Below are 115,343 nucleotides of genomic sequence, written 5' to 3' on the forward strand. Positions count from 1 at the left end.
TACTAGTCCTAGCCAAGCAGAAAAATCACGGCTTTTATCAAATTGAGAACCATTGCCTATCGAAGCAAGTATCGCAGTAGCGGTTTGCGGCCCAATACCTCGAACTTTCATCACTCGTTGGACATTAGCGCTGACCTTAGCAAAAGAATCGAAGACTTGTTCAGTATCGGCGATACGTTGATTCAATTCTCCAAGGTGGTGATAAGCATCGGCAATCACCGTTCTTGCAAGGTGTGGCAGTTCATTTTCTGCGTCTTCCAGCATTAAGGGAACGTGTTTCATTAACGAAGAGCGGCCAACAGGAATGATCAACCCGAATTCAGAGAGTAGGGCACGCATGCGATTCATAAGCGCGGTGCGCTCACGAACCCAATGCTCTCTCATTCTATGTACCGATAAGATGGCTTGTTGCTCGGGGGATTTACGGGCACAAAGCGAGTGGATGGTCGCTGAACAGCTTCGCAGATAGCAACAGCATCATTAAGGTCGTTCTTTCCCTTAGTTCGATAAGGAATTACGTATTTAACAGCCATAATGCGGGTGTCGTGACCCAGTTTATTGAGTGTTCTTGCCCAATAATGTGCACCACCACACGCTTCAACGCCTATACGCATGAGTGGCATATTTGCTATTATAGTCAGTAGTTTAGAGCGGGTTACTGGCTTATGAAGTATGACCTTACCATTTTGGTCTACGGCATGAAGACTAAAGTGGTTTTTAGCTAGGTCGATACCGCAGAAATAAGAATAATCAGACATGGTGCCTCCGATGCATTTAAGTACCACATAAGTGTGGCAGATCCTCGGTAGGGGGAATCCATGTCATTCGTTATACGGCAAGGATATTATGAAGCACGGAGTTAAATTTATACTTATGGGATTACTTTCAATATTTGGTTTAAAAGCAAATGCGTCGGTTGAAAATGATTTTTGGAAGTGGTTTCAAAAAAATGATGAAATGCTTTTCAATTTTGAGAGTGATACAGAGAAAGTATTCGATCAATTATCAAATGCACTTTCTAAAGTAGATCCAGAGCTTACATTTGAGTTCGGTCCAAAATCAGAAAACGGAAAGAGAGAATTTGTAATTAGTGCAGGTGGGATAAAAAAATCATTCCCTTCAGTTGAATTACTATTTAATTCTTCTCCTGAATTAAATAGATGGACAATAGTTAAATACCGTCAAAGAAGAACCCCCTTAAATAATCTTGAATACGGTGGTATTTCAATTAAATCAATTGATGTCTTTTATAATGTTTATAAAGATAATGATAAATTGGGTGTTGTCTTATTTTTTGATAATTACAATGAGAAAGAACACTCGATATATGGAAACATTGGTTATCTGTTTTTGGATGAAGCTCTCGGAGAGTATGACGTAGAAACAAAGTTAGGTTTCATAGAGTTTCATAATAAAAAATCAGAATACTTCGATGGTGCTAAACAAATAAAAGAGTTAGCCGGTCAAGTAGATGAGTACTACAAAAATTAGTGGTAAAGCCGTATAACAAGCCATTCAAGCAGGACTTTTAACAGTTGGCTAGGTTCCGCTTCGCTTCACATTTTAGCCAACAATTAAAAGCCTCTTAATGGGGCCACATGGATTTCCCCGGTTGTCAAACATCCGCTAAACTTATGTTGATGGGTTTTGGACTGCCGCTCTACATTCGGCCTACTTATCGACGGTTCGCATACGTCGTGGCCCTGATGACTTTGCGTGACTGCGATGCCTTATTCATTCGTTAGATGACAACTAGTGTGTCCGCCGCATTAACAGGCTCTCCGCAAGTGGTCTTAACCTATCTCCATCATTAGCGGCTGCAATGACCCGGTGGGTTTAACTCTTTATGCTCTGTTTGGTTACGTACTTAACGGCCATAATACGGGCGTCGTGACCCAGTTTATTGAGTGTTCTTACCCAATAATGTGCACCACCACATGCTTCAACGCCTATACGCATGAGCGGAAAATTTGCTATTGTAGTCAGTAGTTTAGAGCGGGTTACTGACTTATGAAGTATGACCTTACCATTTTGGTCTACGGCATGAAGACTAAAGTGGTTTTTAGCTAGGTCGATACCGCAGAAATAAGAATAATCAGACATGGTGCCTCCGATGCATTTAAGTACCACATAAGTGTGGCAGATCCTCGGAAAGGGGAATCCATGTCATTCGTTAGGGAACTTTAGGGGTAACTTGTGAGTAATATAGTAATTAGACTATTGAAAGAGATTGATAAAAACGGTGAAGTATCACTGTTTGAATTATCGAAATTGATTACTAAAAAACATAATGATCATCGAGATTTCTATCCTATTGCATTTTTGGTAGCTAATGATTTATTAGATGATGAGTATTTTGAAAAAAGAGAGCAAGTTCAACTGAAAGAACAATTACTTGCCCGAGAATTTTATGCTTGCCATAGCGCCGAGAAGAAAGCCTCTGATGGCGACAGGGAGTTTACCGCAATGGGCAGTGGACAAAAGTTAAGCGAACAGAAGTTCGCTTTATCAGCAAAAGGTTGCCTGTATTTAGCTAACTATCGAACTCGTAGAAATGACAGGTTGACTGCATTAGCTACTGGTATTGTTGTTGGTGTTGTTACCGCCATAATAACAACGTATTTAGCTGCGTAGATGTGAAGTAAGTTCCCTACAAAGCATTTAAGAATCAAGATAACCAAAGAGGGCGCCGATTACAGGCGCCCTTTGTGTTAGTTGGCAACGCTGTAAGTGTCGTAGTCACGCAATAAGAAGAGTGCAATACAAGCTGCGAGCATTGGCCAAGAGGCAAAGAACAGTAGGTTATTGAACGGGTCCATATATTTACCAAAAGAGGCGAAGGTGGAACCTGCGTGCAGGATTAAAATTGCGCCATAGGTATACTTTTTCCACATGCCGGCAACGAACGCGCCTAAGAACCCTAATTGCGCGACTCCCATAACCATTATCGCATTATCCGAAATGTCGATTCCGTAAAAGCCAGACAGTACTTTTGTTGCATGCTCAGGTACAAGGATCTTATCTAAGCCCCAGAACAAGAAGACGATAAAAATGCCGATTCTCAGCAGCAGTAGGCTAGTAGCCAGTTTGGTTTGAAGTTTCTTTTCCATGATATCCCTTGTGATGCACTTAACGATGCGATGAAATTAAATGTTCTTCAAAGAAGACCCATCGTATTCGCGTTTTCTTTCGTTATTTTTGAGTGCCTTATGTAACAAGGAGTGTCTGTTTAGTGGGTTTGATGGTGGGTAACGTTAATGCAGACTTAGGTAGAGCTTATATGCGACGAGAAGGCAGGCTTAGATTCTTGATTTTAGCGTACTTGGCCGTGTATATAAGTTATTGGCGCAGCATAAGCCATTATCATTCGTTGAGCCTGATGTTCATTGACTAAGATGCGGTTGATGAGCTTTTGAAGTTGCTCTATTTCGGGCAACTGCTGATGCTTTATTTGTTTTTCTAGAGCGAGCACTTGTTGTGCCAACATGTTTAGCCCGAGGTTCAAAGCCATCCCTTTTAAGGAGTGTAAAGTCTTCCTTATAGATTTAAGGTCCTGCTGAATATAGGCTTCGATGAGTTGATCGATGGACTCTTCAAGCTCTTTCGATGTTGATTTCAAAAGCACGATCAAGTCGTGGTGGTTTTCTTTAAACGATTGAATAACCTCTGATTGACTGATCTCTTCTTCTGTTAGGCTGAGCTTATCAATGGGCTCTCTGTGAAGTTCGATAACATTACTTGTTATATCAGTCGTGGATTCGTCGTTAGCGTGCTTAGGAAGGCGTGAAGAAAACTGTTGTAGGGCATCGAAGAAACTCTCTTGCTGCAACGGCTTTGTTAAAACGTGGTCTGCACCCGCTTCAATAAAGCTGTCATGAGCCTCGCGAAACACATCGGCGGTATAAGCAAATATCAGAGTGTTTAAGCCAAGCTGTTGTCTAATAAATTGTGTTGCCTCAACTCCGTTCATTTCAGGCATGTGATTGTCCATTAAGATGAGGTCATATTCTGCTGTCTTCAGATATTCTGTCGCGATTCTTCCATTTTCTGCCTGTTCAACATGGTATCCGAGGTTTTCACAAAAACCTTTAGCAACAATGGCGTTAATGCGGTTGTCTTCTACTAACAGCACATTCAACGGATTATGGAATGGCTCGTCAGTGCTAATGAGAACTGGGTTGGTCTCTGTCGATTTGTGCTCTTGCCAGGTGATAGGTAATGAAACTTGGAACTTGGTCCCGAGCCCAACGGCACTGTTTAGAGTTATCTCACCTCTCATCAGCTCCACGAGCTTTTTAACGATAGCTAACCCAAGCCCTGTACCACCAAATTTTCTTGTTGTGGATGCATCCGCTTGTTCGAACGGGTTGAATATATGCAGGTGCTTATCTTTCGGGATCCCGACGCCAGTATCCGTTATTGACAAAAGGAGCTTGTTGTCTTGATGATTAAGGGCCAATTGAATCAGCACGTGGCCTTCATTGGTAAACTTTATCGCGTTGCCCCCTAAATTAAACAAGATTTGGCGTAACCTCGCGCAATCACCAATAAGGTCTATGTTATTGGGCACCTCGTTATCAACGATTAAACGGATACTCTTTTCATCTGCCATCGGTTTAATTGCACTGCAGACAGGTCGAATAACTTGTTCAAAGTTAAAGGGAGCAATATCCAGTTCGAGTTTGTTTTCTTCCACTTTAGAGAAATCTAGGATGTCATTGAGTATTGTCATCAGGTGTTGACCCGAATCGAGGATGACTTCGATGTTCTCTTTGGTCGACGGTTCTTTAGTCTGAGAAGCTATGATCTGCGAAATGCCAAGCACGCCATTCATAGGGGTGCGTATTTCATGACTCATCGTTGAAAGAAATTCACTTTTCGCTTTAACGGCGGCTTCGGCTTTTTTACGTTCAGCAATGAGATCACGATTTGACGCGTGCATTTGGTTGTTACTTTTAACCAGAGTCGTCGCCATTTTCTGGAAACTGTGAGTGAGTTGAGCAACCTCATCGTTACCGCTCATTGAGGGGCTTCGGTCAAGCATGGAAGCGACTTGCTTTAAATGACCAGCCGCCACTTGATTGGCCGCGTTAAGGAGTAGGTGAATACGTTTCTTAATGCGGTTTGATGACCATGCTGCTACAAGCAGAGAAATAAACGTTGAAAAAAGTGTTCCTAGAAACAGCACGTAACTGGTTTGGTTGGCGGAGTGTTCGGAATCTTTTACTCGAATTTGAATGAGCTTTTGTTCGATTGAAATAAACTCGGCTATCTCATTACGAATTTTATCGATAAGTTGTTTGCCCGTTTGTTTTTGGGTTAAAGCAATCACATTTTGCATCGTAGTTGTGCCATTGCCGACCAAGCTACGCTGGGCGATTTCTTTTTCACCTGCTTCCTTAAGCCATTGCTTATGAAGTGCATCGATATTTCGGAGGCGTTCTACTTGGCTGGGGTTATCGCTTACTTGTTCACAAAGGGTGTGAACTTTTTGGTTCCATACATCAAGTGCAAGGTGATAAGGCTCAAGGAATACAGGGTCACCGGTGATGAGGTAGCCCCTTTGACCCGTTTCCATATCAATGGCTAGGTTTAGAAGCTCCTGAGCGCGAGCAATCGCCTTATGAGTGTGAACAACCCAGTGGTTGTCTTCGACTATTGATTGGGTGTTTTGATGGACAGAGAATGAGACAAGAACCATTAATGCAATAGGGATGGAAAAGCTAACTAATAGTTTTCTCTGTAGAGAAATATCATCAAACCAACTCGCAAACATAAAAACGCGTATTCCACACAATCGAAACCTATTGTTATTGTAGGTTAGATTGTTAGATTGTTAGATTGTTAGGTGTGCAAATGCATAGTGTGTAGTTGGGTAGGTTTTGACCCTGAAAAGATGGCTAAAGCTCTAAAAGTAGAGCTCTAACAACCTTTGCGTTACGAATGGTGACATAACACGGTGTGACAAAAACGTATTAGTTTGATTTAGGAATGATCTAATTCTGGTGAAGAGGGTTCAGATTCCTGATATTCCTTACTAGATTCGATATGTTGCTGTTTGAGCAAGCTTATGGTCAGGCTTATCGGCATCGGCTTATAAAAATAGAAGCCTTGGATGTAATCGACGCCTAATTTAGACAAGATTTTCACTTGTGACTCATACTCGACCCCTTCAACGATCACTTGCATGCCTAATGTGCGTGATAGCTGGAGCATGGATTCTAATAGTGGAATACCAAGGCTAGATTCGTCTGAAATGTTTTTCACAAACACGCGATCGATTTTGAGAATGCTAAACGGGAATTGTCTCACAAAATCTAAGCCTGCATAGCCAGTACCAAAGTCATCAATCGCGACTCTTACGCCCATATTCGACAGCTTAGTCAGGTTGTCTCTAATCTTAATCATATCTGCATCAGAACATTCACCACCCTCTGTGACTTCAAAGACCACCTGCTTGAGAATGTCAGGGTTCTTCTTATAAATACTAATGACTTTGTTTGCGAAGTTACTGTTGGAGACAACATTCCGGCTTATATTGACGCTAATGTACTTTGACTCAAATAGCGTTTGATTATGTTTGATCGTGTTCAACACTTCACGCAACACAAAGTAAGTAAGGTCTTCTATCAGCCCCAAGCTTTCTGCAAGCGGAATGAATATGGCTGGGGAGACGTTACCTTCAATAGGATCGTTCCACCTAAGGAGTGACTCACAGCCTACTATTTCAGTTGTATTTTGGTTGACGATAGGTTGCATGTGTACATGCAGGTGGTTGTTCTTTAAAGCACTAGAAAGCGAATACTCCAAGCTACGTTGGCTCTGTTGTTTATGTTTGATGGAAAGAAGACTAATGGTAATGATTCCAGCCATGAGAAAGCCAAACCATGAGTAACTCAACAGGAAGTTAATATAATATTGATATCCCACGTATGACGTGATGGTAAATGGGTAGGTATCCGATTGTATTCGTACCTTGGCTATGTGCGCGTCAGTATCCGATGGGTAAATATCTCTTTTTATCACTTCAACTTTGGTTTGAATGCCATGGCTGCTAAGGTTTTTTTCTACGAGGTCATAGATGAAGTGCGGCGGTATCATCAGACTCACGCCTATATCCTCTTTGTTTGAGAAGATGAGCATGATGGATTGAACTTGAGTGATGGCTGAGTTTGAATACGATAGCGTTGTTAAATTCGGGGCGTCATTGAGTCGCTGTCTGATGGTGCTAAATAGGCGGAACGAAACCTCACCATCGGTGGTTGAACAGTAAAATAGGTTGTCCTTATTGAATACCGCGGCTTCTTTTACCCAGTCGGCATCAAAAACGTTTTGGCGAAGCTGTCTAACAATCGAGTTGCAAGGCTGGTCAGGCGTGATTTCTGAGAGAAAATGGTCAAACCTCGATTGGATTCCTTCAAGCCTCGTTTCAACTAACCTCGATGAATCTTCGGTTAAAGTTTGGTAATGAGACGGCGTAAAAGGAATAAGCAATGCCATCGAAAAAAAGAACGAAATGGCAAAGTAGAAAGATGTTTTAGCAAAATGTTGGTACTTGATATCCATAGTTGGAGTAACGTTGCCGATTATGGTGAACATTCAATTTAATTTATAAACTTAACGATAGTAGCGCAAGTTTATGCATAAATAGTGTGAATGAACGCATGAGTTATTTATTTAAAGAATGTGTTTTCTATTTTTACCAGTTAAATCTTGGTGTTATCTCGTTTTTTCTTAGTTAGATCGGTGCTATTTTGTACTTTTACACGTATAAAAATTGCTTATAACCCTATAAATTTTGTTGTTGCATGGCTAAGTATTGAAGGGAGTTTAAATATTGAGCCGTGCTTTAATTAATCAAGAAATTCACTGATGACAGTAGTTAGGACGTTTATGAAAAGACTTATACCAGCATTAATATTGGCCTATTTTTCTTGTTCTACATTGGCGGGCGAACACGTTATAGACTGCGAAAATGCGATGACAACAATAGAGATTAATCATTGTGCGTCTATTAAGTTGGAATCTGCACAAATGGAACTCGATAAATACCTTACCGCGAGTTTTGAGCACAATGCTTATGATGCGGAGTTGGTCAGTTCAATCAAGGTGGCTCAGGAGAGTTGGCAAGCTTACCAATCAGCGCATTGTGATTCTGTGTATACGCAATGGCGTGATGGTTCGATTCGAGGCCTCATGGCGCTTTCTTGCAAAACTAAACTGACTAAACAAAGAACGCATGAGGTGTGGGAAAACTTCTTAACCTATATGGACAGCACTCCTCCTGTCTTGCCAGAGCCAGTGTTAGAAGTAGAACCTAAATAGTGGAATAACCGAGCGCAAATGCTTTTTTGAGTGTGCACTCGCTTCAACCTTTGGCGTGTGAATAAGAAAGCGATAGGGGATTGTCTTACTCTGTCGTTCTCAGTCTCTAGTTTGAAGTAATGCAGTTTGAAGTAATACAGTTCGAAGTGTTACCTAGCAAGGATTCAATTGTGAATAATGTCAGCATCACCCTCGTTCAGCTTGAAGTTGAATACAAAAACAAACAAAAGAACATCTCGCGAGTCTTTGAGCTTTTAGAAGCCGAGGCGTCAGTGGGTGATATCACGTTACTGCCTGAACTGTTCTCTACTGGGTATATCTTTAACGAGGCTGCAGAAATTCATGAACAGTGCGAAGACTTCAATAACAGCCCTACCATTGATTCGTTAACTCTACTTGCGGCGAAACATCAGACGTTAATCGTTGCCGGTATTGCAGAGAAAGATGATGGCCATTATTACAACAGTGTCGTTGTTGTGGATGATTGTGGCTTACGCAACAAATATCGAAAAGTCAGCCAAACGAAGTTCGACAAAGAATACTTTTCTAGAGGGAGCGAGCTCCTTATTTTTGTACATAAAGGCTTAAAGTTTGGCGTCGCGATTTGCTTTGATATCTGGTTCCCAGAGATCATCAGAGGGTATCAGTCGGTCGACGTTATTCTTCATCCTGCGAATTTTGGTGGTCATCATAGCTTTGCCATTGCCCAAGCAAGAGCTTTGGAAGAAGGGTGCCATATCGTCACTTGTAATCGTGTTGGGCAAGATGTAGTCGATGCTTTTACCGCAACGTATTGTGGTAGTAGCAGAGTTTATTCCCCTAAAGGTGAAGTAATGCTTCAACTCTCGGAAAATCAGGCCGTTGAGACGGTAGAGGTTGAAGATTTGTCTATTGCGCCTCAGTACAATGGTATTGATGTGTTAGACGAAATACAGCAGATATCGTCTGTGTTGAGTCGTTAACAAGACAAGTGAAATACAATAGGATCGAAAAGGGCAAGGTTAGATAACCTTGCCCTTTGTTATTTTGGTTTGCTGCTTTGTTTGACTGCTTAGGCTTGTTGCTTAGGTTTGTTGGAAATGGGTTTGCTAGAAAGCGCTCTAAAGCGCTCTAAAGCGCTTTAACGCTGCTTCGTTCTACTAATGTAGGCTCAAGTTCGACAACTTGCGGGTCAGAGTCAGGCGCTTGTAGTCTGTTTAAAAGTGTATCTACAGCGGCTTGGCCTAAGCGATGTTTTGGCTGGTGGACCGTACTTAACGCTGGTGTCATGTATTTCGACAAGTGGATGTCATCGTAGCCAATGATAGAAAGATCGTTAGGGATCGATGTACCATCTTGCGCCGCTGCGTGAATCACACCCATTGCCATCATGTCATTACTCACAAACAGCGCTGAAGGCATTTCGCCACGGGTTTTTAATGTTTGATAAGAGTCAAAGCCGCCATCACATTCGAAGTTTGATTCAACAATCCATTTAGGATTGATCTCGAAGTTCGCTTCTTCCATCGCCTGTTTGAAACCTTGATAACGAGATGAAGCTTGATTGCGGTGTAATGGGCCGGTGATACAACCGATTTGAGAGTGTCCATTATCAATCAAGTGCTTAGTCGCCATGTAGCCACCTTGATGAGAGTTATCTTGAATCTTATCACTCGCAAATAACATCGGGCCCCAGTCCATTACTACGACAGGTAACTCAGGGTATCGATCAAAGACATCGATATGTTGCCCTTCAAGGGTTGAACACATCAACATTAAGCCATCGACACGCTTTTGCAGCAAAGTATCGATGGATGATTTCATGCGTTCACTGTCGCCTTCGGTATTACATAAAATAAGGTTATAGCCTTTTTCATAGCAACGACGTTCAACACCTTTTACTACTTCCCCAAAGAATGGGTTAGTGGATGTGGTAACCAACATACCCAAAGTTTTGGTTTGCTTCATTTTCAAGCTACGTGCCAATGCAGATGGTGCGTAATTGAGCTCTTTAGCTGCACTGTTAACACGTTCAGCTATTTCTTCACTGACAAAACGCGATTTGTTGATCACATGACTCACGGTAGAAGTCGAAACCTTTGCGATCCGAGCGACATCTTTCATTGTTGCCATAAAAAATCCTTGTGGGAAACTTGTCCACGTTGCGCGATATTTTGCCTGAAAACAGAGGCTTATGCTTGGGTATTTGTTCGGTCTAATTAAAGACCAGACAATACATTAAGCCGAAAGCTGTTCTGATAGAAAAGCATCCGTTTCAGCTCGGCTTGGAATTGACGTTTGAGCGCCAAAGCGAGTCACAGAAATTGCAGCTGCAGCATGAGCAAATTTAATTGCGCGTTCTAATGGCATATCTTCAAGCAGTCCTGTAACTAATGCGCCATTGAATGTGTCACCTGCTGCGGTTGTATCCGTTGCTTCAACGCGAAAACCTGCGATTAGCTCGCCTTTGCTTTCTTCATCACCTTGACCTTCATGACTAATCCAAACGCCTTTGGCGCCTAGAGTGATCATCACCGTTTCAATGCCTTTCGCATGTAAAGCCAATGCCGCAGTATGAGCCGATTCGTTGTCCGTTACTGTAATACCCGTTAGCACTTCCGCTTCTGTTTCGTTGGGTGTAATTACATCAACACAAGCCAATAACGCATCTGAGAGTGGACGAGCCGGGGCTGGATTTAAGATAACTTTAGTGCCATTTTCTTTTGCAATTTTCGCTGCGTATTCAATGCCTTCGATTGGCGTTTCAAGTTGAGTTAACAAATACTTAGCGTCGCGAATTTTAGCCAAATGCGGTTCTATTTGGTCGCAAGTCAATTTGTTGTTTGCTTCAGCCGATAGACAAATACTGTTTTCACCCGTTACCGATACTTGAATCATAGCGATGCCGGTAGGGGTGTTGTCTGCAACAATAACGCCATCGATGTTGATGCCATCTTTAGCAAAGTCTTGACGAATGTTGATGCCAAATGGGTCGTCACCAACACACGCGATAAAGCCAATATCTGCGTTTAATCGCGCTGCAGCTACCGCTTGGTTTGCGCCCTTGCCACCAGGGATGACCTGATAGTTACCGCCAATCAAGGTTTCACCCGGACGAGGGAAAGAAGGAACCTGCAGTACGTGGTCAGCATTAACGCTACCTAAAACAATCAGTTGAGTCATGATACGAGCCTTATGATATATCGTATTTGAGAATACATTGCTCTTACACATCGCCATGAACAGGCATGAGAAACAGCAATATATTATCGAGTTGGTTGGATAAGGAAGGCAGGGGATAGGGGAACCCCTGCCTATGTGTAGCGTGTTATGTTTATTTAAGAGCTATTGATATTTAAAAGCTATTGATATTTAAGAGCTGTTAAAATTAAGGAACTATTGATATTCAAGAACGATTAATATTTATCAGCTACTGTTATCCGAGCACTTTTTGTATCAATTACTTAGCGATGATTTTTAGAGGTACTGGTACGTACTCGTCTACAGTTTCGCCTTTCAGTACTTTGTCTGCCATTTCAACGCCTAGAGAACCAATTTGGTCAGGCTGTTGCGCTACCGTTGCGCCTAATAGGCCACGGTCAACAGCCGCAATGCCGTCTTCAGTGCCATCAAAGCCAACGATCAATACGTCTTTACCTGAAGCTTGAACTGCGCGAAGTGCACCTAGTGCCATCTCGTCGTTCTGAGCGAATACCGCTTGTACGTCAGGGTTAGCAGCAAGTAAGTTCTCCATTACGTTCAGACCTTTAGTACGGTCGAAATCCGCTGGTTGGCTTGCAAGAAGCTCAAGGTCGCTGCCGTTTACTGCGTTCATGAAGCCTTCACCACGTTCGCGAGCAGCAGATGTACCAGCAATACCTTCAAGTTGGATTACTTTCGCTTTTTCGCCGACTTTTTCCATGATGAAGTGACCCGCCATTTCACCACCGATAACGTTGTCAGAAGCGATATGGCTAACTACGTCACCACGGCTTGCGCCACGGTCTAGCGTTAGTACTGGGATGTTTGAACGGTTAGCAATGCGAATCGCGTTAGATACTGCATCTGAATCTGTAGGATTAATCAGAATTGCTTTAACACCACGAATGGTTAGATCTTCAATGTTCGAAAGCTCTTTGCTTGGGTCGTTTTGAGAATCAAGAACGATAAGCTTGTAGCCTAGCTCTTCAGCTTTCGCTTCTGCGCCATCTTTCATGGTTACGAAGAATGGGTTGTTCAATGTAGACAGAACGATTGCCATTGTATCTTGCGCCTGTGCAGACACAGATACCGTTGTAGAAAGAAGAGCAGCAGAAATAAGAGTCGCTAATTTTTTCATGGTGTAAGTCCTTTATGTAGGGTGAGCTAGGTTGGATAATCCTAGCTCGTTGTTACGTTATTTATTGGTTTAATTGTTACGTCTTGTTTTTAATAGGTGTTGCGTTTACTGAATAAATTAATTGGTGTTACTTGTTTTTGTTGTCGACCAATACCGCCAGAAGAATAACCACTGCTTTTGCAATCATCTGGTAGTAAGAAGATACGTCTAATAGGTTTAGGGCGTTATTTAGGAAGCCGATAATCAGAGCACCAATTAATGTACCCATGATGCGACCACGACCACCAGCTAAGCTTGTGCCGCCAAGTACTACCGCAGCGATGGCGTCTAGCTCGTAGCCCATACCTGCGGTAGGTTGAGCTGATGACAAACGAGATGCCACGATGATGCCTGCCACTGCTGCTAACAGACCACAGATTGCGTAAACGCCGATTTTTACTTTGTCTACATCGATACCGGATAGGCGAGTTGCTGATTCGTTGCCACCTAGAGCGTAAACATAACGACCGAAACGTGTGTGGTTCAGTAGGTACCATACCGCTGCGAATACCACGACCATGATCCATACTGGAACAGGGATGCCCATTGCGTAGCCTGTACCGAACCAAGCAAATGCGTCTGCTGTTTCAGTGAAGCCTGTTGAGATAGGACGACCGTCGGTGTAAACCATGGTTACGCCGCGCAATAGAGTCATGGTTACTAGCGTTGCGATAAAAGCTTGAACTTTACCCTTTGCGATAATCACACCACTGATAGCACCCAGTGCTGCACCTGCTACTAGAGCGGTTGGAACGGCGATCATGACCGGGATTTCCATGCCAATCATGCTGGCAGCGAAAGCACCACAAAGCGCAAGTACAGAGCCGACACTCAAGTCGATACCTGCAGTTAAGATAACCAGTGTCATACCCACTGCGATAATTGCATTCACAGAGGTTTGGCGCAGAATGTTCAGGATGTTATCGACGGTAAAAAAGTTTGGATTTAAGAAAGAAACGACAACAATCAGGAAGATCAAAGCAATCAATGATTTTTGATCAATCAGCCATTCTTTGCTGATTAACGGCTTCTTCTTTGGCGCTTCAGTTTCAGTTGTTTTGCTCATGGTTTTAGTACTCATGCTGCGTCCTCGTTAATCTTTTTACCGACCGCACATGCCAGTAATAATTCTTGGTTTGCTTCTTTAGCATCAAATTCACCGCTGATGCGGCCTTCATGCATCACCATGATGCGGTCACTCATTCCTAACACTTCTGGCATTTCAGATGAGACCAAAATAATGCTCATGCCGTCGGCTTTGAATTTATTAATGAGTTGGTAAATCTCTTTTTTCGCACCAACATCGACACCACGAGTGGGTTCGTCGAGAATCAGTACTTTTGGTTTGGTCATCAAGCCTTTAGCGATGGCTACTTTTTGTTGGTTACCACCAGAAAGGTTACCAATGATTTGCTCGCGAGTCGGGGTCTTGATGTTGAAAAGCTTGATGAAGTCATCAACTGCAATCACTTCATCTTTATGTTGGATTTGACCTTTCTTAGTCAGCAGATCCAGCGCACATAACGACATGTTTTCTTTCACTGAAAGCCCTAGCACAAGGCCATCACCTTTGCGGTCTTCAGAGATGTAAGCAATGCCATTGGCCAAGCCATCTTTCGGGCTTACAGGGTTAATGGTTTTGTTTTCTAAGTTGATGACGCCACGCTCACTCGGAAGTGCACCGTAAATCACTTTCATCAGTTCAGTTCGGCCAGCACCCATTAGGCCAGATACGCCAAGGATTTCACCGCGTTTTAGCGTAAAGCTCACGTCATGAACACCAGAACCGGTCAGGCCAATCACTTCAAGGCAGGTTTCACCGTGACTCTGGCCGATACGTGGATATTGTTCGTCTAATTTACGACCTACCATCATTTCGATGAGGCCATCTTCGTCTGTGTCTTTTACTTCACACTGTCCAATGAACTTACCGTCACGAAGTACCGTGATGTCATCGCAAATCTCAAAGATCTCTTTTAAGCGGTGAGAGATGTAAACAATGCCACAGCCTTCAGCGCGCAGTTCGTTAATTACTTTAAACAGAGATTCAGTTTCGGTATCGGTAAGCGCATCTGTTGGTTCATCCATGATGATGACCTTAGACTCAAATGATAGAGCTTTTGCGATCTCTACCATTTGTTGTTCACCAAGGCTTAACTGACCCAAAGGTGTTTTTGAACTGTGTTTAACGTTAAGGCGCTTAAGTAACTTGTCCGCTTCTTGGTACATTTCGTTCCAAAGAATGCGGCCCATGGTTCCGGTGATTTCACGACCTAAGAAGATGTTCTCTGCAATGGTTAGCTCTGGTATTAGGTTCAACTCTTGGTGAATGATACTAATACCGGCTTGTTGTGAGTCACGAGGTCCTTTAAATGCAGCCGGTTTTCCTTGATAAGCGATAGTGCCGCTGTCCAAGTGGTAGATACCCGTAAGCACTTTCATAAGCGTTGATTTACCTGCACCGTTTTCACCCATTAACGCCATTACGCGTCCTGGGTAAACGTTGAGGCTTGCCTTATCTAATGCTTTAACACCAGGGAAGGCTTTCTCAATTGAGCTAAGTTCTAAAATGGCTTGAGTCATGTCGGTTCCTTTACTCGGGGCCAGTTGTATTTGATTGTTCTGTATATGTATTGTGTTTGGTTCAGCAATGACGCTGAACTGTCGTTTCGCTTGAGCTAAAACGTTACGCCAGCTTGGAAAATGACATTTGCGTAAGGTGTGCATTCACCTGTGCGGATAACCGCGCGACTTTCATGTGTACGCTGCTTAAATTCTTCATGAGTGATGTACGTAATCGAAAGAGGTTTGCCGCAACGCGCTTCTTCTGTCTTGATTAAATCAATCAGTGCTGCGTGGTGTTCTGGGCTTACTTTCGCAAACTCTTCTGCAATCACGACGCCTTCAATTTGAGATTCATCTAACATGGTTTTTACTGTTTGTTGAAAACTTGGTACACCATGAGTCAATGCAAGATCAATGCGAGTTACGTGGTCTGGAATCGGTAAGCCCGCGTCACAAATCGTGATTTCATCTGTGTGGCCAAGAGTCGCCACCAAGTAAGAGAGTTCAGAATTAATTAGAGTACTTTTTTTCATATCACGACCTATCGAAAAATAACGTTTAATGGGTTGAGAACAACTCAAGAAAAAGCCATCGAAACGTTTCGATAGTGATAATAGTGTGTGATTTATCATTTGCACCCTTCGCTTTCTTAGAGTGTGATGACGATCATCGAAACGTTTCGATGGGGCGTTTTTTGGTGATCGTAATCACTTTCATCGACAGGGGGATTAACGCAAAAAAGGAGCTAAGGTTTACTCACCTGAAAGTTCTGAACAAAGTTCATTAGGGGATGTTTTAGGGTGTTTTTCTAATGTTAAGCAATCTGACTCATTGGTGTTTGGGATGATGAATAGCGTATATCCATATCGAGGAATCGTAACAATTTTGATGTTTGAGACTCTTAAACGAATAAGTACATTTCTCAAGTAATAGATGACATTGGTCAGAGCTTGCGCAGGCATGGGTTGGTTATCCCAACAGCCTTCTACTATATCTTTTCTAGGAATGGGTTGTCCGGGGCTTTTTGACAATAGACAAAGCACTGCAAACAGGTGTGGACGCAAATGGATTTTGTTTCCTTGTTTGTTCGTAACATTCCGAGTTGTCACGTCAAGAGTTAGGTCACCAAGGTGGATTTCATTATTCATTGTGTTTCTATCTTTCTCATATTTCATTTGGGAGGGGATGGGTATTGGGATGTCAATTAGGCGGACGGATTATGCAAAATAACGTCACTCTTGAAAGTAAGCCTTCGTAAGTCCTTACCAATAAAATATAAAAATCGGATAGTTTGAAAAATAAGGGGAGGTCTGGTCTAGAAATGGATGGATTTTTATTTGCTTATTATTCAGATGTTTATTTTATTTTAACTGATTGTGTTGTTTGAAATTACAAAGTGATTATATTTTTATTTATTTTTTTGTTTTCTGTGAGATTAACCTGCTTGCCAATTCGACGGGGTGTCGGATAACTCTAACAAGATTGTGCAGCAGTGGAAGGCGTAACAATCTTGATTTGCACTAAGTAAGGTCAAGCAGCAATGAACAACAAATTTATTCTAAGCATCGCGATGATGTCAGCATTTGCAGCAAACAATGTAATAGCAGCAGACAGTGGTTTCTACCTAGGCGGCGCAATCGGCTCATCTGGTATTGATGATGGTGGTTTATTTGAATCATCTAGAGAGCCAATTAGCTTTGAAGCAGAAGATAACACTTACCGAATCATTGCTGGCTACCAGTTTAATCGCATCGTTTCACTTGAACTGCAGTACACAGACTTTGGTGATGTAGTAGCTAAAAACCCGCTAAGTGGTGATGGCTTTATTTGGACTCCTCAAATTTTTTCGGTTGCTGCAAATCTTGGTTACACATTCGATAATGGCGTGCGTCCATTTGGCACCATTGGCCTTTCTTCAATCGATCTAGATATGAGATATTCAGATGGTTCACGTCCTTCGAGTTCGGATTTCGACGATTCTGGTACAGGTCTACGTTTGGGAGTAGGTGTTGAATACACGCCGCCAAAATTCTCTGAGTTTAGCTTAAGGCTTGGTTATGAAGCCGATGCTTTTACTATAGAAACTTACGAGGGTGCTTTTGCTCAAAAAAGAAAAGTTGAAAGAGACATTGTATTGGACTCATTTTATGTTGGTGCAACATACAACTTTTAAGTTTCACACTTTGCTAAACGATAAATCGGTTTCTAAATGGGGCGTCGGTTGGCTCAACTCGTTTAGCTAAAGTGGAAAGCTGCAGTTTTTAACTGCGGCTTTTTTCGATCTGTTTTGTTAGGCCTTGATTTGATTTGATTTGATTTGAGTTGCTTTAGCAAGAGCGGGTGAGACGTCTGTTTAAAGCGAATATCAATTGGGCAATTAGGCTTCACGGATATGAGCGGTCACAGAAACGATGGCATGGTCAGTACTGAATTGATCGTTTTCAAAACTTGGATTGATGAGATGATGGTCGAGCACTGTGTAGCGAGAGATCTCCATCAAGCTTGATGAGTTCTGACAATCGAACTCATTGGACATCAAAATATAGTCCAATACCGAACCTGATGCACCGTAATAGTGGGTCGGTTTGCGTTGCTCTAGTAAGTCTTCTTCGTGCAGTTGATGATAGAGATCCCAACTGTCTTTCAAGCGAAAGTGGGAAAGCCAATGCTTGCTGTTTTCGTCTCGGTTTATTGAATAACTTAGTAGCCCTTTGAACTCATCGTGAAACAGTGGTTTGTTAAAGTCACCCATTAACACAACTGGCTGATCAGTTTGGTAACGCTGATTGGTGATGTATTGATGGAGCATCTGGCTTTCTAGACCACGCTGGACACTTGATAACCAAGAACCAAGTTGCTCTTGGTGAAGTCTAGTCAACGTGTCACTTTTCGGCTTCTGGTTGCCTGAGGTTTCCGAGACTTTAGTTCTATCAGCGTTATCTGGAGTTTGCCCTTTTGGTTCAGTAGGTCGCTGAGATTTGAAGTGCACCACATAACAATCAGTCGAGCCCAAATGGGGTAAGGTAATTGTGGCGTGTACTGGCGTTCGGTTGAATGAGAAACTGTCACTAAGATTGAAGGCTGAAAGCAATTCTAAATCGGGTTTAACCGGCTGCACTTTTTCAATCGGGTAGCGAGAGGCGATACCTACGACAGGCGAGGTATACAGGTAATCATCTTCAACATGCGCGCTATCGACGACAGCAAAGTACGGGTAACCAAGCTCCTTCATCAATTGCTCTAAAGACTGCGGGCTAAATATCTCCTGGAAACCAATCACATCGCAATCTATTGAACCAATCGCTTCCGCCATCCAATGTTGTTTCTTCTGCCACTCTTCGAAGCTGTAGATATTCTCAAAATCATAATAAGCATTCGGTGGTTCGAGATAGTTCAAAAGGTTGAATGTTGAGAATGTTATTTGGTTTGGTTTGTTCAAAGCGTCATTCCATTTAGACCAAGGCGATAAGGATACTCCACTAAAGCGCTGATTGTTGATCAATTCGTGGGCTAAATATCACTTGTCAGTAAAGTTAGTTTAATTGAACGTCCCATAACAATGGAACTTTATGCCGTAACAGATAGACAAATTATAGTGCTCTTCTCTTAGACCGTGCCATTCAATTGCTTCGAGTAGGGGCGAGTAATTGTAAATAAACGGTAAGAGATACAGCGCTGATGGTTTTATTAGTTATTACATGATGTTAGATTTGAACCTATACTTGTTTTATCGACGTGCATACAAAGCTGATAATGACTTTCGTATAAAACCGATATTATAGCGATACAACGAATTTATACATTTGAAGGGAGAGTCAAATGGGAACAGTTTTTCGACGCAAAGCCTCGCAGCGCACTCAGTTATTCAGGTTTAACTTAGCCTCATGTGCCATCATGTTGCCGCTTATTGCTTTACAACCCTCCGTTACTTACGCTTCCGATACCGAATCAACTCCTGCTGTCACTGTTATTGAAACCACTCAACTGGTCGGTTTTGGTGAAGCAAAATATCCTGCCGACTTTTCTCACTTCGATTACGTTAATCCTGATGCGCCAAAGCAAGGTAAAGTGACCTATGGCAGCATTGGTACGTACGATAGCTTTAATCGATTCGGTTCCCGCGGCGTTGCAGCTAGCTACACAGGCGAAATTTACGATACTTTGATGTTTTCTCCAAGCGACGAGATTGATGCGTATTATCCATTAATCGCTTCTAGCATTCGCTACGCGAGTGACTTTTCTTGGATGGAAATCGACATCAACCCAGATGCTAAATTCCAAGACGGCAAGCCAATCACAGCTCACGATGTTGCCTTTACCTTTGAGAAGTTTTCAAAAGAAGGTGTGCCTCAATATCGCGTGTATTACAAAGAAATTGAATCAGTAACCGCTGTCTCTGATTTGGTTGTGCGTATTGAGATGAGCAAGCCAAACCGTGAGAAGCTGTTTAGCTTTGCACAAAGCACTCGCGTACTGCCAAAACATTACTGGCAAGACAGAAAGCTGTCTGAGCCGCTGAGTGAGCCACCAGTAGGAAGCGGCCCTTACAAAATTATCAGCTATAAATCGGGTCAAAGCGTTACCTACGGTCTAGATGACAATTACTGGGCAGCCGACCTGCCAGTTAACGTGGGCCGTAATAACTTTAAACAAGTGCAATACGATTACTACCGAGACGACACGGTAATGCTGGAAGCCTTTAAAGCAGGGGAGTTCGATCTACGAACCGAAAACTCGGCTAAGTTTTGGGCAAACTCTTACACGGGTGCAAACTTCGATAAAGGCTACATCATTAAAGAAGAGATCAACCACGAGAAGCCTGAAACGACTCAAGGTTTCGTCTTCAACATTCAATCTCCTGTGTTCTCTGATCCTAAAGTGCGTGAAGCGTTAACTTACGCGATGGATTTTGAGTGGATGAACAAGAACATGTTCTACGGTCAATACAAACGCACTCGTAGTTACTTCCAAAACACTGACTATGAAGCGAAGGGCTTACCAAGCGAAGCTGAAGTCGAGTTGCTTTCTCAGTATAAAGACCAAATCCCACCGAGAGTCTTCACTGAAGAATTCCAGCCATCAGTCACCGATGGCAGCGGCCGTATTCGTAGCCAAATGCGCACCGCGTTCAAACTGCTGAAAGAAGCGGGTTGGGTATTGAAAGACAAAGTAATGACCAACGAAAAGACCGGCAAGCCGATGTCATTTGAGTTGTTGATTTACAGCCCAACCACGGAACGAATCGCAACGCCGGTTCAAAAGAACCTCAAGCGTATGGGCATCGAGATGAAGATTCGTACTATCGATACGACTCAGTACATCAAGCGATTGCGTGATCGCGATTTCGACATGGTGTCTTCATCGTTTTCCGCAAACCCTTATCCTAGCCCGAACTTAATGATCGTTTGGAACTCTAACTATATTGATTCTACTTACAATACTGCGGGTGTGATGGATCCGGTGGTTGACGCGTTAACAGAAGAAATTGCGCGTAACCAACAGCATCCAGAAAAGCTTCTTACGCTTGGTCGTTCGCTAGACCGTGTACTGCAGTGGAATTTCTATAATATCCCGCAATGGCATGTTGGTGAATACCGCGTAGCAATGTGGGACAAGTTTGAGCGTCCAGATGTATTACCTAAATACGATTTAGGCATTGATACATGGTGGATTTCAGAAGAGAAGGCGGCTTTGCTTCCTGAAAAACGTCGTTAGGAGTTAGTTAGCATGGCCGCGTATATATTTCGGCGTTTACTGTTGGTGATCCCCACGTTGTGGGCGATCATCACCATCAACTTTTTCATTATTCAGATTGCGCCTGGTGGGCCAGTAGAACAAGCCGTTGCTCAGTTAGAAGGGCATAACTCTGGAATCATGGAACGCTTTTCTGGTGGTGGACAAGAAGTTGATTTAAGCGAAAGTGACCAAGCGTCTGCCAGTGGCTATAAAGGCTCTCGCGGGCTTGATCCGGAAGTGGTTGAAGAGATCAAAAAGCAGTTTGGTTTTGATAAGCCGATTCATGTTCGCTACTTCGACATGTTGAAAAATTACGCGACCTTTAACTTCGGTGAAAGCTTGTTTAAAGGCGGCAACGTTATTGATTTAATCATCGAACGGCTGCCCGTCTCCATTTCTTTAGGGTTGTGGAGTACCTTAATCATTTATGTGATTTCGATACCTTTAGGCATCATGAAGGCGATACATCACGGATCTCGCTTTGATATTTGGTCGAGTGCTGTGGTCATTGTTGGCTATGCCGTACCGGGCTTCTTGTTTGCGATTATCCTGATTATTTTGTTCGCGAGTGGTAACTACTTCAGTTGGTTCCCATTGCGTGGGTTAGTGTCGAGTAACTTCGACCAACTGAATTGGTATCAACAAATTGGCGATTACTTCTGGCATTTGGCTTTGCCTATTTTCGCTATGGTCATCGGCGGTTTCGCAACACTCAGTATGTTGACCAAAAACTCCTTCCTTGATGAAATCAACAAGCAATATGTGGTGACCGCGAGAGCAAAAGGTTTGGACGAGAGCAGTATTCTCTACAAGCACGTTTTCCGTAACGCTATGTTGATTATTATTGCGGGTTTCCCTAGTGCATTTATTAGTATTTTCTTCACGGGTTCTATGTTGATTGAAGTGATGTTTTCACTCGAAGGTATTGGCCTGCTTGGCTTTGAATCGACCATTCAACGAGATTACCCAGTGGTGTTCAGCTCTCTCTATATCATGACCTTGCTTGGCTTGGTGTTGAGCATTATCTCTGACCTGACTTACACCTGGGTTGATCCTCGAATTGATTTTGAAGCGCGTTAATGGCGAACGAATAACAAGGTATTGATAATAAATGTTTAACAACCCTTTAGCTGAAGCTCGTTGGTTACGTTTTAAAGCAAACAAGCGTGGTTTTATCTCCCTTTGGATATTTACCATTTTGTTTGGATTGAGCCTGTTCGCAGAGATCATTGCCAACGATAAGCCACTCTTGGTTTCTTATGATAATCAGTGGTTTGTACCCGTTATCAATGAATATTCGGAGACTGAGTTTGGTGGCGAGTTTGAAACTGAAGCCGACTACAAAGACCCGTATGTTATCGAACTCATCGAAGACAATGGATACATCGTGTGGCCAATCATTCCGTTTAGCTACGACACGATAAACTTCGATATTTCAGGCGCGGTGCCATCGGAACCCGATTCGGTGAACTGGTTAGGAACCGATGATAAAGGGCGAGATGTGTTAGCTCGCATTATCTATGGGTTCCGTATTTCCGTGTTATTTGGTTTTATTCTGACGATTGTATCGAGTGTTGTCGGTGTAGTGGTTGGCGCGACACAAGGTTATTACGGTGGTTGGATCGATTTGCTCGGGCAGCGTTTTATCGAAGTCTGGTCTGGCATGCCGACTTTGTTCTTGCTGATTATTTTGTCTAGCTTTATCGAGCCTAATTTCTGGTGGTTGCTCGGGATTATGGTGTTGTTCAGTTGGATGAGTCTAGTGGGCATCGTGCGAGCTGAATTCCTACGCTGTCGAAACTTTGATTACGTAAGAGCCGCGCAAGCGATGGGCGTTGATGACAAACGCATTATGCTTCGTCATATGCTGCCAAATGCGATGGTGGCGTCGTTAACCATGATGCCATTTATCCTTTCTGGCTCGGTCACCACATTAACCTCATTAGATTTCTTGGGCTTTGGTCTTCCTGCGGGTTCACCTTCACTAGGTGAGCTCTTGGCACAAGGTAAAGCTAACTTACAAGCGCCTTGGCTTGGTATTTCTGCCTTTGTCGTACTTTCTCTGATGCTTACGTTACTCGTCTTCGTTGGTGAAGCGGTGCGTGATGCCTTCGACCCACATCAACAGAAGTAAGGATAGGTTATGACTTCAAATACAGTTCCTACTTCAGGGCCAACAGCAGAGGCTTCTAATGCATCTCCAGTTCTGACCATAGATAAACTGTCTGTCGGTTTCGGCCGAAAAGATTCGATAGAACAAGTGACGCAAGATGTTTCTCTAGAGATCTACAAAGGTGAAACGCTAGCACTAGTAGGAGAGAGTGGATCAGGTAAGTCGGTCACGGCCAACTCGATTTTAAAACTGCTGCCTAAAGGCTCGTCGCATTACTTGAACGGTAAGATCAATTTCTCTGGCACCGATATCCTGAGCTGTTCAGAAAGACAGTTGCGCGGGATTCGTGGTGGCCGCATTGGCATGATTTTCCAGGAGCCAATGGTTTCATTGAATCCGCTTCATCGAGTCGGTAAGCAACTGGTTGAAACTCTATCTATTCACCGAGGGATGCGAACCAACAAAGCGCAAGCCTTGGCTATAGAATGGCTATCAAAGGTTGGGATTCGTTACCCGGAACAAAAAATATCGGCTTACCCTCATGAGTTATCGGGTGGTGAACGTCAACGTGTAATGATCGCGATGGCATTAATCAACGAACCAGAGCTACTTATCGCAGATGAACCTACAACTGCGTTGGACGTGTCGGTGCAAGCGCAAATCCTCGATCTTTTGAATGACCTTCAACAAGAACTGGGTATGGCGATGCTTTTTATCACCCATGATTTGAGTATTGTTCGTAAAATTGCTGATAGAGTCGCGGTAATGAAAGATGGGCGGCTAGTTGAAAGCAACGATTGCCAAACATTATTCAATGCTCCTACTCATCCCTACACGCAAAAGCTGATTAACTCTGATCCAAAAGGGCTACCAGTACCTGTTTCTCCTGACAGTAAGCCTTTACTTGATGTGGACCAACTTCGTGTTTGGTTCCCCATTACGGGTGGCTTATTTAAGCGCACAATTTCGCATATAAAGGCAGTGACTGATATGGAGTTCACCTTGAAAAAAGGGCACTCCATCGGTTTAGTGGGTGAGAGTGGTTCTGGTAAATCGACAACCGGAATGGCAATCCTCAAATTGGTTGAAAGTGAAGGCTCGATTACCTACGCTGACGAACAAATTCAAGGCTTAAACCGCCAACAGATGCTACCGTTTCGAAGCCGTATGCAAGTGGTATTTCAAGACCCATTCTCTGCGTTGAACCCGAGAATGTCGGTGGCGCAGGTAATTGGTGAGGGTTTATTGGTACATCAGCAATTGGACGACACTGAACTCGATCAACGCATCTGTGACGTAATGAAAGAGGTCGACCTCGACCCTGAAACTCGTCACCGTTACCCCAACGAATTTTCTGGCGGGCAGAGGCAACGTATCGCGATTGCACGCGCACTGATTCTTAAACCAGAGTTTATCTTGCTAGACGAACCAACATCTTCACTAGACAGAACCGTCCAAGCGCAGGTGTTGGATTTGCTGAAGTCACTTCAAGAAAAGTATGGCTTAACCTATTTGTTTATCAGCCATGATTTGAATGTCGTGAAATCCTTGTGTCATTACACCATTGTGATGAAAGCAGGAGAAGTAATAGAGAAGGGTGACACGGAAACTTTGTTTGGCAATCCACAGCATGAGTACACCAAGCAACTTGTGAGTCTTTCGAATGTCGGTGGTGTTTAGGTTAGTGGATTACCCATCGAATTAGCACCTATCTTGTGAATACCAATAAATCGCTTCTGTTCTGCAGAGGCGATTTTTCTTTGTAGACACTGAATTTCGTTAAGTCTTCAGATCTACATAACTTACAAACATGTTCGAATTGCCGTGATGGTTCTATTCCTAGGTTACAAATTAATCTTTTCTACATTTCCCCAATCAAAACTTATTTCTTGTATTGTCATTAATACATTGATTTTAAGTACCAAAATCAAAATTTTAAATGGTTTTAGGTTAAATGTATTTGTAAGCAAATGTAGGTGAATGTAACCATTTGACTACTTTATTTTATTGATTAAATTGATGGAATATTGCTTTAAATGGAATTTGGCTAGTTAGAATGATTGCATATTTACTGAAACGTTTTGCTTTAGTCGTACCTACGTTTCTTGGTATTACGATTTTGATATTCGCGATCACGCGTTTTGTCCCTGGTGGTCCTGTTGAGAGGATGCTGGCAAACATGCAGCCTCAGGGGGACGGTGGTGGCGCGTCTAGTCTCGTTGGCCAAAACTCAGCTCTGTCTGAAGATCAGCTTGCTGATCTAAATAAATTTTATGGATTAGATAAACCGGTAACGGAAGCGTATCTCGAATGGTTAGTTCGACTTGTTCATTTTGATCTAGGTGAGTCGACGCGCTACTACGAACCTGTCAGTGACATGATTTTTGAGCGCCTGCCAGTCTCTGTTATGTATGGTGGTGTTACCTTTTTCATTAGTTATTTTATCTCTATTCCTCTTGGTTATTTTAAGGCGATGAAGCACGGCAGCGTTTTTGATTCTGTTTCATCAATCATGATTTTTGTCGGCTATGCCTTACCGGGATATGTGGTCGGCGTGCTTCTTATTACGTTTTTCAGTTATCACTTAGAGTGGTTCCCAATGGGGGGCTTTGTTGACGATGACTTTGACGACTTCAATACTTTCTCAGAGCAAATTGCTGATATTTTGTGGCATGCGGTCTTACCTTTGCTTTGTTACCTGATAGGTGACTTTGCGACGTTAACCATGACCATGAAGAATAATTTGATGGAAAACTTATCGTCAGATTACATTCGCACCGCTATCGCTAAAGGTTTGCCTTTCAGAGAGGCGATTCGTAAACACGCACTACGCAATAGTTTAATTCCAATCGCTAGCCACTTTGGCAACTCTCTTCTTTTCTTCATGACGGGCTCTTTCTTAATTGAGGTCATTTTCGATATTAATGGCATAGGCCTGCTTGGTTACGAGTCAATTGTAGAAAGAGATTACCCAGTGGTTATGGGTATTGTCGCAATCAACGCCTGCATATTATTACTCGGCAATATCTTGTCAGACGTTTGCGTTGCATTGGTCGACCCTAGAGTGAAATTTGGAGCGTGATGATGATTAAATTGAACCCGTTGACGTTAAAGCAACTCAAGCGATTTAAACAAATAAAACGTGGGTACTGGTCGCTGATTATTTTGTCCGCGATGTTGTTTTTGTCACTAATCGCAGAAGTGTTGATTAACAGCAAGGCGTTAGTTGTTCGCTATCAAGGCGATTATTATTTTCCAATTGTATCTGATGTTTATTCAGGTAAGACATTTGGTCTGGAATCGTCAGGAGAAGCGAACTATCGATTACTCCAATTGGCACTTCAAGATGAAAATAGTGGTGATTTTGCGATTTTGCCTATCGTGCCTTGGAACCCGTATGAACAAGACTTTTCGGGTGAATATCCTCCACATGCACCAAGTGCTCAAACAAAACATTACTTAGGTACAGATATTATTGGTCGGGATATTTTGGCTCGGCTGGTTTACGGATTTCGTACAGCAATGGGGTTTTCTCTGATAACCATGGTGATTGCATACAGTATTGGTGTCACGGTTGGCTGTGCGATGGGTTTCTTTGGTGGAAAGTTTGACTTAATCGTTCAACGAATCATTGAAACTTGGTCAATGGTGCCGTTTCTCTACGTGATTATGATTCTCGTTTCGATAGCTCAACCAACTTTCATGTTGTTCGTATTAATAAATGTGACCTTCGGATGGATGGGCATTACTTGGTATATGCGGACCATGACGTACAGAGAATCCGCTCGAGAGTATGTGCTGGCAGCAAAGGCATTAGGCGCATCAACAGCAAGAATCCTTTTTCACCATATCTTGCCCAATACCATGGTAATGATCGTGACTTTGGCTCCTTTCACTATTGCAGCAAATATTACGGCGCTCACTGCTCTGGACTACTTGGGTTTAGGGCTTATTCCGCCAACCCCTAGTTGGGGAGAGCTTCTTCAGCAAGGTAAGTCAAACCTTGATTCCCCATGGATTGTTGGTTCCGTTGTGACAGCAATTGTAGGTGTTTTAGTCATGGTTACTTTTATTGGTGAAGCGATAAGAACGGCCTTTGATCCCAAGAAATATACAGTTTATAGATAAGCACTAGGAAGTGATGATGTACAAATATGGACTATTCGCATTGTTGTTGAGCTTCTTAGCTCAAGCGCAACAAACACCGAGTCATTTGGAATGGCACAGTAATTGGAACGACCCAGTGTTTGCTTCTGATGAGGCTAAGCGTGGAGGAACCTTACGTAGTTTCATGCCTAGCTTCCCGCAAACACTGCGTTCAGTTGGCCCTGATGCGAACTCTGGTATTCGTTTCTATTTAATGGATGGCACACCTAAATTGGCACAACGTCATCCAAACACTGACAACTGGATTCCTCAATTGGCGAATGAATGGGCATTTGGAGACGATCACAAGACAGTGTATTTCAAGCTGAATCCCGATGCGAAATGGTCTGACGGAGAGAACGTAACGGCTGATGACTACCTGTTTATGCTTACTTACTATCGCTCGAAAGACATTATCGATCCTTGGTATAACGATTTTTTCCTTAACAGCATTACAGCTGTCCAAAAAATCGACAGCTACACCATCAGTATCACGATGGCAGAGCCAAAAAGTAATGATGAACTGATGGCGCTTATCAATATGCCGAGTCATGGCGTTCAACCTCGCCCACAGCACCATTTTTTTGATATTAATGACGAAAATCAGGATGGCATGGATGATAACTTCGTCCGTAAATACAACTTCAAATCAGAACCAACAACGTCGCCATATTACATTTCCAAAGTAAATAAAGGCCGAAGCATAACGTTTTCGCATGTTGGTGATAATTGGTGGGGCTACGGGAATAAATACTATAAGAATCGCTTTAATGTGGAAAAGCTTCGCATCAAGGTTATTCGCGATAGTGATATAGCCAGAAAGCACTTTGAAAAAGGAAAATTGGACACGTTTACGATGGTTCAACCTCAACTATGGCATGAGAAAACAAATTCAGAACCCTTTGCCAACGGCTATATTCAGAAATTTTGGGGTTTTAATCAAAGGCCTCAAGGCGCTGGTGGCTTATGGATTAATACCTCGATGCCATTGTTGAACAACATTAATGTTCGAAAAGGAATCACTTACGCTACGGATTTCGATGGCATGATCAAAAATGTATTAAGAGGTGATTATTCTAGGAAACCTCATGCTTTGGGGTTTGGACACGGTAAGTACGACTTAGAAGGCGCAGAGGCGCCACCATTCAGGCCTGAACTTGCTATTGGTTATTTTGAATCTGCAGGCTTCGATGCTATTGGTTCTGATGGCATTCGTATGAATGATCAAGGTGTCCGCCTGAGCTTTAAGATCACCTATGGCTACAATATCTGGACACCAAGAATTGCCTACCTAAAAGAACAAGCCAAGTTAGCTGGCCTAGAGCTAGATCTCAACCTAGTAGATGGTTCTGCTGCGTTCAAATTTATTCTAGAGAAGAAGCATCAACTTGCTTTTTTAAATATGGGAGGAGGTGAGATACCGGCCTATAAAGAATATTTTCACTCGATCAATGCTAACCGTCCTCAAACAAACAGCCATACAAACTTCAGTTCGCCGGAGTTAGACGAACAAATTGAGGCGTTCAGTTCGGAGTTTGATGTTGAAAGAAAACAACAACTATCTCATAGCATTCAAAGACAAATAAAAGAAGCTTACGTGATTGTACCTGGCTACATGGTGCCTTATACACGCGATGCTCATTGGCGTTGGCTTAAGTTTCCGTCTAACCCGATGACAAAGAAGACTGGTGCCATGTTCAATATTTTAGATACCAGTAATTTTTGGATAGATACCGACGTTAAAAAAGAGACTCTGGTGGCTTATAAAGAAGGTAAGGCGTATCCGCCAATCACTGTTATTGATGATCGATACAAACTCTAAGGGCCAATGATTAATGAACCAAAATGTTGTGCTAAAAGTTCGTGACTTAGAAGCTGAATTCAGTACTGATGACGGCATTGTAAAAATACTAAAAGGTGTGTCATTTGATGTGAAATCGGGGCAAACCTTAGGTTTAGTCGGAGAATCTGGAAGTGGGAAGAGCGTGACTTCGATGTCCATTATGGGTTTGCTACCAAAGCCTTATGGAAAGGTTACTGCGGGGCAGATAGTTTATCGCGATACGGATCTTACTAATGTACCTGAACACGAGATGCATAAAATGCGTGGAAATCGTATCTCAATCATTTTTCAAGATCCTATGACTGCCTTGAATCCTGTGCAGACTATCGGGAAACAGATTGTTGAAGTTCTTGATTTACACCATAGCCAGATGTCTAAGCCAGAAAAATTCGCTTATGCGATAGGTTTGCTTGAGAAAGTAGAAATTCCCATGCCTAAGCTTCGTTTCGAAGAGTACCCACATAGTCTATCGGGTGGAATGCGACAAAGGGTCATGATTGCGATAGCGCTTGCTTGTAAGCCGGATATTTTAATATGTGATGAGCCTACGACAGCGTTAGATGTCACTGTTCAAGCTTCAATTTTGAAGTTGATAAGAGAGCTTCAAGACGAAACCGGGATGGCTGTGATCTTTATTACTCATGATTTGGGAGTCGTTGCGGAAATTTGCGATGAGGTTGCTGTGATGTATGACGGTCGTATTGTTGAGCATGCAGAGATTTTTGAGCTCTTTGATCATCCGCAACATCCTTATACGAAGAGGTTATTGAGTTTAATCCCTGACCTTAACGTTGAGCCAAAACAAACCATTCAAATTAACCCAATTGATTTGAATGAATTCCCAGAATATAAGGGGAGTTGAGCGTGTCAGAAGTCATTAGAATTGAAGGGTTGGAACAGCACTTTTTATCAGGTAAAGGTTTATTTAAGAAAGGCTACGTAATTAAAGCGGTCGATGGCGTTTCATTTTCAGTCAACCAAGGCGAGACATTGGGTTTAGTAGGAGAGTCTGGTTGTGGAAAAAGCACACTTGGCAGAACATTACTGAAACTTTATGAGCCGTCAGCAGGAAAAATCTTTTTTGAAGGTGTTGATATTACCCATTTCAGCACGAAAAAAATGCGCCCACTTCGTAGAGAAATGCAGATTGTATTTCAGGATCCTCTCGAGTCATTGAATCAGAGGCATACAGTAGGCGGCATACTTGAAGAACCTTTTATTATCCATGGTATTGGTTCAAAGAAAGAACGAAGGCAATGGGTTTTAGATCTACTCGATAAGATCGGATTACCTCACTCCGCCGTAACCCGTTATCCGCACGAGTTTTCTGGAGGGCAAAGGCAGCGTATAGGCATAGCAAGAGCAATAGCATTAAAGCCAAAGTTATTGATTTGCGATGAGTCAGTATCGGCATTAGATGTTTCTGTTCAAGCACAGATATTGAACTTGTTATTAAAAATACAAAAAGAGATGAACCTTTCCATTATATTTATCTCGCACGACCTTTCGGTAGTTAAACACATTTCAGATAATGTAGTCGTGATGAAGAAAGGGAAAATAATTGAGTTTGGAAGTGTGGAAGATGTTTATAAAAATCCAAAAGAAGAATATACAAAGTCTCTGTTGTCTTCTATTCCAATAACGCACCCATCTCAGAGGAAGAAAATAACAACAACGAAGTTAGCTAAGCAGGCTTAAAAATAATTAGAAAAATGACTAAAACTATCAATCATAATTTGATTAGGCATAGATAGATATAATACGGAAGTAAAACTTAAGAAGGACAATATGAATAAGTCAATTATGTTGCCAGCGTTAATGCTGGTGGCGCCTTCGCTCGCCCTAGCAAATAATTTGCAAGATGAGTGGGAGTCCAAAAACAATGAAAATCCTTGGTCTGGATACATCAGTGCTGATTATTCTCGAAACGGATATGAAGACAGTGCGTCTTTAGCAAATCGTTCGGCTTCTGCAACGGGCGTTGTCCGATATTCGTTTTCAGACAAATCTCGACTCCAAGTTGTGGCGTCAGGTTATCACTTATCCGATGGTGATGAATATGGCACTAGAGGGCAGTTCTGGAACGATACATCCATTTCTTGGGGGCGTAATGGATTATTCAAACCAACTGATGGTTCATCACTGAGTGGTGAGGTGAGAGTAATATTGCCGACGTCCAAATGGTCAAGGAGGAACGATTTAACGTTAGGAACTAGGTTGAAAGTTAGGTGGAGCGCTCCATTCGATAATTAGATTGAGGGGCTTTCATTGAGTAATACGTTATTACTTAGAAAGAACTTTCACGAATATAAAACAGCCGGTGGTAATCAACTTATTGAATACCAATTGAGCAGCCAATTTTCTCTTGATTATGTTTTTGCAGAAGACTTCTATTTTAACATTTTCGTAATGCCTAGACAGTCATGGGATTATAGCGGAGGCACGTTTGATCCAACTCTATTACATGGTGAAGAGGTTGGTTACCAGATAACTAAAAGTGTCTCTATTTCTGCGGGCTTAACTAACGGTATTAGTTATTACAACCCAGAAAGAGGTTCAAATCCTCTTAATGATTTAGTCGATTTAAAGAAAACAACTTATTACGCAGTGCTTAACTATCAATTCTAATATTGCTCCGTTCGCATTGAATTTAGATAGTTAGAAATAAAAATGTAATATAATTATAAATATAGGTAAATTATGTTTAAACACGCAATTATCGCAGCAAGTATTGCCGCAATCCTCAGTGGGTGTGGGGCCGAAGATCGTGCCTATGACACCTATGAAAAACCAACCGAAGAGATTTCTGTTCAATCTTTAGATACGGAATCACTTTGGATGTACATGCCGTCGACTGGCGAAGCTCCTCGCTATGCTATGACTCAGCGTGGCTTTTTCCAAGGCGATCCAAAGTTAGTAACGCTTCGTTTTGATGAAACTAATGGTATTTATGTCGAAGAAGTTGATCGCGATAAGGTCAATGCGACAGATGAAAGTCGTTGGGATACGGAGATAAACCGTGCCCCTGTACTTAAAATTCCTGGAGAATTCCGCCAGTATCGTTGTGCTGAAAATAGCTACGGCGAGTGTACAAATAAAGAAGAAATCAACGCCGATGAAGACGTACCTTGGAGTCAGGCGACGCACTTTGTACCTAAGTATGAAGAGATTAAATCACTATCTCAAGACACCATTAGAGCTTGGTATACCTCCAGTAATGTTACGGAATCTGCAGAGCCTCGTTTAATTTCATACGAATACGATCCTGAGGGTGGGGTAATTAACGTTGAAGTAGAACGAACCTTTACTGCAGAAGCGGAAGATCAATACCAGTTTGGTGGCGAGCTTAAAGACTTATCATTCAAAACACGTTTTTTCTATTCTCTTGTTAAGCTCGATAAGTTAGCAAGTGAAAATTACGAACCTATTTATTATCAAGGCCAAGACAGCGCATACTTTGGTTTTTTCAACGATAGCAAAGAAGTAAAAACTCACACTGGTGAAAGTAACGTACAGGGTTCTCGTTTTTCTTATATTAACCGATTCAATCCCGATTTAGAGTCGATCGATTACTACTTAAGTGACAGCTACTTCGATGGTGGCAATGAAGCTTACCTGCAGCTTACGCTTGATACTATGAAAGAGGTAAATCAGTCATTAGAAGGCACGGGTGTTCCTCGCATTAACATTGTTAATAGTGATAAAAAAGCGGGTGTGCAAACTGGTGACTTACGTTACAACGTATTCAACCTGATCGCGGATCCGGTAGACAACGGACTACTTGGCTATGGCCCCTCTGCGACTAACCCATTAACGGGTGAAATTATTCATGCGCATGTTAACCAATACTTAGGCGTTATTCGCTCAGCAAGTCGTCGTACATGGGATGACCTTGCGAAACGCTACAACCGCCAAGAAATTGCAAAAGTTGAGCCTGTTGTTAAAGCTACTAAAAGCAGTGCTTCACCATCGAATGCTGAGCCGACCGAGATCGAATTATTCAACAAAATGATAGAGGAAGATCGAGGACCTTCGGTCAATGTTCCAGTGTTGAGTGAACGTGAAATTAATTTGGTGGGCAAAGATAATTTAGTCGATTCACTTCCTGAAGCCGATTTGGATTTCAAATACGATACCAGCAATCAAGATCTTGCATTGCAATCATTCTATAAACGCCAAGATATGTTGAAGCGGTTCTCTGAGCAGAATGTATATAACGTTGATGCGATGTGGTTAAGTACCCAGTCAAAGGGCTTAGTGAAGGGCTTAGATTATGCCCAAGGTGGTTATTTTGCCGGCGCTGATCAAAGCAAAATGAAAACGTGGGAAGAGCTAACGTTTGATCAACAGAAGTTAGCAAGCCAAGCGATTTCAAAGCATATGTTTAAATCTACATTGATTCATGAACTTGGGCATAACCTTGGCTTACGTCATAACTTTATGGGGTCAACGGACGAAAGCCATTTTTATACAGAGGCTGAGCTTGCACAAAGCAAAATTGGGCACCTTGATAAGCCAGCGGCTTACAGTTCGATCATGGATTACGGTGCATCAATATTTGATGAACTGCTGACGTTTGGTAAGTACGACAAGGCCGCTTTACGTTTTGCTTATGCTCGTCAGGTTGAAACCAATGAGCTCATCGTTAACACAAATAGCGAGGGTGATGATGTCTCTGTAGTGGATGCCACTGGAGCTCAAAAGCGTAAAGTCTATTCTTTGGCTGAGTATGACCGTCAGTTATCTAATGACTATAAGGTTTATCCAACGGGTGTTATTGCACACTTGAGAGCTAACGCTGGTCAAAATGGTATTCCAGATTCGTTAGTGAGCTATCGCTATTGTACAGATGAACACACGACCACTAACTTGTTATGTGATCGTTTTGATGAAGGTACAAGCCTTCAAGAAGCTACTGAGTTTAGAATTCAGCGATACAAAGATAGCTATGACACGGTTAACCAAAGAAATGGACGTGAGAGATTTGAACAGTACCATCAATATAATTACTTCTTATATCGAATGGGAGAGTTCCAACAAATTCGAGATATCGTTGAAAATGTTGGTGAAATTGACTTCATGTTTGCTCGTTACTTAGGCGCAAATACAACGAATAACAAAGGGCAAGTTTTCGAAGAAATAGCGGGAAACAACTGCGTGGATTTTCGAGGTAATGCTATTCCATTAGAGAATTTGTCTGCAGGTGTTCGTCCAATTTGTGATACCTACAATGCAGCTAATTTAGCGGCAGATTTCTTCTTAGAAGTGCTAACAGCACCAGATAAGGTGTGTGAGCTTGAAGAATTGAGTGGTGTGGATGGAGTCCCTAACCGCTATCGTTTCGCCAAGTTATCTGATCTTTGGTTAACATACCAAGGCGGCATGTCGCAAAATCGTGATGTTCCAACCAGTTGCTTTGATGAGGAATTAGTTCAGATGTTAGCAAGCCAAGCTAACGAGATCGTCATTCGTTCTGAAACTCGAGATGGAAAAGTGTGGGCGAGTTTAAAAGCGAATAACCCTTATCAAACATCGTCTTCTTCTGTTGATTTGTTAGGCGTATGGCCAGACAAACTGTTAGCAGCGCAGATGTTAGTTAAACGTGATACACCTTTCAAATCAACAGAGAATTCGAGCTTAGCGTTGGTTGATATGTCAGACAAAATTTCACATTTGTATACGTATCTATCCGACTTAACGGGTAGAGCAGAAGCTCGCCAAGCTGTTTTTGTTGATGGGAAAGGGGGTTACATAGAGACGGTTCTGAAGTACAAACAAGACATTACTGAAACAATTGAAGCGACGCCTTCATACCTGTGGCCAATGAAGCGTTATTTCTCAATGGGTGGTAATGAAGCATTTGTGTATTGGACTGAGGGAGCCAGCCAAGATACGAAGGTGCCGTACTTTGGAACCTTATTGGCTAACCTAAATAAGTATAACCGTGCAAATGAATATGGTTTGAGTGACTCTGTATCTGGGTTTAGCGACTCTATCCATGTCAACTATGCGAATAGTAGTTATGCCGACGAAGATGGGATTAACTTTACTTGGAAAGGGACAAATTACTCGTTGAGTTCACGTAATACACTTGCAAATGCTTTAGCTTCACGAGCTTTGTATACAGAAGAACAGAAAGCGCGTGTAGAGAAACTGAACGGTTTGCCGTACCGAGTCCGTAACGCGCTATCTGTGTTTAAGAATACGCGAGATCGCAACGAAGCTCGTATTATTGCCGTCGGTGATAGAGAGGCGCTTATAGCTCTTCGAGATACCACAAGTTGGTTTATATTTAATCAGCAGTTTGAAAAATATGAAGTAGATGGTAAGAAATGTTTACGATTTAAAGTAGACGGAGAGTCCACTGAAGATCACATGAAACGTAAGTGTAACCCGCAATCTAGCTTAGAGACGGTAAAAAATAACTCGATTGGTAAATTCGAAGATGAAGATCACGATCGTATATTTAATTTGGCACAAATCTTTGGTGATCAGATAGCGGATAACAACACCAGTTCAACGAACGCTGCTCATAAAGAAGTGTACAACTATGACCCTGAAGAGTTAAGACTTTGGAGCACGAACGAATACACAAACTATCGTCGCGCATTTGAACAGTTTCCCGTTTACGATGACTAAACAGGCAACGCTTAGCTAAACTCGTAAATCGAACCGATTACCTTGTTAAGGTAATCGGTTTTTTTGAGTATAAAATTAAGAGTATTCAATCTATTTTTAGCTGCATTATCTTTTATTTATATGTTATATAGATGTTTTTGTTATTTTTATAAATAGAAGCTATGTAAAAAGAATGTGCTGAATTTTGATATAAAGAAGCGGTTCGCAAGCTAGCAGAAGGCATGGTGAAAAGGATTTATGACCAACCCGAAACTCGTGATCGTAGAAGACGATCCCATCCTAAGAGAGATGTTACAGGATTACTTTGAAAGCCAATCTTTTGAAGTCGTCACTATTTCTGATGGAGCATTAGCATGTGAGCAAATTTTAACGATTCAGCCTGACATTGTGCTGTTAGATCTAATGCTCCCCGAGGTTGACGGGTTAACTATTTGCAGGCAAGTTCGAAGTCAATTTAACGGGAAAATACTCATTCTGACAGCTAGTGATGATGATTTTGACCATGTTGCCGCATTAGAAACTGGCGCCGATGACTTTATTAGCAAACCAATTCGTCAAAGAGTCTTACTTGCAAGAGTGAGAATGTTGTTGCGCCGCTCTCCTGAAAGTTCAATAAGCGCTGAGGTGAGTAGTAAAAATGAGTTGGTTTTTGGTAAGTTGAGTTTAAATCGAACGACTAAAAGTTGTAGACATGCAGATCAGGATATTTCAATTGCTGAAAGCGAATTTGAGCTACTTTGGTTGTTAGCGTCTTCTCCTGAGCAAGTACTTTCTCGTAACTTTCTTACTCAAGAATTGAGAGGTGTCGACTATGATGGTATTGACCGTTTTATCGACAACAAAATCGTAGTATTACGCAAGAAACTCAATGATATAACCATCCCACCTAAAAAGATCATTACTGTAAGAGGCAAAGGCTATTTGTTTGTACCAGAACGTTGGTAACGATAGCTGAATAAATAATATGCGACGTATCTATTTTGAATACCTAGCTGGGCTTACTGTCATTTTCTTAGTCAGTATATATTCCTACGCCTTTATTGTTTACAAGCTAAGCACTGACTATGAATATATTTTACGAGACCATGAAGCAGAAGCTTATCAAGAATTGATTGATGTGGTTTACCGTGAAAAAGGTTTGCTTGAAACGCAGAATCTATTAAAAAGTTATGCGGACAAGACTCGGCAGAACCTACGAATCATGCCTTTTGATAACGCTCCCGAATTAGTGAGAAAAGCGTTTCAGCAACAAGGCCGAAATGTTTACTACCATGACGAATACTTCCTTTGGTTAAGGTTGGTTGGAAGTGATGAGTTATATGAGTTATCTAAGAACAAAGATTCCTATCTGAGGAAGCAAATCAAGTTTGAAAACCGGCTTATTTGGGTTTTTGCCATAACTGGTTTTGCGTTTAGTGGCCTATTTTTAGTTTTGAGAATCAAGCGGCGATTAAACAACCTTGAAATGGCGACTGTTGCATTTTCTCATGGTGAGTTGTTAGAGAGAGCATCTGAGAAAAATAGTATAAAATTGGGTACGCTGAATCGTAGTTTTAATGTCATGGCAGACAAGATAAGGGACTTAATCAATAGTAATAAATCACTGACTAATGCTGTTGCGCATGAATTGAGAACACCAATATTTCGGATTCAGTGGCAAGCGGAGTTGCTGAGTGATTTAGCGCCAACTCAACAACAATCTAAAGCGATAGCTCGTATTCTTGCAGATACGGAAGAAATGGAAGACATGGTTGATGAGTTATTATATTACGCTCGCTTGGAAAGGGGTGGCTTTGAGTTACTCAGACAACCTATTGATGCTAATGAATGGTTAAATGAGCGTTGTAGTATTTGGGAAAAAGAGACAAAACTAGATATCATCAAGGTTCCATTAAAAGTTCCCGCTTCTTTCTATGTCGATCTAAAATTATTCAATAGAGCCGTGGATAACATTGTGCGGAATGCTTTTAAGTTTGCTGATACCAAAATCGTGATTGAATTATGGTATACCGACAACGAATTTGTCATTGAAGTTCATGATGATGGTAAAGGTGTTGAAGCGGAACATTGGCCTTATTTGTTTGATCCTTTTTACAGTGCTAATGCCGCTAGGAATAAGGGAAAAACGGGTCATGGCTTAGGGTTGGCTATCGTCAAACAAGTGTGTGACCGACACCAAGCACACGTCACGGTTGGAGAAAGTTACATGGACGGTGCGTGTTTTGCGTTGTCGTTTCCTAGGTTGGAGTTATAAATTCAACATGGTCATTTTGTTGTTTTAAGATTACACTGCGCCCAATATTTCAGAAGTACATACTTAGGTAGAGGTCACCATGGACCAAGAACATTACGAAGACGCTGACTACGAAGGCCAAGAGCTTGGAGAAGAAGGCGAAGAGATTGAGATTGAAGCAATTGGTATCGATGTTTCATCACAGCCAATCGAGCTCTACAAAGTGTTTAAAATTGCTAACCTAGTGAGTGGTGGCGGTGAAGCTAAGCACATCATTTCTGAAGGTTATGTCGCGGTTAATGGTGAGTTAGAAACTCGTAAACGTCGTAAAATGTACGATGGTGACTTCTTTGAATTCAATCAAGAATACTATGTAGTGGTGTGTGATCAGCCAGTACAGGAAGAATCAGACAAGCCGAAAAAGAAAGATGCGCCTAAAAAAGACAACAAAGCGAAGAAAGCTCAGTCTAAAAAATCGCAAGCTAAAAAAGACCAGCCAAGTAAGGACTCAAAAAAGAAAGAGTCTAAGAAAAGCATGGCAGAAATGTTGAGTGCGAAGGCTGAACCGAAGAAAGAGAAAAAAGAGAAGAAGAAAGATAACAAAGCGAAAAAGAAAGCGGATACGCCTAAGCCACAACGTGATGACAAAAGCGGCCGTAACTCGATTGAATTCTTCTAAACTACAGAGCTAAACGGCTGCTCTAAAACTATTCTTTTAGAACTATTCGTTTGAAAATCAAGCAACGTTAAACCTCGGCTTTGCGTTAAGCAGATATCAAAAGGCTCACTATCTAGTGAGCCTTTTTTGTTGGAGCTAGTTTAATTTGAGGGTAACTCTAGCTGGTTTGTTCTACTTCATTTGACGTCTTAGATCGCTTGAATGAGTAAATCATATAACCGATGACACTTGCCGCAACAATAACAGAGCAGATTCGGATAAAGTTAATCAACATCGGTGCGTTTTCAATAAACTCGTTAATCCCCCAAAGTAAAACGAGAGAGAATACAAACATGACGAGTAGCCCCCAACAAGGTGCATCGACTTTACCCGGAACAACATACCAACCATCTTCTTTGAGCGGTTTGTTCAAACGTGCATATTCTGCTTGTTGACCTTTGATTGTGTAGAGGTGCATTTTTGTTTGTTTACCGGTAAGCAGCAAGCTTGCAGCGTACGCGACAATAGCATTAACTAAGACACCGATAACACAGTACCAAGGCCAAGCAATATCAGTCGCAACAGCAACATACCAAATAGCCAAGAAGCCTGCAGCGACACCAATTAATAGCCCCTTTTCTGTAATATGTTTAGAGTAGAAGCCAAGCACGAACATACAGAAGTTTGCACCCACGAAATATGAACCCGCTTTACTTAATATTTCTAAAACTGAGCCGGTGCTGGTCGCAAACATGAAGGCTGGAATGATGATACATAACGCCCACATAACCGTGAAGAAACGCGATGCTTTGAGGTAATGTTCCTCTGACTCGTTTTTCTTATAAAAGCGTTTATAGAAGTCAGTAACAGATACGGTAGCCATAGAGTTAAAAGCGGAATCTAGGCTTGACATACTTGCTGCAAGAATAGCCGCAGCGATGATACCCATCAGCCCTGGCATACCATATTCGCTGGCATAGTGCAGGATAATGGTGTTGCCGTTTTCAAACTCTTTACCATCGTAATAAGCGTTAAATAACACGCCTAACAGAATGAATACGAAGTAGATGAAGAAAGCAACATAACCCATCATTAACATCGCTTTTTTCGCATCACCCATACTTTTAGCCGCCATACAGCGTTGAACCATCATTTGGTTACCGCCATACACAGTAGTGTGGAACATTGTCATTGCGATAACGCCAGCCCATACGGTGGTAACTTGGCTCAAATCTAAATTAGTTTGTAATGCATTCGTCATGCCTTGTGACTTGAGACCTTGCATCACTTCGGTCATGGGTTGTGGCATGCCATTCCAAACGGCTTCGATGATGATGAATGCACCAAGAAATAAAATGACCGCTTGAATTACATCTGTCCAAATAACGGCGGCAATTCCCCCCATTACGGTATAGATCAGCGCGATAACAGTGACAATGACGATGCAATAAGTAACGTCGATACCTGTAATGAACTCAAGGATTAATGAGGTCGCATATAAGACCGCCGCTGAGCTTATCGCCTGTTTAATTAAGAAAATTAAAGACAGAGTGATACGCGAGGCTTTACCAAAGCGTCGTTCTTGATATTCATAAATTGAAGTCAGACCGTTGTAGCGCGTCGCTTCGAACGAGATTGAAAACCGCTTAAGTCGAAACATGGCAACATTTTTCATTTTAAGCGGTTCATCGCCTTCTTAAACGATATTTAAAATGTTTATGATCGAAAGCTCTAGCTCTGTTGACTACTACATTTATATAGGTGTTATCTAAATCGATATCTGAATTTTCAGCACGCTGCGAGAAATGAACACCACTCCATGCTGCTTAAACTGAGCAAAAGCAGAATGCTCAGTTTGCCAGTCAAATCGATCTTACGGTGAGGTCAGCTTGATTTTATGACTGAATAGTTGATAGCTCTCTATTCCTCCCTCAACCGTTTTCAATTCGATCACAACTTCAGAATAGCCACCCAATTCTGCACCCAATGTAACAGGTGATGTTAAGTTTATGCGTGACAGTATAACGCCACCTTGCGCATCGAGTACCTTCACAGAAACATTTCCTTTAGTTGGTGTGACGCCATTTTCCCAAGCGGTAAGACTTGCGACACCGACAACCTCAGATAATCGCTCCCTTGCTGTCCATGAGATGATCAATGGTAAGGTGACAGATGGAGCCCAACTAGAACCATTAAATTGAACGTTACATGGAGGTAGAGGGCGCGCTTGTCTAGCTGATAAATCGATACTTAATGTGTTCGCTTTATCAAGCTCCAAGGTCTGACCGCCAGTTGTTGTTAATGCCTTGACTTCGACGTGTTCCCCTTCTTCAAACTCGAACTGAATAGGTTCATCGGTAAATGTTAATATTATCGCGCCTGAGTTGTGCTTGGCTGGCACTGTATCCAACATACCTCTTGAAATCATTAGCGTATTACCATTCTGAGCGTCAATGCGGATAATTTCATCATCAATAACCGCTAGGCATGGAAGTGCGTCAACAATAGGTTGTGAGACGGCGATTTGGTCAGTAGCGTAGTCAAGGGCTCCCGTGATAAGTGCATATGATGAAAAGTCTGATTGGTGGCTGAATAAGTAGTTTTGAGCGTTCGAGAACCAGATTTCCGCACCCGTGCTTGATTGCGTTGGCGCTCGTCCTAACCACATTACGCCTGAAGCATGCTCATCAACGAGTTTCAATTCACTTGGTGTAAGCGTGGTGGCAACAAGCCAATAAGGGCTTTCCATTAGTGTTTGAACGCTAACAGCAATAGCATCAAGGTTTGGCTTCGTCCAGTCGCTACTTGGTGGCGGTGTATATAAACCGAACGTTGGCGCAAAGACGTCTTCAATCACTTGCAAACGGATAGTTGGTGAATTAGGAGTACCTCTGCGTTTGCTATGGACACGGAAAATATGATTTAAGCCACTTTTGGCATCTATCACTTTCACCACGTCTGCAGGCTGCAGGTGCGCATATCGAGTATCTACATAGACATCAGCACTAATAAAAGGCGTTGAAAAAACACGCAGTTCACGCATGGCGACCTGGTAGGCTAATTCTGCGTCGTGGATCATCGGATATGCGATTGTTTTCCCGACGGGCTTGCGTGAGTTGTTGAGCATTGCAGTGTTACGCACCACGACACTCGCTTGTTTAAAGGTCTTTGGATCGGTGTAAGTCACGGTCACAGTATTGACCGTGTCAGACATAGAACGGCGACGCACGTTTGCCACTTTGACAACATCATCGATAGTTAAAACATCATCTACCTTGTAATCATCACGAATCAATTTGATGGCGACTTCGCCTGACGTTTCATCATCATATACCGTTGCATTAATGTAACGGCAGATCTCTTTGACAAAGTCCTCAACGGCTTGTTGCTTCATCCAGTGGTTATTTAGACCAAACTTTTCATGTTTAAGAGCTTCTGCAGCTTTGCGAAAGCTTGCTTCATTGCATTTGGTTCCCGCGCCCCATTCAGGGCATGATGTGGATTCATAGATGATGTGCGCAGCATTCAATCCATTTCCGGCATCGGCTAAATCTGCCGACCAAATCGGATTACCATCCCAGCCAGTTTGAATTCTAACTGCTTCAGCGGACACTGTTGGTGGATAAGGTGAGTTACCCATATAGACTTGACGGAAAACAAGAGATACAAGGTATCGGAAAGCACTGATCGCTTTCCCCTTTGCAAAGGTTTTTTTCAAGTAGTCGTTTTCCTGCTGGGAAGGCTCACCAAGCATAATATCCACGTAACCAACGACGCCGCCTTCTTGGTCTGATGCTCCGAACAATTGAGGTTCTTCAATTTTGATGCGTTCAATATCGCCGTGCATTCCCACTTCTGGATCGATGATAGGCGGCTTGCCTTGGGGTTGTTCGATGGTTGGTGGCAGCTTTTGTCCTCGCTTCCATCCAACCTTTTCACCAAACCAAATCGTATCAACTGAATCAACAGGGCCATGACATAGAACAAGGTGTTGTCCCAAACTCCACTTCGTTCCTATTCTTTGCTTTTTTCTTTTACCCATTTTGCTACCTCATCGGCGTGAGGGTCATTTAACCCCTTCAACTCATTAACGGTCAGTCCATACTTAACAAAGTGAGACCATCCAATACCACGCGAACGCAATAGAGCTCGCGCACCGGAACAACACAAAGAAAGCGCGTGCAGATCGCGAGGATACACACGCAGTTTTGCATCACTTTTTGATTGCGTCACCTCGCAAATCTCCCCATGCATAAACGTTTGGACTAGTGAGTTTCACTCGACCAAAAATAACGCCAATCATGCGTCCTTCTTCAACTTGAGGCACTTTTGGCTCGGTACTTTGATCCATCCCTCGTGGGGCATCTTTCATTTGTACATAGGCATAAACGCCCATTGCCGCACTAACGACTAAGCTGATAACAGCAATCCATTCAAACGGGGTCATTATCTCTATTCCTTATCTATTAATTGGGTCGCCAACGTATGGGTTTTTAACTGGGATATGCTCAGCACCGCCAAAATTTAAAGCGTTATTAAACACCTTTTGACAGGTGTTCATCGTGCCATCACAACCTTTAATTAAATCGACAGACTGACCGCTTTTTATGGAGTGAGCATGTAACAGAACAATCTCACTTTCTGAAGGTTGACCATCGATAAAATACTGACGTTCGCCATCATCGAGCACACCATATTGAAACTGCATTGGAAGCTTTTCGACGAATTGTATTTTGCGACCATTAATAGCTTTAGCGATCACTTTCGTGCGGGTTATTTGCGCGCCACACTTTCGAGAGCCAAGCGCATAACGACATTGACGAGTCATGCCCTCATTGAGCCCCGTTGCCTGTAAATCTGTATAAATAGGCACGAGCTCAACCGTGATCCAACCGTCGTTATATGTTCCACCGACAACTCGACCAGAAAAAACCACCACGTACTTGCCTTGCTCAAACCGATGTATTTTTATTTTCATGGATTGATTAGGTGGCAAATTCAAAATCAAGTTTGCCAAGACTTCACCCGCCGCCACCTTGAATCCTGTTGTGGTTTTAAGCGGGTTGTTGGATTGTTCTATTGATTGGTCATGGTCTATTTTCTGAGAGACCCATGTGGCGTTCTTGTAAGTAATATCGTCTTGAGACGAGGTGTATCGCCAAACGTTAGAAGCGCTGTCAAAAAAGAATAATTCATTCGCTATATTCATCGCTTTATCTCTCTATTTGCCGTAAGGACAATGAAGCGTTAGTTAAGCCGTTGCGGTGGGTAAAGCTCACGTTGTCCGACTCAGAACGAACGAGTCGAAGCAAACCAGATTCAACCAATTGAGATGGCTTGAGGACATGACGAGAGGTTGTCGTTAGTTCAAGAACCTCATTTCCTTTAGGGTCAACACTGGAAAGCCTCGCGTGGATGTAGTGGCGTTGGTTATCAATGTTTAGATACAAATCGCACTCATTGCCGATGAGCTCAGCAAAGTTAATTGGCTTGATAGTTATCCTGTCCATTGTCGAGACTTCTGCTAGTTCAATCCTGATCTTTTTATCGATAGCCCAAAAATCTTGCGTTCGACCATACAGGCGCTTCATGCGGCGCTGGAATGCGGCGACATCTTGTTCTAACAGTTCAAAATCAAGGCTATCCAACACCACCTCTCGATGCTTAGTAAAATGAGGTACATTTGACTGAGTCACTTTTTGTTTCCAGTCATGCTTTACTTCATGATTTTGCGGCTTTCTGTATCGGAACAACACGGGCTTATTGAGATAGTTATCCTCCCAATCAAGGGGTTTTATGCGAAGTGGGTCAACCGTTGAGAACGTCACTTTTGCCTTGGCTGTGCGTCCTGATGGCCTGTAATCATTGCCTGATGTAGCAATACAATTCAAAAGCGGGATCAACATGACATTTGAATATGTTTTGCTGACAGGCCGCTTGAAGGTCAATGTAGAACTTGACTGGTTCGCAATGCGAACCACTTCATAATCATCCTTTGACTTGTACAAAAGCGCTGTATCGAAAAAACGGCGGGAATCAACGCTTACTGGAATAGATACATCGCCTTTATTTACTGAGAGAGAAGGGATTGCATCTAACCACCAAGGAACCAAAATAGGCGCGCCGCCATAGTTACGAAGTTTTTCTAAACTGGTAACAAGTTGCTCTTCTTTTTCATGATGCTCATAAGTGAAGGAGCAAGTTGGATGTGGCGCATTTTGAATTCTCTCTTCACTTTTTTTCGATTCAATCACCGCCGTAGCAAAGCGCCAATTTTCTTTGATTGGGTAAGTTGGCTTATAGAACCAGATAGACGGGTTTGCGGCGGCAATTGTGGCTATAACATCAGGGTGATCTGAAAAGTGCCAAATGACCTCGCCAACGATGCCTCCGGGTCTCGTTGTATCAAGAACCAGTTCATACTGCTTCGATGCACCAACAATTACGCGCCCACTGGTTTGCCCTGTAATACTGATGCCGTCCCCGTTGACCGTTACCCCTGTAAGAGTGTAATAAGTGGCACGTTGATCAAGGGCGTAGAGCATGATGCTCTGGCGAGCTTGTAGGGTCGTTATTTCCTTTGGGTACACCACTAAGTCAGGAGCAATTAATGGGTCGCCAAGCGCGTTAAAAATCCCGCCTTGATAAAGACGATGGGGAAAGCTTATTTTGCCCGCATCTCTAAAAGGTTCGAGTGATAAAAATAAGTCATTGTCCATTTTTAACGACGGGCTCGCATGTGGTCGAGAGTCGGTAAGAATGAGCTTAAATGCTTTAATCACAATTATGCTCCCGTTGGGATTTCCATCAGAAACACAGAAAGTTCATCATCATTGATTTTCTTTCCCGACCCTGTGCGGCACACCAAAAAGCTGCGACCTGCTTTTTTAACTACTTTCCCATCTGGATAACCAGTTGTGGCATAAAACAAAGGCAGCGACCCAGCAAAGTAAACCTCTTTGTTGGACGTTTGGGCGAACAAATTTGCGGGCATCAATGGCAAACCGCCCCCGGCCGAATCATTCGCTCGGTAGTTGAAGGCGGTGTCCGCTGGTCCAAGAAGATCGTTGCTACTGCTGGAGTCGTATGATGAGAACACCCCTGAGCCTTGATTTGGAATTGAGTTGGCAGGTAAAAACAGTCGGCATCGCCCTTGATAGGTAACACCTCGACCATTATACGGCAGTGCCATGGCGCTTGACGCATAACTGCGGCTATAACTACCGGAAATAATAAAAGGATATACAGGCGTTGACGATTTAAACTCATGCTTATAACGCCCCATAATAAAATAATAGGGGTATTGGTCTGCGGTAGCTGACGATAAACGCATAACAAATAATTGCGCGTTCGCCGCATCGTAACGCCATGTATCGAGCTGACAGGCCACGGTTGATCTATCATACCAATATTTGCCCTCGCCAAGCGTACCATCGGCAATTAGATGACCATTTTCATCGACCCCATGACCAAATTTGACCTCAAACTCTGAGCTTTGAGTAAAGGACAGGAAATCACCATCTCGTGTTTCAACCGTAATCGTTGAATGATTGGTGCTATGCTTAGTGCCACCACCCACGACGATTTGCGCCACAATCTCTTTCGAGATATCAGCTTTTTTCGCAATTGACACACTGGTTTGCTTAATAAACATTACGCTCTCCTCATGGCGAAACCATCATGACCTTTGTTTGGTTGGTTTCTCTGCATTATGACCACCCACTCAATGTCTTTCTCATCACGAACTACCGTGCCAGACGCTGCACCTGCGCTACCTACGCTGCATAACCCATCAAGTTCTCCAAGTAAGATGTTTTCGTTTTCCGCAGCGCTGGCAAGAATCAACACTTCAGGAAAAATCATGGTCTTATTGTTGTAAGTAATGGGCATACGTCTTTTAAAGTCGTCTTTATCAAAATCCGCCGCAGATTCTTGCCCTTCACTTGAGAGTGATGAAAATATGCCAGTGGTGGTGCCCCCATTTCCTTGAATTCGTTCATATCGTCCATCTTTCAACATTAAAAACGCCCCAAAGTTTGCGCTGCCACCATAACTTGTCTCATCAGTTTCATTCATGACAGTCAGCCCCACTGAATAATATTTATGAGTTGATGCTGGGTAGGCATGATTAATATTTTTATCTGAGCCGAGACAAGCCGTTGGCTGCGCCCAATCAGAAGACTGGACATCGACGTAAGGAATTATCCAACCTGCGTAAAATGGGAACATGCGTTTCACGGTGTCATTAAAATAACCATAAACACGACGGCCATTTGCCATAAACTCATAATCGCCACCACTTGGCGAGAGTGTCACGACGGCGTAAAGCTTCGACGAACCTGCTTGCAACCACCATTGATCAGTTAAGGCGCTGTCATAGCCAAGCATCGTGGTAAAACACAATGTCTCGATATTGGCTGATGGTTTACGTGCGGCATAAATAAACAAGAATGGGGCGACACCGCCACCTGTATTACCTTGTAGGTAAACCCCTTTATCTACCGTGATATCGCTATCAGTTGAGTGGTTTAAAGGCCCGCTTGTCTCGCCCAACTTAGACCAAGCGTCACCATCTGCAGTCAATGTCGCATCAGTAGTTAAAAAAGTGACCAGTTGATTAAGAGCGTCCAGCGCGGTTCCGCTGTAGTTACCTTTTTTATGAGCCATGGATCATTATCCTTTATTACGTTCAACAATGCGCATCACAGCGCGTTCACCTTCGTCTGTATTAAGGTATTTATTTATTTGCTCTGGGTCGTCTACAAACACAACATTGACTGGTGGGGAAGAAACATTAACGGCACTACTGGCCTGGTTATTATTCACTTGCCCAATTTGTGCGCCTCTGGCCATTTGCATGCCATGCTTCATTTCTTTCATCATTGAGCTCATCCAACGGAAATTATCGGCCTGAGTAGGGTTGAGAACCATTTCATTTTCACGAAGTAACCAGGTTCCTTCATTCTTTTTAGGAACGCGTTCAATGCCATCATGAGCTTGCCCTTGGTAACTTGACCCTTTCAAGCCTGCCAAGAGAGTGGCACCTTGAGAGGTGGCGGTAGCAATCGCAGGAATACTGGCATACCAAGGTTGAACGGTCGTAGCATTAGAAATCGCTTGATACAAATTAATGCCAGCTTGGGCAATCGCAAACCCTTTACTTGCTGCAAACATGAGTCTGTATATTCCCGACTGTTTACCCGCGTAGACCTTTGCCAATTCGGCCATTCCACCAAACAGTTGCGAACCAGCACCAGTGAGCATGGCTGCATTTTGGAGCGTGGCATCAAAACGTTCCTGAGCAGCTTTCTTTTCTATTTCACTGAGGTTCATTTCATGATCAGTGTATAAAAGTTCACGGTTAGCAAAATACTCACGCTCAAGTGCATCCATTAACTCTTGATTGCCTATTGCTTGCTCATAAGCCGCTTGGAATGACTCACTTAGTGCGATGCTTTTTTCTGTGAAAGCCGCTTTTTCTTGAACAACAGCTTGGCTTTCTAAGCTTGCTTGCATGGACAATCGCTGTAAGTAGGCGGTTTGCAATTGGTCGGATTCATCATAAAAGGCGTCAATAGCTGAGGTGTCTTTTGGTTTGTCTTTTGCTATTTTTTCATCAATAGATCTCGCTTCAAGCATGAGTTTTTTAGCCAATTCTTCATTGATGCCTTTTAGTGAACCATACTCAATCTCATACTTAAGCTTCGCTGCTTCACTTGTTTCACCGTAAAGCGCATTTTGTTTTCTTAGGTTTTCTAACAGCTTATTGGCTTGCTCTTCGAGTTTTGGTTCGATTGAACTTGATTCTTTCTTTGGAGCCTCTGGTTTGTTTCTGAGGGCATACAATTTATCTTCTAACTCAATAGCTTCTTGTGCTCGTAATTGCTCCTTCTGACGCAACACGTCTAGTTGAGCTAAGCGTTCTTCAATATTATTTGTGCCTGTTTGCTTGCTAAGTGTTTCTATTTGTAATCGAGTGGATTCTAGATCGTCAGTGACGGCGGTGAGTGCGTTATTGAGTTCTTTTTCACGAAGTTTATTCATCTTTCCAAGTAGTACGTCTACTTGATCAGACAGTCCTTTGGTCTCTTTTTCTGCTTTTGTATTTGAGAGCGCGAAATACCCAATCGCACCAGCTGCCATCATGGCAATACCTGCGGGGCCGCCTAGCATGGCCATAATGCCTGAACCTGCTCTTGCCACCACATTCAGACGAGTTTGAGCGGCGGTTAAAGTGGTAGTGGTTGCTGTTAATTGCACTCGCTTAGCGGCCAGTGTTGTTTCAGCACCAATCGCACGGAATTTTTGATTATTTGATAGTTTCATCACCTCAAGTTCACGAACTTCTGCGGCCAGCTTGGCTTCTAAAGAGCGAAGCTCTGTAAGGTTTGCCTGCTCTTGAGTACGAGTGACTGTGATAGATTGAACTTTTGCGGCTGTCATGGCTAATACAGCAGTTGAACCACGACTTAATGCGGTAACCAGTGATAGCTCAATAATAGTAGTGACAAGATCGGCATTTTCTGCAAATAGCTCCATCGTGCCCGCAGACGCTTCCAGAACAGCACTAAACGAATCAGAAATAGGCGCTTCAAATGCGACCACCGCTTTTTCATAGGCACGAGTGTTTTCAGCATACTTGGCGTTGATATTGTCAGCGGTTCTGGCGGCCGCTCCGTCATACTCGCTGAGGGCGGTTATTAAGGTTTCTTTAAAAAAGTGACTGGTGACTTCGCCAGCAAGCATCATTCTGCGAAATCCACCTGCAGATAGACCTGCGGCTTCATCAAGCTTATTAAGCAAGCCAGGCATAGGCTCAACCACCTGATTCAACTCTTCAGCACGAACAATAGGAGACGCTAACGCTTGGGATAAACCATACATGGATTGGCCAAGCTGAGTTGTTGATGCACCAGCCTGGCTTTGTACGTTACTCATCCCTTCAAAAATTGCCCTAGACTCTTTTTGAGTAACAAGACCCGCCTCTTGCAAACTAACAAGGCGGGCGTAGTTGCCTGACATATCAACGAGCGTCTTATTGTGCTCTTTAGACACTTGGTTAAGGTATTGTTCGGTCTCAATCCACTCTTCTTGTCCGCCAACAAGTGCGGTGATTTGAGTGCGAATATCTTGATATTGACCGAGTTTGTCGGCGGCCTGGTTCGCGGCATAAAGCGCAGAGAATCCACTCGCCACACCAAGCACTTGATTTTTTAAACTGCCAAGGTTCGCGCTAGTTTGGGTCGATTGGGTGGATAATCCTTTAAGCTTGCCTTGAGTCGTATTGGCGCTGCCGCCCAACTTAGTGACCGCGCCGCCAGCTTGATTGACTTGCCCGATAAATTGCTTGTTCTCAGCATCAAATCGAAGGGTGAATTTTAAATCACTCATGTTGGTTTAACTCCTCCGCTAAGGTTCGGGCAATAGTTTTAAGTTGTTGGTATTGGGATGGGTTCGTCTCTCTTTGAGCCAGCTCAGAATCGGCTTTTACGGCTAGCACATCCATACCTAAGCACACATGTTGATTGAACTTGAGAAAGCCTGGTACTGAGAGCCACCACTCCACTGCAGGCCAGTTCTCTTCCCAAAGTGGAAAGGAATCATCCGGTTTCTCTTCTTCTGACGCTCCCCATAAGGCAAGTTCTTGCTGCCAATCCTCTTCCTCTTTTTTTGTGGCAGCACGACGGTTCACAATCGCGCGCACTGCCTCTATGAGTTTTTTTCTGCGCCTTGTCCTGAGTTTGCCTGTAAGTAGGCATCCACCACACCCTTCATAAAGGGAGGGTTACTGATCACCAAATCTAAGTGCTCAGGCGTAAAATCAAGTGGCTGCTCATCAGCATCAGCAATACCGGACCAGCCTTTTATTACTTTTTTTACTTCCTCTTTGAAATAACGAAGCACCTTATCTGACTGCTCGACATCGAGAAGAAGTAGATCGAGAGTAATGTTGTGGGTTTCGGTTTTTCCGCCATCGACTGCCAGAGTAACGGTGGCTGGCCAATCCTTAACGAGACGTTCTTGTTCAATTTTAAGCATGGTGTTAATCCTTATTTAAACAGGGTTTAAACAGCGTTAAATGCTGGACTTGCTGAATGGAAACGCTTAGCGAGTCGCGAATACGTCCACATTGCCAATTGGCAGTAATGGGATCGAAAGTGTTTGTGTACCATCTTGCTCGCCATAAGTAGGGCGACCCAATTGTACTTTTTCACTTTTCCATTCGAACTGGTTGCCTACAGCACCATTACCGAACACCACTACATGTTCTGCGCCAGCCTCAGCTTTGCCAAAGCCGTCCCAATCAGATTGTTCGGGCGCTTCAATCACAATCGTTGCGGTAGGTTTGTAATCAGTAATGAGCACCTCTTCATGGCCAACATATTCTTGGTAGACCACCGAGTTTGCTTGGTCGTATTCCAAGCTAATTAACTTGAGGGCTTTGCCGCCAATAGTGAATGACGAATTTTGAACCCCAACTTTGAGCGGAGTTTGCCAGGCTGTAAAATTAGGTACTGGCAGTGAAGCATCCGTCACAGGGGCGAATAAGCCAGTAAATGAAAACTTAATACCACCAAACTCTTTGGCTTTGACTGAGAACGATAACGAACCACGTGCGCCGGTTACTTTGTGTAATGATCCAGATTGGTAAAAGTAGAATGTCAGTGAGCTTGTTGAGTCTTCATCAATCAAATACAGCGTTTCATCCGCCGCACCGCCTGATGAGGTATCACGCTCTTCAATCTTTCGTAGGCAGGCTTTCATTAAGTCACCATAAGGTGCCGCTTGTGTAGTGGTGTTACTTGCCGCCATATCCACGGTGAATTCAACGGTCACATAGACTTCAGTCATGATCTCAGCCGAGTTACCCAATACGCCATTATCGTAATCGAGAGACGACGATTCACCTGCCATTGGAGTGATAGCAAACTCACGACCAAGTAAATAGTTAGGTGAGCCACCATTGATCGCATCAACGCCGTATGTTGATTCCACGGCAAAGGCGAGTATTTTTCTTCGTTCTTTACGGGCCATAACGATTCTGATCCTCTGTGTATTCAGTAATAAATTGATCGAACCAATCAGCACGACCGTTAGAGATTGACATTAAGCGACCATTCCCAAGCCAGAACGGTTCAAACTCATCATCGCCAGACCAACCGAACAGGCGCTTACGTAACTCTTTGCGAAGCGGTTGCCAATCAATGAGGTTACGATTAATACTTTTGTGGGCAATGACCACACCTACGGTTGCCGTGCAGTTTTGTAGATAAGCACCACTGCCACGAGTGTCGGGGCGTGGATTGTCACTGACCAAAAACACAAACAGAGCAGGCGTTCTTTGGAGACCTGACTTTTTCTCATTGATTTGAGAGAGCGAGTCAATTTCAAGCACATCAAGCCACGGCGGCTTAACTTGGGTGTCGTCTTTAAGCCTCTCAATCGTGAGTGCAACCAAATCGGATTTCACTAGACAAATCCTTTTGAACTGGCACGGTCAAACACACGGCCGCCAGATTGCATCATCGCTGTAGAAGTCGCTTGAGGCCGTTCGCTTTTGCTGCTTATCCCCAATTGCACTTTGCCGCTTCCAACCTGCTTTAAGTAATCAATCGCTTCTTTGTGGCGTTTTGATACTTGGTGCTCTTCGCCAAGTTGGTCGTCATACAAGAAGTAACGCGCTATATCGCAGCATAGGCGAGTTAGGATAGAAGGTACGCTAGACAATGGCATTTGGTAGCGTCCCCCTATGTAGCCATCAATGGTTGCGCTGGCATCGGAAATGGCTTGGTCTAACACTTCATTGACGATAAAGTTGTGACTGCCGTCTTTGTCGGTCAGTTGAATGAGCTCATCTTCACTAAAACGTTTGGCCATATCATCGACTGCGCAATACATGACTATTCACCTTTCTCTGTATCGAGATCCATTGGCTTCTTCTCGTCTTGCGTCATTGGCTCTGCTTGCACAAGCCCCCACGCTTGATCACGCTCTGTTGCAGAGACTTTTACACCCATCAGTTCGCTAAGCGCATCGACTTGAGGCTTACCACTTGTGGTGAAGTGCTCAGTGTTACTTGGATCGAGCAGTTGAATGGCGTCGATTAGGTTATTGACCGTTGTTGTAAGAAGCTCATTGCCTTCTTTAGCAGACGCTCCCGCTATATAGGAAGGTGGGGTGATAGCGTCCAAGGGCCCCGGCTGATGACCACTCTCAATGTTTGAAATGTCACTTTGCAGCGCTTCACCTTTCTCCACTGTGACTTTAAGGCGAGGATCGGCCTTAAGCTGTTCCAACTGCGTACTAGTGATACGTTCCGATTCAATTCTATTTTCACCATGCTGGAAGGCGATCCCAGCACGACGATAATTGGTATGCGCAAGGCAGATGACTTCAACAGCTTGAGCAATAAGCGTTTTTTCAGGCATGACATAAGCTCTCCATTAACGGAAAAAAGAAAAGTTGGCACCTTCCAATTAGAAAGGTATGCCAGCTTAAGGTAGTGACTTAAGGCAACCAAGGCACCACAAGGACATCGACGGCTTTCCAGTTGGTGTTGCTGCCGCCATTGGCTTTATGCTCCGCTTCAACCACTGTTTTCGCTTTTGCGCGATTCGACGGACCCACAATTAACAGTTTTGGCATAATGCCTAATGGACGATCTTGATCAGACTTCACACTCATCATGGTCTGCACGCCACTGTTGAAGTTGTTTTCTGTCAAATCAGCTTTAGAGGCAAAAGCTTGCTGCCAAAAACCATAACCCCAGTTACCGCGCGCATCGATGCCGTAAAGAAATTCATCGAGCATGTAAACGTGATCGGAGTTAGCTGCATCTGTCTTATTGGTGAGCTTGTAGTCTTTGCGTTGTTGGTAAATAAACGGCTTAAGGGGACGAGAAGTATCAAGTAAGTACCAAGGATCGCCTGAACCCGCTTGCATGTTAGAAACCGACTTCTCTTTACCTGTTTCACCGACAGGGTGATCAGTATCAAAAAAGTTTTGGCCGTCATAACACTTACTGTCAAAGCCACCTGCAAGCAGAGCAAACAACATTTCATCTGGGTGCGTTGCTGCGGCATGGCCCATGTCTTGGAATTTCGGCATTAACACGCCGTAAGTATCGTCTTCTACATACTCGCGAGGGATCGCTTCTGTTGCTTCGAACTTTTTGTTGGCAAGTGCATAACCGTGTTGCTTCATACGGTTGATTTGACGCTCACCAATCCACTCACGTAAGCGAGAGAATTCACCTAACCAGGCGTAGGTTTCTACCATCGTAGTGGATGGCACGAGTGTGGCAATTTGCGGCCAAAGCTGGGTGTAGCCTTTTTGGCCCTGCTGGTAGTGAGATTTCACCGCCGTGTAAAGAACGTTTATGTTCGCTCCAGTGGTTTGCATAGGGGGCTCCTAAAATTATGCGAAAAAAATCATGCGATAAATGGTGAGGCGTTACACCACAGCGGGCATGATCCAGACCATATCGGAATCGATTTCAGTGATGACGCCCGCAATAGGACGACTCGAAGAAGATGAGTCAATGGACACGCTTGTCTCTGTGTCGAAATACACGGTTGAACCAATATGAGTATCGGTAATGTCACCCGTATTGATTAAGGCAAACTCTTGATGCTCAACTTCAACCTTGCTCTCACCGTTTGCGCCAGCTTTGTTGTCCACGTTGAAAGTGGCAACGCCAGCGAACTTCGACGTACCAACTGCACTTGCAAACGGCACCGCAAAACCCGCTGTTAAAAATACAGGGGCGCACGCCAATAAAACGGCCGCGGCTGCAACGGGATAACCACGCTTAACGCCCGAACGACGGGCAAACACTGCTGTCATAAATCAATCCTCTTCTTTAGCGGCTATGAACTGCTCTTTGGTCAAGCCTGTTGCTTTAAGAACGGCAATCTCTGCCTCAGAAAGCTCGCTGTCTTTCTTCTTATCTTTTGGCGGTTGCTTATCTTGGGTTTGAGTTGCCTTTAGCGCGGCGATGGCAGGTCGAGCATCAAGCATTCCCTTTAGTGCAGCAACGCCTTGTTGGCCACCAAACTCAGTAAGGTACTCAACTTCAGCTTCTACCACTTTGCCTTCTTTTTTTGCGTTATCGATAAGCGTCGAAAGGCTCTCTTTGTCAGTGCCCGCCTTAAGAACTGCAAGCTCACCAACTACACCGTTATAGGCTTTGATTGGCACGTACTTGCTTAGGTCTACGCTGCCACCACTAGCTTTAAGTGCCACCATTTGAGTTTCAAGTCCGTCGGCTTTTTCTGCTTTTACCTTTAACGCATCGAGCGCTGTTAGGGCGGCTGTGGCCAATTCGTCTGTTAGTTCGCCATCGACAGTAATGCCGAGACTGGCTAACAGCTTCTTGAGTGCTTCATTCACGAATGTATCCTCCGCGTAGCTGTAAAGATTCACGTCTACACCAGGCTTGGAGAGACGCACATTGATGTCCGCTGCCAGCGCTGCTACCGATTCCATGTTGGTAATACCAGGATCGTTAGTAATGGCTGCCATGCGTAAAAAGAGAGGTTTGCCTGTTTTCTTGTCATAAGGAAAAACGGCAGAGAGATAGGCGTATTCGTTGCCATCAATGAGAGACTGAGCGCTGTCAGTCCAATCAGGACGAACGTAGAGACCGTGGCCTTCACGCCATTCGATATCGGTTTCAGATGTGATCCACCCAGATGCTGGAGCTTTTTGCCCGGTCTGTTCGGTATAAAGGGTTTGGTGATCGTAATCGACAAGAACTTTGTTGCGCGTCGCTTTAGTGGCCGCAATAAAAGCATTGGCTGATTCTGCATCAAGATACCAATGGCCGTCTTCTGGCTCAGTAGGGCGACCATCTGGCGCTTTAAACTTACCCGCAGGCAATAGCTGACACCAACCATCGTCCGACAACGAGAGTTCCGCAGTCAGAATGGCCATGTTTTCATTTGCTTTGTTAGCACAAAGAACGGCTTCTGCGATTGGGTGAGGTATAAAGGTTTTTGTTTTCATGCCCTCCATATTGAAGGGCGAGAGGGGTTAGGTGAGATTCACCTCGGTGTATGTGTTTCAAATACACCAAATAAAGAGAGGAGCAACAGAGGACCGTCGAAATAAAAAAGGGAATTAAAAAACACGTTCAAACGCTTTGTAACGAGACACACTGCAAAAGTAGAACGTTGATGCCTGTTACTCATTTTGAATGAATGTGCCCCGTTTAACACCCGTTTAAATTTGATATTTGCTGTCGTTGAACAAGTCGTTTGATAAGAAAAAACTGCAATCTTGCCCTATCTAATTCATTGCGACGGTAAGTAAAAAGTGAGTCAACACTAATTTGCAGACTCACAAATTAACGATCATGTATCAAAGTTATAATGGAGTAGCTAGCAACTTAATCTATACTTCGGTACGTATGAGTTCTATAGCTATAGCATCTTTAAATGACTTTCTGTCGATTGACCAATAGTCGAGAAGGCATCCAATTAAGCTCTTTACAGGAACTGAAAGCGAAGAGTAGTTTGTGAACTCTTTTGATGTAGCGCATAACTCTAATTCTTTAGCGACATTAAACAAGGATGTAGTATGAGCATTACTTGAGAGAAATTCAGCGAGTATCGAACTCGGTAATGTATCAAATTCAGTTTCAACTTTACGCTTGACCTGATTTGCAACACTTTTACCTTCTTCAGAGAACTGTTCAACTAGAGATAGAGACATATTGATCATGTTATCAATTCCCTCTTTTCCCATTGAGCCATATGTGAACCCTTCCGCTAATTTTTCTCTTCTTTCATTTTGGTCTAAAAATGAAAGTTCTCGCATGATGTAATCAACTCCAATAGAAAACAACGACAATACGTACGTAAAACACCGATACGCTGTTACTGAGTGAGTCGTGTGCATGACAGTTTGTTGGGCAAAAAATTCAGCTACCTGCAACCATTTGTTACAAGTGTCAAAATTCAACCCATTGGACAGCATTGCTTTGCTTAAGATGATTTGACCTTTCCAATCTCCATCTAACTTTCCAAGCGAATATAATTCTATGTTATTAACAAACTCTTCATCCGAGAGCCTAAGGGAAGGAGTTGCCTTTTTGGAGAGTTTAGATAAGAAGACGCCATCAAGAACCAAAACACCTAATTGCTTCCCGAAGTCTTTAACAGCTTCACGCTTCTCCGTTGTAGCTACAATAGCATCATCAGCAGCTACAGCCTCAGTCAAACCCTTAACCCAAAAAATACGTTCAATCGCTTGTGGCGTTTTTTTGTTTTTTACATCAACAATCGTTATATTTCGGGCAGTGGGCGAAGCTCTACTGTATAGCCATAAATCGATATCAGTTACATCAAAACCTTCATAATTAAACGGAACACCTCTAACAACATAGTATCCTGCTTTATTAAAATAACTACGCAGGTGCTCTTCCATCTCAAAGCCTTTACCTAGCTGTTTAGCCATTATTTAATTCCTCCCGTTCGTAGTGCGCTTATCATATCATTTGTAACAAAAGGGCTTTGTTTAACTTGCTTTCTACGAGTAACCTCACGATTAATCTCGGGACCAATAAATTTGGTTATCGTTGCACCAGGAAGTGAAATCAATGATTCTTGGCTAGCATCTCCGCTTTGAAGTACCTGAAGAGCTAACTCACCAACTTCTTTCTTTAGTAGCCGCATCATATAACCGGTTCTACCTTTCTTTGAACCTTGGAAGGTTTGCACAACCCCTTTTACTTCTAGAACTTTGTAATCTTGGCCTATTGCGTCAATTGGACCAATTGGTTCACCTCGAATCAAAGTTCGGAGTAATGCTCCAATATCAGTTATTCTCCCTCGTTCATAGTAACTCTTAGTAATGCCGTATGTTAGAGATGCAACAAAAGCTTTTGCTAAGTCGAATGCGTCCTCTAACATTGAATTACTATACTTAGAGAATGCAGAAGGTAAAGTGAGGAATCCTGTCTCTTCAGAATGGTTACATACTGCATTGAAGTCGTACAAGCCTACAGAGTGAACTTTATCGAATAGTTTCTCTCCGAGAATTCTTTTTGCCGTAATCACATCAATACAACCTTTACTTTGTAGCATTGAAGAGAGCTCTCTTACTAGGTGCTCTTCTTCTTGCTTTAAAGAATCAAGCACTTTCTTTACCTTTACTGCGGAGTCTTTTCTAAATAAATTCCCGTTAAAGTATATTTTCTCATTACTCTGTAATGTCTCTACATCTACAAATCCATATAACTCAGAATCAAAAATCACTTGGTCCATATTTTTTTTAGAGAGTTTGTGTGCATCAGACAAATACTCTCCAACCTCATTAAAACCTACAGGTTTATTTGAGGAAATTTCTGCTAGCTCAATCACTGAATGTTCTTCAGGTCGAGGAGATAGAGATTCAAATATCTTAGAAGTATGTTGTAACGCTGAAGTAGTAGTAACACCAAGTACAGCTACACCGTTGCTACTTCTGTCAATTAACTCATGGTCAGATAAAGTGTTTAGTATAGTTGGAAGCTCAAAAGAGGTATTTATATTATTGGTACTAGCCAAAGCCTTCAGCCGTTGTTCGTTCAAGACCTGTTCTTCCGATGCAGAGATCGCAGATAACAGAATTCCCGTTTTACCTGCCAAGTAAGTCTTTTCGTAAATCCCTTGATTGTTGGTATTTGCTAGTTTGTTGGTATTGTGAATTAACCACGCACCTTTTGTTTTTGAGTCCATCTTAAGCCCTTTTTAGGTTAACTAACTTATGAGTAACGTTTGAGTTACCGCTAATTTAGTACGCATTTTAGCTCATATTAAAATTACACGCATCTCTACTAGGTGTAATTTAACCTAATTAGTGGACATCCTATGTATAACGTTCACCCTAAAGCATTTCAGATAGCTGTAATGTGACTAAAGAAAATCATCACTTTAATTGACTGTAAAAGTGTTAAACCTTACTCGTTCAACATTTTCATTAAGAACGCTGAGAGAATGTCGTAGATTTCGGCTTTGTCGTCCTCATCAACGCCCAACCATGGACGAGCAGGGATCGCCGCGTTTGAAGGTCGCAGATCTGGCGACCCACCATAATGATGAATTGCGCCGTACTCCAGAGGTGTACCAAAAAACAAAGTATTGCCAAATGATTGGTAAGTTAAATGGCCACTAAGGAATTTATTTAAAGTAAGAATCTCATTCTTATGTTTCGGTTTGTTCTTTTGATACTTTGGAGAAAGCGGTGCCCACGGAACACCTTCTGGGCTTTTTTGATCGCGAAAACGTTGGTCATGGCTAACGAGCAACATCTCGCCAATGTCTCTCATCGCAGGTTGTAAGCTCGTCCCTTGTTTTAAAAACTGGTTTAAACGACGTTGAAGTTTCTCTTGACCGTCAAAGTCGATGGAGTAATGAACGCCTGCCATTACGCTTCCCCGATGGATTGCATCACATAGTGTTCATGTATTTCAGGCGTAGAGTTCGACATCATGGTGGTATAAAGCTCACCAATGCGGTTTGCCTCTTCGCCTTTCGCTACGTCGAGCAGGCGATCCCACTCCAGAAAATCCTCAAGAGTAACGGGCGCTTTAGAGAGTTCGAGTGCTTGATTTAAGTATTTCATAATGTGAGTTTAAATCGTCTTATAGATTGTGTCTGTAATGAAGTTAAAAATTTCCGGATAAGCTTCACTCAGCTCATCAGGGGCAAACAACCAAGCAACAAAATGCTCAGCAAACCATTCATATTCATTGTACTGCGAATATTGGGTGATGCCATGGCGAATAGGAGCCAATGGCGACCCCGCTTTAAAATGCACTTGATGCCCCATTTCATGTGCCCAAGTATTCAGTACTCTAGCTGAATCGCCATGCATCGCTTTGACTACCGTTGATAAAGAGAACTGAGGATTGTTTTTTGATAATTCTAATGCCCTTGTTATTGCTTCATGAAGCTGCTGTATGGTTACTCGACGTAAGGAATCCGTGCTTTTTGCTTTGACTACAACATGGCTCCAATGAGGACTGGTAAAGCCATTTGCTCGGCTTGCCTGCCGATGGTAGAAGTTAGCTAAAGGCATTCTCACGCCTGATTGCAAATACTCTTCAATCGGGGCGATCAGCGGTCGAGATTTCACTTTGCCTGTTAACTCACTCTGCTTCAACACCAGTGTTTTGATGTCATGCTTACTGAGGAATTCAGAGAAAATCGTAAGTTGTGGACTTGGTGCTTGCTCTAGAATTCGGCTTATCTCACCGGAATTCACTCCCTTAACGGTAGAGAACGCACTTTCAACGGTGCGACTTGGCACTCTTTCAGTTAATGGTAATTTCTTATCGAGCACTTGCTTAGTTTGTTTCGTAAGCTGGGCGCTGGACTTAGGTGTGTAGTCAAAGCCTGGATCGATGCCTTTTGGTATTCGATGAACTTCACCTGTGAATTTATCTATCCAGTCGTACTTTTCCACCTTAGGGGAAGCACTGACTTTCAATCCTAAACGCTTCAGTGTGTATTCGCTTGCGGTGAGCTTCTTGCATTTGCAACCGAAACCGTTGATTGGGGTATGCATGTCCCACCACGGGTCATCGAGAGGCAGAACTAAATTGTTCCAGGATAAATGATCATGGCGAGGATGCTCGGAGCCTGAGTGCTTGTAAATACCATAAGGGCGAGAGCCTTTGAGTTGCTCTATTTGCTGCTCTCGGCCTGCGGTATAACTCTGGCGCATGTTGGTTTCATAAATTACCTTACTGCGCCAATTAGCATCGCCCGTATGAGCCCAGCCGTGCATAGCAACAATGTTGTTGAACTCCTTTTTAAACCAATTAAGGCTTTTTCCTTCACTGATCGCCTTATCGACCGCGCTCCTGAAGTCAGCCAGTAAATCCTCTTTCATGGCTCCTGCGACCATAAAGCTGCGGTCGTGGGCCTGCTTCCAAATATCGGTCCATCGCTCAGTTGGAACATTGGTCTTATTACGGAAATAGGCGATTTGCTCTTCGAAGGGAAGCGAGCCGTAATTAACTTGGCCAACCATTACTGACCACTTTCCACATCATTAATGCCTGCCAGCTCTGCCGCCGCCATTGCTTGGGCCATGACTTCGCCCAGTTCCTCTAGGCCAATCTCACCAGATAGGTTAAGAATGTCGTCACGCAGCTGCTTAAGAGAGGTTGCGCTTTCGACTAGCTCGCGCACAGGCTCTATCATGGCTTCCAGTAATGATCCTGCTTCTCGATGCAGAGTCACCACCTGGTCATCGACCACATCGGTTGATTCCGAGGCTTTCAACGCTGCTTGGTTGGTTTGCTGCACCGGCTTTTCTGAGGTGGGGGTATTAGGAACTTTTGCGCCTAACACCGCTTCACCATCTTTGGCCATTGGGATTTGAGTCTTATCGTGCGCCCACTGAGTAGGGATTTTCATTCCAAGCCCAACCAAACCAGGAAGAGAGTCTGACAGATGCTTTAAATCTTCCGCTTCAGTAATATCAAACTCAAAGCGCGGCCCTCTGCGCGGACTTTGGTAACTTTTTCCATTCAATGCATAATAAGGATGCACGACATCACGCGTCATTGTGGCGGCCAAACGCTGCAAATCGAAATCGCGGATCTCTTCTCGTACTTCGTTATGAACATTACCGAGCGCATTAGTGCTGGATTTCCCATCCGCCTGAGAGGTTAGCGTCCCCCCTAAGATGGCTTTAGATTGAGACTTTTCACACCACGCTATCATATCCATAAAGGGGGCAGACTGACCTTCTGCCGCGTTTTGAAAATCAATGTCCATGCCTTTGGGGATAATGCCACCTGCATTATGGCCAATACTCATGACGGCGCGCATTAACGTCATTTTCTCGCCTTCTGTTGCGCCTTCTGGGTAGCGACCTAAGCGAATAGGCAAACCGTAAATCTCTAGAAACTCAGCTAAGTCGCGCACACTGTAATTCTTAAACAAGAATGGCCATGCCAGCACGCGCACCAAACCACTGCGACCTAAGTAGCCTGATTTTGCTTTGGCGGTATGGCTTATCCAACCAAAAGGTTGCAGCGCCGCCCCTTCATAGCTTCCATCACGCAGACGTAATTGAGAGCGGTCTTCTGGGTGAGTCATAAACCATGATGGTTCTCGATGATGAACGTCTGCGATGTAGTGCGATCCTTCAGCAAACTCCCAATCCAATTCGACGTTAGAGTAACTTTTTAAAGTTGCATCACTTAAATCGAAAACCGCATCGTCCATCCAAGTGGCATCTTCCAGCAACTCTTGGATCATCTCGGTATCTTTTTGCTCTTGAGCGGTGGCATTGCGTGGTGGTTTTATTACCCAATCGACCCCTTGCAGCGCCATCTTTCGTTTACCTAACTCACTTTGAATATGAGTGTCTTTCTCTTCCATGTCTTCGGCCAATTCACACTGCGCTTTCAGGTCGCCTTGCTCTGCCTGTTTCATGATGCGCGCTAACTTGGCTGGGTTTAAACCTGAAGAGGGGTGATCGGCAAATTCGCGATAAAGACTAGCAAGCTTGGCATCGGCTTGTGTTTGAGGTTCATCCAGGGCGTCCGTTTCGATTGGTCGCCCCCACTTATCGACTATGCTTGAAAGTCGAGTGTTTGATTGTTGTTTAACCATGGTTTAAACCTGCTTTAAATTACGTGTTGAACTACCAACAACCGCCACCATGCTCAAACATGTGGTAATCGTTAAGGTCACTGCCTTCGGATTGTTGAGGAATAGGGGTAAACTCAATGGCACTGCCTTCCATCCAACTGGCACGAACGGCCATGGCCAAGGCAACCGCAAAGTCGCCGTGGCGCTGTTTACCGTCTTGACCTTTGGTTTTGCCTTTATCGATTTTGGGTACGCCATTGATCACCTGGGCATGACAAAGATCGCCTTTCACATCCTCATTGCGTGGCAATGAAACGTTCTGACTTTCGAATTCCGCTTTGAGTTTTGGCATCCACTCTCGATACCAAGGGTCATTAAGTGACACTTGATCGACCATCTCTGTGCCATAACGAAGTGCTGCGGCTTCGGCTAAATAACCACCATTACCCGTTGCATCAAACGCCATGCCTCGCTTGCGAGGTAAACGGTCAACCATATAGAACATCACTTGGCGCTGAGCGTCATAGGTCATGTTGCGCAGCTCGATATAAAATGGCACGTACTTGGTTAAGTCCTTGCGCTCACCTAACGGAACAAAGATAGATAAGTCACCACGACGGGCAAAATCCTCTCCGAAGGTATGATGATGGCGAGCGTCTAACTTATCGAGTTCTGGTTGCAGCACCGACTGACACCAATGATCAACAAACAGGTTGCGAGCCGCTTCTGGCCACTCCATAAAATCTTTTGATGCTTCTATCTCTAAACAAGGGGCATTATTGTTCATGGCCGCGTCAATGAGCACAATCGGAATGTACTGACCGCTAGAGGCTTTAGGTACGCAGTAGTATTCTTCTAATGCATCATCTTCTGTCGCCGTGTCTTTGAGTAGGTTCGCTTTCCACTCGTCTTCTTTTTCCTGCGTCCATTCTATTTTTTGAATTTGGCAGATACGCTGATACAAGCCTTCGGCGCAAGCATCATCGAGAGTGATGGTATGAATGCTATAACGCTTTTTACCTGCTCGGCTCTCTTGAATCAGTTGATTGAAAAGGTTATCGACGCCGTTATGAGTTGAAATAAGGCGAACTTTTGCGCCCCACATGGTCAGTGCCAGCGCGGCTTTGAGCACTTCTGCCAAACGATCATGGAATGCTGCCTCATCGATGATAACCGTCCCTTGCATACCACGTAGGTTGGATGGATTACTCGATAACGCTTGAACTTTAAAACCTGACTCAAAGTAGATCACAAAGGTGAGGATATCTTTGTCTTCGTCTTTTATGACATCTTCTTGAACTTCTCCCGCCGCTTTATCAAACATCTTGGCCCACATGGCGACAGCATCAATAAACTCGCGCGCCATTTCTTTGTTAGAGCCAACGTAAAACACGTTAGAGCCACCATCAATTTTTGCTGTGCCTGCGGTCAGCGCAGAATCTGCCGCCTCAGCAAAGGTCAGCCCTGTACGTCGAGATTTCTCTGCTATCTTCAATACAGAGTCATCTTTCATCCAACGCTTTTGATAGCCAAGTAAGAGTTCATTTGAGTCAAAAGCAATAAGTTCGTCTTGTGATATCGACTTTAAATCGAGCGCATCCATTAGCTTATCCCTAACAGTTCGTCTTTCAGCATTTTCACTGTTTCGGAAGACATGCCTGCCTTTTGGGCCACGGCCTCGGCTTTATTGGCTGCATCTTCAATCGCTTGCTTACGTACTTCTTGTTGAAGCTTCACGCTGCCAGATTGTGCTTCTTGCAAACGTTTAATGGCTAACGCTAATTGCCCCATGGTTTTGGGATCAATGGTTTTGTCTTTTTCTAACGCCTTCATTTGAAAGTCGAACACTTGAGACTTACCAATTTCGATAAGCGCACGAGAAATATCCGTTTGGGGAATTTCACCAAATTGGCCGACCCATTGATTCGTCAGTTGTTGAGCCTGCTCGTAGCGTTCCATACCCTTACGAAATGTTTGAGCGTAACGACTCATGGCATTGCGTTTGATGTATTCCGGCTCATCAGCCAAGCCTTGTTGGTCAATCTCGACGTTGACTAACGTGCGTATTTTTTCTTGGCTCATCTTGCCATCGCGCAACAGCATGTTGAGTTGGCTTTTCAATTCATCAGGCAGTTGATCAATTTTGCTGATGCGGTGTTTAGTGTGGGTCGATTCCGCCATGGGCTCACACCGGACTTGGGCGCTTAACGCCTGGGTTAGTGGCTTGACCTGTCGCTACATCAATGCCGCGCTGGGTAATGGTTGAAACGAACGTGCCTTTTAAATCTTCATTGGAGATCAACCCTTGTTCTTCAAGCCAAACCAATTCGGCTTTCACTATATCTCGGCTGACTTTGTGACCGTAGGCATCCAACCCGCAATCCAATACGCTATCATTGGCGGTATAACCTGCGGACTCATACAGAACGCGCAAGATGACCAAGCGACGGTCTTTTTGCAGTAGTTCTTTCATCATTTAAGCGGTTTCCTTATCTCGTAAATCATTCTCTAAACGTAAATTGCTGATGTGCTGCAAGGGTTGCAGTGCTGCAGAAAGCGCCTTTAGATCGCCTCGCATGGCTTCAATTGATAGCTTGAGTTCATAAAACTCTTCATGATTGGGAAGCCCACTAACCTTTGATTTCAGTACTTCATGCTCCTGGCGTAGCGTCTCAACCTCTTTCTTTTCTGCGAAGGTTTTCTTCATAGCGAAAGCGGCGAAGGTGCCACCGATGCCAATTCCCCACATCACCCAAGGGGTAAAGGCTCGAATTGCATCAATTGTTTCTGGTTTCATTCATCCTCCAGTTCCGATAGACATCCAACGCAGTGAGTTGAATCGGGGTGAGCCTCAATGCGTTTTCGAGGAATAGGTTCAAGGCATAACGCGCAAAGCACGTCGTCACCCACCTTAACTTGCTCTACGTGTGGCATGGGGTTGCGAGCCATCGCGATGCCGCGTTCGAGTTCGATCTGTTGGTTGGAAACCGATTTGTCTATCCAATCGGTCATGACGCGGTTCCTTGTTTCTTTTCAACATGGCGCAGACCCATAAACGTACCTGCAAGCCCGAGCAACCCAGCGGCTGTCGCCATATCTGCGCCATCGCCATAACCGAGAGCATTAAGGACTGACATGGCGATGACGTAAACACAACCAGCCACGGCGCTAGACACACCAATAAAAGGCCTGGCACGGCGTACTAATGGGTCTTGAGCGCCATCGCCTGATCGAATGGTGGTTTGAGTTTCGTGGTGTTCGGCTTGTCTATCTTGAGCGGCAATGCGTTTACGTTCAGTCAATTCTTTTTCCATCTGAACATTTAACGTTAAAAGCTCTGCTTGTTGCTCTGGTGTCATTTGCTCTAACACATGATTTATCGCGTTTTGTCGGTCGTCTTTATTGGTGAACTCTTTGCCGACCGTTTCAACTGTCTGCGCGACTCTTTCGGCGGTTTCGCTCCCCCCAAATAAAGATGCGATACCACGTATGGCCATTGGCCCCAGCTCAAGAGCCGTGGATGCAATTGCTAAAAGTGACATTGTTTAATACTCCGTAGTTTGGCTAAGCCATCACCTTGAGGTATTGGCAGCACCTTGCCCGTATGGACATCGATTTGATGCTGAATCACGCTTTGCCAACCTTTGTTGAAATGACTTTGCATGGTGGCATCATGGCTGTGTAGTGGTGGGCGACGAGGCTCGGCGCTGTGGTGACGATAAGCAAGTAATTCAAGCTCCAGCCGCTTTTTTTTGCCTTGTTGAAATGACCAATCCCAGTTGCGCCCCATAACATTACGCTCGCTTGATGATAAGCTTGGCGTTCTCGCCATCTAGATAATCAAGCAGCTCATCCATCGCATCGCGCGAGCGTAAAACGGCCCACTCGTCATCAAGCACTCCAAAGTCAAAGCCTGGTGCAATGCAACCTTGAAGCTCTGATACTTTATTCGCAGGATGGAACAGAATATGAGTACGCTGCGATGGGCCCCAAATGGTGACACCTAATGTTTCAGCTTCCAGAGCGAGACATTTACCGAATGTAGGGCTAGTGTGCTGAACCAAGTCATATTCACCTTCAGACACACAAGAGACGCTGGCTTGATTGTTTAAGTTAGGCCGCTCAACGGTTTTAAACATGACATTGCCGTTATCATCCGTTAGATAAGAGAATGTGCCGTGCTTAAAGTAATTACGGTGAAGGGTAAGAGTTTTCTTTTCAGGCATGATTGACTCCCTGTTTGCTCAATGGTTCTGACCAATTTGAGAGTCAATTGTCTAACGTTGGTGACAAGGTGACGCATTCACCTCGGTGCATGTTGAAGTTAGAAAAGATCCAGTAAAAAGAAACGCCTCCGTTCTTGTTTAAGAGACGGAGGCGTTAACGAATAACTAAAACAGGGCGGGTTGCCTTCTGGCGTGTTCAATTTTGCGCATGGTGGCGATGATTTCGTAAATGGCTTTTTCAGACAAGTGATGCTTTTTAGCTAACGGCTTGATGTTACGGCCAGTAAACTCATTATAGATCTCCATGTTACGAATTTGACGCTGTAGTGCATCACCTCGCGGTAAATAGACCTGACCACCACCGATGAACTCCCCAAGTGCTAAAGAGAGCTTTAAAGATAATCCAGATTGCTCAATGCCATTTTGAATTAACTGAGCATCGAGCAGGGTATGGATCTCATGCAGCAGCACTGGCCAGAACTTCACAGGGTCGCCTGCCATAAAGTCAATGTGATCGAGCAGGCTTTCATCAAGCTCTAAATGTTCAAACATATCTTGTTGCGGCATAAATAAACCCTCCCACGTTATATGGGAAGGTTAAAGCAAGGGGAATGATCCTCAAGGGGAGATTTTTTGAGGTTAGATCTTTTAGTTACTAGGGGAGGTACTTAATTCAAACACGGCTGCACGCGCAAGCTCTTGTTCAGAGAGCTTAGCTTCTAATTTTTTGATAAATTCGCTATCTCTTTGAGCATCTTTAGCTTTTTTGATTCGCTCTTCGAGATATTCGATCTGTCTGTCAATGGCGCTAGTAGCCGCTAATTCTGCAACAGATGGTTTATTAGCTGTTTTGTAAGTCCAAAACTTAAAGCCAAAACCAACTAAAATGGGAGCTGCAGTAGTAACAATATCAATGTGCTCAGTGGGCACCCAAATATTAGCAATGCCAACTAGAAGAGCTGAAACGCCTCCAATGGACATAGGCGCAGAAGGTTGTTGGCCATTGTTATTGCTCATCAACAATACGCCTCGCTTTCAAAATCTCTTTTGCCAACTCAGACGAATTAGACAGTTTTACCTTTTTACGAGTAATGTTACCTTTTTCGTCTTCTGTTTCCAAAATGATGGTCGTTATAGGATAAAAATGAGACACAAGTATACGACCCAACTGTCTACTCATCTGAGCTAACCACGGAAGGGACATGACAACACCAATAGTTATCAGTATTACAGTGTATGGATCGTATATTTCAGTCATCGTTTTGAGCCGTTAACCAACCTGTCGAATGAATTCTTCAATAGTATATGTAGTTTTACTTTGCCCGTCCGGTTTAGTCTTCACAGTTTCAGTAAGCTTGATATGAGCGGGTACGGTTTTATTAAACTCTGCATAACCTTTATTAATTCTGTCAATGAAGGCTTGGTCTTTCATTTTTGCAGAGACTAAATCGCCGCTAGGCAGCTTAATCTTCCATCCAGAAGGGCCGTCGAAGTTTACCTGAGAAAAATGAATTGTCACTTGTTTTGTATCGTGATCTTCTTGAGTTAGGCTATTGCGAGGAAGTGCTTTAAATGATGTGGCATCTTCAGACTTGACGGTAGCAATAGCATTATTATCTGAGTCTTTGAAAATCGCTTTAGCCCCATCTTTACCATGAATCGGGCTATATAATACTTGCGTCAACTCCTTTCGAAATTTTTCGTCAGTGATGACAGATGAGATCTCTGGTGAAAAATTGACCGTAGCACCACTATCTAAGATTAGCTCACCTGTAGGCTTCCCGTTCTTTTTCACTTGAGCGACAATTTTTTGATCCTTAAGTTGCTCCATTGCACCGATGACTGTGTTAGTAATAGCTGTTCCACCAACGACAAAACCCAACAAAGCTAAGATGTCCTTTGAATTTTCACCAATAAAAGTGACAAATTCCACCATAAAAGAGCCTTCCTGATGCGCTTTCACTTGTACATCAACTAGAGAGTCTTCTCCGTTAATGATCTTGTTGGCAGCATTGATGGCACGACTAGTGCTTAAAATTGAAGCGCCTAACATTTCAGCACTAATCGTGTGACCTTTAGTTTCTTTCATATCATAGGAGAGTTTAAAGGTGTTTTCTTTTGTATTGATCTGACTTAAGTTCATATTGTGCCTATAAAAAAATTTTGCGACAGTATTAAACTGACAGCTCAACTTCGCAATAAGGATAATGCACCATATGCTAATAACTTGATATAGATCGGTATTTATATTGGCTTCTCCAATTCTGTTAACATTTTTGTAAAGGCATTAGCGACTTTCTCATAGCCCATTAGCTTGTTGGTACGCTCGTTCATTGGTACTGTCCAACCTTTGGCTTTGATTTCATCTATCATCACTCGTTGGTGCCAACGCTTTAGCGCTTCAACAACTCGTGAGGCTTGATATTCATTGCACCACGCGATGCAATCCACTTTATTCTCTTGGTTTTTAAGGATACGCTGAGCGTATTTATCCAATGCCGTTTCGGATTTATCTCGAACAAAGCCATGTTGATACATGGTTATCCAAATGGCGCGACACTTATCGATAATGGTGTTTTTCGATTTACCCGACTTAGGGCTTAAACGTTTTTTAAACGGCTTTTTATTATTGTTTACGTTGCGTTTAAAACCTTTGCTTTCCATTTCAGCTAATACGCTTTCCAGCTCTTTTATGCCCATCTTGCTGCATGATGCTTTATTGGTAATATTAGAGAGAAGTAGACGATAGGTTACATCATCCAATGTTAGTTCACGCTTGGCTACGTGGATGAGTTGAATCAGTTGGTTGCGGTTGCTCACTCATCGCCTCCCTTAACAAGCTCCAAACCTTCTAGCTTTTTAAACTGACGACAAAGAACAGAAGCTTTTGAGAAATATGGCCAATAATACTCATCAATCGCGTAGAGCTCTGGGTAATCTTTTTTGGTGCGTCGCTTGCCTATTGCTTTTTCCATACTTGCTTGTTGTTTTTTTGAATGGCGCGCTTTGGTTTTTAACTTCCAAATCTCTTTTAAAATGGTTGGCATGCCTTCAGGGTGCTCGTCGGATTTATCGCTACAAGTTAATGCACTAATCCAAGCCCCTTTGATGAGATCATCCACATATACCGTTAAAGTGGTTTTGTTTTCACCTTCACGCTCTCTGACAATATGAAGATCATAACCTTTGTATTTGAAGCAAACAGAAACAAATAGGCCGCTCATTTCTTTTTCAATCTTTACCCATTGCTCTTTGGTGATGTTATTCATCGAACTCTCCAAATTTTGGATGAAAAAATACCCGCAGCAGCGGGTATATAACGTGGCTACTGGTCTAAATGCACAATGGCATCGCTGGTGGGCGGAGGGCATAGCCCTAACACCCATCGTAGTGTTTCTTTAACACCGTCTTCGTAGGTCGAATCCGGGTAGCCTGTACTCTCTTTTTCAGTGATGGTTTCTGCATTTTCAATCTCTCGCTCTATGGCTCTTAACGAATGAGGAATAGTGAGTTGCCGATTCATGCCGCCTTACCTTGTTGATAGCGACTCGCCCATGCATCGCAAAAATCAGAACGAGATTGCGCCCAGTGACGATTTTCAGGTTTACGCGCATGTTGAGTGGCTACTGCCCAGGCAAACGTTGCTTCGATAAAAGATCCAACACGCTCAAGGCTTGCCGCATGTTCTGCATGCTTGGGATATTCGCTTTTTTCTTTCTGTATGGTTGTCGCAAACATAATGACTCCTCAGAGTGCAGCAAGATCGAGTGGGATGTTTTTCAACTTACCTTCACCATTACGCTCTTTGAAATTAAGGTAAGTTTTTGAACCAATCACCATGACCGCATCCGCAATGGCATCCATGCCATGGACCCAACGCTTATCGGTTGATAGCTCTTTATGCTGACGACGAAAGTCAAGAATGGTATTGGTGTTAATATTGCCTTCTTTATCTACTTTGAACGCTGAATACGCTAACACTTTAAATTCGTCCATTGCGCCAGTTGACCACTCATCAGCACAGGCTTTAATCAGGTCTTCTGCAATCTTTAGCTCTGGCCCCATCTTTATACGATCTTGAATAGAAATAGTGACTTGTACGCTGCCATCAAATGCACTAAAGGTGACGTTGCCTTTTTGCCCTCCTAAGCGTTTTTTAGAGGCGTATTTTTCAGCAAGCAAGTCAATGAATGCATAACAGTCGTCATACACGCTGCGCTTAAACTCTTTTAACATGGTTTGAGCTTCACGCGCCTTGGCAACGTGCTTGAGTACAAAATCGTTCATTTCGATGTCGTAATCGCTCACTGCAGTGATTGGAACGAGACGACCTTTGCGGTCTTTCATGTAACCTTCTACGGCTGCTTCTGTCATTGCTTTGCTCCTGTTTCGGTTAAGCATTTTGGTAATTTGGTCAGAATGTCTTTTCTAAGCTTATCTGCTAATTGGTTAACGCCACTGCTTTCACCTTCTATTGTGGCGATGGTGTAATTGATTCTGGCGTTGGTGGTATCCAGTGAAATGTTGATCACTACTTGGGCGCTTAATGCAGATTGCATGATGGCTCTCCTTGTCTCCAACTCACGGTGCAACCATCCACTTGCAGCGTATAAACCCGTGAAAAAACACCGTTTAAACACTGTTTAATCTCGGTGGCTTGCTTAGCCATTTCTGGCGTTGGTTGCTCAATATTAATGAGCGCACTTCGCGGGGTTCTCTTTGGGTTTTGAGGTTTGCAACCATGCTCGCGAAGCTTTCTAACTAGGTGAAAAGCTTTGTATTCTATTGCGCTTGTCATCATTCGTTTTCCTCTGAACCAGCTTCCTCCTTTATGTAGGAGGAAGCGGATTCACCTTGGTTATTGTTTGTGATTAAAGGGACGGTTTGTCACCTTCAATAACGTCTTCTAAATCTTTAAACGCTGCCTTGATATGATTAACGGTGACCGCTTGGTCTTGACCTTTGGCTGTCAGTGCAGCAAGCTTTAACGTGTTGGTTAATAATCGTAAACCACCTGGTTTCATTGCGATTTGATACATCAAGTCTCGCTCTGGCTTACTCACGATTCCCCACGCATCAGCCACATCCCTTACGTCATATTTCTTAACGTTGTGAATGACGAGTTTTTTACCTACGCGAGAAAATAGACGAGCAAAATCCATAGTTCGGTTGCCACCTGTTAGGTTGGAATACACTTGATGGTTTCCAACTAAGGCCATGCCGACATCAGCCCTGTCTTGGATAGAACGCAGCTCTTCCAGTGCTTCATAAGAAAGTTGGTCGGCCTCATCGACAATGAGCAAGCCTTGGCAACCATCCAACTTCTCGACAATCTGACGAGATAATGGAGCACTGCGGCGAGGTGGGGTGTGGATACCAATCTCTAGGGCAACCTCGTACAAACACTCAAGAACGCTGCCGCGTGATGGGCTTGATGTTATAAGCCACACGTTGGTGTTTTTCTTTTTATACTGTTTGATTGCTTGGGTTTTCGACACGCCAGGGTTACCGAAAATAATGGAGATATTAGAGGCAATTTGAGCGTATTGGAGCGCTCCCCAAATCTGCTTTACTGTCGTAGTTTCAATAAACCCAGGTACGTTAGGTGCCGTGGTTTGTTTTTTGTGGCGAAGCTCAAGCCATGCAACGAGATCGCTTGTGACACGGTTATTATCACCAGGGTAAATACCTTTCAAATATTGGCTCAGTGCCGTTTTAGACACGCCTGATTCTTTTGCAATTCCTCCTTGTGAAATGACACCTTCTTCAAGGACGCGTTGAAGGGTTTCAATGACATCAGTTGCGTTACGAGGCGTTGAGTTGGTTTGGCTCATGTTCTGTCCTTAATTAGATCGAATTTTTTTGTTCTTCGGCAAACTGGGCCAAGCCGCGCTGAAAGGCTGCTTGGTACTCTTCTTGGTCTAGCTCTTCTTCTATTTCCACCTGCTCAACACGAACGGTATTACCAACTGGACGGAATATTTCAACCACCTTAGTTTCCGGCATTTCAGGAGCTTCGCTTTTAGGTAAAAGAGCGGCAGCTTCTTTGATATTCATTCGTTTTTGAGCGGCAAGAGCTTGCTTGGTTGCTTTCACATATTGCTTACGATTACGGTCTTGCTCACGTGCCGCTGATTTATCATTAAACGCTACTTTTTCAATACACTCCGCCTCGCAGACCAAGCGACCATCTAGGGTGTAGCAGTAAACCGAACCATGCAGATTTTGCGGGTCGAAGCGAACAACAACCTTGCTCTGTTTGAGCCTTCGGTCAGCTAATACAGGGTTGTAATAACGGTTACTGCGACGGTTAATACTGCCGCCTGCTTCAAGCGTAAATGTGCCATCCTTACGAACGCGAACCGCTTCGGCTGTAAGCATAAGCAGTCTTAATTGCTCTTTGCTTGCCTTGATGATTTGGCTCTGTTCATAGCTTTGAGCAAAGGCTTCATCAAAGCTCATTTGTCCGTTGCACACTTCGGTTTGACGATTGGCACGAGCATTAAACTGATTCACTCCTGCCTCTAATGCTTTCAAAAACACTTCGACATCAACGGCATTGTTTTGGTTGTAGTTGTCTGGTTTCTCCATTGGACTTGCGCCTGTATAAGCACCAGCAACCAGTGGGTGCTTATCGACGAGTTCACCCAAACCACCGTGGGAAAAAGCACGCTCTACGGGTTTTGCTTGCCCATGACCTGTCCCAAACAGCACCTGTGTCCAGTGCGTTTGAATACCAAGCATCGGCAAGATACCCTTCGGATCATCTTCTTTTACTTTGAATCGATAGCGGTTAGGGACGCCACCTGTGAGCCACTTGTTTGCGGCAGCTCGTGTATTATCTATGGTGGTATGCTTTGGTATTCCATAGCGGTCAATGACACGCATAAGTGCCAAACGTATTGAATCGCTATTTTCTGAGATGTCACAGTAATACCCCAAGATTTTACGGCTGTAGATGTCTTGCCAAACCCACGTCTTAGGCCTAAGGATTTCACCATTAAACCAACGTACAAAAACGTTATGTTGGTAGCCGTCACCGTTTATCCACTCCATTGCATGTAATGAAAGTACGCTACGCTCTTGAGCTGGGTACATGTCAGCAACAGCACGCTCACCATCACGAGCGTAAACAATTTGAGTTTTTGTTAAGTCACGTTCAATTTTTCTGCTGAGCGAACTCTCTGATGGGACAGACCATCCATGTTCTTTTGCTGCTTCAATCAAACGTAAGTAGCATGCAGCTCTTGTTGGTTTTTCTGGACGAAGGAAATCCGCCAAAAAATAATCCCACGCTGCTGGAGTGAATTCCGCGTCTAAGTATTCGCGGCGCTCTCGATGCTTAGGCAACAACGCGGGCCCCCAATCCTCAGACTCATAAGGGATCGCATCGTAATAAGTGCGGCGAACCGTCCCGTTGGATGAACCTAGCTCCTTAGCGACAACAATAAATGCGTTACTCGCGGTTATTCCGGTTTTTACTAGGTTGGTAACGGCTTGTACGATGGTGACTTTCTTTGTCGCTTTTTCTTGTTGCTTGCTGGTTGCCGCTTCCCATTTTGCCCATAGCGCCTCACGGCAATAGTTCAACTCTTCCTGCTTAGCGATAGGAAAGTAATTGCCTTGAACTTCGATATAGCCATGCTTAAGGATAATGTCAGCACGAACAGGCTCTGGCAGTGAGTTTAGGTAATACTCTTTACCGCCACCTTTTCCTTCACGAGAGCGGAAATCCCAATTTTCAACTTTTGCTTTATAGTGAATGCCTTGTACCGAATTTGGCAGTCCACCTATATCAACCAACTCTTGGGCGCTAAGCCATTCTTTTAATAGACATTTCATCCTTAATGCTCCTCAAAAAGGATCAGTTCAGGCTCTAAGCTACGGTGAACATTTTCATGGTGGTACGCCACATCTCGCATTACTTGAGTAAGGGAAGCGAGGGTCTCTTCTGGATTTTCTCGGTTCGAGTAAAACTTAATGAGCAAGCTAACTGATTGAGTAAATGAACTTTGAAGTTCATTAATATCCTTCGCTTCGCAAGTTCGCCCCGCAGGGATAGCAATTAATAACTTGTGACTAGAGGCTGCGAGATACTGAGTAATCAGTTCGATACCACAGGCATATTCGAACGGACGAATAAGGCTTGCTGGCATGCGTCCATTTTCCATCCATTTGTATAAATTCCATTTATTGGATTGTCCCATTAAATCAGCAACGCGATCGACCGACAGATTTTTCTTTTGTCTTGCATGCTCTAAGCACAGCTCCATCGCATGCCGAAGCGAGTTTGGGTGAACGTTCTTCCAACTGCGTCTGGCCATTGGAAATCTCCTAAATTACATGTTCCAAATAAAGAGGATCATTGCCCCTAGTGAATAGATCTTGTTTTGCTTAATCTGAGATTACGTTGAGTTATTAAGGAATAAGCATGAATACAAGATTAAATCCCACCAAATTAAGCTGCGTTGCTTTGGTAGCGGCTAGGCCAGATCTCTTGTGGAGTAACCCCTATAGCGTCTGCGATGATCTTCTCACCTTTAGGCCAGTGTCTTGCGATAGCGTTATGCAAAGTGCCTGACTTAAGTCCCGAACTTCGAGCTAAGCCAGCATAGCTAAGCCCTTTCTTTTCAAGGGCTGCTTTGATGTCAGCACGATGCCAATCTGATTGTAGTGTTGGATGATATTGAGACATTTTTTTTACCTCTTTAGTTATGATTAGTAATAATCAATAATAGTAATTATGCGTTGTTACGATAACCTCTATAGAGCAAGATAAACCTTAAAGAGTTTTAGCTCAAGTTCTTTTTAGTTAAAAATCAACTCTAAAGAGGTTTTATGGTTATTTCTTAATAATAAACAAATGGTTAAAGTGAAAAATAAATGACCAAAGAAACTTTAAAGAACCTTTCAGGTTTGCAAGGTAAACCTGAAAGAGTTGATTCAATCCAAGATCGATTGAATTTTTTAATGGAGCAAGCAGGAAACCCTAATGCATTTGCCAAACAAACAGGTTTGTCTGTTAGTGGGCTCAAACGCTATTTAGGTGGTGGGGAGCCTACTGCATCCAAAATAATACAAATTGCAGACTCTATAGGAATCAGTGCAGGTTGGTTGTTGACTGGTAAAGGAAAGATGAAGGAAGACGACACGGCTTCCCCTTCAAGTTCAACAATAGAAGAAGAGTTCGAGTTAATACCTGGCTATAACGTTCAGGTTTCGGCTGGGCATGGTTGTATTACAGGAAAGGACTCTGTACCAACTAGGCATTTAGCATTTAGACGTAAATGGTTGAAGTGGAAGAGCTTTGATTCGAAAGATTTAACAGTAGTATGGGCAAAAGGCGATAGCATGCACCCAACTATTAGCGATAATGATACGTTAGTCGTGCACCTAGGCCGCAAAGAACCTAAAGATGGCTATATATACGTATTTAGAAATGGTGATGAATTATTTGTGAAGCGTTTCCAGGATGGATTGGGTTCTTGGAAGTTAATAAGTGATAATCCTATTTACGATAAGCTCGAAATAGTAAAAGAAGATCAGCATCAGTTTGAAGTAATTGGGCAGGTTGTGCATCTTGCGAAAGACATTGCGGATTAAACACCTCTTAAACGGCTCCTAAAATTCGGGAGTGTATTTTACAGCTTGATCATTTTACACGAACTAATTTGGGGTAATCACTAAAGTTATCCCATTTTAACTTTCAAGCGCCGCGAGCTTAATTTCCCCCTCAACCCTTATCACACAAGGTTTCCTCCGTTTTATTCCCCATCTGATCGGTTTATTCCTTATGTTTCATTCTTAGTGGTTCTATACAACCGTTGTTGTAGAAAAACGGCATAAACACTGCGACGATAAAGAAAATCACCAAAGGGTAGTTTAGGTGGATGGCGATCACAGACAAGCCTTCTTTATAAGACCAAGCCGGCCCACCCAAGAAAGACATTGCACTGACATAGGTACACACAACGGAAATACCGATGGCCCACCATGGAATATTTCTATCGCCTAATGCAAATTGGTTAGCGGAAGTAACACGTCTACCAACTAGCGCACCCATAACTAAAGTAAGGACGATATAAGTACCGAGAATTGTCCAGTTTAAAGCTCCAAACTCATACATGCTCACGTCCTTTTAATTGTTCTTCCATTTGCTCAAACAGATCGTAACCAAGCTGTTTCAATATGTGTGCTATATCGATAGCGACCCAGTTTTCCTTGAGTAATTCGCCTTCGCGTCGCCAGATATCCATAACACGAAGCTCGATGTGCTTGCCTGTAGGTGCTAATCCTAACCAGCCACTGGTGCCAGTATGTGTACCGTGCATGTGTGGCCAACCACCTGTGGATACGTAGTCATTTTTGGATAAAATATTGAGCTCTATATCGACACTCCGATCAGGGAAGGCAAATACAAACGGTCCTTGATGGTGGTCTCGGAAACCTTGGATACCACGTGTCGTACCAATCGCAGCAGGTCCGTACCACATAAAGTCGTCATGCCAGTAGTTTTCTAGATCCATTGAATCAAGACGCTTGCCGTCAAATCGACCCAAGCAAGCCAACATGTCTAGCACTAGCTTTTGGCTTTTCTCACTCTCTTCAGTCTCGATGCTACCTGTCTGTATTCCATCTTGAGTCGCTGGGGCAGGGATTAATCCAGTATGGCCTAGGCTTTTGCGTAACGGATTAACGCCAACTTGGTTCATTGCATCAATAAAATCAGGTATTAAATAGGATTCAGTAATTTGACCATCTTGGATGCAGACCATTTCGGTGTAGCGCAAGTAGAGCGTTTTTCCTGTTGCTGGGATACCAAATAACGGTTGTGTAAATGTGCCAACAAAATAACCCGTAGAGTTTACCCAAGTGCGGCCTTCGTATTCACCTTGCATACTGATTGAAGGGCGTCGTTCAACATCAGGTAGCGAGTTTATTAGCGGCAATAGAAATGCTTGCTCAGTCGCACCGATACCAGACACGTCGTTTATCGGATGAGCGACACACCATTTAACGTTAGCATTTAGCATCTCATGGGCTACTTGAGTCCGTTCTGATGAGTGAGCGTTAAAATAGGTTTTGTAGAAATTTTCTATCAAGCTGTTCAACATAATACTTCCTTATATAGTTAACCGATTTGGACTAAAATCTGTTTCCAGACAGCACTTTCATCAAGTAGAGTAAACTCTCTGCGTAGGCCCCAAGGCCCAAACTCTGCATGGCTGATTCCCATGATGTAGATGTCTTTTCCTGTAGGCTTTCCAAACATGCCATAACCTTCATGCTTGCCTTGTAGCGACCAACGAATAGCAGCACGTGGGGACATCATTTCGCCATTGCGACCAATACGGTGATGAATTTTGAACTCAGCGTTCGGAAAGGAAGATCGTAGTGACATCCAAAACTGGTCGATCTCATTATGAGAGAGCGCAGTTTGACCACCCGTGTACTCACCGATACAAGCTCGGTCATATTCCTTTGGGATTACTGAGAACTCAGCACTCATTACACGTCGCAGTATGTCTTCATAGCGCTGACCGTATTCATTGTCGTTACCCACGCCAAGGTAAGGGCCTTGTATGTCGACTTGGGGAGTGAAAGGGTATGGGCATTGTTCAACGCCACCTTCCATTTCAATTTGTTGACGAGCGTACTCTTCTGACGTCATACCTAGTTGGTTTGAAATCGCAGCGATGTCTCGGATCATCCATTCGTCATTGATTTGGTTATTGATGGCATGACAGTCTGCGATAATTCGAAACTTAAGTGTTTTATTCGTGGCTTTACCAAATACACCATCATTAGTGTGAGTGGCCGTTGAAATGATTCGATGTGATGAAAGCATGCCTTGTTCAGGAGTTCCTGACCAAATAACGTCTTCACCCAATAAAGTACGGTTCGGGAACTCAGCTAGCGTGCCCATGGTCGCGCTGATGACCTGTTCGTTTCCTTTTGTGATGGAGAGTGGTGTACGGACGATAATGTCAGGTGAGTAATAATTATGTAGGGTACTTAGACCTCGATCTTCCCAAATTTCTTTAGTGATACCTAATATGTAGTCTGGAAAATCTTGCCATTTTGAATCAAAGCCAACCATAGCCATTAATCATCTCCTGATGCGTCATAAAATTAGTTATTGGATTATTTTTGGTTACGTATCCAATATTGCTTTTTGTTACGACCGTGTCAATGAGGTGTTTTGCATATGTTTCCTTATTGTGGGTTAGATCTGTTTTTTAACAACTCTCCAAATACGGTTCTCTTTAAGGTGATTAAGTGATGGTTCACTATTTATCGAGTGTATATGAACAACATGATTGGGTGTGAAGATAGTGATTGTTGGATTAAGTTGTTGTATTTGAATGGTATTTAATTGTTTTATGATAATGGTTATTAAATGAGAGAATGATCTAGGACGACTTTTTACAAGGAAGGAATGACGAGAGAGTATTTAGAGTATTGATTCTTGGACGATAAAATCGGACTTGAGTTGTTAATTAAATGTTTAAGGTTTTTAACCAAATATGGATTCGAATGCATTGATAAACTTGGGAGTGTTTGGGTTGAAAAAGCCACTGAAAGGTTAATATCAAGTGGCTTTGTTCATGGGAACGCTTAAGACAATAACTCTGGAAGATACAGTGATATCGCTGGAATAAAGGTAATGATCATCAAGGCGACGAGTAGGGCGCCAATCCAACCTATGATTGCTCGGGACAAGGATTCAATGGGGACATTACCAACTTGACTCGCCATGAAGAGGTTAGCTCCGAGTGGCGGGGTCACAAAGCCGATGGCTAGGTTCACGATCATCACGATACCGAAGTGAATTGGGTCCATTCCTAATGCTGTCACGATAGGCAATAGGATTGGAGTCAAGATAACAATGGCCCGCTAATGTCTCCATGAATGTACCTACGATCAGCAGCAATGCGGTGATACATAGCAAGATAAGCAGTTTGTTTTCCGTAATAGAGAGAATGAACTGTGCGATTTCGGTTGGCAGACGTTCAAGTGTTAGGATTCGACCAAAGGTGACCGAAGCGCCCACAATCACAAGTACTGCGCCCACCAATAACGAAGATTCTAAAATGATCTTCACAACCTTTTTGTAATCCAGCTCTTTGTAGACAAACATGCCGAAAAACAAGCCGTATAACACACCAATTGCTGCGGATTCAGTTGGCGTGAATACACCAGAGTAGATACCACCAAGAATGATGACAGGCAGTAGCATCGCCCATATCGCATCTTTTAATGCCGCAAGGCGTTCTGGCCATGTTGCTTTTCTATCATTGCCTTTGTAACCCCGAATTTTGGAGACGATCAAACAATAACCGATCAGCACTAAACCAACCACAAGCCCTGGCACGATACCCGCCATGAACATTTTAGTGACGGATACTTCGGCGGTGATTGCGTATACGATCATCACAACAGACGGCGGGATGATCACCCCAATGCCACCTGAAGAAGCAATAAGTGCACCAGAAAAACTGCGGTCGTAACCCTTTTTGACCATCGACGGGATCATGGTTAAGCCAATGGCTGCAACGGTTGCAGACCCCGTACCAGAAATCGAAGCGAAGAACATACACGCTACGATCGCAACAATACCCAAACCACCAGTGAAGTGACCAAAGAAGACTTCTGCAACGTGAAGGAGGCGTTTAGATATTCCGCCTTGGCTCATTAAGTTGCCAGCAAGCGTGAATAACACGACAGCAAGAAGAGGGAAGGAATCTAACCCTGTGACTAAGCCTTGAACTAAGAACTCAACGTTTAAAAATGGGAGGCTCAATATCGCGAGCATGCTTGCGCCGGCGAGTGCGATACCAACGGGTACACCAATAAGAAGCAGTAATCCGAAACTGCCAAATAATAAAGCAGAGGTCATAAGCTTAGCTCCAACAAACGGTTAGAAGTGCGATGTTTTGCTTTCAAGTGACGGTAACGATGTTGAGTGAGTCGAACGGGTTTTGGTGAATAAGCAATGATTGAAATGCGCTTGTTGATGCTGACCACCAAGCGAATGGAACTCAAGACGGCACACACAAGAACGGATGCATACAAGCATGCAATTGGGATTTCCATTGCTGGGGCGATCTGGCCCAACTTTAAGCTTCGGCCAATAACCTTGAAACCAAACCAAGCGATCGTGCAGCTGAAAGCTAGGTAAATAAGGTCAGAAAGGATCAGGCTGTAGTGGGTTAAATTGCCCGGTAGTTTGTCGATGAATAGACGAATACGGATATGTCGGTCATCGCGAATGCAGTAGCTGATGCTCAAATACATAGCCCAAACAAAAAGATAACGAGCGAGTTCTTCTGCCCATGCGATTGAGGCATCGAATAGGCGCAATGTAATTTGTAAGCATAATAAAGCGGTCATTAACGAAATAGAGAACACGATAAGTGTCGGTTCGAAATATCGGTCGAACAGTCGAAACCATTTCATACGTTACTCCTGAGAGATGTTGAAAAGGGCATTTGATGCCAATGAATACACGACTTTCAGGCCAAAGGTCATTCGTTTATAGAATACCCTTAAGGCCTGAGCTAACGATTCGCAGATCGTTAAAAGTTAATTGTCGGTGACAGGTACTAGATGATGCGAGACGCGCGTGATTTATAGATGTTCTATCTCGGTAATCACGCTGTCGAATAGCTCTTCACCTGTTTTGCTGCGTAGTTCTTGATACACGGCGGCATTCATTTTTTCTTTCATCTGAGCACGAACGTCAGTAGGTACCACATTCACTGTCATGCCTTTGGCCTCAAGCTCTTTAATGACTTCCTGATTTTGCTTAGCGGCCAATTCACGTTGCTTAGCAATTGTTTCTTGGCTGACTTGGTTGATTAGCGCTTGTTGGTCACTTGGTAGAGAGTCCCAAAACTCTTTATTCATGAATAACACGTAGTTGGTGTAGATATGATTGGTGAGCGATAGGTACTCTTGTGCTTCGTAAAAGCGTTCGGCGTAGATAGAGTAAACCGCACTCTCTTGCGAATTGATTAAACCTTGTTGCAGAGAAGTAAAGATCTCGCCCCAAGAGAGTGGAGTAGGTGCTGTGCCTACTGATTTCCATGCACTGATTTGAGTTGGGTTTGACGCTGAACGAATCTTTAAGCTGTTAAGATCTTCAATACTTTCGATAGGTTGCTTGTTGTTTGTGATGCTACGAAAGCCAACTTCCATGAAACCTAAGCCGTGGAATCCTTTTGATTCCATTGACGTGAGCAGTGGTTTGCCAATTTTGTCACTGTCTAATGCCTTGTGTGCTTGCTCTTCATCTTCAAAAAGATAGAACACATCAAGCACGTTAAACTCAGGCACGTAAGGTGAAAGCAACACCGATGCCCCAAAAGTCATCTGTAAATTGCCTTGTTGTACGAGTTCTGTCGTTTCACGAACGTCACCGAGTTGTCGAGCGGGGTAGATCTCCACTTCAAGTTCGCCATTCGAGCGAGCTTCAAGCTCTTTTTCAAAGTGCAGCATCGCCTTGTGCACTGGTGATGTTTCTTGGCTATCGTGAGCAAGGCGAATGACGTTGCTTGCAAACGTATTCATACTAGATAGGGTTAAGCCGAGGGCAGTAATCGAGGTAAAGATTGCGCGTTTCATTGTTCTTCCTTGTTCATCACATGACTTTTTATGTGCATTCATTAGAGTCATGTTGGTCAGTGGGTTTTTTATTCCGCACTTCATATCCTTATTTTGCATACGAATCCAAAATATAAACACACAGCTAACAAGTCAATAACAAATCCATAAAAGTGATAAAGAAGTTAATTCGAATCGACGAAATTTTAGGCGAGGTCACAGAAAGAAGCCCTAATATGAGATTAGGGCTTCTACTCTATTTTATTTAGATTTATTGATGAGGAGAACATCGAAAATTTAACAAGGTAGGGTTTAAGCGATGTCAGCTAAACCCTTTAAGAACCTTATGATGTACTACCGCGTTCGATAATGATGCCGGGTTCCAATAGATATGTACCTTCGGCATCCGCATTTTCATTAATACGTTGCATTAAGTCTTCAACGGCACTCTGAACAATTTTATCGATTGGTTGTGCAATGGTGGTGAGATCATAGCTAGGCCATGATGCCATTGGGATATCGTCGACACCCATAACAGCAAAGTCCCTAGGGATATTAAAGCCTAATTGTCTTAGGCCATCCATGACGCCCATCGCGAGGATATCATTGGCACAGAAGACTGCGTCAGGTTTTGACGTGTGTTCTATCAACTCTTTGGCCGCTTCTAATCCTGCTTCAAAACTGTACTTGGAATTGATGAAGATAGGTGAAGCTGCCTCACGTGATTTCACGGTTTCAGCAAAGCCTAACCAACGCTTGTCACTGGTCATCGATCCGGCATCACCACTCACGTAAGCTAATTGTTTATAGTCTTTATCAAGTAAGTAGTCTGCGGCTTGCATGCCTGCTTTTTGGTTATCTAAGCCAGCGCTATTCGCGTTGATGCCTTCGGTATATCGGTTAATTAGGCTCAAGTGAACGCCAAACTTCTCACATTGTGCAAACGCACGTGAAGTCAGTCGGCTGGTGGCGATGATTAAACCATCAACTTGGTACTCAATCGCTCGTGAGATGGCGAGATCTAAGTCATCTTTGTCGATAGGGCAAAGAACAACTTGACCGCCACGCTTTTGAATTTCCATCGCAAGTGCACGCGATTGCAAGTCGTACATTGGGTTCGACTCGCTATCAAGTGCGATTGCGACCAGTCCTGAGCGATTGGAAATGAGCCCACGAGCGATGGCATTCGGTGTGTAACCAAGTTTGGTTGCAGCATCCATAACCATTTTGCGTTTCTTTTCGCTAATACTTGCGGTTGGGCTAAATGCCCTAGAAACGGTAGATTGAGAAACGCCGAGCATTTTGGCGACATCAATAGAGGTAACTTTCGCTTTTATGGGGAATCTCCTTATATCGCGATAAATCCAAGCGCAACACGATACTAAATGAGCTCGGTTTGATAATTACAATACGTGTAACATTTGAAATCACAACGAAAATTTATGAATTCATGACGCTTTGCTCATTTCGAAAGCCATCAATGATCATTTTGTGTTCAGAGCCCACACAAAAGAAACTGACTCCAAGCTCTTTCCAGTTGCGAGCCGCTTGAGCATTCGCAACAAACATACCTACAGGTTTGTTAACTTGTTGACCTGCTTTGATTATTTTTATGCTCGCTTCCCGCACACATTCGTCATTTACGCTCTCAGCGCCATAAGATACGGCTAAGTCTACTTGGCCAATGAACAGGGCATCAATACCGTCAACAGCGGCAATGGTATCGATATTGATTACGCCTTCTGGGTCTTCAATTTGGGCGATCACCACCGTGTTTTTCTTACTGTCTTTTAGGTGGTTAGCCATCGATTTCGTTGCGTAATTTGCAGCGCGACTCGATCCAGCATAGCCGCGACCTCCTTCACCGTAATGAGACATTTTTACCAACTTTTCAGCTTGTTCAGCACTGCACACGTGAGGGATTTGAATACCCGTCGCACCACAATCTAAAGCGTTCAATAAGGTTGATGGCTGGCTATCTTGAACTCGAACGATGCAGGGCAGTTGATTGGCGCGAGCGGCAAGAATACAGCTATCCAATGACGCTCGATCAAACGGCGCGTGCTCAGCGTCCAAAACAATAAAAGGAAGCTCAGCTAATGCAAGCACCTCAATGATGTGTGGGTGGGGTGTTTTGACGAACGTTCCGAGTTGGTCTGTGTTGCTCAGTATGTCTTTGAAGTTATCCATTTGGTTTTTCTCTCCATTGCAAAGGTATGCAAAACTTAACATGTGTTGTTGTAAAAAAAGAGTAAAAACAATGTGATCAATACTGCATTAATTAATTGTTTTTCAAACTCTTCATCTACTGATTTAGTTGCTTTTCATGATTTTTATTTGTAAAAACAATTAGTTGGTAATTATCTGCTCATGTTAAATAGTGATTTGCCAAGTGTTAAAGAAATGTTTATGTTTATTTTGCATTCGTATCCAAAAGCATACAAAAACAAAAAATAACTTCTGAAATTAATAACAATTAACAAACACTCGGCATACGCCACAAGGAGAATTACGCATGGCTCGCATTCTAAAACACGGCATCACTGAAGAAGCATCGGCATCAAACAACGCGCAAGTACGTCAAACGGTTGAAAACATTCTTTCTGACATAGAAAAGAAAGGTGACAGTGCAGTTCGTGAACTTTCAGAGAAATTTGATAACTGGTCTCCGGAGCAGTTTCGTTTAACAGATGAGCAAATTCAAGCATGTGTGGACGCACTGGATGAATCAACCAAGCACGATATTGAATTCGCACAAGCGCAAGTACGTAACTTCGCACAGATCCAACGTGACTCAATGCACGATGTTGAAGTTGAAACGATGCCAGGTGTGGTACTAGGGCACAAAAATGTTCCGGTAAACAGTGTTGGTTGTTACATCCCAGGTGGTAAATACCCATTGGTGGCCTCTGCGCACATGAGTGTTCTTACTGCAAAAGTTGCAGGTGTTAAACGTGTTATTGCTTGCGCTCCTCCTTTTAATGGCCAGCCAAACGTAGCGATTGTTGCAGCAATGGCAATGGCGGGTGCGGATGAGATTTACTGCTTCGGTGGTGTTCAAGCGGTTGGTGCGATGGCTCTTGGTACCGAGACGATTGCTCGAGTCGATATGATTGTTGGTCCCGGTAATGCTTTTGTCGCAGAAGCAAAGCGCCAACTGTTCGGTCGTGTTGGTATCGATTTGTTTGCTGGCCCAACAGAAACGTTGGTTATTGCTGATGAAGAAGGTTGTGACCCTGAATTAGCAGCAGCGGATCTATTGGGTCAGGCTGAGCACGGTTATAACTCTCCAGCTGTTCTTTTGACTAACAGTGAAACATTTGCAAAAGAGACAGTAAAAGAAGTTGAGCGTCAGCTGACTATTCTTTCTACTGCTGAAATTGCAGGTAAGGCTTGGGAAAATTACGGACAAGTTATCCTGTGTGACAGCTATGAAGAGATGGTTGAAGTAGCCGATGATCTTGCTTCTGAGCACGTACAAGTCATGACAAAAGATCCTAAGTACTTCTTAGACAACATGACGAACTACGGTGCGTTGTTCTTAGGTCGTGAGACCAATGTTTCTTACGGTGATAAATGCATCGGAACTAACCACACTTTGCCAACGAATAAAGCAGCACGTTACACGGGCGGTCTTTGGGTCGGTAAATTCATTAAAACATGTACTTACCAGCGCGTAACGGAATCAGCCTCGTTGAAAGTCGGTGAATACTGCTCTCGATTATGTGCATTAGAAGGTTTCGCTGGCCATAAAGAGCAAGCCGATATCCGTGTTCGTCGTTACAAAGAAAAATTGGTAGAGGCATAACATGACGAAACTCGCCTTAGTTACAGGCGGCAGTGGCGGTATTGGTGCCGCCATATGTCACAAGCTCGCGCAATCTGGCTACCGTGTTGTGTTTACCTACAACAGCAACGAAAGCGCAGCTCAAACGATCTTAGATACCTTGGAAGGCTCAGGCCACGCTATGTATCAGCTGAATGTTGAAGACAGTTCCGCAATTGGTGCGTTAGCCGAACAAGTGAAAGAGTCGTCAACGTCTTTAGACTTGTTAGTGAACTGTGCTGGCATGACCAAGTTTGTCGCGCACAGTGATTTAGAGTCACTCAATGATGAGCTGATAGATAAAATCTTCCGTGTAAACGTGCGAGCCCCATTCGCAATGATACGTGCATTCGAATCTTTACTACGTAGCGCTAAAGGTTGCGTGGTGAACATCACTTCAATTGCGGCACAAACGGCAATGGGCAGTAACGTGGCTTACTGCGCGAGTAAGTCTGCAGTTGAGAATATGACGCGATCTTTAGCGCGTGCCTTGTCTCCTGATATTCGAGTACTGGCAGTGGCTCCAGGCCTAGTGGACACCGAATTTGTCAAAGGTCTTGATGATGAATGGCGTAACGCGCAAGAGCAATCAACACCGCTAAAACGATTGGCGAGTGATCTCGAGGTTGCGAATGCCGTTTATGCAGCGGCAGAACTACTGACATTTTCAACCGGAAACACCATTGCAGTGGATGGTGGCAGGCCGTTAGGTAATTAATGTAAAGCTGCGGTTCGCGGCTTACACACCTAACATCAGCGCTTTGGGGTAACTAACTAGAGTGGCAGGTTAGGTAAGAAGGAATTTAGAATGACCCTACAACATAAAATTAATAACAATTTAGTCCGCTACATGGAACTGATTCCCGGTACTAGTGCATTCATCGATGCGCGCACTCCAGGCTGCGATCTAAAAGATAACTTCTGCATTATTGGCGCAGGAGTCGCAGAAAGCAGTCGTCAGCATGTTCATATTCGTGAAACGGCTGGTTTTAACATCGGTGCAGCTGGTCAGCCTCCGGGTATCAAGAACTCTCTGCATTCACACCATACCGCAGAGCTATTCGTTGTCTTCAAAGGTCAGTTCAGATTTTATTGGGGCAATGAGGGTGAAAATGAAGCTGTGTTGTCACATGGTGATGTTATCTCTATTCCTACTAACCTTTTCAGAGGCTTTGAGGTGGTAGGGCGCGATTACGGCTTTATGTATTCTGTGTTAGGTGGTGATAACTCCGGTGGTGGCGTGGTTTGGCACCCAAGTGTGATTTCGGATAGCCAAGGTTACGGTTTGTACCTGAAAGCAGACGGAACATTGGTTGATACCATCGACGGTGATGCCGTTCCAAATCAATCTGATCTGATGCCATTGTTAACAGAAGAAGAGTTGAGCCAATTTGATACTTACACCGCTGAACAGATGATGCCGTTTGTTGCGCTGAAAAAGGATTACCGAGAAGTGTCGGGTGATTTTGACAAGCCTGGCGTTAAGCAGTTTGCGTTAACAGGACACCCATCATCTGGCTATGACTTCCAAGTTAAAAGTGTAGATGACGTGAGTATCATGGCTTATGAACTTACTGAGGGTGAGAGCATCCCAGTACACAAACGCAGTGAAAAGCAGGTACTGATTAACTTCGAAGGTGATACGTTGTTAAACATCGTTCAAGACGGTGAGCAGGCGCAAGTCGTCCTGACCACTGGTGATGTGTTCAGTGTGCCAGATGGTGCGTCATACAGCCTTGAAAACCTACGTGGTACTAGCTTTACTTACGTCGTTCTTGGTTCTGACCAGCCACAAGCTTTGTAGGATAACGAATGATGAAACCAGAAGTACCACTGTTATGGCTACCTGGTTTGTTGTGTGATGAAACGTTGTTCCAAGACGTGAATAAAGAGCTGCCCAACTGGGTGGCTCCTTTTACTTGTGACTTAGGAACGCAAACATCCATGCAAGCTTTGGCAAGTAAGATCTTAGAAAATGCCCCTGAAAGCTTTGTTCTCGGTGGATTATCCATGGGGGGAATTCTAGCGTTTGAAGTGTTTAGACAAGGACCTGAGCGGCTGAAAGGCTTGATCTTAATGGATACTAATGCCGCCGATGAAAAATCGGAGGTTTCTGAAAAAAGAAATGCTCTGGTCGATAAGGCAAAAGCCGGGGAGTTTGAGTCGATAACACCTGATATTTTGATGCCACTTCTTATCCACCCGAACCAGTTAGCGAATCAAGAACTGACTCAGCGAATCACTAAAATGGCGACTAATATCGGCATGGAAAGGTTTGAGGCTCACGCTCAGGCGTTGGCGACTCGTCCTGATGCTAGACCATTGTTGGCCGATATTCAGGTTCCGACGCTGATCATTACTGGGAAAGATGACCTGTTATGCCCAATCGATAATCACCTGTTAATGGCAAAACACATTAAACAGGTATCGCTTCACGTCATTCCTAATTGTGGCCATCTATCGACAATGGAACAGCCTAAGGTTGTCGCTCGTCATATTTGTAGCTGGTTCGAAGCAAGTCTGCCTGAATCTTTATAGTTAACGGTAGAAGCAGGTTTTCATGTTTAAGTAGAGTGTCTTGTCACTCGACTTAAACATGAAAACCTTTGCCAACTAACGATTAGCTTTCTTTCTGTTCGACAACAAACTCTACAAATCGATCCCTGAGTGGATTTTCGCTATTTCCATTCCATATCAGGCCGACTGGCCAAGTGGCGTATTCACCTTCTAACGCAATGAATTCCACATCGGTATTACTAATGAACTGCGCACTGCTGGGTACAATGGTGAAACCGATATTGGCAGAAACCAAGGCAAGTAGGGTGAGAATATCATCGGCTTCTTGTGCCTTGGATAGGTCGATATTATTGGCGAGGCAATATTGTTGGATCTGCTTGTCTAGTCCGGGGCCACGATGTTGGGCGAGCTTTAGATAAGGCCATTTCGATAGTTCAGATATTGCCTGATTTGGGTTAGAACTCAACTCGGGAGCTTGCTTGAGAAGATCTTTGTGTATCGCGACCACAAGCGACTCATTGAAAAGCGTTAGGCTTTCTAAATTCGATGATTCTGGTATCCGATTGAAGCTGATATCGAGATCATGGCTCAATAACTCATCCGTCTGCTGCTTAGAAGGTGTGTCATTTAAAGTGACATGAACGTCTGGATATCGCTGTTTATAAGCCGCAATAAGCTTGGGTGCTTCATGATAAGTGGAAACGCCAAAGCCAATGTTCAAATGTCCCTGAGTCCCTTTTACCACTGAGCCTGACAGTTGTTCAAACGCCTGCATTGAATGAACCAAACGTTGGGCTTCTGCCAGTAACGTTTTGCCCGCGAGTGTGAGCTTTGCGCCATTCCTACCACGAGAAAACAGAGACGCCCCAATGTTGGATTCAAGTCGTTGAATCTTTTTAGTGAGGGCTGATTGAGTGATGTATAGCTGCTCCGACGCCAAACGGTAATTACCCGATTTTTCCAACTGACAAAATGCCTTTAGTAAATCAAATTCCATTCCAAATGCTCATTGAACTAAGAATATCTTTCATTATATGGAATTGAATCGATTTTTTATACTGGGTTCATACCAATCAGATAGAGCGAAGCTTGAGGACGAATCATGAAGAAAGACATCAAAGTAGCGTCGGTTCAATTTAACCACCACGCAGGTGATAAGGCGTATAACTTGTCGGTTATAGAGCAATACGTTCAACAGGCTGCGAACAGTGGTATAGAGATCATCAGTTTCCCAGAGATGTGTATCACCGGTTATTGGCATGTGTCTGTTTTGTCGAGAGATGATATAGAAGCGCTAGCGGAGCCCGTACCGAGAGGCGAATCGACTCAAAAACTAGTTTCGTTGGCAACGCAATTTGGAATGAGTGTTGGCGCGGGCTTGATAGAGCAGGGTACTGATGGCGAGTTATACAACACCTACGTATTTGCCATGCCAAATGGAGAAGTTCAGAAACATCGTAAACTGCACACCTTTGTTAGCTCTCACATGAGCAGCGGCGACCAATACACGGTGTTCGATACGCCACATGGCTGCAAAGTCGGTATCTTGATTTGTTGGGATAACAACTTGGTCGAGAACGTACGAATCACCGCTTTGAAAGGGGCTGATATTCTGATCGCGCCACACCAAACGGGCGGTTGTCATTCACGTAGCCCGAATGCGATGAAGCGAATTGACCCAGAGTTATGGTTTAACCGAGATGAAAACCCAGATGCTATTCGTGCTGAAATGCAGGGCAAGAATGGCCGCGAGTGGTTAATGCGATGGTTGCCTGCAAGAGCGCACGACAATGGCATGTTTGTGATGTTTAGTAATGGTGTCGGCGTTGATATGGATGAGGTAAGAACAGGCAATGCGATGATCCTGAGTCCTTATGGTGAAATCATCACAGAGACTCACAGCGTAGATAACGATATGGTGGTTGCAGAGCTAAAAGCAGAGGAGTTAGATATGTGTACTGGCAGACGCTGGATTCGTGGTCGTAAGCCAGAGTTATATCATTCACTCACACAGCCTCTTGGTCATGAGCTTGATCCGCACCAAGCGCGTTTTGCAGAGAAGTGATTTTTAATATGCAGGTGGATAATACGGGTGGATAAGGTGAAAGAAGGGAAGAGTTTGAGTCGATAACATCGGATGTAGTCTACCCACTTAAACTGTTTTTAAGTGGGTAGACTATTTACATATCAGCAGTTAATTACACAGATGCCGAATCCAGCAGAGTACGCAATGAGGACTGTCTTTTGATGTCTAGTGTCGAGTGCGAGAAGACGTCAGTTCTGATGCACGAAGCTGAGCAACGGCTTTCGCCAGCTCAAGCTGAGCTTGTGCAAAGTTAATGTCGACATTGCCCTTGTTGATATTCTCTAGTGCCGCATATTTCGCTTCTTCTGCGCGTGCGCGGTCAATGTCTTTACCGTGCAAGGCCGTATCGGCTAACACCGTGACCACATCGGGCTGAACTTCAAGCATGCCACCAGAGACATACAGCACTTGTCCCTCTGATTTAGGGTCTGTGACAAACACCGTCACACCCGGCTTTATTTTACTTAGAAGCGGGGAGTGACCTGGGCGAATCCCCAGCTCACCGTCAGCGCCAGAAACGGCTAGGGCATAGGCCGGTCCTGAAAACAGTGTACCTTCCGCACTTACGATATTAAGTTGAAATGTATTGTCTGTAACTCCGATAGCCATGATGCACCTACCTTTTTAAAGTGATTTTGCTTTGTTAAGCACTTCGTCGATAGAGCCACAGTACAAGAATGCTTGCTCTGGGATATCGTCGTATTCGCCGCCTAGCAGGCCTTTAAAGCCCCTCAGTGTTTCACTTAGCGGTACAAAAACACCTTTCTGACCAGTAAACACTTCGGCTACGTGATAAGGCTGAGTTAAGAAACGTTCAATCTTACGAGCGCGAGATACTGTCTGCTTGTCTTCAGTCGATAGCTCATCCATACCAAGAATCGCGATGATGTCTTTTAGCTCTTTGTAGCGTTGCAGCGTTGTTTGTACTTTTTGTGCAATGTCGTAGTGCTCTTGGCCAACCACGAGGGGATCCAATTGGCGAGATGTTGAATCCAATGGGTCGATTGCAGGGTAGAGGCCTAATGCAGCGATATTACGAGACAGTACAACGGTTGCATCCAAGTGAGCAAAGGTTGTTGCTGGCGATGGGTCAGTCAAGTCATCCGCAGGTACGTATACCGCTTGAATAGACGTGATCGAACCTTGTCTAGTCGAAGTGATACGCTCTTGAAGCACACCCATCTCTTCAGCCAGTGTTGGTTGGTAACCTACTGCTGAAGGCATACGACCTAACAGTGCTGAAACCTCGGTTCCTGCAAGCGTGTAACGGTAAATGTTATCAATGAACAACAGTACGTCACGACCTTCATCACGGAAGCGCTCAGCCATAGTAAGACCAGTAAGTGCAACGCGTAGACGGTTTCCTGGTGGCTCGTTCATTTGGCCATAAACCATGGCAACTTTGTCTAGCACGCCAGCTTCTTTCATTTCGAAGTAGAAGTCGTTACCTTCACGAGTACGTTCACCTACCCCCGTAAATACAGAAAGACCGGAGTGAGCTTTTGCGATGTTATTGATAAGCTCCATCATGTTGACGGTTTTACCTACGCCAGCACCACCGAACAGACCAATTTTACCACCCTTCGCGAAGGGACAGATAAGGTCGATAACCTTAACACCTGTTTCTAGAAGCTCAGTGCTGTTTGCTTGCTCTTCATAAGAGGGCGCTTCACGGTGAATTTCGTAGCTTTCTTTTTGGCCGATTTCACCACACTCATCAATAGGGTGACCAAGAACGTTCATGATACGCCCTAAGGTTTCTTCACCCACAGGAACCGTGATTGGAGAGCCTGTGTTTTCAACAGTTAGGCCACGGCGCAAGCCATCTGACGTACCCATTGCAATACAACGAACGATACTGCCACCCAGCTGTTGCTGAACTTCTAATACGAGCGAACTTGCTTCCGCGCTAGTCACTTTCAACGCATCATAAACGCGTGGGCTGTTGCCGCCGCTGAACTCGACGTCTACCACCGCGCCGATAACTTTAACTATTTTTCCAACACTCATCTCTAAATCCTCAAATTCTATTCTTGACCCACTCTTTTCTGCCCTTAGACAGCTTGAGCGCCTGAGACTATTTCACTCAGTTCTTGGGTAATGGCAGCTTGTCGTGCTTTGTTGTATACCAATTGCAAATCATCGATGAGTTGGCCTGCGTTATCGGTTGCCGCTTTCATGGCCACCATTCGGGCTGCTTGCTCACAGGCAATGCTCTCTACGATGCCTTGATACACTTGCGATTCAATGTATCGATGTAACAGCTCAGAGAGGATGTCTCTTGGTGCTTGTTCATAGATGTAATCCCAACGACGTGCTTTTTTAGCACCTCCATCGGCCTCAGAATCTGAGGGGTGGGGTAGCAACTGCAAGGTTGTCGGTTCTTGAACCATGGTGTTGATGAACTGGTTGTAAACGAGATACAAACTGTCGATTTTTTCGTCGTCGTAATGCCCTAGCATCGCGTTAACCGTACCTAAAATGTCTTCTAATTTAGGCGTGTCACCAAGGCCTGACGTTTGCGCGATAACATTGCCGCTGCGTTGGAAAAATGAGATAGCTTTAGAACCAATTAAGGTGGTTTCTACCTCAACGCCTTTGTTACGCCACATCTCCATTTCTTCTAACACTTTCTTGAACAAGTTCGAGTTCAAGCCACCACATAAGCCTCGATCGGACGAAATAATGATGTAAGCAACGCGTTTTGGTTCACGCTGTTGAAGATAGGGGTGCTGGTATTCCAGCGACCCTGATGCGACATGAGAGATAACTTTGCGCATGTTCTCGGCATATGGACGCGTTAGCGTCATGTTGTCTTGAACCTTACGCATCTTACTTGCCGCAACCATCTCCATTGCACTGGTGATTTTCTGAGTGTTACTAACACTGCCTATCTTGGTGCGAATTTCTTTAGTATTTGCCATTATCTGCTCCTAATTTGTTTTGATTTCCAGCCAACAAACCGGAGCGTTTACCAAGCTTTCAACGCTACAAAGTCACCGAGAAGCTTTGCAAGGGCGCCATCGATTTCATCGTTGTAGTCACCGTTAGCGTTGATGGTGTCGAACAACTCTGGGTTTTGACCTTTTGCGTAAGCAATCAGCTCTTCTTCAAAACGTGCAATTTTGTTCAACTCTACGTCAGCCAAATAACCTTTTTCTGCTGCGTAAATGACCGTTGCTTGCTCAGCGACAGACATCGGCGAGTATTGCTTTTGCTTCATTAATTCAGTTACACGCTCACCATGATCAAGCTGCTTGCGAGTCATGTCGTCTAGGTCAGAAGAGAACTGAGCAAATGCGGCTAACTCACGGTATTGCGCTAACGATGTACGAATACCACCAGACAGTTTCTTGATGATCTTGCACTGCGCTGCACCACCCACACGAGATACCGAGATACCCGGGTCTACCGCAGGGCGTAGGCCTGAATTGAATAGTTGAGTTTGTAGGAAAACCTGTCCATCGGTGATTGAGATTACGTTTGTTGGTACAAACGCCGACACGTCACCCGCTTGAGTTTCAATGATAGGAAGTGCCGTCAATGAACCTGTTTGGCCTTTCACTTCACCGTTCGTGAACTTCTCTACATATTCCGCATTCACTCTTGCCGCACGTTCTAATAGACGTGAGTGGAGGTAGAATACGTCGCCAGGGAAGGCTTCACGACCTGGTGGGCGTTTAAGTAGCAATGAGATTTGACGGTAAGCAACAGCTTGCTTTGATAGATCATCATAGATGATCAGTGCATCTTCACCGCGGTCACGGAAGTATTCACCCATAGTGCAACCAGCATAAGGAGCAAGGTATTGAAGCGCTGCTGATTCTGATGCTGATGCCACAACGACGATGGTATTTTTAAGTGCGTCGTGGTCTTCGAGTTTACGAACAACGTTTGCGATAGTGGATGCTTTCTGACCGATAGCTACATACACACATTTGATGCCAGAATCTTTTTGATTGATGATCGCATCGATAGCTAACGCTGTTTTACCTGTTTGACGGTCACCGATGATCAGTTCACGTTGACCACGACCGATAGGCACCATAGTGTCTACTGCTTTGTAACCCGTCTGAATGGGCTGATCGACGGACTTACGTTCGATTACGCCTGGTGCAATCACTTCTACAGGGTCTAGTCGGTCACAACTCACAGGGCCTTTGCCATCGATGGGCTCGCCTAATGTGTTCACTACACGGCCAAGAAGTCCGTTACCGACTGGAACTTCCAAGATACGACCTGTACCTTTTACTTTCATACCTTCACAGAGGTCAGTGTAGGGGCCCATAACCACCGCACCTACTGAGTGGGTATCTAGGTTAAGCGCGAGGGCGTACTTGCCACCTGGAAGTTCGATCATTTCACCTTGCATTACATCCGCAAGGCCGTTAATGGTAATGATGCCGTCACGAACCGATACAATGGTGCCTTCGTTGCGAGCTTCGGTGCTCACATTAAACTTCGCGATGCGATCTTTAATTAGATCGCTGATTTCATTTGAATTTAATTGCATAATTGATACCTATCTCGCGTGAAGTTGATTAGCTAGTCGGTTAATTGATGTGTTTAATGAACCATCGATGACGGTTTCACCCGCCTTGATAACAATCCCGCCAACTAGCGTGTCATCAATAACCTGTTCCATTTCAACCTGACGCTCTAATTTCTTCTCAAGTGCAGCAGTGAGTGATGTAACTTGATCTTGTGTAAGCAATTCTGAACTGGTGACAGTGACAGGGATTACACGTTCATGTTCGTCCTTTAGGTCGCTGAACAAGTTAAACAATTCTTTAATCACTGAAAGACGGCCATTCTCGGCCAATACTCGAATGAGATTAATGACATGGTCATCAACGAGTCCTTGGCAAACATGAATAATAAGATTGACCAGTTCTTCAGATTGTTGTGTGCGAACACCTTCTGCTGAGGAAATCTGCTTAGCGATCGTTTCTTCTTCTGCCACAGTCACAAGAATCGACAGCATTGAGTGCCACTCTTGCAACTTGTTTTCACCCAAGGCAAAGTCGAACGATGCTTTGGCGTAGGGATGAGCAATATTGGTGTAATCTGACATATTGCCTCCGCTTAGAGTTCGCTTATCATTTGATCAACTAACGCTCGGTTCGTTTCGGAATCTAGGTTCTTGCTAATCAATTTCTGTGCACTTTGAATAACAGCATCTGCCATATCCGCTTGAAGTTCACGGCGTAACTTTTGACGTTCGCCTTCTAGCTCAGCTCTACCTTGTTCTAAGATACGTGCTTTTTCCTGCTCACCTTCTTGGTGAGCTAAGGTGATGATTTCGTTGCGGCGTTTTTTGCCTTGCTCAATCAGTTCGGTAACATTTCTTTTCGCATCGGCGACGAGTTGTGCGCCATTTGATTTTGCTAGTTCTAGCTCTTTCGCTGCATTCTCTGAGTGGCGTAAACCATCAGCGATTTCTTTTTGGCGCTCGTCTAACATCGCGGTGAGAGGGGGCCATACATATTTCATGCATAGCCAAACAAAAATCACGAATGAGATTGCTTGACCAAACATGCTGGCATTTAAGTTCATACCTTCCTCACTAAATCTTGATTATTTACAAATCGATCTTTTCAAAGCTTTTCATTAAGCCACGGCAAAGATGATGTATAGACCGATACCAACACCAATCATCGGTACAGCATCCACAAGACCCATCATGATGAAGAATTGAGTACGAAGCATTGGAGTAAGGTCTGGTTGACGAGCTACACCTTCAAGGTATTTACCTGCTAAGTTACCAATACCAGATGCTGCACCTGCTGCACCTAAACCGATCAGTAATGCACCCGCTACATATAAAACTGCGCTTACGATATCCATTTGTATCTCCGATAAATAATGTGTTAGTTAATTTTTTAGTTATTAATTAATGGTGTTCTTCTGTTGCCATCGCTAAATAAACAACGGTCAGTACCATAAATATAAATGCTTGCAAGAATACGATTAATATGTGGAATAAGGCCCATGGAACACTTAGTGCCCATTGCATCCACCAAGGCATTAGTGCGATAAGGATGAATATCATCTCGCCTGCATACATATTTCCGAATAATCGTAAGCCTAGTGATATTGGCTTTGAAATTAATGTTATTAATTCAAGAACTAAGTTAACAGGATATAAAAGAGGGTTATCAAATGGCTGAGTAGTGAGCTCTTTGATAAAGCCTTTCAAACCTTTATTTTTAAACGTATAAGTTAACAGTAGAATAAACACACCGAGTGCCATCGACATTGGGACATTTACGTCCGCTGTCGGTAGGTCTCTAAAGTGTTCTAAACCTATTACACGAGTTAACCCTGGTATTAAATCTATAGGTAATAGGTCGACTGCATTCATTAACAACACCCAAACAAAAGTGGTTAATGCCAGCGGTCCTATTAATTTATCCTCCGCTTGAAAAATCTCTTTGACTAGGTTGTTAACGAAATCAAAGATAAGCTCGATAAAACATTGAAAACGACCTGGAACACCGCTGGTGCCCTTGGTCACTACATATCGAAACGCTCCAATAAACAGTAAACCCGTAATCCAAGATATCAACATTGAGTCAATGTTGAACGCCCAGAAACCATCACCTGTAGTTAAGAAGGTTAAGTGATGCTCTATGTATTCGTGAGCGGTAGTGACTTGATCCATACTACACGTACTCCGATCTTGTAGAGGCAGTAATAAATGGTGTTAAGAAGTACCCAATCATTGTGAAAATGTACGCGTATAATATTACTGGGTTATCCAATTTAAAAAATTGGAATGCCAGGATGAACATTAAGAACGTATAAGTTATTTTCACGACACGACTCATTTGCATTAAGTCACGTAAACTATAATTAGGATTCTTACGAACCTTTAAGCTTGCATATATAAATCCAAACAGCGGTGGTAGCATCGCGATAACAACACCCAAAGCTGAAGATTCCATATCTACTTTATTACCAAAAAACACTTCATATAAAACTACACCGACGGCTAATACTATTTGGCAAAGAACAACTCTTTTAGCAGCAACAAGGATGTCGCTACTTATCCCATTAAGCCTCATAATAAAACCTTATATTTAACAGTGTAAGTCAATATAAAACACAGTTTGAATATGTTTTGTTACTAGCACTTACTTGTTAATAGCAATTTGACTTGTTAATAAACCTTTACTTGTTAACAAAGAAATAATCTTTCTGGCTTTATATCTCCTGACGAAATTAAACGATAAAAACTAACTCGCTATCGTTTCGACAAAATATAAATTACGCCTAAAATTATGTGATCTAAACAACAAATATCGGCATCAATAATTCCATTTTTGAAAGAAGTGTTTTTCATTTATGAAAGTAATAGCTTGATTACTTCATTCATGAATATTTCAGATGCTTTATTTTTGACGATACGAAAGGTTTTTTTCCACAATATTTAAAGTAAAACTATCAGCTTATTATCGTATCAATTGATAATATTCAAACACTTAGAATTACTTATGAAGCCAATTACGGAGTGTCATTCTGGGTGGGGCTAACTAAGTTTTAATCAATAGTGGAAGGGAGTATTTGTGTAGTGATTTAATGGTACGCGACTCCTTATGTATAAATAATTATTTTTGGTATTGTTGCCGCAAAGTCGTTATTCATGTGTTGGTAAGGAGCTGAAACGGTTAGTTTGCCGTTTTAAGACGACACTAAATGAACAATCTGCCCCCTAATCATCAGAGCAAAAACGCTGGAAGTTAGGGCTAAAGGTCAAAGATTAGGGCAATTGGGCAGAATGGCACAAAAAGAAAGCGCCGAATTTAGAGAACGTAACAGGCAGTTAAGTACTGCCCAATCTAGCGCTAGAGTTCTTATTTTATTAATAGTCCTTATAAGTAAGCGAAGTCAATCACGTTTCCCTCTATTACTCTTTATAGCTTAGGTATTGAATACATAAGTCATGAAAAGCCTGTGCTTGTGGCGAGATCGTGCGGTCAGCCAACCTGAAAATACCGATTTGACGCTGTAAGGGCGGGTCAATCAATGGAATCCACACCAAACGGGTTTCATTGGTTGGGAAAGCCAGTTTAGGCAGCGTAGTCACGCCTATCCCGAGCTCTAACACCGAAAACAAAGAAGTAATGTTCTCTACTGAATACAGAGCTTGTTCGCTGAGCATTCGCGCAGGTGTTGGGTCAAGTAGGGTACAAGTACCGTTGCGAATAAAAGGTTGTTTTAACAAAGTTTGCCACTCTATTCCCTCTCGTTGGGAGGCGATAGGGTTGTCTTTCAGGCAGACCACACCAATAGGATCGGAAAGCAAAGGGGTGAAATCGATGCTCTCTTCTTCTAAATGGGAGCTATTTCCGAGGGCAACATCCACCTCTCCAGAGAGTAATCTCGCTTCCACACCCGCCGCATTATCATCAATCAAACTGACTTCTACATTAGGGTACTGCTCACAAAAAGCCCCTAAAACGCTAGGGATTAATTTTGCTGCTACCGATGGCACGCTTGCTATTCGAACTCTTCCTTGTTGTCCTGCCGCTGCTGCGCGCAAGTCATTATCTAATGCTTTGTAAACATTAAGAAATTGAATGATTTTTGGTAAGCATATTTCTCCGAAAGGTGTCAGCGTTGATTTGTTGCCTGTTTCAAACAGTGGCTGACCGAGTATTTTTTCCAGTTCTTTTATTGAGGTGGAAAGTGCCGCTTGCGATCGATTTGCTCGGTGAGATGCCGCTCTAAATCCACCTTCTTCGACCACTAAAACGAAATGTTTTAACTGTTGTAGCTTAATACTCATGGCGCTGATCCTTCTCTAGCCCTTGCTATACCTTACTTTTTGAAAGGTGATAGATTTTATTTATCAAATGCACAAAATTTACCGTTAGATTTATCAGTCGTCAAGGTGCAGTATTTAACCATCTTGAAACATAGTTGTTACAAAGTTGGATGGAATCGTGAACGCACAAACTAAAAAACACCCAGTAAAAACCGAGCTTTTTGCTTCAAAAGCACCACTAGAGTGGGCAATCGTTAATAACGGCACTCTATACACAGCGCAGATTCCAATTGATGAAACTGGCGCAGTAGTAGAAGGCGGTATTGAAGCGCAAACGCGTCAGACTTTTAACAACCTTGTTCATACGTTGGAGTGTGCAGGCGAATCTATGGATTCAGTGCTGCAAGTTCTGATTTACGTGACAGACCGTGAATACTTAAAAACGGTAAACAGCGTATACGGAGAATACTTCAATGCACCTTATCCAAACCGTGCTGCGGTCGTCGTTGCAGGGTTAGCAAGAGAAGAGATGCTGGTCGAGTTCGTGGTTTATGCATCGGCGTCTCAACCTGAATAATCAGACTGTGAACTAAAGCTATTTGCGGATCAAAACTCTTTTGAATTGAAGTGGTTTATTGATACAAGCGACTTGGTTCACTTTAGAAACAAAATATACATCTTATTTTAGCAATTAATTACCTGAATATTAACAGTTTATTAATTAACCAGATGGTTGCCAGACTCAACCGCAACCTAACCGTTACAAGGACAGAATGATGACTCAATTACAGAATGTTCAAGCAGAAAACGCACTTTACATTGGCGGCGAATGGCAAGCGGGTGTTAGCACCGTTGCGAACATTAACCCATCAGATATTTCTGAAAACATCGGTAACTTTGCACAAGCAAGCACTGACCAAGTTCAACAAGCGATTTCAGCGGCGAAGCACGCTCAGCCAGAGTGGGAAAAAACACCGATTGAACGTAAGCAAGCAGTGCTTCAAGCGATTGGTGATGAACTGATTGCACGTTGTGACGAGCTAGGTACATTACTTTCTCGTGAAGAAGGTAAGCCTTTTGCTGAAGGTCGTGGTGAAATTTACCGTGCAGGTCAGTTCTTCCAATACTTCGCAGCTGAAGTGCTTCGTCAAATTGGCGACAACGCAGAATCAGTACGCCCAGGCGTTTCTGTAGAAGTGACTCGTGAGGCAGTTGGTGTTATCGGCATCATCTCTCCTTGGAACTTCCCAACAGCAACAGCTGCTTGGAAAATTGCTCCAGCATTGGCTTTCGGTAACAGCGTTATCTGGAAACCTGCAAACCTAACACCAGCAAGTGCGGTTGCGCTAACTGAGATTATCCACCGCCAAGGCATGCCTGCAGGCACGTTCAACCTTGTACTGGGTAGCGGTTCGAAAGTAGGTGATGCACTGATCAATTCTAAAGACGTGAATGGTGTGAGCTTTACTGGTTCTGTTGATACGGGTCGTAAAGTCGCAGCTGCAACAGCGCCAAACTTCGTTCGTTGCCAACTAGAAATGGGCAGTAAGAACGCATTAGTGATTGCTGACGATGCAGATATCCAAACTGCAGTAGATGCAACTATCGCGGGTTCATTCTCGGGTGCCGGTCAAAAATGTACCGCATCTTCTCGTCTAGTGGTAATGGATGGCATTCACGACCAATACGTCGAAGCACTTATCAAACGCATGAGTGAGCTTAAAGTCGGTCATGCACTAGAAGAGGGCGTGTTCATGGGCCCTGTAGTCGATGGAAACCAACTTGAAGCAAACCTTGGTTGGGTTGAGAAAGCACGTCAAAGCGGCGGTGAGCTAGCATTTGGTGGCGAACGCTTGAGCATGAAACACGAAGGTTTCTACATGTCTCCAACCTTGTTCTTGAATACTAAGAACGATTGGGAAGTGAACCAAGAAGAAGTGTTTGCTCCTATGGCAAGTGTGATTCGAGTTGCTGACTTAGAAGAAGCTATCGCGACAACAAACGACACACGTTTCGGCCTAACAGGCGGCATCATTACTCAAAGCCTACGCAGCAGTGCGATGTTCAAACAACAAGCTCAAACAGGTTGTGTGATGGTGAACCTACCAACAGCAGGCACAGATTACCACGTACCGTTTGGTGGTCGTAAAGAGTCTAGCTTCGGTCCTCGTGAGCAAGGTCAGTACGCGAAAGAGTTCTATACCGTGGTTAAGACAGCTTACCAGCGCCCTTACTAAGCAGCTTTCTGTTAATTAGATTTCTATTAACTAGAACGGGATAGTTGGAGTCATTAGTTAAACAGACCCTAACTATCTAGCTATCGAATTGGCCTGATTCATCGAGTCAGGCCAACATCAAAACTCAATCAAGCTCAATCAAAGATAGATTTCAAAGACTGAGCACCCAGTAAGTGATTTAACCCATTTTTGAAAACATGTTATTTGAGCGTGTTTTCAAAACCGAGCTAGAACACTGAGCTTTCAATAGGAGTGGTTATGTACCAGCAACGGATTGTTATAGATGGATTGCAATACTGCAATTGGAACAGAGAATATTTCCAAACACTAAAGGCGAGCGGCATTACAGCAGTTCACGCTACCGCGGTTTACCACGAGACAGCTCGTGAAACCTTATCTCGTTTTGCTGAGTGGAACTTAAGATTCGAGCAGAATGCAGACATTATTATGCCGATACATTCAATGGCTGATGTTGAAACTGCAAAAGCGACAGGCAAAGTCGGCATTTTTTTAGGTGCTCAAAACTGTTCGCCAATTGATGATGAGATTGGTCTTATCGAAGTGATGCGTCAGCAGGGTCTTTTGATCATGCAGCTGACTTACAACAACCAGAGTTTATTGGCGACGGGTTGTTATGAGCAGAACGACACAGGTATCACGCGCTTCGGTAAACAAGCTATCGAAGAGATGAACCGAGTAGGTATGATCATCGATATGTCTCACAGTGCTGAACGTTCAACACTTGAGGCGATAGACCTATCTTCTCGCCCTATTTGTATCAGCCACGCGAACCCGACGTTTGCACATGATGCACTGCGTAATAAATCAAATGATGTGATTAAGGCTCTAACCGAACGCGGTGGCTTAATCGGATTCAGCTTATACCCATTCCACCTACCAAACGGCAGCCAATGTACCTTGGAAGATTTCTGCCAAATGGTTGCAACTACGGCTGATATGGTCGGCGTAGAGCACCTAGGTATTGGCAGTGACCTATGCTTAAACCAACCTCAAGCCGTTCTTGAGTGGATGCGAAATGGTCGCTGGTCGAAGGCTATGGACTACGGTGAAGGCTCTGCGAATAACTCAGGTTGGCCAGATTCACTGCCTTGGTTCTGTGGGAGTTCTGGTATGGAAAATATCTATAACGGATTGATGCGTCACGGTTTCAGTGAGTCTGAAGCTGGGCAAGTATTAGGCGATAACTGGTTTAACTTTTTGAAAGAGGGCTTAGAGCCTCAAAGCAAAAAGTAACCGCTTTTTTGAACAGCATTGAAAAGAATATCAATTATACAAAAGGAACAACGGTCTATTTCGCAACGCGGTAACCCAAACATGGATTAGCCTGCCCAACACAAAAACAATAGGGCAGGTGTTAAATACACCTCTTGTGGTCATCATTTTAATGACGGCTGCAAAGAAACCTCTGGAGTCAGAGTATGTCTGATTTAACCAATAGCGTGAAATCTTCAAACGTAAATGCGGGTCAAGCAAACACAGCAAGTAATAAAACAAGTAAAAATACACAGTCTGAGTCTGCCTCAGACAAATTAGGACTAACTAACCCAGCACTTTGGTACAGCGGCGGCTTTATCGCTCTGTTTGTAGCCCTTGCTTTGTTTGATGGCGAGCTGCTGTCTACCCTAGTAAATACCGGCTTTGCATGGTCTGTAAAAGTGTTCGGCCCATATTGGCAAATGCTTCTTCTTCTGACTTTTCTTATTGGTCTTGGCCTAGCGGCAGGGCGAACAGGCAAGGTTATCCTAGGTGGCATCGATAAGCCTGAGATGGATGGCTTCCGCTGGATGGCGATCATCTTTTGTACGTTACTTGCGGGTGGCGGTGTGTTTTGGGCGGCAGCAGAGCCTATCGCACACTATGTGAGTCCTCCACCGTTGTATGGCGCGCAAGAAAACGCACAACAAGGCGCAGTAAACGCATTATCACAATCGTTTATGCACTGGGGTTTTCTCGCATGGGCAATCGTTGGTAGCTTAACGTCTATTGTGGTTATGCACCTTCACTACGACAAAGGCTTACCGCTTAAGCCTCGTATTTTGCTATACCCAGTTTTAGGCGAAAGAGCACTGAAAGGTCATACCGGCGCACTGATTGATGCATGTTGTATTGTTGCAGTAGCAGCGGGCACCATCGGTCCGATCGGTTTCTTGGGCTTGCAAGTGAGCTACGCATTGAACGAACTGTTTGGTATCCCAGATGGCTTCACGACACAGCTGATCATCATATTGTTCGCTATCGTTCTTTACACATTGTCTGCATTAAGTGGTCTTAACCGCGGGATGCAAATGCTAAGCCGTTACAACGTAATTTTAGCAATGGCATTGATGGTCTACATTCTGATCTTTGGTCCAACGAACTTCATCTTCAATGGCTACATCCAAGGTGTAGGCAGCATGATTGACAACTTCATCCCAATGGCGACTTACCGTGGTGACGAAGGTTGGTTGAGCTGGTGGACAGTGTTCTTCTGGGGCTGGTTCCTAGGTTACGGACCAATGATGGCAATCTTCATTGCTCGAATTTCACGCGGTCGTAGTATTCGTCAGTTGGTGACAACCATTAGTATTGTTGCTCCGTTTGTTACTTGTTTTTGGTTCACGATTGTTGGTGGTTCAGGTCTGGCATTTGAAATCGCTGATCCGGGCAGTGTAAGTAAAGCATTTGAAGGTTTTAACTTACCAGGCGCTCTACTGGCGGTAACTCAACAGCTACCAATGCCAATGCTTACGTCTATCTTGTTCTTGATTCTGACGACGATCTTTATCGTGACGACAGGTGACTCAATGACTTACACCATCAGTGTTGTTGTGAGTGGTGAGACAGAACCCAATGCAATTATTCGTACTTTCTGGGGTGTGATGATGGGGGTAACAGCTTTAATTCTGATTTCCCTTGGTTCAGGCGGAATTTCTGCGCTGCAATCGTTCATTGTTATCACTGCGGTACCTGTTTCCTTAATCTTACTTCCTTCACTTTGGAATGCGCCTCAAATCGCAATCAAGATGGCAAAAGAACAAGGTCTATAGAAAGCAAGAACGACCAAATGCGGGCCTTGTAATTAAGGCCCGCAAGAAATCCGAAAGTCAGTAAAACCTGTACCGGTGAAGATACACCGGACGGCAAAGTATTTAGGTCAATCGATCTAGTCAGGACAAATAATAAGGGGCGAGATCGCTTGCCTCAATAACTATCAAAAACGTGAAAGCTAACCAGCATACTGTTACAACGAATGCTTCAAATGATGGCAACGATCGGTTCTGAATGGCTAGCAAAATCCTATAACTATAAGGTGGTGAGCAAAATGGATGCACATCGTTCTACCTACACTGAATCAGCATTACGTGACGCAACCGTCGTCATGGCACCGGAAAGGCTAGGTGCGATGCACCAAACACGCATCAGCTTCGTGAGAACTCTGATTCGTAAAATGGCTCAGCAAGAATGGAAAGTGACGAAACATGAGTGGCAATTAGACGCTCAAGGTTTCGGTCACGTTATCTATAAGCTAGCAACGCCAAACCATGTTTATCATTTGGTTGTTTTTTGCGATGAAATTGCAGATGACGAACGAAATGACCGTGTCATTGCTGAAAAGTGGGACGTAACGTTTGCGCTTGTTCTTGGTGATGTTGATGTCACCCTACTTGAAAGACTTCGTGCGAATGTACCGCTTCAAGAGGCGGGCCGTAATCCAAATAACGTACTTGTTTTAGCGCGTGCTAACAAAAGTGTACGTGTGTTCGAACACATCGTGAGTCACTTGGCGAAAGGTGTTCAACCAACGCCCAAAGAACTGGCTGAAGTGGGCTACATTCTACGAACCACTGCCGTTTATGGTAATGGCAAATTTGGTATTGCTGACTTTAAAATCTTAGAGAAAAATGAAGATTTTAACCAGTCATTTAGTGCGCAAATGTGTGCAGTTTATATGCTGCGTGAGTTCAGCTTAGACTGGGTTCATTACCTAGCCGAACAACAGGGCGGTGAACAAGCGATTACCTTGCATCGAGGATTACAGCGTTACCTTGGTGTTGGTAATGCGACGGGTTTAGGTATGGCGCCATACCTTATTAACCACCCTAGTATTGTCGATCAGTGGATGACAACCCGTGAACATGCATTGGCGGACGTGTTGTCCAGTCAGACTGATATGGCGTTGATCGAGCCACTGCGTACCTTAGTTAAAAAAGCGATTTGTCATTTAGAACAAGTCGTTACCATCAATGAAACACAGCAAGAGCTCAACAAAGCTGCTGTTGATGATTTGAAGCACACAGAACAATCATTAGAAGCTTCTGTCAGCCTGTGTGATACATGGGCACAGTTAGTCGAACAATCTAAGCACATGAGTATGGAAGCCCAAGAAATCCTTATCTCATGCTTGATGGAATTGTACCCAGAATTAGTGGACGCCCATCAAGAGCAAATGAATTGCAGCGAAACACTGTCGCTTCCTAGTGGCAAAAAGATTCAAGACCTTCTGGTTGTATTAGAAGAAAAGTACCGTTGGGCGATCACGACTGACTTTACTAAAGCGGAGAACAACTACTGGTTCTGGTATCGCTCTCAAGACAAAGAAGAGCCAAGACTCGGAGTTCGAGGCGAGGAACTAGGCGAAGAGCGTGAATTGCCTTTAGATATCGGCCGTCAAGCTTACCGTTTGTACCATGCTTTATTGCAATTTGCGCCTGGGCTTTCATTGGCTGAATTCCTTGTTAAACAGCCACAGCACCGTGCGATTGCACGCCGTGTATGGACGTTGGGTAACAAAGCGATGGGCGATATTCAAATGAATGTGCTGCATCAAGATTCGCCGCCAATGCACTTGCTGCGTTGCAAGCTAGCGATGTTTGGTGCAACTAAGTTTGATCCTCGTTCAGATCGTTGGGTGCGAGTGACGTTTTTCCAAGGTGCGCCACTTCTTGATGAAATTCATCAGGACGAATGGGTGTTCCCAATATTACCAAGTGAAGCGGAGCTCGCTGACTCACAAAAAGCTACTACACATATCAACGCTCAACATGGAGGTAAATCGTTATGATCGTTTCTCACAATGAACTGGTAGCGGCCGTCAATAAAGCCTTTCTGGGTATGCGTCGTACATGTGGTGAAGCCGATGTAATAGCGAACATGGTGGCAGATTTACAGATGGTGGGCTTGGATGGAGTTCGTCATTTTAACAGTGCGAGCAACTTCATCGGGCTAGAAGACGACCGCCCTGTAGATATTCAAGTGCGCAGCGATAATACCGTTGAAGTTGACCTACACAAGGCGAGCTTAGCCTGTCATCTTCCTGTGATTATGGACTATTCGATTGAAAAAATGGTTGGTAAGAAGACGCTGAAAATTGAGCTAAATAACTGCCACAACCGTTGGTTGGCGTATAGCGAGCTTGTAAAACTGGCTGCGAAAGGTATCGCGTGCATGGCACGTTGGGATAACGGCTCTAACCCTAAGAGCACTTTGTATGTTCTTAACCGTGGTTGCGTTGCTCCAGAACTGTTTTTATCAGATTTGCCACTGGCATCGGACGAACATATCCACAATATGACCATCGAACTTTCCGTCCAGGATTTCGATATCGAACGTTTGTCAGATGGCTACCAAACACACATTGAATCGGACGCGCTTTTTAAAACTCAAGAGAAAGCGTGGAACGATGGCATTGAAGTTGATGATGGAGAGTGGGGCGCGTTGAAAGAGACTGCGACGGCTATCCTTGTTGAAAGTAGCCAACGTTCGACTCAAGGTGCAGGTGAATTAACGGCTTCGTAGTCGCTAGATTCACTAAATTTGATAGATTTATTAGAACGAATAGATTAACGACAAATAACCCAGTTAGTTTATCAACACAGATAAAACCAAAGAGCTTAACGTATCCTCACCTCGTTAAGCTCTTTTTATTTGCCTCTCGCTTTTGGTTTGCTTCACTTTATTCTTTCGATCTCTCGTTAGATAAATCCCTTCTAAACGGACTGTTTGACACATGTTGTTACCCGTTGAAGGGTAATTGAACAATTAAACGAAGCACCTTCACATTCAGGTTAAACAAACGGTTTCATTTACAAGCCACTATGCGTATCTTGCTAATTAAAGGTGCCAAAGGGCGCCGTTTTTATTCGTACCGATGACTTTAGAATCAGATAAAAAGGAATGAAGCGTGCAAGCTAACTTTATTGATGGAACCACCCTGTATCGTCAGCACTCTTTTGAGTTGCCACTCGATTACCAAGCCAAAGATGGACAACAGATCCAAGTCTTCGCACGTGAACTGGTTGATGTTACAAAAGACGCACAAGAACTGCCGTGGTTGATCTATTTTCAAGGTGGGCCAGGCTTTCCTTCTCCACGAGTAAGCGGTCAATCAGGCTGGATAAAGCGTGCATTGCAAAACTATCGTGTTCTGCTTCTTGACCAACGCGGCACAGGCAACAGCACAGTGATTAGCCATGAAACTTTGGCGCATCTGTCCCCAGAGCAACAAGTCGAATATTTAACGCATTTCAGAGCGGATAACATTGTTCGTGACGCCGAAGCGATTCGTGAGCAATTCGGTGTTAAGCAATGGTCGACGATTGGCCAAAGCTTTGGTGGCTTCTGCACCTTGAGCTATTTGTCACTGTTCCCACAAAGCCTACAGCGCTGCTATGTAACGGGCGGCATTCCGTCTATTGAGCGTGAAGCTGATGATGTATATCGTGCGACTTACGAGCGTGTAGAAGACAAAAACAGGGCTTTCTTTGCTCAGTTCCCACAAGCGCAAGCTATGTGTCGTGAGATCTCTGATTATCTGCTTAACAATGATGTGAGACTGCCAAACGGTCAGGTGTTCACAGTTGAACAGTTCCAGTTGATCGGCATTAATCTTGGTGGCGGCGAAGCAAACCTTCCGATGTACTTCACGCTAGAGAGTGCGTTTGTTGAAGTTAATGGTAACAAGCAGTTGAGCTACAGTTTCTTAAATCAAATGCAGCAAGAGCAGGGTTACCTAACGAATCCAATCTACGCAATTTTGCATGAATCGATTTACTGCCAAGGCACAGCATCACAATGGTCGGCTCACAGAGTACGCGAACAGTACCCACATTTTAACTACCAAGCGGGTAGCGAGTTCTGGTTTACCGGAGAGATGGTGTACCCATGGATGTTCGACCAACTAGAAACGTTGAAGCCATTGCGCGAAGCGGCGAATCTTTTGGCTGAGAAATCGGATTGGGACAAGTTGTATAATGCAGAACAGCTGAGCAAGAACACGGTGCCAATGGCATGTGCGGTTTACGCTGATGATATGTACGTAGAACTGGATTACAGCCGTGAAACACTGGCGAATATTCCAAACTCAAAAGCGTGGATTACCAACGAGTATGAACACAATGGCTTGAGAGTCGATGGCGAAAGAATTGTAGATAGATTAATGACGATGGTTGAAGCGTTAGAAAACCTGCCAAAATAATTAGACGATTTACGTTAGAAGCTGTCTACTTTAGAGGCTATCTACGTTAAAAAGTTATCTACGTAAAAAGCTATGTACGTTAGTGGCCATCTGCGTTAAAGGCTATCTACGTCAGAAGCTATCTGTGTTAAAAGCTATCTACGTTAGAAATAAGGTACGCCAGAAACAAGAAAACGCTGCATCCGTGCAGCGTTTTTTTTATGTCATCGAACTGTGTTTTACTAGCCGTGATGTTAAGAACTACAGCTAACTGAAACGATAGAGTTTAAGAACCGGGAGGGATAGTTCCTAAATTCATTAAGGTTGGATGACGATATCTTGAGTTTCTGTGGTAGTTAAGCTGGCGCGGTTTTGTTTGATAAGTTGAGCCGCATAAGAAGGACTCACAGCTTGAACTTCGCCTTTTGATCGAATCGTTAATGCTTCCCACGCATGGTCACGGTATTTGCCTGTTTGTGTATATTCAATAAGTACTCTCATGATTCTTCCATTCGGTGTGTGGTTAACGTGCTACTAACATTAGCGGCTTTGTGTTGGTTGCACACCTGTTAAATATGAAACATAAGATTAACCAAATGAGAATGTGTGTAACTTGAAAAACAGAAGGAATTGCACATATAACAAACAGTGGATATAAAAAAACGCTGCACAGTGGCAGCGTTAAAATAGAGATAAGTTGAAGAGCGATCAGCTGTTTTCTAAACCAACGATCTTACGCGCGGACATCACCGCACTATCTAAATCGGTCAATCTACCAGCACTCGCAGGACCAAGAACTGATGAATACAAAGCCAACTGCTTCTCAAATGATAAATCTAATTGGTTATATAGATTTTGGCGGATTTGAGCGTGTTGCTGTGGCTTTGCGCTCGACAGGCCTTCCAACGTATCGTAGATGAGTGTAGTTGTATCCATATCTGTCCTTAGTACACCTTTATAAAATTTTGTATATTATGCACTTGGTGTCATCTTTGTTCTGCGAGATTGATCGCATTATGTGCAGCTCTGCTTAATAGTGTAATCAGTTGGTTATAATTGTGTTGTTTTGACGATGTTAACTATGAAATCAACATAAAGAAAAGGAGGCCAATGTGCCTCCTTTTAAAGGGTGATAGATAGCGGTTATCTAATGTTAATCGAGTTATCTCTGCGGTCATACATGTCTGGTGTGGTATGTAAGCCGCCAGCGTAACCTGCAGCTTCCAGTGTTTCTCTTACCTCTCTAACATGTTCCGCGGTTACTGGCTCCTCTCTATCCCCAAGGTGCAATCGTACGAAGGTGATCAACTCTGCCAAGCGTTTATCCGACAGGACATCTTCAAAACTTGCCATCGGCATGAAGTTTCTGTCTTTGTCGAGATAAGTGGGTTGAAGGCCGCGCACGGTTACCGCGATGGTGTTGAACGGGTCGCTGTGCATGATGATGCCATTATTCAGCAGTGTAGGTGCGATGGGATCTCGCCCTTTACCATCGTCACCATGACAAGCACCACACGTTTGGCGGTAAGTGGTGTAAATGTCAGTCGCGTAAGCGTCTTCATCAAACCCTTTAGGCTGCAACGGAACAGCGTCACTGCTGATGGTGTTGTTGATGTCACCACTGAGTAGGTAATAGGACATCGACTCGACATCTTCACGAGTCATCAAGCTCAGGCTGTTTTTCACTACGTCTGCCATACCCGCAAAAGCAGTCCCTTTGTCTGAGTGACCGGTATGTAAGAAGTCGGTGAGTGTTGCTTCGTCCCAACCGTCGATATACAGCTCATTGGCCGTGATATCAGGCGCGTTCCAACCATCAATCAAGTTACCTTGGAAAATACGTTCTGGTATCAGTGCTTGAGCAATGTTTCGTGGTGTATGACACTCAGAGCAGTGTCCAAGTCCCGCAACCCAGTACTTCCCTTGTTGCCATTTGTCGACGTTTTCGACTTCCGTTTTAAGATTTTCAGGCACTTGGTAGTCAATCGGATCGGTATCCATGAACACAATATTCCACCCGAGCAACCCTAGACGAATGTTCGATGGGAACATCATGCTGTTGTCGTCATTACGTCGAGGCACCGCGGTGATTGATTGCATGTATTCCCACAAGTCGACCATGTCTTGGTCTGTGAGATGCTGATATGACGTGTAGGGCATAGCTGGGTAGAGGTATCCATTTTTACCTTTACCACTAACCAAAGCGTCCCTGAAATCATCGAAATCGTAAGTACCGATACCTTCCGTTGTGTGTGGCGTAATATTGGTTGAATAGACGGTGCCAAAAGGTGTCACAAAAGGAAGCCCGCCAGCAAAGGGTTCGCCACCTTCTGCACTATGACACGCGACACAGTCACCGGCATAAGCGAGGTATTCACCACGCTCAACAGACTGAGCTTCTAGGTTCGCTAGTCTTTGTTGTTGCATTGAACCCGAGTGTCGAATATAAGCCCCAAGCGCGAGTATCTCGTTCTCCGTCAGCTGTGTATCAAACGCAGGCATTAGGTTGTTCAAACCTTTGTTGATAGTGTGTTGTATCTCTTCGATACTGCCGCCGTGTAACCAGATATCGTCAGAAAGATCAGGCACGCCTATCAAAGGGTTCGCAACCGAACCATCAGCATGACAAGACGAGCAGTATTTTACAAACAGCTCTTTACCGACTTTAACTTTCACCTCTGGCACATCGGTATGACGTTGATTAAGTGAGGCTAGATAATAAGAGACCTTAGCCACTTCATCGGGACGCATTATCTCGCTCCAACCCGGCATCGCGCCATTTCTTCCTTTGGCGATCGATTGAATGATCGCTTCATCACTGCCGCCATATAGCCACTCTTGGTCAATAAGGTTAGGGAAGTGTTTCTGACCTTGTGCGTTATTTCTATGGCAAGCTGCGCAGTGGGTTTGGAACAAAATCTGCCCGCTGTTCACTATTTCAGGAACACCAGCCAAGCCTTCGAGGGTTGTCTCTGCTGTTTGAGAAAATTGCTCGTTTAACGTTGTGCTGGGTGAGCTGAGCTTATCGTCGCTTTGTTTCCAATCGACTAATCCTTCCCATTCCCCTAATCCAGGGTAAAGGACTAAATAGCCTGCAGACATTAAGAAGGCAACGGCATAGCTAACAAAGAGTAGTTTTGGCGGTGGCGCATCCTTTTCTTCAATCCCATCAAAAGTGCCAAGGGTGTGGTCTTGATCGGCCTGGTGATTGCTACGCCAATATTTAACGACAACGGACACCATAAGAACGAAAAAAATTAAAGTTAAAATTACCGCCCATAGATTCCAGAATGTACTCATTGTGATACCTCCTGTGACGTATCTTTACCAAGGCTTTGTAAGTAGCGAATCAGAGCTTCACCTTTGGTTTTTCCTCTCACCTGTAACCTAGCGTCACCAATTTCTTGATCGGTATAAGGCACACCTAAGGTACGTAAAACCTCCATTTTGGCGCTGATATCATCGCCTGTAAGCGTTTGCTCAAACAGCCATGGGTAAGAGGGCATGATCGATGTAGGTATGACTTTTCGGGGATCAATTAGGTGAATAACATGCCACTGGTCAGAATACTTTCTACCAAGGTTAGTTAGGTCAGGCCCCGTACGTTTAGAACCCCACAAGTTGGGAAACTCATAGATATCGTCTGCTTCTTTATTCGGACGACCATTGCGTTTCACTTCCGGTTCTAGAGGACGAACCATTTGTGTATGACACACATGACAGCCTTCACTGATGTAGATGTCTCGTCCTGCTAACTCGAGAGGTGTGAGCGGCATCGCTAAGCTGCCCTTGGCGATATCATCCCCACGGACAATGCTTGGCACTACCCAAACCAACAGAGAGAAAGAAGCAACGACAACGGTGGTCAAAATTAAAATGACGATTGAATGTGTAAAGTCTTTACTCATCATTTAAGCTCCCTGATTAACGGCATGTTTAGCGTCATGTACGACTGGCATACGAACCGTTTTGAACAAATTAAATGCCATAAGGAATAAGCCCAGAACAAACAATGCACCGCCAAAGAATCGTAAGAACAACCAAGGTGCTTTAAAGTCCATAGCTTCAACAAAACTGTAAATCAGTTCACCATTTTCATTTTGAGCGAGCCACATATAACCCTCGCCGATGCCTGCGACCCAAAGTGCTATCGCATAAAGAGCGACACCAGCATGAGCAAGCCAGAAGTGCCATTTAATCAGTCGTCGTGACCAAAGATCGGTTTGGCCCCATAAGCGTGGAATGAAATAGTAAAAAACCGCGATCCCTGACATTCCAACCCATCCGAGTGCTGCGGAATGTACGTGACCGATAATCCATTCGGTGTTGTGTGCCACCATGTTGAACCAGCGAATAGCAAGTAGGGGACCTTCGAATGTCGCTAAGCAGTAGTAAAGAATCGCTGAGAAAAAGAATAAAAGAATGTAGTCGGACTTCAGCTTTTCTTTGTTTTGAAGAAGGGTCATTGCGCTATTGAACGCACCTGCCCAGGAAGGGAGCCATAATATCAATGACATCACGATTCCGATGTTCTGAATCCAGATGGGAACGGAAGAGTAAACTAAGTGATGCGTTCCGGCCCACGTGTAAAAGCCGACCAATCCCCAGAAATGGATCACAGACAACCGGTAGGAATAGATAGGTCGATCCGCCGCTTTAGGTATGAAGTAGTAATTCATACCAATCACACCAGCTGTTAGCAAGAAACCGACGGCATTATGTCCCCACCACCACTGAACAATTGCATCTTGAGCCCCCGCAAATACAGAGTAAGACTTCATTGCCGAGACCGGCATCGCGAGGTTGTTCACAATGAAAATCATGGCAACAACGATGATGAAAGCAGCAAAGAACCAGTTAGCTACAAAGATATGGCTCACTTTCCGCTTAGCAAGGGTGCCAAAAAACAACACCGCATACAGCACCCAAACCAACACAATCATTAAGTCGATTGGCCATTCAAGCTCCGCATACTCTTTTGAACTGGTGTGGCCCGCGGGTAAGGAGACGACCGCGAGCAACAAAATGAATTGCCAACTCCAAAATACCATCCATGACAGGCTTTTATTGAACAGCTCACAATGACCAGTTCGTTGGGCAATATAGAGTGACGTTCCCATGAGAATATTGACCACGAACCCGTAAATTACGCCTGAAGTGTGCAGTGGACGAAGACGGCCAAATTGAAAGTATTGAGAATCGAAATTGAGGACTGGCCAATACAACTGGGCGGCGAGGATCACGCCGATGATCATACCTACAATAGCCCAAATCAAAGACGCGATGATAAAGTATCTCACGACCTTAATGTTGTACTGCGTTGTCACTTGTTCCATAACAAGGCTCCTTGCCTAAAGTTTTGAATCGTCGTCTAGTTGTTCTTTAATACTGGTCTGTGCATCTTTATTGAGATTCGTGGCCCAGTTGAGAGTCTTTATCCATCTGTGCCTCGAGACCTAATTGAGAGTAGAAATACGAAATATCTCGGATGTCTTGATCGGAAAGCGTGTCGGCTTGTTGCTGCATAAGTATCGCCAAACCGCTGGTTCTTTCTCTGGTCTGGTAGTCTTTTAAAGAAGATATGAGATAACCGACCTTCTGACCTCGAAGGTTAGGGTAGGGATCTTGTGTCGAGATACCATCTTCGCCATGACAGGTCATGCATACCTTGGCTTTTTGTTTACCTAATTCAAATTTTGCATTATCGGCTTCTGCATAAACTGGATGCGTTACGAGCGTCATTAAAAGGACGGAAAGTGCGGTTATGGGGTTAAACTTGTGTGTATTTAAACTCATTACTGGTTCCCTTGGTTCTAAAGTTAACAAGCGATTCTTGGTTTAAGAACTGTGTTGCTTGGCTGTGACAACCTGAACGAAAGCTATTGGAAAGGCTCAAAATATAGATTCGTTCGATTAAAGGTTATGCAGCGTTGAGCATTCCCGCTACTTGTTGAGCCATATTTATTATCAAATTTATAACTTGATACGTATTTACTTGGTCAATTGGATTACTTACCGGGTTCGAAAAGTAGTGTTTTGATAATAAACATCGTTAAACAGAGAGTGTTTGAAGGGTAAGAAACGTCGCACTGCGGATTTGAATACGGTGTTGATGAAAAAGCTGAGGAGAGTCTTCAATTAATGTGAAAGCTATACGATTAACGTGAAAGCTATATGATTAACATGAAAGTTATGTGATTGAAAAATTAGCTAATAGCGAGGCAAGTCAAATGCTCAATATAGGCTAGACTGAATTTAGTGACCTTTTTAAATGGAGTTTAGAATGAGAACTGTACTTTTGTTTGCCCTCTCTCTTTTTTCGTTTTCCAATTTTGCCGCCTCAGAGTTAACGGTTTTCGATCTCTTAGGTCAAAAACATGAGTTAAGCAGGGAGCAACTTCTCTTAATGCCTC

111 protein-coding genes and 6 pseudogenes (2 of these 117 cut by a window edge) are annotated in these 115,343 nt (G+C 43.7%); 33 read left to right on the forward strand and 84 right to left on the reverse strand.

The window, feature by feature from the left end:
• Nucleotides 1–758 (reverse strand): annotated as a pseudogene (locus OCV36_RS18865) (IS110 family transposase); it reaches 267 nt to the left of the window's first position.
• 88 nt (nt 759–846) lie between these two features.
• Here OCV36_RS18865 and OCV36_RS18870 point away from each other — a divergent pair.
• Nucleotides 847–1,491, forward strand: coding sequence for a hypothetical protein (locus tag OCV36_RS18870; RefSeq protein ID WP_135456711.1), 645 nt, complete (start codon nt 847–849; stop codon nt 1,489–1,491).
• Nucleotides 1,492–1,860: 369 nt separating this feature from the next.
• Here the strand turns inward: OCV36_RS18870 and OCV36_RS18875 are convergent.
• Nucleotides 1,861–2,103: pseudogene (locus tag OCV36_RS18875) on the reverse strand (IS110 family transposase); the annotation flags it as partial.
• A 93-nt stretch (nt 2,104–2,196) separates the two neighbouring features.
• Here OCV36_RS18875 and OCV36_RS18880 point away from each other — a divergent pair.
• Nucleotides 2,197–2,634, forward strand: a complete 438-nt coding sequence (locus OCV36_RS18880) for a hypothetical protein (RefSeq protein ID WP_135456713.1) — start codon at nt 2,197–2,199, stop codon at nt 2,632–2,634.
• Nucleotides 2,635–2,711: 77 nt separating this feature from the next.
• Here the strand turns inward: OCV36_RS18880 and OCV36_RS18885 are convergent, their stop codons facing one another.
• The 3 genes from OCV36_RS18885 to OCV36_RS18895 all read right to left on the reverse strand — a co-directional run bounded on the left by OCV36_RS18885 (nt 2,712) and on the right by OCV36_RS18895 (nt 7,566).
• Nucleotides 2,712–3,110, reverse strand: coding sequence for a hypothetical protein (locus tag OCV36_RS18885; protein ID WP_135456715.1), 399 nt, complete (start codon nt 3,108–3,110; stop codon nt 2,712–2,714).
• A 203-nt stretch (nt 3,111–3,313) separates the two neighbouring features.
• On the reverse strand, nt 3,314–5,776 hold the full coding sequence (locus tag OCV36_RS18890; protein ID WP_135456717.1) for a CHASE3 domain-containing protein: 2,463 nt from the start codon (nt 5,774–5,776) through the stop codon (nt 3,314–3,316).
• Between the two features lie 209 nt (nt 5,777–5,985).
• Complete coding sequence (locus OCV36_RS18895; RefSeq protein ID WP_135456912.1) at nt 5,986–7,566, reverse strand: EAL domain-containing protein; 1,581 nt, start codon at nt 7,564–7,566, stop codon at nt 5,986–5,988.
• Between the two features lie 327 nt (nt 7,567–7,893).
• Here OCV36_RS18895 and OCV36_RS18900 point away from each other — a divergent pair, with 327 nt between their 5' ends.
• On the forward strand, nt 7,894–8,325 hold the full coding sequence (locus OCV36_RS18900; RefSeq protein WP_029224921.1) for a lysozyme inhibitor LprI family protein: 432 nt from the start codon (nt 7,894–7,896) through the stop codon (nt 8,323–8,325).
• Between the two features lie 170 nt (nt 8,326–8,495).
• Nucleotides 8,496–9,287, forward strand: coding sequence for a carbon-nitrogen hydrolase family protein (locus OCV36_RS18905; protein WP_135456718.1), 792 nt, complete (start codon nt 8,496–8,498; stop codon nt 9,285–9,287).
• A gap of 148 nt (nt 9,288–9,435) precedes the next feature.
• Here OCV36_RS18905 and OCV36_RS18910 read toward each other — a convergent pair whose 3' ends face one another.
• From OCV36_RS18910 to OCV36_RS18940, 7 genes are all read right to left on the reverse strand, one after another.
• Nucleotides 9,436–10,437, reverse strand: a complete 1,002-nt coding sequence (locus OCV36_RS18910; protein ID WP_135456720.1) for a substrate-binding domain-containing protein — start codon at nt 10,435–10,437, stop codon at nt 9,436–9,438.
• Between the two features lie 105 nt (nt 10,438–10,542).
• A complete protein-coding gene (gene rbsK, locus OCV36_RS18915) occupies nt 10,543–11,487 on the reverse strand; it encodes a ribokinase (protein WP_135456722.1) in 945 nt (314 codons plus the stop codon).
• 277 nt (nt 11,488–11,764) lie between these two features.
• Entirely contained in the window at nt 11,765–12,643 is an 879-nt protein-coding gene (gene rbsB / locus OCV36_RS18920) for a ribose ABC transporter substrate-binding protein RbsB (RefSeq protein ID WP_017074035.1), read from the reverse strand.
• A gap of 127 nt (nt 12,644–12,770) precedes the next feature.
• On the reverse strand, nt 12,771–13,763 hold the full coding sequence (gene rbsC, locus OCV36_RS18925) for a ribose ABC transporter permease (protein ID WP_017074034.1): 993 nt from the start codon (nt 13,761–13,763) through the stop codon (nt 12,771–12,773).
• Nucleotides 13,760–15,265, reverse strand: coding sequence for a ribose ABC transporter ATP-binding protein RbsA (rbsA, locus tag OCV36_RS18930; protein WP_135456724.1), 1,506 nt, complete (start codon nt 15,263–15,265; stop codon nt 13,760–13,762). Before rbsA ends, rbsC begins: the two co-directional genes overlap by 4 nt.
• Nucleotides 15,266–15,360: 95 nt before the next feature.
• Nucleotides 15,361–15,780 (reverse strand): D-ribose pyranase, encoded by a 420-nt coding sequence (gene rbsD / locus OCV36_RS18935; protein WP_029224920.1) that lies wholly within the window; start codon nt 15,778–15,780, stop codon nt 15,361–15,363.
• Between the two features lie 219 nt (nt 15,781–15,999).
• Nucleotides 16,000–16,395, reverse strand: a complete 396-nt coding sequence (locus OCV36_RS18940) for a winged helix-turn-helix domain-containing protein (protein WP_017074031.1) — start codon at nt 16,393–16,395, stop codon at nt 16,000–16,002.
• A gap of 392 nt (nt 16,396–16,787) precedes the next feature.
• Between OCV36_RS18940 and OCV36_RS18945 the strand changes: the two genes are divergently transcribed.
• Complete coding sequence (locus OCV36_RS18945; protein WP_135456726.1) at nt 16,788–17,420, forward strand: porin family protein; 633 nt, start codon at nt 16,788–16,790, stop codon at nt 17,418–17,420.
• Nucleotides 17,421–17,624: 204 nt separating this feature from the next.
• Here OCV36_RS18945 and OCV36_RS18950 read toward each other — a convergent pair whose 3' ends face one another.
• Entirely contained in the window at nt 17,625–18,686 is a 1,062-nt protein-coding gene (locus tag OCV36_RS18950) for an endonuclease/exonuclease/phosphatase family protein (protein ID WP_135456728.1), read from the reverse strand.
• A 380-nt stretch (nt 18,687–19,066) separates the two neighbouring features.
• On the opposite strand from OCV36_RS18950, the gene OCV36_RS18955 reads away from it, so the two are divergent.
• The 14 genes and pseudogenes from OCV36_RS18955 to OCV36_RS19025 all read left to right on the forward strand — a co-directional run bounded on the left by OCV36_RS18955 (nt 19,067) and on the right by OCV36_RS19025 (nt 38,636).
• Nucleotides 19,067–20,962 (forward strand): extracellular solute-binding protein, encoded by a 1,896-nt coding sequence (locus tag OCV36_RS18955; protein ID WP_135456730.1) that lies wholly within the window; start codon nt 19,067–19,069, stop codon nt 20,960–20,962.
• Between the two features lie 12 nt (nt 20,963–20,974).
• A complete protein-coding gene (locus OCV36_RS18960) occupies nt 20,975–22,063 on the forward strand; it encodes a microcin C ABC transporter permease YejB (protein WP_004730359.1) in 1,089 nt (362 codons plus the stop codon).
• 31 nt (nt 22,064–22,094) lie between these two features.
• Nucleotides 22,095–23,117 (forward strand): ABC transporter permease, encoded by a 1,023-nt coding sequence (locus OCV36_RS18965; RefSeq protein WP_017074027.1) that lies wholly within the window; start codon nt 22,095–22,097, stop codon nt 23,115–23,117.
• A 9-nt stretch (nt 23,118–23,126) separates the two neighbouring features.
• Complete coding sequence (gene yejF, locus OCV36_RS18970) at nt 23,127–24,776, forward strand: microcin C ABC transporter ATP-binding protein YejF (RefSeq protein WP_135456732.1); 1,650 nt, start codon at nt 23,127–23,129, stop codon at nt 24,774–24,776.
• Between the two features lie 376 nt (nt 24,777–25,152).
• Nucleotides 25,153–26,178 (forward strand): ABC transporter permease subunit, encoded by a 1,026-nt coding sequence (locus tag OCV36_RS18975; RefSeq protein WP_135456734.1) that lies wholly within the window; start codon nt 25,153–25,155, stop codon nt 26,176–26,178.
• Nucleotides 26,179–26,180: 2 nt separating this feature from the next.
• Nucleotides 26,181–27,224, forward strand: coding sequence for an ABC transporter permease (locus OCV36_RS18980; protein WP_029224919.1), 1,044 nt, complete (start codon nt 26,181–26,183; stop codon nt 27,222–27,224).
• Between the two features lie 16 nt (nt 27,225–27,240).
• Entirely contained in the window at nt 27,241–29,064 is a 1,824-nt protein-coding gene (locus tag OCV36_RS18985) for an extracellular solute-binding protein (protein ID WP_135456736.1), read from the forward strand.
• Nucleotides 29,065–29,077: 13 nt separating this feature from the next.
• The gene (locus OCV36_RS18990) at nt 29,078–29,947 is read left to right on the forward strand and encodes an ABC transporter ATP-binding protein (RefSeq protein ID WP_135456738.1); all 870 of its coding nucleotides are present in this window, start codon (nt 29,078–29,080) and stop codon (nt 29,945–29,947) included.
• 2 nt (nt 29,948–29,949) lie between these two features.
• Nucleotides 29,950–30,783: an ABC transporter ATP-binding protein gene (locus OCV36_RS18995; protein WP_081324440.1), complete on the forward strand. Its 834-nt coding sequence runs from the start codon at nt 29,950–29,952 to the stop codon at nt 30,781–30,783.
• A 90-nt stretch (nt 30,784–30,873) separates the two neighbouring features.
• Nucleotides 30,874–31,713: pseudogene (locus OCV36_RS25490) on the forward strand (hypothetical protein).
• Nucleotides 31,714–31,785: 72 nt separating this feature from the next.
• Complete coding sequence (locus tag OCV36_RS19010) at nt 31,786–35,724, forward strand: zinc-dependent metalloprotease (RefSeq protein WP_135456740.1); 3,939 nt, start codon at nt 31,786–31,788, stop codon at nt 35,722–35,724.
• A 237-nt stretch (nt 35,725–35,961) separates the two neighbouring features.
• The gene (locus tag OCV36_RS19015; RefSeq protein WP_017074020.1) at nt 35,962–36,669 is read left to right on the forward strand and encodes a response regulator; all 708 of its coding nucleotides are present in this window, start codon (nt 35,962–35,964) and stop codon (nt 36,667–36,669) included.
• Between the two features lie 19 nt (nt 36,670–36,688).
• Complete coding sequence (locus OCV36_RS19020) at nt 36,689–37,978, forward strand: ATP-binding protein (protein WP_135456743.1); 1,290 nt, start codon at nt 36,689–36,691, stop codon at nt 37,976–37,978.
• A 79-nt stretch (nt 37,979–38,057) separates the two neighbouring features.
• On the forward strand, nt 38,058–38,636 hold the full coding sequence (locus OCV36_RS19025; RefSeq protein WP_108111903.1) for an RNA-binding S4 domain-containing protein: 579 nt from the start codon (nt 38,058–38,060) through the stop codon (nt 38,634–38,636).
• Between the two features lie 157 nt (nt 38,637–38,793).
• Here OCV36_RS19025 and OCV36_RS19030 read toward each other — a convergent pair.
• The 46 genes and pseudogenes from OCV36_RS19030 to OCV36_RS19255 all read right to left on the reverse strand — a co-directional run.
• A pseudogene (locus tag OCV36_RS19030) lies at nt 38,794–40,227 on the reverse strand (sodium:solute symporter family transporter); the annotation flags it as partial.
• A 261-nt stretch (nt 40,228–40,488) separates the two neighbouring features.
• Nucleotides 40,489–42,657, reverse strand: coding sequence for a phage tail protein (locus tag OCV36_RS19035; RefSeq protein WP_135456744.1), 2,169 nt, complete (start codon nt 42,655–42,657; stop codon nt 40,489–40,491).
• Nucleotides 42,630–42,848 carry a hypothetical protein gene (locus OCV36_RS19040; protein ID WP_135456746.1) on the reverse strand — a complete coding sequence of 73 codons (219 nt, stop codon included), beginning with the start codon at nt 42,846–42,848 and terminating at the stop codon, nt 42,630–42,632. The genes OCV36_RS19035 and OCV36_RS19040 overlap by 28 nt, the downstream gene beginning before the upstream one ends.
• Nucleotides 42,829–43,062 (reverse strand): hypothetical protein, encoded by a 234-nt coding sequence (locus OCV36_RS19045; protein WP_050939784.1) that lies wholly within the window; start codon nt 43,060–43,062, stop codon nt 42,829–42,831. Before OCV36_RS19045 ends, OCV36_RS19040 begins: the two co-directional genes overlap by 20 nt.
• A gap of 12 nt (nt 43,063–43,074) precedes the next feature.
• Nucleotides 43,075–43,824 (reverse strand): phage BR0599 family protein, encoded by a 750-nt coding sequence (locus OCV36_RS19050; RefSeq protein WP_135456748.1) that lies wholly within the window; start codon nt 43,822–43,824, stop codon nt 43,075–43,077.
• 4 nt (nt 43,825–43,828) lie between these two features.
• Nucleotides 43,829–45,397: a hypothetical protein gene (locus OCV36_RS19055; protein ID WP_135456750.1), complete on the reverse strand. Its 1,569-nt coding sequence runs from the start codon at nt 45,395–45,397 to the stop codon at nt 43,829–43,831.
• Nucleotides 45,398–45,399: 2 nt separating this feature from the next.
• On the reverse strand, nt 45,400–46,269 hold the full coding sequence (locus OCV36_RS19060; protein ID WP_135456752.1) for a hypothetical protein: 870 nt from the start codon (nt 46,267–46,269) through the stop codon (nt 45,400–45,402).
• Nucleotides 46,269–47,282, reverse strand: coding sequence for a hypothetical protein (locus OCV36_RS19065; RefSeq protein WP_135456755.1), 1,014 nt, complete (start codon nt 47,280–47,282; stop codon nt 46,269–46,271). Before OCV36_RS19065 ends, OCV36_RS19060 begins: the two co-directional genes overlap by 1 nt.
• Nucleotides 47,283–47,288: 6 nt before the next feature.
• Complete coding sequence (locus tag OCV36_RS19070) at nt 47,289–50,006, reverse strand: tape measure protein (RefSeq protein WP_135456757.1); 2,718 nt, start codon at nt 50,004–50,006, stop codon at nt 47,289–47,291.
• Complete coding sequence (locus OCV36_RS19075) at nt 49,999–50,319, reverse strand: hypothetical protein (protein ID WP_108085946.1); 321 nt, start codon at nt 50,317–50,319, stop codon at nt 49,999–50,001. The genes OCV36_RS19070 and OCV36_RS19075 overlap by 8 nt, the downstream gene beginning before the upstream one ends.
• Before the next feature lie 5 nt (nt 50,320–50,324).
• A complete protein-coding gene (locus tag OCV36_RS19080) occupies nt 50,325–50,654 on the reverse strand; it encodes a hypothetical protein (protein ID WP_108085947.1) in 330 nt (109 codons plus the stop codon).
• 66 nt (nt 50,655–50,720) lie between these two features.
• The gene (locus tag OCV36_RS19085; protein ID WP_108085948.1) at nt 50,721–51,650 is read right to left on the reverse strand and encodes a hypothetical protein; all 930 of its coding nucleotides are present in this window, start codon (nt 51,648–51,650) and stop codon (nt 50,721–50,723) included.
• Nucleotides 51,640–52,086, reverse strand: coding sequence for a phage tail terminator protein (locus tag OCV36_RS19090; protein ID WP_135456759.1), 447 nt, complete (start codon nt 52,084–52,086; stop codon nt 51,640–51,642). The genes OCV36_RS19085 and OCV36_RS19090 overlap by 11 nt, the downstream gene beginning before the upstream one ends.
• Nucleotides 52,086–52,514: a gp436 family protein gene (locus OCV36_RS19095; RefSeq protein WP_108085950.1), complete on the reverse strand. Its 429-nt coding sequence runs from the start codon at nt 52,512–52,514 to the stop codon at nt 52,086–52,088. Before OCV36_RS19095 ends, OCV36_RS19090 begins: the two co-directional genes overlap by 1 nt.
• Nucleotides 52,515–52,516: 2 nt before the next feature.
• Complete coding sequence (locus OCV36_RS19100) at nt 52,517–53,044, reverse strand: HI1506-related protein (protein ID WP_108085951.1); 528 nt, start codon at nt 53,042–53,044, stop codon at nt 52,517–52,519.
• A 79-nt stretch (nt 53,045–53,123) separates the two neighbouring features.
• Entirely contained in the window at nt 53,124–54,017 is an 894-nt protein-coding gene (locus tag OCV36_RS19105) for a Mu-like prophage major head subunit gpT family protein (protein WP_135456760.1), read from the reverse strand.
• A 51-nt stretch (nt 54,018–54,068) separates the two neighbouring features.
• Nucleotides 54,069–54,461 (reverse strand): hypothetical protein, encoded by a 393-nt coding sequence (locus OCV36_RS19110; protein WP_108085953.1) that lies wholly within the window; start codon nt 54,459–54,461, stop codon nt 54,069–54,071.
• 3 nt (nt 54,462–54,464) lie between these two features.
• On the reverse strand, nt 54,465–55,622 hold the full coding sequence (locus tag OCV36_RS19115; protein WP_135456762.1) for a phage protease: 1,158 nt from the start codon (nt 55,620–55,622) through the stop codon (nt 54,465–54,467).
• Between the two features lie 387 nt (nt 55,623–56,009).
• Entirely contained in the window at nt 56,010–57,074 is a 1,065-nt protein-coding gene (locus tag OCV36_RS19120) for a hypothetical protein (RefSeq protein WP_135456764.1), read from the reverse strand.
• Nucleotides 57,074–58,336, reverse strand: a complete 1,263-nt coding sequence (locus OCV36_RS19125; protein ID WP_135456766.1) for a hypothetical protein — start codon at nt 58,334–58,336, stop codon at nt 57,074–57,076. The genes OCV36_RS19120 and OCV36_RS19125 overlap by 1 nt, the downstream gene beginning before the upstream one ends.
• 221 nt (nt 58,337–58,557) lie before the next feature.
• Nucleotides 58,558–59,025, reverse strand: a complete 468-nt coding sequence (locus OCV36_RS19130) for a phage virion morphogenesis protein (RefSeq protein WP_135456769.1) — start codon at nt 59,023–59,025, stop codon at nt 58,558–58,560.
• A complete protein-coding gene (locus OCV36_RS19135) occupies nt 59,025–59,222 on the reverse strand; it encodes a hypothetical protein (RefSeq protein WP_108085958.1) in 198 nt (65 codons plus the stop codon). The genes OCV36_RS19130 and OCV36_RS19135 overlap by 1 nt, the downstream gene beginning before the upstream one ends.
• Nucleotides 59,223–59,231: 9 nt before the next feature.
• Nucleotides 59,232–60,635, reverse strand: coding sequence for a phage minor head protein (locus OCV36_RS19140; protein WP_135456771.1), 1,404 nt, complete (start codon nt 60,633–60,635; stop codon nt 59,232–59,234).
• Nucleotides 60,635–62,230, reverse strand: a complete 1,596-nt coding sequence (locus OCV36_RS19145) for a DUF935 domain-containing protein (RefSeq protein WP_135456773.1) — start codon at nt 62,228–62,230, stop codon at nt 60,635–60,637. The genes OCV36_RS19140 and OCV36_RS19145 overlap by 1 nt, the downstream gene beginning before the upstream one ends.
• Nucleotides 62,231–62,261: 31 nt before the next feature.
• A complete protein-coding gene (locus tag OCV36_RS19150; protein ID WP_135456775.1) occupies nt 62,262–63,812 on the reverse strand; it encodes a terminase large subunit domain-containing protein in 1,551 nt (516 codons plus the stop codon).
• Nucleotides 63,812–64,390 carry a DUF3486 family protein gene (locus OCV36_RS19155; RefSeq protein WP_135456777.1) on the reverse strand — a complete coding sequence of 193 codons (579 nt, stop codon included), beginning with the start codon at nt 64,388–64,390 and terminating at the stop codon, nt 63,812–63,814. The genes OCV36_RS19150 and OCV36_RS19155 overlap by 1 nt, the downstream gene beginning before the upstream one ends.
• 4 nt (nt 64,391–64,394) lie before the next feature.
• Nucleotides 64,395–64,685, reverse strand: a complete 291-nt coding sequence (locus OCV36_RS19160) for a VpaChn25_0724 family phage protein (protein ID WP_167853037.1) — start codon at nt 64,683–64,685, stop codon at nt 64,395–64,397.
• Nucleotides 64,686–65,006, reverse strand: coding sequence for a DUF2730 family protein (locus tag OCV36_RS19165; protein ID WP_108085963.1), 321 nt, complete (start codon nt 65,004–65,006; stop codon nt 64,686–64,688).
• Nucleotides 65,003–65,221 carry a TraR/DksA C4-type zinc finger protein gene (locus OCV36_RS19170; protein ID WP_108085964.1) on the reverse strand — a complete coding sequence of 73 codons (219 nt, stop codon included), beginning with the start codon at nt 65,219–65,221 and terminating at the stop codon, nt 65,003–65,005. The genes OCV36_RS19165 and OCV36_RS19170 overlap by 4 nt, the downstream gene beginning before the upstream one ends.
• Nucleotides 65,218–65,751, reverse strand: coding sequence for a hypothetical protein (locus OCV36_RS19175; protein WP_135456779.1), 534 nt, complete (start codon nt 65,749–65,751; stop codon nt 65,218–65,220). Before OCV36_RS19175 ends, OCV36_RS19170 begins: the two co-directional genes overlap by 4 nt.
• Nucleotides 65,739–66,041 carry a hypothetical protein gene (locus tag OCV36_RS19180; protein ID WP_245300926.1) on the reverse strand — a complete coding sequence of 101 codons (303 nt, stop codon included), beginning with the start codon at nt 66,039–66,041 and terminating at the stop codon, nt 65,739–65,741. The genes OCV36_RS19175 and OCV36_RS19180 overlap by 13 nt, the downstream gene beginning before the upstream one ends.
• The gene (locus OCV36_RS19185; RefSeq protein ID WP_108085966.1) at nt 66,004–66,435 is read right to left on the reverse strand and encodes a DUF5675 family protein; all 432 of its coding nucleotides are present in this window, start codon (nt 66,433–66,435) and stop codon (nt 66,004–66,006) included. Before OCV36_RS19185 ends, OCV36_RS19180 begins: the two co-directional genes overlap by 38 nt.
• 165 nt (nt 66,436–66,600) lie before the next feature.
• Nucleotides 66,601–67,002: a Mor transcription activator family protein gene (locus OCV36_RS19190; protein ID WP_108085967.1), complete on the reverse strand. Its 402-nt coding sequence runs from the start codon at nt 67,000–67,002 to the stop codon at nt 66,601–66,603.
• 81 nt (nt 67,003–67,083) lie between these two features.
• Nucleotides 67,084–67,452: a hypothetical protein gene (locus tag OCV36_RS19195; protein ID WP_135456781.1), complete on the reverse strand. Its 369-nt coding sequence runs from the start codon at nt 67,450–67,452 to the stop codon at nt 67,084–67,086.
• On the reverse strand, nt 67,442–67,615 hold the full coding sequence (locus OCV36_RS19200; RefSeq protein WP_167853038.1) for a hypothetical protein: 174 nt from the start codon (nt 67,613–67,615) through the stop codon (nt 67,442–67,444). Before OCV36_RS19200 ends, OCV36_RS19195 begins: the two co-directional genes overlap by 11 nt.
• Nucleotides 67,616–67,705: 90 nt before the next feature.
• Nucleotides 67,706–68,578, reverse strand: a complete 873-nt coding sequence (locus OCV36_RS19205; RefSeq protein WP_135456783.1) for a hypothetical protein — start codon at nt 68,576–68,578, stop codon at nt 67,706–67,708.
• A gap of 101 nt (nt 68,579–68,679) precedes the next feature.
• Nucleotides 68,680–69,255 (reverse strand): gp16 family protein, encoded by a 576-nt coding sequence (locus OCV36_RS19210; protein WP_135456785.1) that lies wholly within the window; start codon nt 69,253–69,255, stop codon nt 68,680–68,682.
• A complete protein-coding gene (locus OCV36_RS19215) occupies nt 69,252–69,704 on the reverse strand; it encodes a hypothetical protein (RefSeq protein ID WP_135456786.1) in 453 nt (150 codons plus the stop codon). The genes OCV36_RS19210 and OCV36_RS19215 overlap by 4 nt, the downstream gene beginning before the upstream one ends.
• A 56-nt stretch (nt 69,705–69,760) precedes the next feature.
• Nucleotides 69,761–69,958 carry a hypothetical protein gene (locus tag OCV36_RS19220; RefSeq protein ID WP_210114723.1) on the reverse strand — a complete coding sequence of 66 codons (198 nt, stop codon included), beginning with the start codon at nt 69,956–69,958 and terminating at the stop codon, nt 69,761–69,763.
• A complete protein-coding gene (locus OCV36_RS19225) occupies nt 69,955–70,173 on the reverse strand; it encodes an ANR family transcriptional regulator (protein ID WP_108085973.1) in 219 nt (72 codons plus the stop codon). Before OCV36_RS19225 ends, OCV36_RS19220 begins: the two co-directional genes overlap by 4 nt.
• Before the next feature lie 9 nt (nt 70,174–70,182).
• Nucleotides 70,183–70,809 carry a DUF3164 family protein gene (locus tag OCV36_RS19230; protein ID WP_135456788.1) on the reverse strand — a complete coding sequence of 209 codons (627 nt, stop codon included), beginning with the start codon at nt 70,807–70,809 and terminating at the stop codon, nt 70,183–70,185.
• Nucleotides 70,806–70,994, reverse strand: coding sequence for a hypothetical protein (locus tag OCV36_RS19235; RefSeq protein ID WP_108085975.1), 189 nt, complete (start codon nt 70,992–70,994; stop codon nt 70,806–70,808). Before OCV36_RS19235 ends, OCV36_RS19230 begins: the two co-directional genes overlap by 4 nt.
• Before the next feature lie 312 nt (nt 70,995–71,306).
• The gene (locus OCV36_RS19240) at nt 71,307–72,269 is read right to left on the reverse strand and encodes an AAA family ATPase (RefSeq protein ID WP_135456789.1); all 963 of its coding nucleotides are present in this window, start codon (nt 72,267–72,269) and stop codon (nt 71,307–71,309) included.
• Between the two features lie 13 nt (nt 72,270–72,282).
• The gene (locus tag OCV36_RS19245) at nt 72,283–74,277 is read right to left on the reverse strand and encodes a transposase domain-containing protein (protein WP_135456791.1); all 1,995 of its coding nucleotides are present in this window, start codon (nt 74,275–74,277) and stop codon (nt 72,283–72,285) included.
• A 2-nt stretch (nt 74,278–74,279) separates the two neighbouring features.
• On the reverse strand, nt 74,280–74,759 hold the full coding sequence (locus OCV36_RS19250) for a hypothetical protein (protein ID WP_135456793.1): 480 nt from the start codon (nt 74,757–74,759) through the stop codon (nt 74,280–74,282).
• Between the two features lie 134 nt (nt 74,760–74,893).
• Entirely contained in the window at nt 74,894–75,130 is a 237-nt protein-coding gene (locus tag OCV36_RS19255; protein WP_108085980.1) for a helix-turn-helix domain-containing protein, read from the reverse strand.
• Between the two features lie 188 nt (nt 75,131–75,318).
• Between OCV36_RS19255 and OCV36_RS19260 the strand changes: the two genes are divergently transcribed.
• Complete coding sequence (locus tag OCV36_RS19260; RefSeq protein WP_245300927.1) at nt 75,319–76,038, forward strand: S24 family peptidase; 720 nt, start codon at nt 75,319–75,321, stop codon at nt 76,036–76,038.
• 217 nt (nt 76,039–76,255) lie between these two features.
• Here the strand turns inward: OCV36_RS19260 and OCV36_RS19265 are convergent.
• The 8 genes and pseudogenes from OCV36_RS19265 to OCV36_RS19305 all read right to left on the reverse strand — a co-directional run.
• Nucleotides 76,256–76,561, reverse strand: a pseudogene (locus tag OCV36_RS19265) (sodium:solute symporter family transporter); the annotation flags it as partial.
• The gene (locus tag OCV36_RS19270; RefSeq protein WP_135456795.1) at nt 76,554–77,549 is read right to left on the reverse strand and encodes a nuclear transport factor 2 family protein; all 996 of its coding nucleotides are present in this window, start codon (nt 77,547–77,549) and stop codon (nt 76,554–76,556) included. The gene OCV36_RS19270 and the pseudogene OCV36_RS19265, both read right to left, overlap by 8 nt.
• A gap of 17 nt (nt 77,550–77,566) precedes the next feature.
• Nucleotides 77,567–78,541 (reverse strand): nuclear transport factor 2 family protein, encoded by a 975-nt coding sequence (locus OCV36_RS19275; RefSeq protein WP_135456797.1) that lies wholly within the window; start codon nt 78,539–78,541, stop codon nt 77,567–77,569.
• A gap of 512 nt (nt 78,542–79,053) precedes the next feature.
• Nucleotides 79,054–80,335 (reverse strand): annotated as a pseudogene (locus OCV36_RS19285) (TRAP transporter large permease).
• Nucleotides 80,332–80,895, reverse strand: a complete 564-nt coding sequence (locus tag OCV36_RS19290; RefSeq protein ID WP_065205990.1) for a TRAP transporter small permease — start codon at nt 80,893–80,895, stop codon at nt 80,332–80,334. The pseudogene OCV36_RS19285 and the gene OCV36_RS19290 overlap by 4 nt, the downstream one beginning before the upstream one ends.
• 171 nt (nt 80,896–81,066) lie before the next feature.
• A complete protein-coding gene (locus tag OCV36_RS19295; RefSeq protein WP_135456799.1) occupies nt 81,067–82,062 on the reverse strand; it encodes a TRAP transporter substrate-binding protein in 996 nt (331 codons plus the stop codon).
• A 323-nt stretch (nt 82,063–82,385) separates the two neighbouring features.
• Nucleotides 82,386–83,342 (reverse strand): LacI family DNA-binding transcriptional regulator, encoded by a 957-nt coding sequence (locus OCV36_RS19300; RefSeq protein WP_135456800.1) that lies wholly within the window; start codon nt 83,340–83,342, stop codon nt 82,386–82,388.
• Nucleotides 83,343–83,481: 139 nt separating this feature from the next.
• Entirely contained in the window at nt 83,482–84,231 is a 750-nt protein-coding gene (locus OCV36_RS19305; protein WP_135456802.1) for an HpcH/HpaI aldolase family protein, read from the reverse strand.
• A 325-nt stretch (nt 84,232–84,556) separates the two neighbouring features.
• Between OCV36_RS19305 and hisD the strand changes: the two genes are divergently transcribed.
• From hisD to OCV36_RS19325, 4 genes are all read left to right on the forward strand, one after another.
• Nucleotides 84,557–85,849, forward strand: coding sequence for a histidinol dehydrogenase (gene hisD, locus OCV36_RS19310; protein WP_135456804.1), 1,293 nt, complete (start codon nt 84,557–84,559; stop codon nt 85,847–85,849).
• Between the two features lies 1 nt (nt 85,850).
• Complete coding sequence (locus OCV36_RS19315) at nt 85,851–86,585, forward strand: SDR family NAD(P)-dependent oxidoreductase (RefSeq protein WP_135456806.1); 735 nt, start codon at nt 85,851–85,853, stop codon at nt 86,583–86,585.
• A 90-nt stretch (nt 86,586–86,675) separates the two neighbouring features.
• Complete coding sequence (locus OCV36_RS19320; RefSeq protein ID WP_135456808.1) at nt 86,676–87,671, forward strand: cupin domain-containing protein; 996 nt, start codon at nt 86,676–86,678, stop codon at nt 87,669–87,671.
• An 11-nt stretch (nt 87,672–87,682) separates the two neighbouring features.
• Complete coding sequence (locus OCV36_RS19325; RefSeq protein ID WP_390903451.1) at nt 87,683–88,405, forward strand: alpha/beta fold hydrolase; 723 nt, start codon at nt 87,683–87,685, stop codon at nt 88,403–88,405.
• Nucleotides 88,406–88,487: 82 nt separating this feature from the next.
• Here OCV36_RS19325 and OCV36_RS19330 read toward each other — a convergent pair whose 3' ends face one another.
• Nucleotides 88,488–89,381: a LysR family transcriptional regulator gene (locus OCV36_RS19330; RefSeq protein ID WP_135456812.1), complete on the reverse strand. Its 894-nt coding sequence runs from the start codon at nt 89,379–89,381 to the stop codon at nt 88,488–88,490.
• A 105-nt stretch (nt 89,382–89,486) separates the two neighbouring features.
• On the opposite strand from OCV36_RS19330, the gene OCV36_RS19335 reads away from it, so the two are divergent.
• Nucleotides 89,487–90,449: a nitrilase family protein gene (locus tag OCV36_RS19335; RefSeq protein WP_135456814.1), complete on the forward strand. Its 963-nt coding sequence runs from the start codon at nt 89,487–89,489 to the stop codon at nt 90,447–90,449.
• A gap of 186 nt (nt 90,450–90,635) precedes the next feature.
• Here OCV36_RS19335 and OCV36_RS19340 read toward each other — a convergent pair whose 3' ends face one another.
• The 10 genes from OCV36_RS19340 to OCV36_RS19385 all read right to left on the reverse strand — a co-directional run bounded on the left by OCV36_RS19340 (nt 90,636) and on the right by OCV36_RS19385 (nt 99,261).
• A complete protein-coding gene (locus OCV36_RS19340; RefSeq protein WP_017074015.1) occupies nt 90,636–91,079 on the reverse strand; it encodes a F0F1 ATP synthase subunit epsilon in 444 nt (147 codons plus the stop codon).
• A 15-nt stretch (nt 91,080–91,094) separates the two neighbouring features.
• Nucleotides 91,095–92,480, reverse strand: a complete 1,386-nt coding sequence (atpD, locus tag OCV36_RS19345) for a F0F1 ATP synthase subunit beta (protein ID WP_017074014.1) — start codon at nt 92,478–92,480, stop codon at nt 91,095–91,097.
• Nucleotides 92,481–92,524: 44 nt separating this feature from the next.
• Nucleotides 92,525–93,394: a F0F1 ATP synthase subunit gamma gene (atpG, locus tag OCV36_RS19350; RefSeq protein ID WP_017074013.1), complete on the reverse strand. Its 870-nt coding sequence runs from the start codon at nt 93,392–93,394 to the stop codon at nt 92,525–92,527.
• A gap of 47 nt (nt 93,395–93,441) precedes the next feature.
• Nucleotides 93,442–94,983, reverse strand: coding sequence for a F0F1 ATP synthase subunit alpha (gene atpA, locus OCV36_RS19355; RefSeq protein ID WP_102553420.1), 1,542 nt, complete (start codon nt 94,981–94,983; stop codon nt 93,442–93,444).
• A 9-nt stretch (nt 94,984–94,992) separates the two neighbouring features.
• Nucleotides 94,993–95,544, reverse strand: a complete 552-nt coding sequence (locus OCV36_RS19360; protein ID WP_135456816.1) for a F0F1 ATP synthase subunit delta — start codon at nt 95,542–95,544, stop codon at nt 94,993–94,995.
• Between the two features lie 11 nt (nt 95,545–95,555).
• On the reverse strand, nt 95,556–96,026 hold the full coding sequence (locus OCV36_RS19365; protein WP_017074010.1) for a F0F1 ATP synthase subunit B: 471 nt from the start codon (nt 96,024–96,026) through the stop codon (nt 95,556–95,558).
• Between the two features lie 54 nt (nt 96,027–96,080).
• Nucleotides 96,081–96,317, reverse strand: coding sequence for a F0F1 ATP synthase subunit C (gene atpE / locus OCV36_RS19370; RefSeq protein ID WP_004730405.1), 237 nt, complete (start codon nt 96,315–96,317; stop codon nt 96,081–96,083).
• Between the two features lie 46 nt (nt 96,318–96,363).
• Nucleotides 96,364–97,134 (reverse strand): F0F1 ATP synthase subunit A, encoded by a 771-nt coding sequence (gene atpB, locus OCV36_RS19375; protein WP_017074009.1) that lies wholly within the window; start codon nt 97,132–97,134, stop codon nt 96,364–96,366.
• 1 nt (nt 97,135) lies between these two features.
• On the reverse strand, nt 97,136–97,537 hold the full coding sequence (locus OCV36_RS19380; protein ID WP_135456817.1) for an ATP synthase subunit I: 402 nt from the start codon (nt 97,535–97,537) through the stop codon (nt 97,136–97,138).
• Nucleotides 97,538–98,379: 842 nt separating this feature from the next.
• Nucleotides 98,380–99,261 carry a LysR family transcriptional regulator gene (locus OCV36_RS19385; protein ID WP_017074007.1) on the reverse strand — a complete coding sequence of 294 codons (882 nt, stop codon included), beginning with the start codon at nt 99,259–99,261 and terminating at the stop codon, nt 98,380–98,382.
• 157 nt (nt 99,262–99,418) lie between these two features.
• On the opposite strand from OCV36_RS19385, the gene OCV36_RS19390 reads away from it, so the two are divergent.
• From OCV36_RS19390 to OCV36_RS19420, 7 genes are all read left to right on the forward strand, one after another.
• Nucleotides 99,419–99,817 (forward strand): RidA family protein, encoded by a 399-nt coding sequence (locus OCV36_RS19390; protein WP_004730412.1) that lies wholly within the window; start codon nt 99,419–99,421, stop codon nt 99,815–99,817.
• A 199-nt stretch (nt 99,818–100,016) separates the two neighbouring features.
• Nucleotides 100,017–101,477, forward strand: coding sequence for an aldehyde dehydrogenase family protein (locus OCV36_RS19395; RefSeq protein ID WP_029224918.1), 1,461 nt, complete (start codon nt 100,017–100,019; stop codon nt 101,475–101,477).
• A 258-nt stretch (nt 101,478–101,735) separates the two neighbouring features.
• Nucleotides 101,736–102,731: a membrane dipeptidase gene (locus OCV36_RS19400; RefSeq protein ID WP_135456819.1), complete on the forward strand. Its 996-nt coding sequence runs from the start codon at nt 101,736–101,738 to the stop codon at nt 102,729–102,731.
• A 185-nt stretch (nt 102,732–102,916) separates the two neighbouring features.
• Complete coding sequence (locus OCV36_RS19405; protein WP_017074003.1) at nt 102,917–104,524, forward strand: BCCT family transporter; 1,608 nt, start codon at nt 102,917–102,919, stop codon at nt 104,522–104,524.
• A gap of 212 nt (nt 104,525–104,736) precedes the next feature.
• Nucleotides 104,737–106,539 (forward strand): hypothetical protein, encoded by a 1,803-nt coding sequence (locus tag OCV36_RS19410; protein WP_135456821.1) that lies wholly within the window; start codon nt 104,737–104,739, stop codon nt 106,537–106,539.
• Nucleotides 106,536–107,273: a DUF3726 domain-containing protein gene (locus tag OCV36_RS19415; protein WP_135456823.1), complete on the forward strand. Its 738-nt coding sequence runs from the start codon at nt 106,536–106,538 to the stop codon at nt 107,271–107,273. Before OCV36_RS19410 ends, OCV36_RS19415 begins: the two co-directional genes overlap by 4 nt.
• Before the next feature lie 385 nt (nt 107,274–107,658).
• On the forward strand, nt 107,659–108,951 hold the full coding sequence (locus OCV36_RS19420; RefSeq protein WP_135456825.1) for an alpha/beta fold hydrolase: 1,293 nt from the start codon (nt 107,659–107,661) through the stop codon (nt 108,949–108,951).
• A gap of 297 nt (nt 108,952–109,248) precedes the next feature.
• Here the strand turns inward: OCV36_RS19420 and OCV36_RS19425 are convergent, their stop codons facing one another.
• From OCV36_RS19425 to OCV36_RS19450, 6 genes are all read right to left on the reverse strand, one after another.
• Nucleotides 109,249–109,431, reverse strand: a complete 183-nt coding sequence (locus OCV36_RS19425; protein ID WP_017073999.1) for a hypothetical protein — start codon at nt 109,429–109,431, stop codon at nt 109,249–109,251.
• A gap of 207 nt (nt 109,432–109,638) precedes the next feature.
• Nucleotides 109,639–109,866 carry a PAS factor family protein gene (locus tag OCV36_RS19430; protein WP_004730426.1) on the reverse strand — a complete coding sequence of 76 codons (228 nt, stop codon included), beginning with the start codon at nt 109,864–109,866 and terminating at the stop codon, nt 109,639–109,641.
• Between the two features lie 207 nt (nt 109,867–110,073).
• Entirely contained in the window at nt 110,074–112,230 is a 2,157-nt protein-coding gene (locus OCV36_RS19435) for a c-type cytochrome (protein WP_135456827.1), read from the reverse strand.
• Nucleotides 112,227–112,841: a cbb3-type cytochrome c oxidase subunit II gene (locus OCV36_RS19440; RefSeq protein WP_135456829.1), complete on the reverse strand. Its 615-nt coding sequence runs from the start codon at nt 112,839–112,841 to the stop codon at nt 112,227–112,229. The genes OCV36_RS19435 and OCV36_RS19440 overlap by 4 nt, the downstream gene beginning before the upstream one ends.
• A complete protein-coding gene (gene ccoN / locus OCV36_RS19445) occupies nt 112,842–114,266 on the reverse strand; it encodes a cytochrome-c oxidase, cbb3-type subunit I (RefSeq protein ID WP_135456831.1) in 1,425 nt (474 codons plus the stop codon).
• 67 nt (nt 114,267–114,333) lie between these two features.
• Nucleotides 114,334–114,726 carry a c-type cytochrome gene (locus OCV36_RS19450; RefSeq protein ID WP_135456833.1) on the reverse strand — a complete coding sequence of 131 codons (393 nt, stop codon included), beginning with the start codon at nt 114,724–114,726 and terminating at the stop codon, nt 114,334–114,336.
• 487 nt (nt 114,727–115,213) lie between these two features.
• Here OCV36_RS19450 and OCV36_RS19455 point away from each other — a divergent pair, with 487 nt between their 5' ends.
• On the forward strand, nt 115,214–115,343 hold the start of the coding sequence (locus OCV36_RS19455; RefSeq protein WP_135456835.1) for a hypothetical protein. The gene runs 326 nt beyond the window's last position; 130 of the gene's 456 nt are visible here — the first part of the coding sequence; the start codon lies at nt 115,214–115,216; its stop codon lies beyond the right edge, outside the window.

The sequence above is a fragment of the Vibrio echinoideorum genome (assembly GCF_024347455.1).
Taxonomy (GTDB): domain Bacteria; phylum Pseudomonadota; class Gammaproteobacteria; order Enterobacterales; family Vibrionaceae; genus Vibrio; species Vibrio echinoideorum.

Excerpts from the sequence above, each read along its gene's own strand:
- OCV36_RS18870 (WP_135456711.1), top strand. The coding sequence starts at position 847 with ATGAAGCACGGAGTTAAATTTATACTTATGGGATTACTTTCAATATTT.
- OCV36_RS18885 (WP_135456715.1), bottom strand. The coding sequence starts at position 3,110 with ATGGAAAAGAAACTTCAAACCAAACTGGCTACTAGCCTACTGCTGCTG.
- OCV36_RS18890 (WP_135456717.1), bottom strand. The coding sequence starts at position 5,776 with ATGTTTGCGAGTTGGTTTGATGATATTTCTCTACAGAGAAAACTATTA.
- OCV36_RS18895 (WP_135456912.1), bottom strand. The coding sequence starts at position 7,566 with ATGGATATCAAGTACCAACATTTTGCTAAAACATCTTTCTACTTTGCC.
- OCV36_RS18900 (WP_029224921.1), top strand. The coding sequence starts at position 7,894 with ATGAAAAGACTTATACCAGCATTAATATTGGCCTATTTTTCTTGTTCT.
- OCV36_RS18910 (WP_135456720.1), bottom strand. The coding sequence starts at position 10,437 with ATGGCAACAATGAAAGATGTCGCTCGGATCGCAAAGGTTTCGACTTCT.
- rbsK (WP_135456722.1), bottom strand. The coding sequence starts at position 11,487 with ATGACTCAACTGATTGTTTTAGGTAGCGTTAATGCTGACCACGTACTG.
- rbsB (WP_017074035.1), bottom strand. The coding sequence starts at position 12,643 with ATGAAAAAATTAGCGACTCTTATTTCTGCTGCTCTTCTTTCTACAACG.
- rbsC (WP_017074034.1), bottom strand. The coding sequence starts at position 13,763 with ATGAGTACTAAAACCATGAGCAAAACAACTGAAACTGAAGCGCCAAAG.
- rbsA (WP_135456724.1), bottom strand. The coding sequence starts at position 15,265 with ATGACTCAAGCCATTTTAGAACTTAGCTCAATTGAGAAAGCCTTCCCT.
- rbsD (WP_029224920.1), bottom strand. The coding sequence starts at position 15,780 with ATGAAAAAAAGTACTCTAATTAATTCTGAACTCTCTTACTTGGTGGCG.
- OCV36_RS18940 (WP_017074031.1), bottom strand. The coding sequence starts at position 16,395 with ATGAATAATGAAATCCACCTTGGTGACCTAACTCTTGACGTGACAACT.
- OCV36_RS18945 (WP_135456726.1), top strand. The coding sequence starts at position 16,788 with ATGAACAACAAATTTATTCTAAGCATCGCGATGATGTCAGCATTTGCA.
- OCV36_RS18955 (WP_135456730.1), top strand. The coding sequence starts at position 19,067 with ATGGGAACAGTTTTTCGACGCAAAGCCTCGCAGCGCACTCAGTTATTC.
- OCV36_RS18960 (WP_004730359.1), top strand. The coding sequence starts at position 20,975 with ATGGCCGCGTATATATTTCGGCGTTTACTGTTGGTGATCCCCACGTTG.
- OCV36_RS18965 (WP_017074027.1), top strand. The coding sequence starts at position 22,095 with ATGTTTAACAACCCTTTAGCTGAAGCTCGTTGGTTACGTTTTAAAGCA.
- yejF (WP_135456732.1), top strand. The coding sequence starts at position 23,127 with ATGACTTCAAATACAGTTCCTACTTCAGGGCCAACAGCAGAGGCTTCT.
- OCV36_RS18975 (WP_135456734.1), top strand. The coding sequence starts at position 25,153 with ATGATTGCATATTTACTGAAACGTTTTGCTTTAGTCGTACCTACGTTT.
- OCV36_RS18980 (WP_029224919.1), top strand. The coding sequence starts at position 26,181 with ATGATTAAATTGAACCCGTTGACGTTAAAGCAACTCAAGCGATTTAAA.
- OCV36_RS18985 (WP_135456736.1), top strand. The coding sequence starts at position 27,241 with ATGTACAAATATGGACTATTCGCATTGTTGTTGAGCTTCTTAGCTCAA.
- OCV36_RS18990 (WP_135456738.1), top strand. The coding sequence starts at position 29,078 with ATGAACCAAAATGTTGTGCTAAAAGTTCGTGACTTAGAAGCTGAATTC.
- OCV36_RS19010 (WP_135456740.1), top strand. The coding sequence starts at position 31,786 with ATGTTTAAACACGCAATTATCGCAGCAAGTATTGCCGCAATCCTCAGT.
- OCV36_RS19015 (WP_017074020.1), top strand. The coding sequence starts at position 35,962 with ATGACCAACCCGAAACTCGTGATCGTAGAAGACGATCCCATCCTAAGA.
- OCV36_RS19020 (WP_135456743.1), top strand. The coding sequence starts at position 36,689 with ATGCGACGTATCTATTTTGAATACCTAGCTGGGCTTACTGTCATTTTC.
- OCV36_RS19025 (WP_108111903.1), top strand. The coding sequence starts at position 38,058 with ATGGACCAAGAACATTACGAAGACGCTGACTACGAAGGCCAAGAGCTT.
- OCV36_RS19035 (WP_135456744.1), bottom strand. The coding sequence starts at position 42,657 with ATGGGTAAAAGAAAAAAGCAAAGAATAGGAACGAAGTGGAGTTTGGGA.
- OCV36_RS19045 (WP_050939784.1), bottom strand. The coding sequence starts at position 43,062 with ATGACCCCGTTTGAATGGATTGCTGTTATCAGCTTAGTCGTTAGTGCG.
- OCV36_RS19050 (WP_135456748.1), bottom strand. The coding sequence starts at position 43,824 with ATGAATATAGCGAATGAATTATTCTTTTTTGACAGCGCTTCTAACGTT.
- OCV36_RS19060 (WP_135456752.1), bottom strand. The coding sequence starts at position 46,269 with ATGTTTATTAAGCAAACCAGTGTGTCAATTGCGAAAAAAGCTGATATC.
- OCV36_RS19065 (WP_135456755.1), bottom strand. The coding sequence starts at position 47,282 with ATGGCTCATAAAAAAGGTAACTACAGCGGAACCGCGCTGGACGCTCTT.
- OCV36_RS19070 (WP_135456757.1), bottom strand. The coding sequence starts at position 50,006 with ATGAGTGATTTAAAATTCACCCTTCGATTTGATGCTGAGAACAAGCAA.
- OCV36_RS19080 (WP_108085947.1), bottom strand. The coding sequence starts at position 50,654 with ATGCTTAAAATTGAACAAGAACGTCTCGTTAAGGATTGGCCAGCCACC.
- OCV36_RS19085 (WP_108085948.1), bottom strand. The coding sequence starts at position 51,650 with ATGGCCCGTAAAGAACGAAGAAAAATACTCGCCTTTGCCGTGGAATCA.
- OCV36_RS19095 (WP_108085950.1), bottom strand. The coding sequence starts at position 52,514 with ATGTATTGCGCAGTCGATGATATGGCCAAACGTTTTAGTGAAGATGAG.
- OCV36_RS19100 (WP_108085951.1), bottom strand. The coding sequence starts at position 53,044 with ATGCCTGAAAAAACGCTTATTGCTCAAGCTGTTGAAGTCATCTGCCTT.
- OCV36_RS19105 (WP_135456760.1), bottom strand. The coding sequence starts at position 54,017 with ATGCAAACCACTGGAGCGAACATAAACGTTCTTTACACGGCGGTGAAA.
- OCV36_RS19110 (WP_108085953.1), bottom strand. The coding sequence starts at position 54,461 with ATGACAGCAGTGTTTGCCCGTCGTTCGGGCGTTAAGCGTGGTTATCCC.
- OCV36_RS19115 (WP_135456762.1), bottom strand. The coding sequence starts at position 55,622 with ATGAAAACAAAAACCTTTATACCTCACCCAATCGCAGAAGCCGTTCTT.
- OCV36_RS19120 (WP_135456764.1), bottom strand. The coding sequence starts at position 57,074 with ATGGCTAAACAGCTAGGTAAAGGCTTTGAGATGGAAGAGCACCTGCGT.
- OCV36_RS19125 (WP_135456766.1), bottom strand. The coding sequence starts at position 58,336 with ATGGACTCAAAAACAAAAGGTGCGTGGTTAATTCACAATACCAACAAA.
- OCV36_RS19130 (WP_135456769.1), bottom strand. The coding sequence starts at position 59,025 with ATGGCAGGCGTTCATTACTCCATCGACTTTGACGGTCAAGAGAAACTT.
- OCV36_RS19135 (WP_108085958.1), bottom strand. The coding sequence starts at position 59,222 with ATGAAATACTTAAATCAAGCACTCGAACTCTCTAAAGCGCCCGTTACT.
- OCV36_RS19140 (WP_135456771.1), bottom strand. The coding sequence starts at position 60,635 with ATGGTTGGCCAAGTTAATTACGGCTCGCTTCCCTTCGAAGAGCAAATC.
- OCV36_RS19145 (WP_135456773.1), bottom strand. The coding sequence starts at position 62,230 with ATGGTTAAACAACAATCAAACACTCGACTTTCAAGCATAGTCGATAAG.
- OCV36_RS19150 (WP_135456775.1), bottom strand. The coding sequence starts at position 63,812 with ATGGATGCGCTCGATTTAAAGTCGATATCACAAGACGAACTTATTGCT.
- OCV36_RS19155 (WP_135456777.1), bottom strand. The coding sequence starts at position 64,390 with ATGGCGGAATCGACCCACACTAAACACCGCATCAGCAAAATTGATCAA.
- OCV36_RS19160 (WP_167853037.1), bottom strand. The coding sequence starts at position 64,685 with ATGATGAAAGAACTACTGCAAAAAGACCGTCGCTTGGTCATCTTGCGC.
- OCV36_RS19165 (WP_108085963.1), bottom strand. The coding sequence starts at position 65,006 with ATGAAACCAGAAACAATTGATGCAATTCGAGCCTTTACCCCTTGGGTG.
- OCV36_RS19170 (WP_108085964.1), bottom strand. The coding sequence starts at position 65,221 with ATGACCGATTGGATAGACAAATCGGTTTCCAACCAACAGATCGAACTC.
- OCV36_RS19175 (WP_135456779.1), bottom strand. The coding sequence starts at position 65,751 with ATGTCACTTTTAGCAATTGCATCCACGGCTCTTGAGCTGGGGCCAATG.
- OCV36_RS19180 (WP_245300926.1), bottom strand. The coding sequence starts at position 66,041 with ATGGCGAGAACGCCAAGCTTATCATCAAGCGAGCGTAATGTTATGGGG.
- OCV36_RS19185 (WP_108085966.1), bottom strand. The coding sequence starts at position 66,435 with ATGCCTGAAAAGAAAACTCTTACCCTTCACCGTAATTACTTTAAGCAC.
- OCV36_RS19190 (WP_108085967.1), bottom strand. The coding sequence starts at position 67,002 with ATGCCGCAACAAGATATGTTTGAACATTTAGAGCTTGATGAAAGCCTG.
- OCV36_RS19195 (WP_135456781.1), bottom strand. The coding sequence starts at position 67,452 with ATGAGCAATAACAATGGCCAACAACCTTCTGCGCCTATGTCCATTGGA.
- OCV36_RS19200 (WP_167853038.1), bottom strand. The coding sequence starts at position 67,615 with ATGAGTAGACAGTTGGGTCGTATACTTGTGTCTCATTTTTATCCTATA.
- OCV36_RS19205 (WP_135456783.1), bottom strand. The coding sequence starts at position 68,578 with ATGAACTTAAGTCAGATCAATACAAAAGAAAACACCTTTAAACTCTCC.
- OCV36_RS19215 (WP_135456786.1), bottom strand. The coding sequence starts at position 69,704 with ATGAATAACATCACCAAAGAGCAATGGGTAAAGATTGAAAAAGAAATG.
- OCV36_RS19220 (WP_210114723.1), bottom strand. The coding sequence starts at position 69,958 with ATGAATCGGCAACTCACTATTCCTCATTCGTTAAGAGCCATAGAGCGA.
- OCV36_RS19225 (WP_108085973.1), bottom strand. The coding sequence starts at position 70,173 with ATGTTTGCGACAACCATACAGAAAGAAAAAAGCGAATATCCCAAGCAT.
- OCV36_RS19230 (WP_135456788.1), bottom strand. The coding sequence starts at position 70,809 with ATGACAGAAGCAGCCGTAGAAGGTTACATGAAAGACCGCAAAGGTCGT.
- OCV36_RS19235 (WP_108085975.1), bottom strand. The coding sequence starts at position 70,994 with ATGCAATCTGCATTAAGCGCCCAAGTAGTGATCAACATTTCACTGGAT.
- OCV36_RS19240 (WP_135456789.1), bottom strand. The coding sequence starts at position 72,269 with ATGAGCCAAACCAACTCAACGCCTCGTAACGCAACTGATGTCATTGAA.
- OCV36_RS19245 (WP_135456791.1), bottom strand. The coding sequence starts at position 74,277 with ATGAAATGTCTATTAAAAGAATGGCTTAGCGCCCAAGAGTTGGTTGAT.
- OCV36_RS19250 (WP_135456793.1), bottom strand. The coding sequence starts at position 74,759 with ATGGCCAGACGCAGTTGGAAGAACGTTCACCCAAACTCGCTTCGGCAT.
- OCV36_RS19255 (WP_108085980.1), bottom strand. The coding sequence starts at position 75,130 with ATGTCTCAATATCATCCAACACTACAATCAGATTGGCATCGTGCTGAC.
- OCV36_RS19260 (WP_245300927.1), top strand. The coding sequence starts at position 75,319 with ATGACCAAAGAAACTTTAAAGAACCTTTCAGGTTTGCAAGGTAAACCT.
- OCV36_RS19270 (WP_135456795.1), bottom strand. The coding sequence starts at position 77,549 with ATGTTGAACAGCTTGATAGAAAATTTCTACAAAACCTATTTTAACGCT.
- OCV36_RS19275 (WP_135456797.1), bottom strand. The coding sequence starts at position 78,541 with ATGGCTATGGTTGGCTTTGATTCAAAATGGCAAGATTTTCCAGACTAC.
- OCV36_RS19290 (WP_065205990.1), bottom strand. The coding sequence starts at position 80,895 with ATGAAATGGTTTCGACTGTTCGACCGATATTTCGAACCGACACTTATC.
- OCV36_RS19295 (WP_135456799.1), bottom strand. The coding sequence starts at position 82,062 with ATGAAACGCGCAATCTTTACCTCGATTACTGCCCTCGGCTTAACCCTA.
- OCV36_RS19300 (WP_135456800.1), bottom strand. The coding sequence starts at position 83,342 with ATGCTCGGCGTTTCTCAATCTACCGTTTCTAGGGCATTTAGCCCAACC.
- OCV36_RS19305 (WP_135456802.1), bottom strand. The coding sequence starts at position 84,231 with ATGGATAACTTCAAAGACATACTGAGCAACACAGACCAACTCGGAACG.
- hisD (WP_135456804.1), top strand. The coding sequence starts at position 84,557 with ATGGCTCGCATTCTAAAACACGGCATCACTGAAGAAGCATCGGCATCA.
- OCV36_RS19315 (WP_135456806.1), top strand. The coding sequence starts at position 85,851 with ATGACGAAACTCGCCTTAGTTACAGGCGGCAGTGGCGGTATTGGTGCC.
- OCV36_RS19320 (WP_135456808.1), top strand. The coding sequence starts at position 86,676 with ATGACCCTACAACATAAAATTAATAACAATTTAGTCCGCTACATGGAA.
- OCV36_RS19325 (WP_390903451.1), top strand. The coding sequence starts at position 87,683 with ATGAAACCAGAAGTACCACTGTTATGGCTACCTGGTTTGTTGTGTGAT.
- OCV36_RS19330 (WP_135456812.1), bottom strand. The coding sequence starts at position 89,381 with ATGGAATTTGATTTACTAAAGGCATTTTGTCAGTTGGAAAAATCGGGT.
- OCV36_RS19335 (WP_135456814.1), top strand. The coding sequence starts at position 89,487 with ATGAAGAAAGACATCAAAGTAGCGTCGGTTCAATTTAACCACCACGCA.
- OCV36_RS19340 (WP_017074015.1), bottom strand. The coding sequence starts at position 91,079 with ATGGCTATCGGAGTTACAGACAATACATTTCAACTTAATATCGTAAGT.
- atpD (WP_017074014.1), bottom strand. The coding sequence starts at position 92,480 with ATGAGTGTTGGAAAAATAGTTAAAGTTATCGGCGCGGTGGTAGACGTC.
- atpG (WP_017074013.1), bottom strand. The coding sequence starts at position 93,394 with ATGGCAAATACTAAAGAAATTCGCACCAAGATAGGCAGTGTTAGTAAC.
- atpA (WP_102553420.1), bottom strand. The coding sequence starts at position 94,983 with ATGCAATTAAATTCAAATGAAATCAGCGATCTAATTAAAGATCGCATC.
- OCV36_RS19360 (WP_135456816.1), bottom strand. The coding sequence starts at position 95,544 with ATGTCAGATTACACCAATATTGCTCATCCCTACGCCAAAGCATCGTTC.
- OCV36_RS19365 (WP_017074010.1), bottom strand. The coding sequence starts at position 96,026 with ATGAACTTAAATGCCAGCATGTTTGGTCAAGCAATCTCATTCGTGATT.
- atpE (WP_004730405.1), bottom strand. The coding sequence starts at position 96,317 with ATGGATATCGTAAGCGCAGTTTTATATGTAGCGGGTGCATTACTGATC.
- atpB (WP_017074009.1), bottom strand. The coding sequence starts at position 97,134 with ATGGATCAAGTCACTACCGCTCACGAATACATAGAGCATCACTTAACC.
- OCV36_RS19380 (WP_135456817.1), bottom strand. The coding sequence starts at position 97,537 with ATGAGGCTTAATGGGATAAGTAGCGACATCCTTGTTGCTGCTAAAAGA.
- OCV36_RS19385 (WP_017074007.1), bottom strand. The coding sequence starts at position 99,261 with ATGAGTATTAAGCTACAACAGTTAAAACATTTCGTTTTAGTGGTCGAA.
- OCV36_RS19395 (WP_029224918.1), top strand. The coding sequence starts at position 100,017 with ATGACTCAATTACAGAATGTTCAAGCAGAAAACGCACTTTACATTGGC.
- OCV36_RS19400 (WP_135456819.1), top strand. The coding sequence starts at position 101,736 with ATGTACCAGCAACGGATTGTTATAGATGGATTGCAATACTGCAATTGG.
- OCV36_RS19405 (WP_017074003.1), top strand. The coding sequence starts at position 102,917 with ATGTCTGATTTAACCAATAGCGTGAAATCTTCAAACGTAAATGCGGGT.
- OCV36_RS19410 (WP_135456821.1), top strand. The coding sequence starts at position 104,737 with ATGATGGCAACGATCGGTTCTGAATGGCTAGCAAAATCCTATAACTAT.
- OCV36_RS19415 (WP_135456823.1), top strand. The coding sequence starts at position 106,536 with ATGATCGTTTCTCACAATGAACTGGTAGCGGCCGTCAATAAAGCCTTT.
- OCV36_RS19425 (WP_017073999.1), bottom strand. The coding sequence starts at position 109,431 with ATGAGAGTACTTATTGAATATACACAAACAGGCAAATACCGTGACCAT.
- OCV36_RS19430 (WP_004730426.1), bottom strand. The coding sequence starts at position 109,866 with ATGGATACAACTACACTCATCTACGATACGTTGGAAGGCCTGTCGAGC.
- OCV36_RS19435 (WP_135456827.1), bottom strand. The coding sequence starts at position 112,230 with ATGAGTACATTCTGGAATCTATGGGCGGTAATTTTAACTTTAATTTTT.
- OCV36_RS19440 (WP_135456829.1), bottom strand. The coding sequence starts at position 112,841 with ATGATGAGTAAAGACTTTACACATTCAATCGTCATTTTAATTTTGACC.
- ccoN (WP_135456831.1), bottom strand. The coding sequence starts at position 114,266 with ATGGAACAAGTGACAACGCAGTACAACATTAAGGTCGTGAGATACTTT.
- OCV36_RS19450 (WP_135456833.1), bottom strand. The coding sequence starts at position 114,726 with ATGAGTTTAAATACACACAAGTTTAACCCCATAACCGCACTTTCCGTC.